The organism is Streptomyces sp. CA-243310 (genome assembly GCF_050936775.1).
Lineage (GTDB): Bacteria > Actinomycetota > Actinomycetes > Streptomycetales > Streptomycetaceae > Streptomyces.
Genome location: NZ_JBNJMF010000001.1, coordinates 737,689 through 848,432, shown reverse-complemented (window position 1 = coordinate 848,432; position 110,744 = coordinate 737,689). Strand labels below are relative to the sequence as shown.

The window sequence follows — 110,744 nt, the reverse complement described above, 5'->3', positions numbered from 1 at the left end:
CGCGGCCAGGTCCAGGGTGGTCAGCTTCTCGCCGTCCTTGCCCTTGAAGTACGGGCCCTTGGCGGTCGCCGGGTCCACCGGGACCCACGCCCCCGTGGTCTTGTCCTTCACGACCAGGCCGGCGACGGCCTTGGTGCCGGCGATCGGCTTGCCCTTGGCGGTGGCCAGCAGTTCCACGCCCTTGAAGCTGGTGCCGGTGACGACCTGGAGCGGCTTGTCGGCGCCGCTGTCCACGCGCACCAGCAGGTCCGCCGCGGGCTTCGCCAGGACGGCGCCCTTCAGCATGATCGTGAACTCGCTCTTCAGGTCGTACGCCGTGGCCCGGAAGGAGAACGTGCCCGGCTTCGGACCGGCCGTCAGCTCGGGGACGGACGCGATGCCCTGGGCGTCGGTGGTGACGACCACGGAGTTCTTCTTGGCGGCCCGGAAGACGGTGCCGCCCGTGGTGTCGTCCTGTTCCACGGCGAACACGACCTGTTGACCGACGGCCGGCTTGCCGTCGGCGAGCAGCGCCTTGACCTTCGGGGTCGAGGTGATGGGGCTCCCGACCTCGGCCTTCAGCTCCGCCTCGCCGATCAGCGACAGCTTCGCGAGGCGCACGACCGGCTGCTCCGGCTTGGTGGGCGGCTTGGTCGGCGGGGTCGTCGGCTTGGTGGGCGGGGTCGTCGGCTTCGTCGGCGGCTTCTGCGGGGTGCCGCCCGTCGGCGGCCTGGTGGCCGGGGGCACGATGACCGGAGGACGGGGGACGGGCAGAGTGCCCGTGGGCGGCGGTGTCGGGTAGGTGCCGACGGGCGGGTTCGGGACCCCGGCGACGCCGCCTTCCTGGTACTGGCGCATGTACCCGAGGACGGTGTTCACGTACTCGCGGGAGCTGTTGTAGCTCAGGAGCGCGGCGTCGAGCTTCGCCGGGTCCGAGAGGTCCTTGTCGCCCGCGCACAGGTAGAGGCCCGTGCCCAGCGCCGCGTCGTAGATGTTGTTGGGGTCGCGTTGGCCGTCGCCGTTGCCGTCGGCGCCGTAGACCTTCCAGGTCGAGGGGATGAACTGCATCGGACCGATGGCGCGGTCGTACTCGGTGTCCGCGTCCCACTGGCCCTTGTCGGTGTCCTTGATCTGGGCGTAGCCGTTGCCGTCCAGGCGGGGGCCGCGGATCGGGCGTTCGGTGGACCCGTCGGACTTGAGCCCGTATCCGGAGGCGTGCACGGACTCGACCCGGCCTATGCCCGCCACCAGCTGCCAGGGCAGCTTGCAGTTGGGGAGCGCCGCGGCGACGGCCACCTCGGCGCGCTTGTAGGCGTCGAGGGCCGTTCCCGGTATGCCACTGGCGCCCTCGGGGGCGCCCGCGGTCGCGGGCGGCTGCGGGTTCGCGAGGTCTTCGGGCAGGTCCAGGCGGGCGTCGCCGCGGTCGGCGGCCTGGGGACTGTCCGGCGTCGGTTCGGATTCGCCCGCGCCGGCGGTCGACGGGTTGGTCACGACGGCGGCGGTGGTCAGGCTGGCCGCGAGGGCGGCCGTGCACAAGACCTTGCGTGAGGTGTTGACTACATGACGGTGAAGCGGCTTCACAGTGCGGCGATCCCCCCGAGGCGGCCGTCAGTACGTGCGGCTGGTCGAGCCGTGAATCTTCTGTCTATCAGGTATTCGGACGCGACTCGCCGGGCGCAGGGCAGATATGACACACCATTCGTCTCGGTTTCGTCATTCGTTCGATCGGGACGGCCGGCGGGCTCGGCGCGGGCCGTCCGCCCCCGCCCGAAACACCCCAATGACCCCATGTGGGCGCCCTCTTCGCCCTTTGGTCCGGTTCGCACGGCGGTCGGCGACACGAGGCACCGGCGCCGACTGCTCCCCGGCGGCTCGCGGCCCCGCGACCGGGACGCCACCCCACCCTTCCCATCCTTGACCCCGCACCCTACTCTGACGCCCCGTCAGATCTGCTGAGTCGGCATCACCGGCCTGGAGGGCGCGCCATGCTGCTGCGAGGGAAGACCGTCATCGTGTCGGGGGTCGGGGCCGGGCTGGGACACCAGGTGGCCGCCACCGTGGTGCGGGACGGCGGGAACGCCGTGCTGGGGGCGCGGACCGAGGCGAACCTGGTCAAGTCCGCCACCGAGATCGACCCGGCCGGGGCGCACACCGCGTACCTGCCGACCGACATCACCGACGAGTCCCGCTGCGAGGCCCTCGTGGCCCTCGCCGAGGAGCGATTCGGCGGGGTGGACGCGGTGGTGCACGTGGCGGCCTGGGACTCCTATTTCGGCGGCCTGGAGGACGCCGACTTCGGGACCTGGCAGCAGATCCTCGACGTGAACCTGTTGGGCACCCTGCGCATGACGCGCGCCGCCCTGCCCGCGCTGAAGCGGGCCGGCGGCTCCGTCGTGATCATCGGGACCCAGTCGGCGGTGGCGAGTCCGTCGCAGGTGCAGCAGGCCGCGTACGCGGCCTCCAAGGGGGCGCTGACCTCCGCCATGTACTCGATGGCCCGGGAACTCGGGCCGTACCGGATCCGGGTCAACACCGTGCTGCCGGGCTGGATGTGGGGGCCGCCGGTGCAGGCGTTCGTGACGTTCACCGCGCACGGCGAGGGGGTGCCCGAGGAGGAGGTGCGGGCCCGGCTCACCGAGCGGATGGCGCTGCCGGATCTCGCGACGGACGGGGACGTCGCGGACGCCGCCGCGTTCCTGGCGTCGGACCGGGCACGGGCGATAACCGGCCAGTCTCTGCTGGTCAACGCCGGTGAGCTGATGCGATGACCCCCTCCACCGCCGGATCGGTGGATCGTATGCTCGGGCCATGACCACTCCGAGTGACGCTCCGACCGACAACGCGATGCGCCGCGCGCTCCGGCGGGCCCGCGACGGTGTCGCGCTCGACGCGACCGAGGCAGCCGTGCTCCTCCAGGCGCGCGGCGAGTCCCTGAAGGACCTCGCCGCCTCGGCCGCGCGGGTGCGGGACTCCGGGCTCGACGCCGCCGGCCGGCCCGGTGTCATCACGTACTCGCGCAAGGTGTTCATCCCCCTCACCCGTCTCTGTCGCGACAAGTGCCACTACTGCACGTTCGTCACGGTGCCCGGGAAGCTCCGCCGGGACGGTCACGGGATGTACCTCTCGCCCGACGAGGTCCTCGACATCGCGCGCAAGGGTGCCGCGATGGGCTGCAAGGAGGCGCTGTTCACCCTGGGGGACCGCCCCGAGGACCGTTGGCCCGAGGCCCGTGAGTGGCTGGACGCGCACGGCTACGACGACACCCTGGCCTACGTGCGGGCGATGGCGATCCGGGTCCTGGAGGAGACGGGGCTGCTCCCGCACCTCAATCCGGGTGTCCTGTCGTGGTCGGAACTCCAGCGGCTGAAGCCCGTCGCACCGTCGATGGGGATGATGCTGGAGACCACCGCGACCCGTCTGTGGTCCGAGCCCGGCGGCCCGCACCACGGTTCCCCGGACAAGGAGCCGGCGGTCCGGCTGCGGGTGTTGGAGGACGCGGGGCGTTCCAACGTCCCGTTCACCACCGGGGTGCTGATCGGCATCGGGGAGACCTACGAGGAGCGCGCCGACGCGTTCTTCGAGTTGCGGCGGATCCAGCGCAGCTACCACGGCATCCAGGAAGTGATCGTCCAGAACTTCCGGGCGAAGCCGGACACGGCCATGCGCGGGATGCCCGACGCGGAGTTGGAGGAGCTGGCGGCAGCCATCGCGGTGGCCCGGCACCTGCTCGGCCCGTCGGCCCGCATCCAGGCCCCGCCGAACCTGGTCGACGAGGAGTACGCGCTGCTGATCGGCGCGGGCATCGACGACTGGGGCGGGGTGTCGCCGCTGACGCCCGACCACGTGAATCCCGAGCGCCCCTGGCCGCACATCGAGGAGCTGGCCGCGCGGACGGCCGCCGCCGGCTTCGAACTGCGCGAGCGCCTCACGATCTATCCGGAGTTCCTGGAGCGCGGTGAGCCGTGGCTCGATCCCCGGTTGCTGCCGCACGTGCGGGCGTTGGCCGACGCGCGGACGGGGCTGGCGGACGAGACGGCCGCGGTCGAGGGCCGGCCGTGGCAGGAGCCCGACGAGGGTTTCGCCGCGTACGGGCGCACCGACCTGCACACCGCCATCGACACCGAGGGGCGTACGGGCGACCGGCGCGAGGACTTCGATCACGTCTACGGGGACTGGGACGCGCTGCGGGAGGCCGCGGCGCCCGGGATGGTCCCGGAGCGGATCGACACGGACGTCCGGGCGGCCCTCGCCCGGGCGGCGGACGATCCGACGCGACTGACCGACGAGCAGGCCCTCGCCCTGTTGCACGCGGACGGCCCGGCGTTGGACGCGCTGTGCCGGATCGCGGACGACCTGCGCAGGTCGGTGGTGGGCGACGAGGTCACGTACATCGTCACGCGGAACATCAACTTCACCAACGTCTGTTACACCGGCTGCCGCTTCTGCGCGTTCGCACAGCGCCGTACGGACGCGGACGCGTACACGCTCTCGCTGGACCAGGTCGCGGACCGGGCGGCGCAGGCCTGGGACGTGGGCGCGGTCGAGGTGTGCATGCAGGGCGGCATCCATCCGGACCTGCCCGGGACGGCGTACTTCGACATCGCGCGGGCGGTGAAGGAGCGGGTTCCCGGCATGCACGTGCACGCCTTCTCGCCGATGGAGGTCGTCAACGGCGCCACCCGTACCGGGATGTCGGTGCGGGACTGGCTGACGGCGGCCAAGGAGGCCGGGCTGGACTCCATTCCGGGGACGGCGGCCGAGATCCTGGACGACGAGGTCCGCTGGGTGCTCACCAAGGGCAAGCTGCCGACGGCGGACTGGATCGACGTCGTCTCCACGGCGCACGAGCTGGGCATCCGGTCCTCGTCGACGATGATGTACGGGCACGTGGACCAGCCGCGGCACTGGTTGGGGCACTTCCGCACGCTGGCCCGGATCCAGCAGGACGCCGTGGCCAAGGGCGTGGAGGGGTTCACGGAGTTCGTGACGCTTCCCTTCATCCACACCAACGCGCCGGTGTACCTGGCGGGGATCGCCCGGCCGGGTCCGACGGTCCGCGACAACCGGGCGGTGACGGCGATGGCCCGGTTGCTGCTGCACCCTCACATCACCAACATCCAGACGAGCTGGGTGAAGCTGGGTGCGGAGGGCGCGGCGGAGATGCTCCGGTCGGGTGCGAACGACCTGGGCGGGACGCTGATGGAGGAGACCATCTCGCGCATGGCGGGGTCGAGCTACGGCTCGTACAAGTCGGTGCGGGACCTGATCGCGGTCGCGGAGGCGGCCGGCCGGCCGGCGAAGGCCCGTACGACGCTGTACGGGGAGGTGTCCGAGGAGCGGCAGCGGGCGGCCGGGGCCTCGGACGGGCACCTGCCGGAGCTGCTGCCGATCGCGGAGTAGGGCCGGAGCAGGGACGACGACGTGGCGCGGGGCCCGACCGGGAGGATCCGGGGCGGGCCCCGTTGCTCGTCGGCGCTGCCGGCCGGGGTGCGGGTTCAGCCGACGAGGAGGTCCTTGCGGAGCTCCCTCAGTTCGCGGCCGTCGATGCCGAGGCCCTCGTCGAGGTAGCGGTCGAAGGATCCGTACGCGGCCTCGACCTCGTCGTGCCCGGCGTTGAGGTATTCGGGGCGCACGTCGAGCAGGGGCTTGTAGACGGCGGCCTGTAGAGGCGGCAGGTGGGACAGGATCGCTTCGTTGGCGGCCCTGCGGTAGTCGTTGCTGGCCAGGTAGTCGGCCATCACGGTCTCGCGCGGGACGCCGAGGGCGGTGAGCAGGGCGGCGTTCGACCAGCCGGTGCGGTCCTTGCCGGCGGTGCAGTGGAAGAGGACGGCGCGGGCGCGGTCGGTCCCGATGCCCCGGAAGACCTGGCCGTACGCCTTCCTGCCGCCCTCGCCGGACACCATGCCCTTCTCGGCGTCGATCATCGCCTTGACGGCTTCCTCGGGGGTCTTCGGCAGGGCCTGGAAGGAGCCGGAGCCGGCGAAGACGTCGGCGACGACGTACCTCGCGTCGGCGGGGACGCGGTCGACGTCCTTGGTGCGCTCGTCGGTCGTGCGCAGGTCGAAGACGGTCTTCACGCCCAGCCGGCCGAGCTTGGCGAGGTCGTTGTCGGTGAGCTTGGCCAGGGCGTCGGAGCGGTAGATCTCGCCCATCTTGACCCAGTGGCCGTCGGTGGTGCGGTAGCCGCCGGCGTCGCGGAAGTTGGCCGTTCCCTCCAGTCGCACGAGGCGGTCGGCGAGGTGCAGGCCCCGGCCGTGCTCCGGCTTGAAGTCGAACCACTGGCGGTCGGCGGCGGGCAGTCCGGTGACCACGGCCCGGCCTCGGGAGGCGCCCTTGGCCACGACCTTGCCGTTGGCCCTGATCTCGACGCGTCCGGTGCCGCGGGCGTTCCACCGGAGGGTGAACGTGCCGTCGGCGCCGGCGGTGACGGAGGCCTCCGTGAAGGGGATGGCGGAACGGCTCGGGTGCCGGTCGTCCCGGGGGGATTCCCGGCCCTCGGCGGTCGCGGCGGGGGCCGCGACCAGGGAGGCGGTGAGCGTGGTGGCGACGACGGTCGCGGCGAGGAGTGCCTTCTTCATGTCGTCGAGGCTGTGGGCCTGCGGACAACGCCGGGTGAACGCGGTATGGCCGAAAACAACCGGGTCCGAGGCCAGTGGCAAAACGTGCCACGATTGTCTCATCCGGCGAGATCCTGTCCGGAACCATTCATATTCCGGCCGTTCTCCGGCCACTTATGGGCGGCGTGACTTACTCCTTCCGGATTCGACCGAACCTGTCCACTACAGTGCGCGCCAGAGCTTGGGGGGACGACATGGACACGATGACGACCGCGACCGCGGCCGGCACGGGGACCGCCGGTACGAACGGGGCCGCGACGTCGGTGGAGGTGGAGGAACCGGCGCCGACCACGCCCGCGTCCGCCACGACGGACGCGCCCGCCACACAGGAGGCGCGGGAGGCGCGGGCGCGGGCCCCTCGGACGCAGCTCCCGGACCAGGCGCCCGCGACCGTGCGCCCCGCCCTCTGGGGGCGGGTCGAGCAGCAGGACTTCCGCAGCCGGGTGCGCGGCACCCTGCTCGGCGCCGCCATCGGGGACGCCCTCGGCGCGCCCGTCGCCGGTCTCTCCCTGGACGGCATCCGCGAGGCGTACGGCCTGGCGGGACTGACCGAACTCGCCCCCGCCCACGGCCGGCGGGGCACGGTCACCGCGTCCACCCAGCTCACGCTGTTCACCGTGGACGGCCTGATACGGGCCCACGTGCGCCGGGACACCGGCGGCTGGCACCCGCCGACCGACGTCCACCGCGCCTACCTGCGCTGGGCGGCGACCCAGCACGACTGGGGCCCCGACGAGCGGCGCAAGGACAACGGCTGGCTGGCGCAGGAGGAGTGGCTCTACGCCCGGCGCGGCCCGGACCGGGCGTGCATGACCGGCTTCGCCGACGAGACGCTCGGCACCCTGGAACAGCCGAAGAACCCCACCGCCCGGGACGCGGCGGCCACCGTCCGCTCGGCCCCCTTCGGGCTGCTGGTCGGCTGGGAGCCGGCGCTCGTGCTGCAACTCGCCGTGGAGTGCGCGACGCAGAGCCACGGGCACCCCACCGCGTTCCTGTCGGCCGGGGCCCTCGCGGTGATCGTCCACGGGCTGACCCGGGGCGAGTCCCTCGACGACGCGATCCGGCGGGCCCTGGACCTGTTGGGCGCCCGCGCCCAGCACCAGCCGGTCACGGACGCCCTCCGGCGGGCCGTCTCGGCCGCCGGCCAGGGCGAGCCCAGCCCCAAGGTGGTCGAGTCGCTGTCCCCGGGCGACGGCCGCGACGCGGAGGACGCGCTGGCCGTGGCCGTGTACTGCGCCCTGGTGGCCGAGGACGTCCCGCACGGGCTGCGGCTCGCCGTCAACCACGGCGGGGACTCCACCGCCACCGGCGCCCTGTGCGGCGCGCTGTTGGGCGCCCTGCACGGGGAGACCGCGCTGCCGGCGGCCTGGTTGGCCGACCTGGAGGGGCGGTCCACGATGCTGGAACTCTCCGACGACTTCGCCCTGGAGATGACACAGGGGCCCGCCCTGCACGGGCCCTCGGTCTCGGCTCCGGGCTGGCTGGCCCGCTACCCGCGCGGCTGACCGGACCGCCGGCGGAACCCGGACCGGCGCCCATCGGACCCGCACCCGACGGGGCCCGTCACCCGCGCCCGGTCAGGTCCGGGGGCGCGGCTCGATCCACAGGGCCTCGGCCACCGCGCACGGTTCACCGTCGGCCGTGGCCAGCGCGGTGCCCGCCGTGTACTTGCGGCCCTCGCCGCCGAGCAGCCAGGCGTACGAGATCAGGCCCGCGCCCCCGACCGGTACGGGCCGCAGCAGGCGGGCCGTCAGGGCCGCCGTGACCGCGCCGGCCGGCCGGTGGGCGAGCAGGCGGCCGGCCGCGTTGCCGGGGCAGTCGAGCGCGCCCCACACCAGTTCGGGCGGCAACATCCCGTCCGGTCCTGCGAGTTCCGCCCCCGGGGTCCAGGCGGCGGCGACCAGGTCCCGGCCGGGCACCCGCCCGCAGTGCAGGCGCAGCCCGGTGGCGGGGGTGCGGCCCAGGCCGCACCCGAAACAGTCGGCCTGCCCCTCCGGCGGGTGGGCCCGGAAGGCGTCGGCGGCCTTCTCCGCCTCCTCCCGCGAGGGTGCCCGCGGCACGTCCCCGCTCGGCGGTTCGACGGCCCGGGTCGCGCGGGCCAGCAGCACTCCGTCGGCGTCCAGCAGGGCCGTGCCGCCGTCCGGGTCCGGGGTCGGCCGGGTCGGCGTCCCGGTCGGCACGGGCCTGCGGAAGTCCACGCGTACGGCCGTCCCCCCGGGCGCCGTCCGGCCGGCCAGCAGCCCCGCCACGTAGCCGCCGAAGGCCACGCCCGGATAGCCGTGCAGCCGTTCCGGAACCGTGATCGTCCCCATGTCGTTCATGTCGCCCATGTCGTCACCCCGCCGTGTCGAACCCACCGTGTCGAACCCGTGTCGAACCCGTGTCGAACCTCTGCCGTCCGCACGCCGAACCCCGTACGTTGGCCGCCCCGACGTCTCGGAGGTGCCTCGGCCATGCGGATCGCCGCCACCATTTTCCTCACCGACCTCACCGTCTCCCCCACCGGCCTCGCCCGCGCCCTGGAGGAGCGCGGGTTCTCCGGGCTCTACCTGCCCGAACACACCCACATCCCGGTGAGTCGGGCCACGCCTGCGCCCATGGGCGGGGAACTCCCGGAGGAGTACGGGCGCACCCTCGACCCGTTCGTGGCCCTCGGCCAGGCCTCGGCCGTGACGGAGCGCCTCGACCTCGGCACGGGCATCACCCTGGTGACCCAGCACGACCCGATCGCCCTCGCGAAGCAGGTCGCGACGCTGGACCACCTCTGCGGCGGCCGGTTCACCCTCGGGATCGGCTACGGCTGGAACGTCGAGGAGGCCGCCGACCACGGCGTCGAGTGGTCCGGCCGGCGCGAACTGGTCCGGGACCGGATGGCGCTGATGCGGGCCCTCTGGGCTCCGGAACCCACCGCGTACGAGGGCGTGTACGGCTCGGTCCGGGCCAGCCGGGCGTACCCCAAGCCGGTGCGGCCCGCGCGTGACCTCGGTTCCGGGCGCACCCTCCACGGCCCCCGCACCCTGATCGGCGGCGCGGCCGGCCCCAAGCTGTTCGCGGCCATCGCCGACCACTCGGACGGCTGGCTCCCGATCGGCGGCGGCGGCCTGGGCGAGTCCGTCCCGGTGCTGCGGCAGGTGTGGGAGGACGCGGGGCGCGACCCGAAGGACCTCCGGGTGGTGCCGTACGCGGTCCGCCCGAACGCGGGCAAGCTCGCGTACTACGAAAGCCTCGGGATCGAGGAGGTGGTGCTGCAACTCCCGTCGGCGGGAGAGGCCGAAGTGCTGCGCACCCTGGACGAGTTCGCCCCGTATCTCTGACCGCTCGGCCGCCCCTCCGACCGGCCCGCCTCCCCGGCGAGGGGGCGGGGGACTGCTGGTACGTTGACGCGTTCGACCGATCGGGTCGCGTCCACCGGGGGATCACTCATGCACACGAACCAGCGCGCCCGCCTCGTCGTCGCCGGCGCGACGGCCGCCCTCGCGCTCACGCTCGCCGGCTGTGGCGGTGGCGGTACGGACAAGGGCGATGACGCGAAGCGGGAGCATGCGAAGCCCCCGGCGTCCGCATCCGGCTCGCCGGCTGCCTCCGGCTCCCCGACGGCCTCACCCTCGGGCCCGGCGGCCGGATCCGCCGCCGGGGGCACCGGCAAGGACTCGGCGGCCGGCAGCCTGGACGGGGCCTGGATCGCGTCGGCCACCCCGGGCATGGGCGTCGTCTTCACCGTCAACGGCAAGTCGGCCTTCCTGTCGGAGTCCGCGACGGGCATCGTCTGTGAGGGCTCCGCCTCGGGAGCGGCCATCGATCTGGCGTGCCCGGCGGGCAGCAAGCGGACGAAGGGGCGGGTGGAGTCCGTGGACGCGAAGAAGCTGAAGGTCGCCTGGGCCGGCGGCGCGACGGAGACCTTCGACCGGTACGCGGCGGACCGCTTCCCGACCGCGCTGCCGACCGACCTCCCGACCGACCTGCCGAAGCTTCCGCCGAAGCCGTAGGGCACGCACGGACCGCACTCCGGGGCGAGATGTGAAAGAGCCGGTTCAGACGCCGGTCTGGCCGTCCACGAGTTCGCGCACGATGTCCAGGTGTCCGTTGTGGCGGGAGGTCTCCTCGACGAGGTGGAGGAGGATCCAGCGGAGGTCCACGTGGCGGCCGTCCCGGATGGGGCGGACCGCCTTCGCGTCCAGGTCGTGCTCGGCGAACAGGGCGCGGTAGCGGGCACTCTGCTCCTCGTACTCGGCGAGGAGGCGGGGCAGCGGGACGTCGAGCGCCTGCCGCATCTCGGGGTCGGGGTCCTCCTCGGTCACCTCGGCGAGGGGTCCGGCGATCTCCTCGCCGAGGAACACGACCTGGATCCAGTGGTATTCGACCCACCGGATGTGGCCGATCAGGCCGCAGACCGTCATCAGGGGCGAGCCGGGGAGCGGCGCCTTGCGGGCGTCCTCCGCGGAGAGGCCCTCGCACTTGGCGCGGGCCGTGTCGCGGGCGTAGTCGAGGAAGGTGGTCAGCTGCGTACGCTCGTCCCAGGCGGGGGGCGTATCGGTTCGTCGTGTCATCGCGGGCAGTGTCGTACGGCGGGAAACCCGTGTCGAACGAATTAGTCGAACGGATCAGGGGAGGGCGGCGGATGCCGGGGCAGCGCGCACGGCGGGAGCGGGAGGCGGCGGCGCGCCGCCGGCGGGCGGAGCGGGCGGGTCACTGGGAGCGGCGGTTCGTCACGGACGACCGTGCGCGGTTCCGGGAGGAGGCCGGGGCACTGCGACGTCAGGGCTTCGCGGACGAGGACATCAGGATCGACGTGCTCTGCGGTCGCCTGACCCACCCGACGACGTACGTACTCAGTGTGTTCGTCCCGGAACCGGATCAGGGCGGGGCGACCGGCCGGGCGTGACGAGTTCCGCCCACACCGTCTTGCCGACCGTCCTCGACACGACCCCCCAGTCGCGCGCGACGGCCTCGACGAGCCGAAGGCCGTGACCGCCCTCCGCATGGTGCACGTACGGGCTCACGGCCGGCCGGGCGCCGGCCCTCGCGTCGGACACCTCGATGCGGAGCACCCCTTCCAGCATCACCATGCGCAGCTCGAAGTCCCGCCCGGGTACCCGACCGTGGACGACCGCGTTCGCGGCGAGTTCGGCGACGAGCAGCGCGGCGTCGTCGGACAGTTCGGAGCGGTGGGGGATGCCCCAGTCGTGCAGCGCCAGCAGGGCGAACCGGCGGCCGAGGCGGGCGCCGCGAGGGGTCGAGCTGAAACGCTGAGTGAACACACGTACGAGGTGGCCGGCGGGTCCGGCGGGTGCGGTCATGGGATCAACGTCCCTTGCAGACAAGGGGGTTCCCAGCACGTCGACCGCTACTTTTCATCTGTACGAGTCCACGCGCTGGACAGGCGTGGTCACGTCCCGTGAACCTGATGGTCAGGAGGTGACCTCCATGGCGAGTGTCGACGACAACGGTGAAAGCGGTCCCGAGCCGGACGGAGACCTGCGCCACTTCGGCGAGACGGTCAAGGCGTTCCGCAAACGCGCGGGACTGACGCAGGAACAGTTGCACCCCCTGATCCGCTACTCGGTCCAGTACATCGGCTCGGTGGAGCAGGGCCGCCGCCACCCGTCCACGAAGTTCGTGGACAAGGCGGAGGAGGTGCTGGACGCCTTCGGCGTCATCCGGCTCGCGGCGAAGCAGTTGCAGCGCAGGCGCGGGCTGGCGTCGTGGTTCAGGCGGTGGGCGGAGCACGAGGACAGCGCAATCGCCCTCAACACGTACGAATGCCGGGCCGTCCCGGGCCTGTTGCAACCCGAGCCGTACGCGCGGGCCCTCTTCGAGACGGTCCCGCCACTGCCCACCGCGAGCGACCTGGAAGCGCGGATGGTGGCGCGGTCGGAACGACAGAAGCTGCTGCTGCGCACCCCGTACATCATGTTCAGTTTCATCGTCGAGCAGAGCCTGATCGAGCGGCGGACGGGTGGCAAGGAGGTCACCCGCGAGCTGATCGACCACCTGCTGGAGTGCTCGCTGCTGCCGAACGTGGACATCCAGATCATGCCGCTCGTCCAGCCGGTACACGCGGGCGCCGACGGGCCCTTCCAGCTCCTCGAAACCTGGGAACACGAGTGGCTCGGGTACAGCGAGGGACAGCAGTCAGGTCTCGTGATCACGGACCCGAAAGACGTCAGCATCCTTCATCGACGGTATGCCAAACTTCGCATCCAGGCCCTCAATCCGGCTGACAGCGCGGACCTGTTGATGCGAATGCGAGGTTCTCTGTGAACGACTCCGAGTTGCGGTGGTTCAAGAGCAGCTACAGCGGCAGCCAGGGCGACAGTTGCGTCGAGGTCGCCCTCTCCTGGCACAAGTCCACGTACAGCGGCAGCCAGGGCGACGACTGCGTCGAGGTCGCCGCCTGCGCCGACACCGTGCACGTCCGGGACTCCAAGGTCGCCGCCGGTCCCGAACTGGCGGTCGCGCCCGCCAGTTGGACGGCGTTCCTCGGCGGCGTCACCGGTTAGCACTCCGTACGACTACGGCGGGGGTATCGGTCCCGGCGCGGTCACGCCGATCGCCGGACGCCAAAAGCGCCCGTCAGGCAGGGCCTGACGGGCGCCGAGGAAGTAGTCCGCGTCGCGCTGGAAACCGAGGCCCGGGACGACGCGCCTCAGGTGGGGCCAGATGCCGGGCACCACCCGGTACTCCCCCGCCACCATCCACGGATCGTCGCCGAGCACGAACAGGTGCCGGACCACGAGGAACTGTTCCCGCGAGAGCGAGCAGGACTCGACCATCTCCTCGTCCGGCCCGAAGCCGTTCAGGTCCCAGACGAGATTGTGCCCGTCGGCGAATGGATAGTCGCTGCTCACCGCCTCACGCTAGGGCGGGCCCCCGACCGCCCGCACCTGCTTTTCACCGTCGCTTCACATGATCGTCCGGCGGGCGGGGGCCACGGCGGCCGACAGCACGGGACAAAGCACGTGCAGTAGGCACGCATATCGGCGTATCGTCCCCCGCATGGACCCGCTCACCGAGAAACAGATCCGTGGCTCCTTCGTGAACTGCACGAAGGGCGAGGCCTCCCGCCTCCGGCTGCCGCTGGACTTCGGCGACCTGCCCTGGGAGGACCTGGACTTCCTCGGCTGGGTGGACCCGGGCGCCCCGCTGCGCGCCCACCTCGTGCGGACCGGCCCCGACGGCGTGCCCGTGGGCATCACCCTGCGCGTGCCCGCCTCGAACCGCGCCAGTGCCCTGAAGTCCAGCATCTGCATGGTCTGCCTGACCGGGCACGCCTCGTCCGACGTGGCGCTGCTGTCCGCTCCCCTCGCCGGGGCCCGCGGTCGGGAGGGGAACACCGTCGGCATCTACCTGTGCGCCGATCTGGCCTGCTCGCTGTACCTGCGGGGCAAGCGTCGGTCCAAGCGGGCGACGGGGGCCTACGTGGAGACTCTGAGCCTGGAGGAGCGGATCGAGCGGGCGCTCGGGAACCTCGACGCGTTCACGGCGAAGGTCACCGGCGCGCGCGTGGGCGCCTGAACGCCCCGGGCCTTCCCGCCGGCACCCCGGCCGGCCGTGGCATGCCCGCCCATCCGCCCATCCGCCCGTCCGCCCGTCCGCCCGTCCGCCCGTCCGTCCATCTGACGGATCGCTCCGCGCGATCCGGCTCCCCGGTGCGCGGCGGCGTACCCTGCCCCGCATGATCGATTCACGTACGCACGTTCGCGTCGCCCGCCCCTCGCTCGACCTGGAGGCCGCCGAGCGGTTCTACGTGGACGGGCTGGGCCTGGACGTCCTGTGGCGGACCAGCGGTCACGTGTCGGGTGAGCACGATCTGGTGATGGTCGGACCCACCGGGGGCGGCTGGCACTTCGAGCTGACGCACGACCCGGAGAACCCGATCGCGCCGTCCCCGACGGTCGACGACCTGTTCGTCGTCTACCTCGGCCGGGAACCCGAGCCGGCCTTCGTCCAGCGCCTGATCGAGCACGGCGGCAGCCGTGTCTCCTCCCACAACCCCTACTGGGACGACTACGGCGTCACGGTCGCCGACCCCGACGGATACCGCCTGGTGCTCTGCTCCCGCACCTGGGGCTGAGGCCGAGGGGGCGCCCGGCTGCACGATGCCGCTCCGGCGCGGTGACCGGGGAGGTCACCCCGGTTCGGCCACGTCGGCGATGCCGGCGGCTCAGCTCTGTGCGGTGCCGTCGCCCGCCTGCGGGGCGCCCTCGGTCGCGTCCGCCTTCTCGCGCATCTTGCGCACCAGCTCGGCCTTCTGGTCGGCCGCGCCCTGGCGGTCGAGGTTGCGGTGCGGGCCGTTGTTCTGCCGTTCGGCGCGGGACTGCCTCTTGCGCTGGCCGCCGCCCTGGCCCACGGGGTTGTTGATGTTCTTGCTCACGGTCATGGGTTCTCCCGGTGAAGATGTGAAGTGATCCACGGATCACAGGTGCGGACGGGCGGTGACGTCGAAGGACGTCAGCAGGGGCCCATCACGCTCTCACTCACACATCGGCGTCTGGAAGAACCCGACAAAGACGTTACCCGGTTCCGCCGGCCCCGCACACCAACCCTTTCGCCGCCCCGGACCGCCCCTCCGGGAATCGTGGGGAGTGCGGGGGAATCGGGGGAGTCCGGGAGTCCGAGGGATCTCGGCGGATCGGCGCGCGGCCGACGCGGCGGCCGGGGGCGGAGCGGGCAGTCGCCGGGTGGGGCGAAGGCCGGGCGGCGGGGGGTCAGCCGACGCCGGGGGCCTTCGGCAGGCCGGCGGTGAGGGCCGTGCCGGCGCCGGAGAGGGAGGCGTCGGTGGCCTTGGTGGCGCTGCCGGCCGCCGAGGCGGTGGCGTTGACCGCCGTCTTGGCGTCGGTGACGGTCTGCGCGGGGTGGTCGGCGATCTCCACCACGCGCTTGGTGATCGGGACGTCCCCCTGGACGACCGGTCCGTCGGCGTGCGCGACGGCGGGGGTGAGTGCGAGGGCGGCGCCGCCGGAAAGAACCAGGGCGGCGAGGTTGCGCTTCATGGTCTTCTTCATGGCCGGAACAACGACGCCGCTCGGCCGGGGTCACCGGGGCGCGCCGCTTCCGGGGGCCCGGCGGACGCCGAGGGCCCCGGATCGTGGGGAACGATCCGGGGCCCCGGGGGATGACACGGCGGCGTGGCGGGGGCGGCCGGCGGGGCCCGCCGGGGTCAGTCCTCGACCACCAGGGCCGGCGTGGACTTGGTGAGGACCTGGCCGCGGAAGAAGGCGGGGCTGCGGCGTTCGGTGACGAACATGACGACCAGGCCGAGGGCCAGCAGGCCGACGCCGATGATGAAGACGCTTCCCACGCCGAGGACCGTGGAGCCGGAGCCGTAGGACGGGTTCCACATGTCGACGAGGGTCTTGAGGAAGACGGTGGCGAGGAGCAGGCCGCCGAGGACCGGGAAGACGCCCTTGAAGAACAGGTCGCGGGCCGAGTTCCGCAGTTCCCCGCGGAAGTACCAGGCGCAGGCGAAGGCCGTCAGCGAGTAGTAGAAGCAGATCATCAGGCCGAGCGCGAAGATCGTGTCGGTCAGGACGTTCTCGCTGACGAGCGTCATCACGGTGTAGAAGGCGCCGGTGGCGACGCCCGCCATGACGGTGGCGCGGCCGGGGGTCTTGAACCGGGGGTGGACCCTGGCGTAGGAGGCCGGCAGCGCCTCGTACGTGGACATCGCGAGGACCGTGCGGGCGACCGGGATGAAGGTGGTCTGCAGGGACGCGGTGGCGGAGGCCAGGACGGCGACGAAGAGCAGGATGCCGAGCATCGGGCCCATGACGGGGCCGGCGAGGGCGGCGAAGACGTTGTCGGAGGTCTCCGGGTTGCCGAGGCCGAGGCCGGAGGTGCCGGAGCCGACGGCCATCTGGGCGGCGATGCCGGTGGCCAGGTACGAGCCGACGAGGACGATCATCGCGATGAGGGAGGCGCGGCCCGGGGTCTTGGCGGAGCCGGTGGTCTCCTCGTTGGTGGCGAGACAGGCGTCCCAGCCCCAGTACATGAAGATCGAGAGGGAGAGTCCGGCGGTGAAGGCGGCCATGGACTCGACCGCGAAGGGGTTCATCCACTGCCAGGAGAAGTCCAGGCCGGTGTCGAAGGAGCCGGCGGACGCCTTCTGGAAGGCCATGGCGACGAAGATGGCGAGGACGGCGAGCTGGAGGCCGACCAGTGCGTACTGGATGCCCTTGGTGGCCGTCATGCCGCGGTAGCTGATGGCGGTCGCGGTGGCGATGAGGGTGAGGCAGGTGGCGATGTGGACGAGTTTGTCGTCGTCCAGCGCGGAGATCGACGGATTGTTCGTGATCTCGCCGGCCAGCAGCCAGAAGTAGGAGGTGGCGACGCCGGCCAGGTTCGACAGGACGATGATCGTGGCGATCACCAGGCCCCAGCCGCACATCCAGCCGATCCGCGGGCCGAAGGCCTTCACGGTCCAGGTGAACGAGGTGCCGCAGTCCGGCATGGCCTTGTTCAGCTCGCGGTACGCGAAGGCGACCAGGAGCATCGGGAGGAAGCCGGCCAGGAACACCGCCGGCATCTGGACGCCGACTTCCCCGGCGGTGGAGCCGAGGGTCGAGGTCAGGCAGTAGACGGGGGCGACGGTGGAGATGCCGATGACGGCGCTTCCCACCAGTCCGACGGACCCCTTTCCGAGGCCCTTGCCACGAACGTCGCCCTCGGCGACGCCGCTTACCGTGTCTCCGACCCGAGGCCGAACGTCCAGCTGTGTCATGGGTAGGGACGTTAGATGCTGCGGTTTCCTCATCCGGAGGACGAAGGTCCGTTACCGCTCGGGGCTAAATCCCTTGGAATCCTGAGGTCGACACTGTTCACACTCTGGCAATACAAGGTTTACTCAGGCATCCATTCCCGCTTCGGAAGGCACGGGGGTGAAGCTTCCGGAATGCGGAAACCGCAGCCTTGCCCGTTTTGCCCGTTTCAAAACTTTCCCGTGCAAATTTTCGGGCCCCCAATGCCGGGGCGCCGTCCGCCAGACTGGCCCCATGCCCACAGCCGACGAGCTCCTCAGCGCGGATACCGTCAGTAACCTGGTCGTTCTGCTCGCCCGCGCGGCCCGCACACCCCGTTCCCGAGCCCTCACCGCCCGCGCCGGATCCCTCGACGGACTCGGCTTCAGCGCACGCGTCGCCGCCGTCCGCGACGCCGTCCTCGCCGACCTGCCCCAGGACTGGCCCGCCTTCGAGGCCGTGCTGCGCACCGCGATGGAGGACCCCGACTTCACCGGCTGGATGACCTTCCCGGTCAACGAGGCCATCGCCGTCCGGGGACTGGCGGCGTTCGAACCCGGGCTCGCGCTGCTGCGCGACCTCACACCCCGGCTGACCGCCGAATCCGCCGTACGCCCCTTCCTGCGGGCCGATCCCGACCGCGCCCTGACCGTGATCCGCGACTGGACCGCCGACCCGGATCCGCACGTCAGACGCCTCGCGAGCGAGGGCACCCGGCCCCGGCTGCCGTGGGCGGCCCGGCTGCCCGCCTTCATCGCCGACCCGCGGCCCGCCGTGCCCGTGCTCGACGCCCTCCACCGCGACCCGTCCGAGTACGTACGCCGCTCCGTGTCCAACCACCTCAACGACATCAGCCGGGACCACCCCGGGCTCGCCGTGGAGATCGCCGCGAAGTGGCGCGCCGACGCCGACACCACGACGGATCGCGTCGTCCGGCACGGCCTGCGCACCCTGATCAAGGCCGGCCACCCCGGGACGCTGACCCTGCTGGGCCACTCCCCCGACGTCCCGGTCACCGTCGACGGGCCGCTGGTGAGCACCCCGCGCGTCGCCGTCGGCGAGCACCTCGTCTTCTCGTACGCGCTCACCCACACCGGCGAACTGCCCGCCGAGCTGGTCGTCGACTACGTGATCCATCACGTCAAGGCCAACGGGACCCGCACCCCCAAGGTCTTCAAGCTCACCACCCGCCGCCTCGCCCCCGGCGAGACCCTCACCGGGACGAAGCGGCACTCCTTCAAGCCGATCACCACCCGCCGCTACCACCCCGGGGAGCACCTGGTGCAGCTCCAGGTCAACGGCCGGGTCCGCGGCGAGGCCGCATTCTCGCTGGACGTCCCCCGCACCGGGCCGGCAGGCTCGGGCCCATGACTCACGGAATCGAGCACCACCCCGCCCGTTGAGCGCCCCCGAGGAGCGCACCGCGCCCACCTCCCGGCCCTCTCCCCCCGAGACGCGTGCGCCCCAGGCGACTCCGTACGCGTCCTCCGCGAACGACACCTCCCTGTACGACTACGCGCTCTTCCGCCGCGGCATCGAGCCGGACGGCCGGGTCCCCGCGCGCGGCTACCCGCTGCCCGACGGGCCGCCGGAGCCCGGCCGGCCCCGGCTGACCCTGCGCGAGGCGCAGGGGGAAGTCGCCTCCGCCCTCGCCGACACGCTGGCCGACCCCGACCCGGCCCGGGCCGCGGCCGCCGTCCATCTGCGGGTCCGCTCGCTCGTCATGCCCCACCGCACCGTTCGCGCCTGCGTCCTCCGGCTGCCCCTGACCGACGAGGCCGCCGCCCGGCGGACCGGCCGACGATTGGTCCGCACCGGCACCACTGCGGCCGCCGTCCAGGTCGGCCTGGGGCTGCTGAGCCGCCTCGGCGAACCGGAGGACGTCCCCTGGCTCACGGTCCTCGGGACGCTCCGGGGCTTCGAGCGGCCGGTCGCCGCCGCGCTCGACCGCCTGGACCGGCAGGCCGCCGCCCTGCTGATGTTGCGCACCCGCCTCCGGGACACCGCGCTGGACCCGCTGCTCGACGCCGTGGAGGCGGGCGACGACCAGGCCACGCTCGCCGCCCTGACCGGGCTGCCGCCCGACTTCCGGACGATGGGATACGCCCGGCGGATGGCGGAGGCCACCGACCTCCACCGGCTGCTCCGGGCGCATCCGCGTCACCCGGCGCTGCTCCTGCGGGCCGCCGGGCTGCTGCGTCGGATGGCGGACCAGCACGACGTCCGGGCCGAGATCCTCGACTACGGACCGGCCATGGAAACGTACGAGACGCTGATCGGGCACGCCGACCTGCCGGAGCCCACCCCCGCGTACCGGGCGGTGCTCCTGTCGATCGCCCTCGACCTGCACAGCGGTCCCGCCGCGCTGCTCGGCTGGCGGCCCGGCCGGCGCGAGGTGCTGTTGGACGCGCTGGGGCGGCTGCCGGCCGCCCCGCCCCCCGACGGCGTGCTCGACGACCCCGCCGAACGCCGGCGCGCCGACTGGACGGCGCGGACCGGGCGGCAGCCGTTCCGCGTCCCGCCGGACGGGGAGCGGCTGAGGATCGAGGTGGTCGCCGAGGACCCCGGCGACCGGGGCGGCGTCGAGACCCGGATCCTGGTCGACGGCCGCCCGCTGGTGCCCGCCCTGTTCGGGAAGGGAGTGGGAGAGAGCCCGGAACGGCTCCTCGACACCGGACTGTTGCGGGCCGGCGCCGAGCCCCGGGAGGTGCGGCTCGCCGAGGCGTACTGCACCGAGGGCTGCTGCGGCGCGCTGTACGTGACCATCCGCCGCGAGGGCGACGAGGTGGTGTGGGGCGACTGGCGCGGGGCGGTCGGACCGACCCCACCGGAGTACCGCTTCGACGCCGCCGCCTACGACGCCGAGCTGGAGCGCGCCGACCGGGACCGCCCCTGGTCCTGGCCGGCCCGCAGCGCGGCGAAGCTGATCGCGGACGGCTTGCGGGACCGCCCCGATCTGCTGACCCGCTGGGACGCCCTGCGGGGCTGGGTCGGCACGGCCTGGGACGAGCCCGACACCGTGGTGGTGTCCTTCACGTACTGGCCCGGTCTGGCGGCCGGGAACCGTGACCCGGAGGGGCCGTGGCTCCAGTTCGGGTGGCGGATACCGCGCGATGGGACCCCGATCGAGGAGCAGGCCGCCGCCGTGCTGGACCGGTTGGCCTCGACGGACCCGAAGTCCTGGGCCGAGGTCCTGGGCGGCAGCCGGGAGCACGCCGAGCGGCTCGGCTACCCCTGGCCGGAGCGCGGGTAGGACAGGCGGCGCGGCCGGGCCCCCCGGCCGCGCCGGGCCGCGCCACCGGTCCTCGGCCCGACCCCACCGCCGGTTCGACCCTCAGCCCGGCCAGACGATCGACTGGACCTCGCTGTAGGCGTGCAGGGCGTACGAGCCGACGTCCCGGCCCACCCCCGACCGTTTGAAGCCGCCGAACGGGGCCTCCATGTTCCGGCCGATGGTGTTGATGCCGACGCCGCCGGCGCGCAGCCGCCGCGCGACCCGGAACGCACGCGCCGAGTCCCCGGACCACACGTAGGAGAGCAGCCCGAAGTCGCTGTCGTTGGCCAGGGCCACGGCCTCGTCCTCGCCGCCGTCGAAGGGGACGACGACCACGACCGGCCCGAAGATCTCCTCCCGGACCACCCGCATGTCGTTGGTGCAGTCGACCAGGAGGGTCGGCGCGACGTAGAAGCCGCGGCCCGCCCCGACGACCGGGCGTTCGCCGCCGTACGCGATCCGCGCGCCCTCCTTCCTCCCCGACTCGACGTACGACTCCACGCGGTCGCGGTGCGCCGCCGAGATCACCGGGCCGACCACGGTGCCGCGCTCGCCCGGGTCGCCGACCTTCATGAACGTCAGGTAGCCGGTCAGTTTCTCCACCAGCGGCTCGTACACCGACCGGTGGACGATCACCCGGGTCGGGGCGGTGCAGATCTGACCGGAGTAGAAGGAGAAGGTGGTGCCGATGCCCGCCACCGCCGCGTCGAGGTCGGCGTCCTCCAGCACGATCGCCGCGCCCTTGCCGCCCAGTTCCATCAACTGCCGCTTCATCGTCCGGCCGCACACCTCGGCGATGCGCTGCCCGACGGCCGTGGAGCCGGTGAAGGACACCATGTCCACGTGGCGCGAGTCGACGGCCGCCTCGCCGACCTCGACCGAGGTGCCGCAGACCACGTTCACCACGCCCGCCGGCACCCCGGCCTCGTGCAGGGCCTCGGCCATCCGGAACACCGACAGCGGGTCCTGCGGGGCCGGTTTGACCACGACCGTGTTGCCCATGGCGAGCGCCGGGGCCACCTTTCCCGCCGGGTTCGCCCACGGGTTGTTGTACGAGGTCACACAGGTGACCACGCCGACCGGTTGGCGCACCTCCAGCGCGCCCAGGATGCTCGCCCGCCCCATCGGGCCGGCGTCGGTGACCTGCGGCGGCAGGCCGCGTTCCACCGGCTCCAGGGCGCCCTTCGCGTACCGCCGGAAGCGGGCCACGCCGACGCCGACCTGCATGCCGCGGGCGATGCCGGTGGGCGCGCCCGTCTCGGCGCGGGCCAGCTCCGCCCACGGCTCGTACTCGCGCTGCATGACGTCGGCGGCCCGGTCGAGGATCGCCGCCCGTGCCTCGGGCGTCGTCCGCGACCAGCCCTCGAAGGCCTCCGCCGCCGCGCGCGCCGCCTCCTCGACCTGGTCGCGGGTGGCCTCCGGGGCCAGACCGACGACGGACTCGTCGGCCGGGTTGACCACCTCGTAGTGGCCGGCGGCCGGTTCGACCCACTCGCCTGCGATGTAGAGCCGCTGTGGCCCGGCGGAGGTCATCGGGTGCTCACCGTCCTCGTGTCCCGGCCGGAGCGCAGCACGATGCCGGGGATCGCGCCGGTCACCTCGTCGTCGCGGATGGTCTCCACTCCGTTGACGCGCACGGACACGATCCCGATCGCCCGCGCGTCCAACCGCGGGCTGTCCCCGGGCAGATCGTGCACGAGCGTCGCCGGCCCGGCCTCGATCCGCTCCGGGTCGAAGAGCACCAGGTCCGCGTGGAACCCCTCGGTGATCCGGCCGCGTTCGCGCAGCCCGAACAGCCGGGCCGGGTCGTCGGTGAGCATCCGTACGGCCTGCTCCAACGGCACGAGCCGGCGGCCCCGCAGGCAGTCCCCGAGGAAGCGGGTCGTGTACGGGGCGCCGCACATCCGGTCCAGGTGGGCGCCCGCGTCGGAGCCGCCCAGCATGACGTCCTCGTGCTGCCAGGTCTCCCGGCGCAGGGCCCAGCTCGCCGGGTCGTTGTCGGTGGGCATCGGCCACAGGACGGTGCGCAGGCCGTCGTTGGCGCAGATCTCCACCAGGCAGTGGAAGGCGTCCTGGCCCCGCTCGGCGGCGATGTCGTTCACGACCCGGCCCGAGAGGCCCTCGTTCTCCGCGGTGTACGTGTCGCCGATGACATAGCGCCCGAAGTCGGCGAGACGCCGGAAGACGCCCGCCTCCCTGCTGTCCGCGCGGCGCAGCATCTCGGCGCGCACGTCGGCGTCGCGCAGCCTCGCGATCCGCTCGGGGACGGGCAGGCCGAGGACCTCGCCCCAGCCGGGGATGAGGTTAAGCGCGCAGAACGTGCCGAGCGACATGTTCATGGGCGTCAGGATCGGCATGGTGAGCGCCACGATCCGGCCGCCGGCCTTGCGGGCGCGCTCGCCGGCGATCAGCTGACGCGGGACGCGCTCGGGGACGGACGCGTCGACGGTGAGGACGTTCCAGTTCAGGGGCCGGCCGGCGGCGGCGCTCATCTCGACGAACAGGTCGATCTCCTCGTCGGAGAACTGGTCGAGGCAGCCCGCGACGATCGCTTCGAGCTGGGTGCCCTCGTGTTCGGAGACCGCGCGGGAGAGCGCGAGCAGCTCTTCCGGCTTCGCGTGGCGGGAGGCCACCGGCGAGCCGGCGCCGTCGGAGTGCGTGGAGGACTGGGTGGTGGACAGGCCCCAGGCGCCCGCGTTCATCGCGTCGTGGAAGAGGTCGAGCATCTGCCGCATCTGCTCCGGCGTGGGCTGTCCGCCGACCGCGTCCTCGCCCATCACGTACCGGCGCAACGCGCAATGCCCCACCATGAAACCGGCGTTGACGGCGATCCGACCCTCCAGGGCGTCGAGGTACTCGCCGAACGAGGACCAGGTCCAGTCGACCCCCTCCTCAAGGGCCTTGAGGGCCATCCCCTCGACCTTGCTCATCATGCGCCGGGTGTAGTCGGCGTCCTCGGGCCGGTCGGGGTGGAGCGGGGCGAGGGTGAACCCACAGTTGCCGCCGGCGACGGTGGTGACGCCGTGGTTCATGGAGGGCGTGGCGTACGGGTCCCAGAACAGTTGGGCGTCGTAGTGCGTGTGCGGGTCGATGAACCCGGGGGTCAGGACGAGCCCGGTGGCGTCCTCGACGGTCCGGGCCTCCTCGGTGACGGTTCCCGGCGGGGCGATGACGGCGATGCGGCCGTCCCTCGTCCCGACGTCGGCGATGAACGCGGGGGCGCCGGTCCCGTCCACGACGGTGGCTCCCTTGATCAGGTGGTCGAGCATGACGTCCCTTCGTCCCTGACGGGTTCGCTGACGCGGTCTTACGGGGGGGGCGGGCCGTTCGGCTCCCCCCGACTCCCTCGGGCCGGGCCATCTCGGCCGGGCCATCCCAGCCCCCCCGACTCCCGCGGGCCGGGCCATCCCAGCCTCGCCGGCTCCCTCGGGCCATCCCAGCCAGGCCATCCCAGCCCCGCCGGCTGCCTCGGGCCGGGCCATCCCAGCCTCGCCGGCGTTTGAGGCGCGGGTCCGGGCGGAGCCCGGTGCCCGGCGGAGCCGGGGTCACCTGGGGCTCCGCCCCAGACCCCGCGCCTCAAACGCCGGCGAGGCTGAACGTGCCGGCCCCCGGCGGGGCTGAAGGCGCCAGACCCCGGGAGGCTGAACGTGCCGGACCCCCGACCCCCGACCGGGGCTGAAGGTGCCGGACCCCCGGCCCCGGTCTCCGCCAGGCTGGAGGCGCCGGGCGGCCGGAGGGCTTACGGCAGGCCGCGGCCCGTGCGCCCTCCGGCCGGTTCCGCGCGGGCCCCGGGGGCGTGGCCCCCGAAGCCCCTTTTCCTGGGCGGCGGTCCGGGAAGACGCCGCCCGGGTCGGGTGTCCGTTCAGGACCCGGAGGCCTCACGGAAGCGGGTGGTGCGGTGCACCGGATCCGTGTCGATCTTCGGGATGACGTGCTCCCCGATGAGCTTCACGGTGGTCATGGTGTCCTCGTAGGACACCCCGGTCGGCAGGCCGAAGGACAGCTGGTCGGCGCCCGCCTGTTCCCAGCGCTTGCACTGCCGGAGCACCTCGGACGGGTCTCCGCAGATCAGCAGTTCCTCGGCGATCAGCAGCTCGATGATCTCCGCGTTGTACTCGGGGAGCGTCTCGGGCCACTGCGGGATCGCCTCGGGCCGCGGGAAGGTGTCGTGGTAGCGGAAGACCAGCGACTGGAAGCGGTTCATGTTGGCGTTGACGGCGATCTCGACGGCCTTGTCGTGGGTCTCGGCGCAGATCGCGGTCGAGGTGACCATGACGTTGTCGTTGACGAAGGCGCCGATGGCCTTCGCCTCCTGGATGGCCGTCTTGTACTGCTCCAGCACCCACTCCATGTCGGAGACCTTCTGGACGCTGAAGCCGAGGACGCCGAGGCCCTTCCTGGCGGCCATGGCGTACGAGGTGGGGGATCCGGCGGCGTACCACATGGCCGGGTGGGCCTTGCCGTACGGCTTGGGGAAGATCTTCCGCGGCGGCAGCGACCAGTGCTTGCCGCTGAACCCCTCGTACTCCTCCTGGAGGAACATCTTGGGGAACTCCGCGATGGTCTCCTCCCAGATCTCCTTGGTCCCGTTCATGTCCTCGATGCCGGGGAGGAAGCCGAGGATCTCGTGGCTGCCAGCGCCGCGCCCGGTGCCGAACTCGAAGCGCCCCTTGGAGAGGTGGTCGAGCATGGCGACCTTCTCCGCGACCTTGACCGGGTGGTTCACGGGGGCCAGCGGGTTGAAGATGCCGGAGCCGAGGTGGATGCGCTCGGTGGCGTGGGCGAGGTAGCCGAGGAACACCTCGTTCGCGGAGAGGTGCGAGTACTCCTCCAGGAAGTGGTGCTCGGAGGCCCAGGCGTACTTGAAGCCGGACTTGTCGGCCTGGATGACGTACTCGGTCTCCTCGATCAGCGCCTTGTGCTCCGCCTCGGGGTCGACCTTGGACCGCGCCTCAGGCACGTATCCCTGCACGAAGAGCCCGAATTCCAAGGGGGTTCACCGTCCTTTGGTTTCTGACGTTGCGTCAGATTCGATGGTCCCGACTGTTCCACCGCCGAGGCGGGAGCGTCAATACCTGACGCTCCATCAGATGATGGTCAGAGGATGCTGACACCGGCCGTCCAGCCGCCGTCGATGACGAACGGCTGACCGGTGATGTACGAGGAGTCCTCGCCGGTCAGGAAGAGCGCCAGGCGCGCGATCTCGTCCGGCCGGCCGACCCGCCCCAGTGGCACGACCCGCTTGTACAACTCGTCCATCGCGTCCCTGGCCTCGTCGCTCACGCCCGCCGGATCCAGCAGCGCCGGGTTGGCCATCGGGGTGTCCACGGCACCCGGGCACATGGCGTTGACCCGGATGTTCCTCCCCGCCAGCTCCAGCGCCGCCACCCTGGTCAGACCCAGGATCGCGGCCTTGGTCGCCGCGTAGGCGCCGACGTACGCCATGCCCGTCAGACCGGTGTACGAGGAGGTGTTGACGATCGTTCCCCCGCCGGCCGCCGCGATCTCGGGCGCGACGGCCTTGATGCCGAGGAACGCGCCGACCTGGTTGACCTGGATCACCTGCCGGAACTCCTCCAGCGGGGTCGCGGTCAGCTCGTTGAAGCGCAGGATGCCCGCGTTGTTGACCAGTCCGTCGATCCGGCCGAAGGCCTCCTTCGCCGCCTCGACGGCGGCGGCCCAGTCCTCCTCGCGGCTCACGTCCATCCGTACGTACCGGGCCCGGTCCTCGCCGATCTCCTTGGCGACGGCGGCGCCCTGCTCGTCCAACACGTCACCCAGGAGCACCTTGGCGCCCTCCGCCGCGAACAGCCGGGCCTCCTGTTCGCCCTGACCGCGCGCCGCACCGGTGATGACGACGACGCGTCCGTCCAACTTGCCCATGGCGGGTACTCCTGCCCTAGTCGTTGAGGAGGGGGGCCACCTCGGCCCCGAAGGCGGCCATCTGGTCGGTCAGTTCGGCGACGTCCCGGTTGCGGAACCGGACCTGGATCTGGTCCACGCCCAGCGCCCGGTACTCCCGCAGGGATTCCGCGAGCGCCTCGGACTTGCCGGTGAGGGCCCGCCGGCCGGTCTCCCAGCCGGGCTCGCCCACGTACAGGGGCTCGGTGATGGCGCCGATCTCGATGGGGCGGGTGACGCCCGCCGCCTCGCGCAGCTCCCTGATCCGGGCGATCCGCTCCGGAAGCCGGTCGCGCGGATCCCCCTGCGGGAGCCAGCCGTCGCCGCGCACCGCCGCGCGGCGCACGGCGGCGGGCGAGGAGCCGCCGACCCAGAAGGGGATGCGGGGCTGCGTGGGCCGGGGCAACTGGCCCAGGTCCCGGAACGAGAACGACCCGCCCTCGAACTCCGGGTACTCCTGCGGCCCGAGCGCCACCCGCAACGCGTCCAGGGTCTCGTCGAGCACGGCCCCGCGCCGCTCGAAGTCGACGCCGAGGGCCTCGAACTCCTCCCGCACGTGCCCCGCGCCGACCCCGAGGATCAGCCGGCCGCCGGAGAGGTGGTCGAGCGTGGCGTACTGCTTGGCGGTGATCAGCGGATGCCGCAGGCCGACGATCGCGACGTGGCTCAGCAGCCGGACGTGTTCGGTGATCCCCGCGAGGAAGGACAGGGTGGCCACCGGGTCGTACCAGACGGTGCTCATGGGCCCGGCCATCGTGCGCGGGATGGCCACGTGGTCGCAGGTGGCCACGTAGCCGAAACCGGCCCGGTCGGCGGCCCGGGCCACCGCGGCGAGTTCGGCGGCGCCGGCCGTCGCCTCCCAGGGCTCGGCGTAGATGGTGCTCTGCGACTGGATCGGGAGTTGCATCCCGTACACCAGCCGGTCTTCGGGAAACACGCGCGCCATGACCGTCCCCACCTCGCCCTCGACTTCGACCTGTTCGGGAGGCCGACACCGGGGCCATCGTCATAGCTGACGGTCCGTCAGGCAAGGGGTTCGACCGGACCTGGTGCGGGCCCTGGCGGGACGGGCCTTGGCGGGACGGTCCCTGGCGGGAGGGGCCTTGGCGGGATCGGGCCTGGCGGGATCGGGTGATCGGCGCCTAGGGTGCGGCGACCGAGGAGACGCGAGCGCGGGAGACGCGGGTGGAACTGTTCCTGACCCTGTTCAGCGCGGTGGCGTGGACGCTCGTGTACGCGGAGGCGATCCGGGTCGGGCTGCGGGACCGGACCTACGCCATGCCGGTCGCCGCCCTCGCGTTGAACTTCGCGTGGGAAGCGACGTACGCCACGACCGACTTCGTGGCCGGGGTGTCCGCCCAGGGCGTGGTCAACGTGGTGTGGGCCGCCGCCGACGTCGTCATCATCGGCACCTACCTGCGGTTCGGGCGGGCGGAGCTGCCGGAGTTCGTGACCCGGCCGCTGTTCGCCGGGTGGAGCGCCCTCGTCTTCGCCGGCGCCTTCGCCGTGCAATGGCTGTTCCTGGCGCAGTTCGGGACGCACGACGCGTCGCGCTACTCCGCTTTCCTGCAGAACCTGCTGATGTCCGGCCTCTTCATCGCCCTGTACGCGGGCCGGCGCGGGCCGCGCGGGCAGTCCCTCGTCATCGCCGTCGCGAAGTGGCTCGGGACACTGGCCCCGACCGTGCTCTTCGGGGTGATCGAGGACGCCCCGTTCATCCTCGGGCTCGGGGTGCTGTGCTCGGTGTTCGACCTCGCGTACATCGCGCTGCTCGCGCGGGAAGGCCGCGGCGGGCGCCGGGAGGCGACGGTCGCACGCACGGTCAGAAGCCCGGCGGCCCCATGACGACGACGGGCTTCGCCGCCGGGTCCAGGGTCTGCAGGAGCTTCTTCATCGCCTCCTTGGGGATGCCGACGCAGCCCTGCGAGGGGCCGTCGTGGTCCACGTGCAGCCAGATGTTGCCGCCCCGCTCCTCGCCCTGCGGCATGCGCGGGTCGAGCGGCGACACCCCGCGTTCCCGGTTGAAGTCGATCGCCACGACGTAGTCGAAGGCGCCCGTCAGGGGTTCGCCGTTCACGCCGGTGCCCGTCGCGACGAAGCCGTCGTCCTCGTCGTACGGGAACTTCGTGCCCGGCGGCTTCGGCAGCAGACCGCCGGCGTCGGTCAGGGAGTAGACGCCCTGCGGAGAGGTCAGGTCCCCGTAGGTGCGCTCCTCGGGCGCGGACCAGCCCTTCGCGCCGTTGCGGGCCGGCCAGGTGTCCGCCCGGTTCCAGTCGCCGCCGGGCGCCGAGCGCGACCAGAGGGTCACGACGGACTCGGAAGAGCCCGCGGACCTGCCCGTGACCACGATCAACTGCCGGGAGTCCTTCGGGATCCTGGCACGGGTCGCCTTGCCGAGCCCCGGGAGGGCGTCGTTGCCCCGCGGGCGGGCCCGGTCCTCGGCGAGTGCCGCGCGGTCCGCCGCGGTCCTCGGGCGGGAGTCGGGGCGGGCCGACGCGGAGTCGGCCCCCGGGGTCTCACGGGCGACGTGGACCCAGCCGGCAGTGAAGACGAGCAGGCCGAGGCCCGCCGCGACGGCGAGGGCCCGGAGGTTGCGCTGCCGGGGGGCTCGCGTGCGGGCGGGGCGGCCGGGGCGGGCTCGGACGTACTTGCTCATTCGATCGACCGTACACAGCAGATCTTCGAATTCACCGAAGGGGGGACCTCCTCGGCGCGGCAGGGCGGGTGGGGGCGGGGGGTCAGGGGCGAGGGTCCGGGGTGGGCGCGGGAGTGGGGACGGGCGCGGGGGTGGGGACGGGCGCGGGAGTGGGGACGGGCGCGGGGGTCCGGAACTCCACGCGGACCGTGAGACCGCCCTCCGGCGCCGGGTTGGCCCAGGCCCTCAGCTCCGCCCCGTGGGCCCGCGCGATCGAGGCGACGATCGACAACCCCAGCCCGGCACCCTCGCCGGCCGTGTGCAGCCGTTCGGCGCGGCGCCGGAACGGTTCCAGCAGGCGCGGCACGTCGTCCGGCTCTATCACCGGCCCCGTGTTCGACACCGTCAAGGAGCCGTCGGCGGAGGTCGTGACGCTCACCCGGCCGCCCGCCCGGTTGTGCCGGACCGCGTTGGCCAGCAGGTTCCGCACCAGGTGACCGAGCAACGCCCGGTCACCCGCGACGGTCAACGGCGCGAGATCCCGCACGACGGTCGGCGTCGACCCGGACGGTACCGCCGCCCCGTGCGCCGAGGTCCCGGCGGCCAGGGCCCCGTCCCCCGCCGTCGCACCGGCCGCCCCCGCCGCCCCGGCGCCTGTCCCGGTCGTCGCCCCGGTCGCCGCGTCCGTCTCCGTCGCCGTGAGGGCCGCCAGGTCCACCGGCGCCGTCGCCTCCAACCCCTCCTCCGAGACGGCGAGGAGCAGCAGCGACTCGATGAGGTGCTCGCTCGACTCCGCGACGCCGATCAGCTTGCGGCGGACCCTGGCCACCTTCTGCGGTGTCGGCTCCCCCGCCAGCCCGATCTCGGCCGCCGCCCGCTGCACGGCCAGCGGGGTCCGCAGCTCGTGGGCGGCGTTCGCGGCGAACCGGCGCTGCGCCCCGACCAGGCCCTCCATGCGGTCCAGCATTCCGTCGAAGGTGTCGGCGAGGCGCTTCAGCTCGCCGGGCGGCGCCTGGAGGTCGATCCGTTCGTGCAGGTTGGCGCCGGACAGCCGGCGGGCCGTCTCCGTGATCACGCCGACGGGTCGCAGCACGCGGCCGGCCATCCACCAGGCCAGCCACATGGACACGGCGGCGAAGACGGCGAGGGCGACGAGGGACACGACGAGCAGCTCGTGGAGGGTGGCCTGTTCGACGGCGGCGGAGACGCTGCGGGTGACCCGGTACGACTCCAGTTGCGCGGTGGTCGGCACGGCCTCGGTCGGGAGCCGCTCTGCCGGCACCCAGGCCTTCTCGCCGGGCACCGGGCCGACGCCCTGCCGGTAGGCGGGGATGGTGGTGGTCACGGCCCCGTTGATGCGGGAGGGCAGCCCGTTGCGGACCAGTACGTTCACCAGGGCGACCAAGGCGCCGCCCGCGAGCAGGAGGAGCGTGCCGTAGAGCGTGGTGAGGCGGGCGCGCTCGGAGCGGAGCACCGCTCTCATCGTGGACCACCGATCCGGTAGCCGGCGCCCGGCACCGTCTCGATCAGCGGCGGCTCGCCCAGCTTCGCGCGCAGCTTGCTCAAGGTCACCCGTACGGCGTTGGTGCGGTAGGAGGTGTCCTCCTCCCACACCCGCTCGATCAGGTCGTCGCTGCTGAGGACCGCCCCCTCGGCGCGCAACAGCGCCTCCAGCACCGCGAACTCCTTGCGGGACAGTGCCAGCTTGTGCCCGTCTCGGGTGGCGGACCGCCGGGCGGTGTCCACGGCGATGCCCGAGCGCTCCAACACGGGGGGCAGCGCCGGATGGGCGCGCCGGCCCAGCGCCAGGACCCGGGCGAGCAACTCGTCGTAGGCGAAGGGCTTGGTGAGGTAGTCGTCAGCGCCGAGGCCGAGGCCCTCCACCCGGTCCCGGACGCTCCCGGACGCGGTCAGCATCAGCACCCGGGTCAGCAGCCGTTCGCGCACCACCTGGCGGCAGACCTCGTCGCCGTGCAGGCCGGGCAGGTCCCGGTCGAGCACGAGGACGTCGTACTCGCCGAGGCGCAGCCGGTGCAGCGCCTCCAGGCCGTCGCCCGCCTCGTCGACGGCCAGCGCGTCGCCGCGCAACCCCTCGGCGATCATCTCCCGGAGGAACTCCTCGTCCTCCACCACCAGAACTCGCATTCGTCCTCTTTACCCGAGAAGGACATTTCCTCGTCGTAAGGCCGGTGGGAGAGGGAAGCGAAACCCCGCCCTGCCCCAGGGTCGGGCCCATGAAGCGACTCATACGGCGACCCTCGCAGCGGTCCATGACCCTCGGCACGGCCGCGGTGCTCACCGGCCTGACCCTGTTCGTGACCGCGTGCACGGGCGGAACCGGTGCCTCCGACGGCTCCGACGGTTCGGACGGCAAGAAGGACGGCGCGACCGGCGGCAACGCGTCGAGCGGAGGTGGCGCCGACAGCGGGAAGATCGCCGACGACGCGCTCAGGATGCGCACGTGCCTGCGCGAACACGGCATCGACGCGCCCGATCCGGAACCCGGCCAGGACCCGCGCGGCATGACGCTCGGCGGCGGCGCCGACCCGGAGAAGATGCAGAAGGCGATGGAGGCGTGCGGGATGAAGAGCTCCGGTTCCGGCGCCGCTCCCACCCAGGAGGAGAAGGACAAGGAGCTCAAGTGGGTCCGGTGCATGCGCGAGCACGGCGTCAACCTCAAGGACCCCGAGTACACGGGCGGCATGAAGAGCGCGACGGAGATCCCCAAGGGACAGGAGAAGGCCTTCGAGGAGGCCCAGAAGAAGTGTGAAGCGGCGTGAGGAGGCGGCGCGGGTGGCTGCTCGCTTCCCTGGCCGTGCTGCTCGCCGCGTCCGGCGGCGGCTACGTGGTGCTGGCCGGACCGCAGGAGGAGTCCGGCCGATCCGGTGACCGGCGCGCCGACGGCCTCCCGCCGGCCACCGCACCCGTCAAGCGCGGCGACCTCAGCTCCGGACTCCAGGTCGAGGGCACCCTCGGCTACGCGAAGGAGCGCCGGCAGAACGCCGTCGGTCCCGGGGTGCTGACCTGGACGGCCGCGGAGGGCTCGGTGGTCGAGCGGGACGGCAGGCTGTACGAGGTCGACGGCAGGGCGGTGCGCCTGATGTACGGAGCCACGCCGATGTACCGCCCGCTGAAGGGCGGGGACAAGGGCGAGGACGTCAAGCAGCTCAAGCAGAACCTGCTGGCCCTCGGGTACGGGACGGGCCTGGACGCGTCGGACGGCGCCTTCACGGCGGGCACGACGGCAGGGGTCAAGCGGTGGCAGAAGGCGCACGGGCAGAAGGAGACGGGCGAGGTCGCCAAGGAGGCCGTCGCCTTCGCCTCCGGCCCGCAGCGGATACGGAAGAACGACGCGGCGGTCGGTGACGAGGCGGCTCCGGGCAAGCCGGTGCTGACGCTGACCGGGACGCGGCGTTCGGTCCGCTTCGCGTTGGACGTGGCGAAGGCGGGCTCGGTGAAGACCGGGGAAAAGGTGAGCATCGACCTGCCGGGCGGCGGCACGGCCGGCGGGACCGTCGAGTCGGTGGGCAGCACCGCCCATCCCGACGACCCCCCGGGCGACGGGGGCGGGGGTGCGGGCGGCGGCTCCGGCGGCGACAAACCGAAGGTGGAGGTGACGGTGGCCCTCGACGCCGCCGCCGCCGGGGCCGAGGGCCCGGACCGGTCGCCGGTGACCGTGCGGCTGACCGGCGAGACCCGCAAGGGAGTGCTGTCCGTACCGGTCAACTCGCTGCTGGCACTGACCGGCGGCGGCTTCGGCGTGCAGGTGGTCGAGGGCGGTGCGGCGCGCGACGTACGGGTCGACCTGGGCATGTTCGGGCAGGGCAGGGTGGAGGTCACGGGCGGCTCCCTCAAGGAGGGCATGCGCGTGGGGGTGCCCACCACATGACCGCACACGACACGCCCCCGTCCGACACGACCGTCGTGGAGCTGACCGGCGTCACCAAGGAGTACCCGGGCGGTGTCGCGGCCCTGCGCGGGGTCGATCTGACCGTCACGAGCGGCGAACTCCTCGCCATCGTCGGCCCGTCGGGCTCCGGCAAGTCCACCCTGCTGCACATCGTCGGCACCCTGGACCGGCCGACCGCCGGCTCGGTCTCCCTCGCCGGGTACGACGTCGCGGCCCTGTCCGACCGGTCCCTGTCCGCGCTGCGCTCGCGCCATGTCGGCTTCGTCTTCCAGTCGTTCCACCTGGTACCGGGCATCAGCGCCCGGGCGAACGTCGCCGAGGGGCTGCTGTACTGCGGCTTCTCGCGCGCCGAACGCGACCGGCGGGCGGCTTGTGCCCTGGAGCGGGTCGGCCTCGGGGACCGGATGGACCACCGCCCCCACGAACTGTCCGGCGGGCAGAAGCAACGCGTCGCCATCGCCCGCGCGGTGGCGGGCGAACCCGATCTGCTGCTGGCCGACGAGCCGACCGGGGCGCTGGACACGGCGTCCGGGGAGTCGGTGATGGAGCTGTTGCGCGAACTGAACGGGGACGGCGCCACCATCGCCGTGATCACCCACGATCAGGAGATCGCCGCGAGCCTGCCCCGCCAGGTGCGGATCCGCGACGGCGAGATCGTCGCGGACGTGTGGAACCCCGCGCCGGTACGGGGCGCGGGCCGGAACCGGTCGGGGGCGGTCACATGAGCGACACCCCCACGAGGGCCCGTGCGAAGGACCGCAGGAGGGCCCGTACGAAGACCGGTACGAGAACCGGTACGAAGACCGGTACGAGGGGCCGCGTGCGCCGGCTCGTCCCGCCGCGGCTGAGCCCGCGCGACGTGTTCCACGTCGGTTCGGCGGGGCTGCGGTCGCGGCCCGTGCGCGTGTTCCTCTCGGCGCTCGGGATCGCCATCGGGATCGCGACGATGATCGCGGTCGTCGGGATCTCCTCGTCCAGCCAGGCCAAGTTGCTGCGGGAACTCGACAAGCTGGGCACGAACATGCTGGTCGTGACGCCGGGGCAGTCCATGTTCAGCGGGCAGGACACGAAACTGCCGAAGGACGCCCCGGGCATGATCGGCCGCATCGAGGGGGTCGAGTCGGTCGGTACGACGGGTGACGTGAAGGAGTCCGTACGCCGGTCGGAGAACATCCCGAAGGAGGAGACGGGAGCCATCGCCGTGAAGGCGGCCCGCGATCGACTGCTCGACGCGCTGCGCGCCCGGATGGCGAAGGGGACCTGGCTCAACGAGGCCACCGGCCGCTATCCCTCCGTGGTGCTCGGCGACGTCTCGGCGCGCCGGCTCGGCATCACGGAGCCGGGCCGGCAGGTCTTCGTCGGCGGGCGGTACTTCACGGTGATCGGCATCCTGGAGCCGGTCCCACTGGCCCCCGAGATCGAGCGCTCCGCGCTGGTCGGCTGGGAGGCGGCGCAACGGCTGCTCGGCTTCGACGGCCACCCGACGGCCGTGTACGAACGCTCGGCGGACGACCGAGTCACCGCCGTCCGCGACCTCGTCGCCCGAACGGCCAACCCGTCGAGCCCCAGCACCGTTTCCGTCACCGATCCCTCCACGGCGCTCCAGGCCAAGGCCGCCACGGAAGGGGCCTTCAGCACCCTCCTGCTCGGCCTGGGCGGCATCGCCCTGCTCGTGGGCGGGGTCGGGGTGGCCAACACGATGATCATCTCGGTGTTGGAGCGCCGCCACGAGATCGGCCTGCGCCGGTCGCTGGGCGCGACCAAGGGGCAGGTGCGGATCCAGTTCGTCACGGAGTCCCTGCTGCTGTCCGGACTCGGCGGCGTGGCGGGCATCGTCCTCGGCGGCGCGGCCACGGCCGTCTACGCCCGGGCCGGCGACCTGCCCTGGGTCGTCCCCCTCTGGGCCGTCACCGGCGGCTTCGCCTCCACCCTGGTCATCGGGACGTTCGCCGGCCTCTACCCGGCGGTCCGCGCCGCCCGGCTCTCCCCGACGCTGGCGTTGCAGGCGGGGTAGGAGGGGCGCGGCGGAACGGTGGGACTGGACCCGGGGGGACGGGCGCGGCCATGATCGCTTCGAACTTCCCGGTGTCTTCCCACGATTGCGAGAACGATGACCGACGCCTTGGTCGAGGACGGCTTCCTGATACTCCACGGTTGGCAGAACCATCGGCCCGCCGGCCACTGGGAACACTGGCTGGCCGACCGGCTGACGGCCTCGGGGCACGTCGTGGACTACCCGGCCCTCCCCGACCCGGACCAGCCGGACCTCGAGGTGTGGCTGGCCGAGCTGCGCGAGCGGCTCGGCGCGCTGCGCGGTCGGCGGCGCACGGTCGTCTGCCACAGCCTGGCCTGCGTGCTGTGGCTCCACGCGGCGGCCCGGGGCGACGTGGCGGTCCCGGTCGACCGGGTGCTCCTCGTCGCCCCGCCGTCGGCGGGCTACCTGGGCCGGTACCCGGAGGTCGCCGCGTTCGCGCCGCCGCGGGTCTCGGCCGCGCAGTTGTACGCCACGGCCGGATACGTCCGGATGGTCGGCGGCGACGACGACCCCTGCTGCCCGGAGGGCGCCGCCGCCGTCTTCGCCGAGCCGCTCGGCCTGCCGGTGGACGTCCTGGCCGGCCAGGGGCACCTGGGCGAGGACGCGGGGTACGGGCCCTGGCCCTCGCTCCTCGACTGGTGCGTCGGGCGCGACGACGACGCTCCGATCCGGTCCCGCGCGCAGTGAACCGACCCCGCACGGATCGACCGGGCCCGCGCCGGGTCGCCCCGGCCCGCGCCGTGTGAACCGGGCCCGCGCCCTTCGGGGGCGCGGGTACCGCCCACCGCCGATCCCGATTCGGCCGACGACTCCGGGCAAACAGCCGACTCCCCCGATTTCGGGGAGTTCAATCGTCTGCGCTCCGGGGAATTCGGGAAATGCGTCCGGCTGCAGGACAGTTACCGTCCGGCCTTTTCGGTCGTACCCTGATCTGATGAGAACTCCACGTCAGGCAGCGCGCATTGTGGTCCTGTCGCCCACGGGATCGGTATTTCTCTTTCGGGAGAACAATGTGGAAGTGGGCATCCACTGGCTTCCCCCCGGCGGGGGAATCGACCCCGGGGAAAGCCCCGAGGAATGCGTGCGGCGCGAGTTGCGCGAGGAGACCGGGTGGACCGATCTCGAACCTCGGCGACTGCTCTGCACCTGGGAGCACGACTTCACCCACCAGGGCATCCCCGTCCGGCAGCACGAGCACATCTACGTCACCACGGGCCCGATGCGCGATCCCGTCCCGGAGTCGCCCGACGCCCAGTGGAGTTGGCTCTCGCGGGACGCGCTGGCGGCGCTCGGGGAGCCGCTGTGGCCGCCGCGGTTGGCGGACCTGCTGGCGGACGTGTCCGCCGAGCCGGTGCACCTCGGCCTGATGGTGTGAGCCGGGGCCGACCCGGTTCCGGCCCGTCGGGGCGCGGCGCGGCGCGGGACGCCCGCGCCGACGCACCGACGCGCCGCGGGACGCCACGACGCGGCGCGACCCACCGCGGCGCGGCTCACCGCGGCGTGGCACTCCCGGGCGTGCTCGCGGTCCCGGGCGCCGTCCCCGGCGCGGTCCCGGTCGCGCGGCGGTACAGGGTGGCCGCGTACTCCCCGAGGACGGTGCTCGTCGAGACGTCGTCCGTGTCGCCGCCCGTCAGCACGCCGACGATCTTGCCGTCGCGGGCGATCCACGCGCTGCCGCTGGTGCCCCCGGGGAAGTCGGCGCAGTCGAACCGCTGCTCCGCCGCCTTCTCGCGTACCGCCACCGCCGTGCAGGTGCGCGGCACGCCCCGGTCGGCGGGGTAGCCGGTCACCGTGACCTGCTCGCCCGTGCGACCCGTGGTGTCCAGCACGGCCGCGCCGGTGACGTCCTCGATGTTGCGGCCGGAGGAGTCGGGGGCGAGACGGGCGAAGGCGAGGTCGTAGTCGTCGTTCGCGTCATCCGTCCAGCGCTCGTCCTCGTAGACCTCTTCGAGCCGCCAGGCGCCGAACGGGGCCGTGGTGCCGGCGTACGCGGGTGCGAATATCGGGCCGTTCGCGCCCTGCTTGCCGGGGGCCAGGCAGTGCCCGGCGGTGACGATCAGGTTCCGTCCGGGGCTGTGCACGACGGTCGCCGTGCAGAAGTGGTCGCCGTCCACCCGACCTTCCGGATTGCCTTCGAACAATGCCCCGGCGAACTTGACGGGGCCGCCCGGGCCGGGGGTACCGGCGGTCGGTCGGGGCGCCGGAGACGTGGAAAGGAGTGGTTGCTTCGGCGATTGCAATCGCGATGACGGGCTGGGTGAGGCCGACCCCGACGGGGAACCCCCCGCCCGGGTGGCCGGCGCCTGGTCGGCAGCCGGCACCACCTTTGTCATCGCAGCGGATGCCCCCAGTGCGGCCACCGCGCACAACACCACGGTCACCACGGTCCGCTTGTCCACCACAGTCGTCCTCCCCCAGTTTGCTCTGGCGAATCATGCCCTGGCGTCGCTTCCGCCCGCAAGGCGGGGGTGCGCCAAGGTCGCGCCGGATCACGCCGCTCGTGTCGCGCGCGCCGCGGCGCTCGACCCCGGAGGGAGCGCGTCCGGGGTCGAGCGCCGCGGCGGGGGGCGCGGCCCGCCGGCCGCCGCGGGCCGGGTGGGGCTTCGCCGGCCGGGTCTACGCGCCCGGCCAGAGACCCTCCGGGGTGAGGCCCAGCAGGTCGATGGCGTTGCCTCGGACGATGCGGTCGACCACGTCCGGGGCGAGGTGCCCCATCTGGGCCTCGCCGACCTCCCGGGATTTGGGCCAAGTGGAGTCGGAGTGCGGGTAGTCCGTCTCGTAGAGGACGTTGGCCACGCCGATGGAGTCCAGGTTCCTCAACCCGAAGGCGTCGTCGAAGAAGCAGCCGAAGACGTGCTCGGCGAAGAGTTCCGACGGCGGGCGCAGTACCTTGTCGGCGACCCCGCCCCAGCCGCGGTTCTCCTCCCACACCACGTTGGCGCGTTCCAGGATGTAGGGGATCCAGCCGATCTGCCCCTCGGCGTACATGATCCTGAGGTTGGGGAAGCGTTCGAACTTGCCGCTCATCAGCCAGTCCACCATCGAGAAGCAGCAGTTGGCGAAGGTGATGGTCGAGCCGACCGCCGGCGGGGCGTCCGCGGAGGTCGAGGGCATGCGCGAGGAGGAACCGATATGCATGGCGATGACCGTGCCGGTCTCGTCGCACGCCTGGAGGAACGGGTCCCAGTCGTCGGTGTGGATGGACGGCAGTCCGAGGTGGGGCGGTATCTCCGAGAAGGCGACGGCCCGCACGCCCCGGGCCGCGTTGCGGCGGACCTCGGCCGCGGCGAGTCGGGCGTCCCAGAGGGGGACGAGGGTGAGGGGGATGAGCCGGCCCGCCGCGTCGGGGCCGCACCACTCCTCCACCATCCAGTCGTTGTAGGCGCGGACGCCGAGCAGTCCGAGCTCCCGGTCCTTGGCCTCGGTGAAGGTCTGCCCGCAAAAGCGCGGGAAAGTGGGGAAACACAGCGCCGACTGGACGTGGTTGACGTCCATGTCCGCGAGCCGGTCGGGAACCGCGAAGGACCCCGGGCGCATCTGCTCGTAGGTGATGACTTCCAGTTTGATCTCGTCGCGGTCGTACCCGACCGCGGTGTCGAGGCGGGTGAGCGGGCGATGCAGGTCTTCGTAGACCCACCAGTCGCCTATCGGGCCGTCGTCGCCCTTCGCCCCCATGACGGGGGCGAACTTGCCGCCGAGGAAGGTCATTTCCTTCAAGGGGGCCCGGACGACGCGCGGGCCGACGTCGTGGTACTTGGACGGGAGCCGGTCCCGCCAGACATGAGGGGGCTCCACCGTGTGGTCGTCCACCGAGATGATCTTCGGGAAGGTCTCCATGTGAACTACGGTAGCGCCGATCTGACGAACCGTCAGCTAGTTGGACGGCGCCGGGGAAGCGATCAGTCCGCTGCGGGCTGACGTGTACGTGCAAGACAGGGCAGACTGACCCTTACAACGACGGAAGGCAGGGGGGACGACAGATGGACGGCGTACCGGCCATCCCGCACCAGCGGAACCACCCCGAGGCAGCCCGGACCACCACGGACGCGGTCGGCGCCCCGCCCGAACCCTCCTCCCGAACCGTCGCCGGGAGCACCGCCGCCCCGAGGGCCGCCACCGAGGACACCGACCGGCCCCGACCCACCCCCTGCGGGAACCGCTTCGCCGTCCTCGGCCCCATCCGCGCCTGGCGCGGCCCCGAGTTGCTGCCCTCCGGCAGCCCCCAACAGCGGGCCCTGCTCGCCGTCCTCCTGCTCCGTGACGGCCGCACCGCCACCGCGCCCGAGCTCATCGACGCCATCTGGGGCGAGGACCCCCCTCAGCAGGCCCTCGCCACCATCCGCACGTACGCCTCCCGCCTGCGCAAGGTCCTCGACCCCGGGCTGCTCGTCACCGACGCCGGCGGCTACGCCATCCGCACACCCGCCGGAGCCCTGGACCTCGGGATCGCCCGCGCCCTGGCCGGCGACGCCGAGAAGGCCCGCGCCGCCGGGGACCGCGCCCTCGCCCGTACGCTCCTGGCCCGCGCCCTGGACCTGTGGGACGGGGAACCCCTCGCCGGGGTGCCCGGACCGCACGCCGACACCGAGCGCACCCGGCTCGCCGAGTGGCGCCTCCAACTGCTGGAGACGCGACTGGACCTCGACCTGGAGGTCGGCCAGCACGCCGAGGCCGTCTCCGAGCTCACCGCCCTGACCGCCGCCCACCCCCTGCGGGAGCGGCTGCGCGAACTGCTGATGCTCGCCCTGTACCGCAGCGGCCGGCAGGCCGAGGCGCTCGCCGTGTACGCCGACACCCGCCGGCTCCTGGCTGACGAACTCGGCGTCGACCCCCGGCCCGAACTCTCGGCCCTCCAAGGCCGGATCCTGTCCGCGGACGCCGAACTCGCCCTGGCGGAGGACCCCACGCCGGCCGCCGCGCCCGTTCTCGTGAGGCCGGCCCAATTGCCCGCGACCGTGCCGGACTTCACCGGCCGCACCCCGTTCGTCACCGAACTCGGCGAGATCCTGTCCGGCGCGGAGGGCCAGGTCATGGCGGTGTCCGCGCTCGCCGGCATCGGCGGCGTCGGCAAGACCACCCTGGCCGTGCACGTCGCGCACGCCGCCCGCCCGCACTTCCCCGACGGCCAGCTGTACGTGGACCTCCAGGGCACCGAACCGCGCCCGGCCGAGCCCGTCGCCGTGCTCGGCTCCTTCCTGCGGGCCCTGGGCACCCCCGACACCGCCATCCCCGACTCCCCCGCCGAACGGGCCGCGCTGTACCGGTCCATCCTCGACGGCCGGCGCGTCCTGGTCCTGCTCGACAACGCCCGCGACGCCGCCCAGGTCCGCCCGCTGCTGCCGGGCACCGCGGGCTGCGCCGCGCTCGTCACCAGCCGGGTCCGGATGTCGGGCCTCGCCGGCGCCCACCTCGTCGACCTCGACGTGATGAGCCCGGAGGAGGCGCTCCAGCTCTTCACCCGGATCGTCGGCGCCGAACGGGTCGGCGCCGAGCGGCAGGCCGCCCTCGACGTGGTGGGGGCCTGCGGCTTCCTGCCGCTGGCCATCCGCATCGCCGCGTCCCGGCTCGCCGCCCGCCGCACCTGGACGGTGTCCGTCCTCGCGGCCAAGCTCGCCGACGAGCGTCGCCGCCTCGACGAACTCCAGGCCGGGGACCTCGCCGTGAAGGCCACCTTCGAGCTGGGGTACGGACAGTTGGAGCCGGCCCAGCAGCGGGCGTTCCGGCTCCTCGGGCTCGCCGACGGGCCCGACATCTCCCTCGCCGCGGCGGCGGCCGTGCTCGACCTGCCCGAGCACGACACCGAGGACCTCCTGGAGGCTTTAGTCGACTGCTCCCTCCTCGAATCCGCCGCCCCCGGCCGCTACCGCTTCCACGACCTGGTCCGCCTCTACGCACGCGCCTGCGCGGAGCGCGACGAACAGCCGCCGAGCGGTCGCGACGCCGCCCTCGACCGGCTCCTGGACTTCTACCTGGCCACCGCCGCCGGCGTGTACGCGCTGGAGCGGCCCGGCGACCGGCTGCCCGCCCACATGGCCGCGACCCACCACCCCGGCCTGGTCTTCACCGAGCCGCGCGCCGCGCTGGACTGGCTGTTCGCCGAGGCGGACCCGCTGCTGGCGTGCGTCCGGCAGGCCTCCGTGCGCACCACCGGGCGCGGCGGCCTGGTCGACGTGCTGCGCCGTTCCGTGGACCTGCTGTGGGCGGCCAAGGACCTCACCGAGTCGGGGGCCAACTCCAAGCAGTACGAGTCGGCCGCCGTCGCCCTGTGCGAGGCCGCGCGCGCCGCCGGGGACCCGCACGCCGAGGGGCGGGCGCGGATCACGCTCACCATCGTGCACCTGGTCGCGGGCCGGTTCGCCGAGGCCGACGGCGAGGCCAGCCGCGCCACGGCGCTGGCCCGCGAGGCCGAGGACCCGCTGCCGAACTGCTGGGCTCCCAACGACCGCGGCATCATCGCCCTGTACGAGGGCCGGCACGCGGACGGCGAACGGTTCCTGTTGGAGGCCATCGAGAACTTCCGGGCCGACGGGAACCTCGTCGGCGAGGCCAGCGCCCTGTGCAACCTCTCCCGGATCCACGTGATGCTGGGCCGGCTCACCAGCGCCATAGAGCTCGCGCAACAGGGCATCGACATCTACGACCGGATGGGCCTGACCCTGCGGCTGGCCAACGGCCGGTACGCACTGGGCATCGCACTCACCCAGGCGGGCCGGCTGGGCGAGGCCCTGGCGCAGCTGGCGGAGGCGTTGACGCTCTTCCACGACAACCGGCAGCCGCTGTGGGAGGGCGTGACGCACTTCCGGCTCGCCGAGGCCCATCTCGCCGCCCGTCGGCCCACGTTGGCGGCCTCGCACGCCGAACAGGCCATCGCCCTGCGCGGGATCGGCGGCGAGTGGCGGCGGGCCACGGTGCTGACGGTGCTGGGCAAGGCGCTGGTGCGGTTGGGGCAGACGGACCGGGCGCGGGTGTGCTGGCGGGACGCCGAAACGGTCTTCGAGCGGCTCGGCTCCTCGGAACTGGCCGAAGTGCGCTCCCTGCTGGCCTCGCAGGTAGCGGCCTGACCAGCATTTTCGCCGGATGAACGGGACGTTCATCGTTCGTTTATCGCCGCACGCCATGATGGGTACATCGACTCGACGCGTCGGGGGGACTCGCGGGTCGACTGGAGGACTACCCGTTCGGCGGTCCACGGGGGAATCGCCGAACGGGCCCGACTCATCCATCAGGAGATCCGATGACGACGAACGAGAACGCACTTCCCAAGGAAGGCGACATCAAGCCGCTCGACAACCACGCGTCGGGCATCGAGATCAAGCCGCTGGACAACCATGCCTCGGGCGGTACGCCGCTGCTCAGGCAGGAAGACAAGGCCGCGGACGAGGAGATCGTGACGCTGGACAACCACGCGTCCGGTCCGCGTCCGTAGCAGAGGCGAGCACGGCACGTACGGGGGAAACGTACGGGGACGACACGGGGGAACGTACGGGGGACCCACGGGGAACGACTCGGGGGAACGTACGGGGTGCGGAGGCCGCGGTGGCCCGGGGGGACCACCGCGGCCTCCGCACGTGCGCGTCCGGACTCCTCCGGGCCGCCCCGGGGGTGATTAGGCTGAGGGCGTGTTCACCTCACAGGGACCAAGCCTTCGCGAACTGGCCGTACAGGCCCTCTCCTCCGTCGAGCGCGGCTACGACCTGCTCGCGCCCAAGTTCGACGGGACGCCCTTTCGGACCCCCGACCGGATCCTCGACTCCGTCGAGGAGACGCTGGCCCTGCACGAGGGATCCTTCGACGCCGGGCTGGACGTCTGCTGCGGCACCGGGGCGGGGCTGCCGATGCTGCGCCGGCTGTGCCGGGGCCGGGTGACGGGGGTCGACCTGAGCACGGGCATGCTCGCGCAGGCGGGGCGGGCCCTCCCCGAGGGGGTCGATCTCCTCCGGGCGGACGCGCGGGCCCTGCCCGGCACGCTCCGGGGCACGTACGACCTGGCGGTCAGTTTCGGGGCGTTCGGGCACTTCCTGCCGGCCGAGCGGCCCGCCCTCTTCGCCGCCGTCCACGACGCGCTGCGTCCCGGCGGGGTGTTCGCCTTCCCCATCGGGGCCCCGCTGCCGCCGAGTTCCCCGCTGTGGTGGGCGACGGCCGGCTTCGACGGGGCGATGCGGGTGCGCAACGCCGTCTGGCGGCCGCCGTTCGTCATGTACTACCGCACCTTCCCCTGGGGCCCGGTCCGTGCGGACCTGCGCGCGGCGGGCTTCACCGTGGAGACGACCCCGCTGGAACACTTCGGGTACCGCCCCGACGGCGCCCCCCGCTGGCGCCTCGCGCTGGCCCGACGGCCGGCCGCCGACCCGGCGCCCGCGGGCTGACCCGCGCGGGGCGCCGGGACCCGCACCGGCGGACCGGCCCCGGCGCCGGGACGGCCTCAGACGGGACGCGCGCGGAGTTCCGTCTTGAGGACCTTGCCGCTCGCGTTGCGCGGCAGGTCCGTGACGAACTCCACCTCCCTCGGCACCTTGTAGTTGGCCATCTCCCGCCGGGACCAGGCGATCAGGTCGTCGGAGGTGAGGGTGGAGCCGGGGCGGCGGACCGCGTACGCCTTGCCCACCTCGCCGAGGCGCGGGTTCGGGACGCCGACCACCGCGACGTCGGCGATGTCCGGGTGCAGGCAGAGGAGCTGCTCGATCTCGGCGGGGTAGGCGTTGAAGCCGCCGACGATGAACATGTCCTTGATCCGGTCGGTGATGCGCAGGTTCCCCGCCCGGTCGAGCACTCCCACGTCACCGGTGCGCAGCCAGCCCTCGGGGGTGATGGCGCGGCCCGTCTCCACCGGGTCCTCGAAGTATCCCCTCATGACGTGGTGGCCGCGGACCCACACCTCGCCGGCCGTCCCGACCGGTCGGGGCAGCCCGTCGGGGCCGGTGACGCGCACCTCGGTGTCGGGGATGGCCCGGCCGGAGCAGGCGGCGATGACCTCGGCCGGGTCGCCCCGCCGGCACATGGTGACGATGCCGCCGGCCTCGGAGAGCCCGTACGCGGTGAGGACGACCCCGATGCGCAGCTCTCCCCGCAGCCGTTCGACGAGCCGCAGCGGGACCACGGCGGCGCCCGTGACGACCAGGCGCAGCGCGGACAGGTCGTGGTGGTCGCGCTGGGGGTGGTCGAGGAGGGATTGGTGGAGGGTGGGCGGGCCGGGGAGCACGGAGATCCGTTCGGCGGCGATGTTGGCCAGGACGGTGTCGACGTTGAAGACGGACTGGGGCACCATCGTGGCCCCGCGCATCAGGCAGGCGATGATCCCGGCCTTGTAGCCGAAGGTGTGGAAGAACGGGTTCACGATCAGGTAGCGGTCGCCCTCGCGCAGCCCCGCCAGCTCGCTCCACACCTCGTAGCAGCGCAGGGTCTGGGCGTGGGTGATGACGGCGCCCTTGGGGCTGCCGGTGGTGCCCGAGGTGAAGATGATGTCGGAGGGGGCGTCGGGCGCGATGGCGTCGGCGCGTTCGCGGACGACGGAGGCGGGCACGCGGTCTCCGCCCGCCAGGAAGTCCTTCCAGGTGCGGAACGACTCGGGGGCGTCGTCGGCGAGGACGACGACCTGTTCCAGGTGCGGCAGCCCGGGCAGCGGGCCCGTGCCGGTGCCTTCGGCGGTGGCGCGGCGCAGGGAGGCCACGTAGGAGGTGCCGAGGAAGGTGCCGGTGATGAAGAGGAGTCGGGCGCGGCTGCGTTGGAGGACGTACGCGGCCTCGGCCCCCTTGAAGCGGGTGTTGAGGGGGACCAGCACGGCGCCGGCCGAGACGGCTCCGAGTGCGCAGACGATCCAGTCGAGGGTGTTGGGCGCCCAGACGGCGACCCGGTCGCCCGGTTCGACGCCGGCGGCGACGCAGGCCGCGGCGGCGCGTTCGACCCGTTCTCCGAGCTGCGCGTAGCTGACGCGGACGCGGCCGTCGACGACGGCCTCGTGGTCGGCGTGGCGGGCGGCGGCGGCGCGCACCAGACCGGGGATGCTGCGCCAGCGCAGGTCGCCGCGGGGGTCGTCGTTCCCTCCGGTGCCGTACGGGCCGTCGTTCGCGTCGCCTCGTGTGGTGTCCCGCTCGGTGCCCCGCGTGGTGTCGTCGTCGCGCCGGTGCTCGCCCATCGTGCGCCCTCCCCGATGCCCAGTAGCTGACTATCCGTCAGATTAGCTGTAGCCTTCGCGGCTGTCAGTACTGGTGCGGCCCCGGAGGTGGCGATGGCGGCAACGCTCAAGGACGCTACGGCAATAGTCGGCATCGGCCAGACGCCCTTTGCCAAACGACTGCCGGGCTCCGAGAAGGAACTGGCCTGCCGGGCCATCCTCGCGGCGCTCGCGGACGCGGGCATCGACCCCGGCGAAGTGGACGCGTTCGCCTCTTACACGATGGAGGAGACCGACGAGGTGGAGGTGGCCAAGGCCATCGGCGCCGGCGACGTCACCTTCTTCTCCAAGGTCGGCTACGGCGGCGGCGGTTCCTGCGCCACGGTCGGCCACCTCGCCGCGGCCGTGGCCACCGGCCAGGCCTCCGTCGGCGTCGCCTGGCGCTCGCGCAAACGCGGATCCGGCCCGCGCCCGTGGAAGAACACCGCCGTGCAACTGCCCACGCCCGGCCAGTGGACCCGCCCCTTCGGGCTGCTGCGCCCGGTCGACGAGATAGCCATGCTGGCCCGGCGCTACATGCACGAGTACGGGGCCACCCGCGACCACCTCTTCAACGTCGCCATGGCCTGCCGCAACCGGGCCAACGAGAACCCCGCCGCCATGATGTACGAGCGCCCGCTGACCCGCGAGATGTACATGACCTCCCGCACGATCAGCGATCCGCTCTGCCTCTTCGACAACTGCCTGGAGACCGACGGGGCGCTCGCCTGCGTGATCGTCTCCGCCGAACGGGCCCGCGATTGCCGCCAGAGACCCGTCTACGTGCACTCCGTCGCCCAGGGCCTGCCCGCCCAGCACCACGGGATGGTCAACTACTGGAACGACGACCCGCTGTCCGGACCCGCGTGGACGGCCGCCCGACACCTTTGGAAGCAGGCCGACTTCGGCCCCGAGGACGTGCACGTCGCCCAGATCTACGACGCCTTCACCCCGCTGATCCCGCTCTCCCTGGAGGGCTACGGCTTCTGCGGGCGCGGCGAGGGCGCCGCGTTCACCGAGGGCGGGGCGCTGGAGATGGGCGGCCGGCTCCCGATCAACACCGGGGGCGGCGGACTGAGCGAGGCCTACGTCCACGGCTTCAACCTGATCAACGAAGGCGTCAAGCAACTGCGCGGCGTCTCCACCGCCCAGGTGCCGGACGCCGCGACCTGCCTGGTGACGGCGGGCGAGGGTGTCCCGACGTCCGCGATCCTGCTGAGGAGCTGATCCCCGTGACCGCCGCAGTGACCCCCTCCGCGACACCCCCGCCCGCGACGCCCACCTCCGCCTCGGCCACGGACGCGGCCGTTCCCGGTACCGACGCGCTCCTCCTCCCCGTCCCGGACGAGGACGGCGCCCCCTTCTGGGAGTACGCCGCCCGGGGCGAACTGCGCGTCCAGGCCTGCTCCGACTGCGGCAGGCTCCGCTTCCCGCCGCGCCCGTGCTGCCCGCACTGCCGGTCCTTCGCCTCCGAGTGGAAGCTGACGAACGGCCGGGGCCGCATCTGGTCCTGGGTCCGGCCGCACCCGCCCCTGCTGCCCGCCTACGCCGCGCAGGCCCCGTACAACGTGATCCTCGTCGAGCTCGCCGACGCCCCGCGGATCCGACTGGCCGGCAACCTCGTGACCTCGGCCGACGCCCCCTTGGACTCGGTGGACCCGGCGCGGCTGCGGATCGGGGCGCGCGTCCAGGTCGTGTTCACCGAGACCGGCGGGATCGCCGTGCCGCGCTGGGTGCTGGAGAAGTCGTGACCGTGCGGGTGGAGCGGGACAAGACGACCGGGGTCGCGGTCGTCACCCTGGACCGGGAGCACCGGCACAATGCCGTCGACCTGGCCACGGCCGCCGAACTGGCCTCCACATGGCGGGAGTTCCGCTTCGACGAGGACGTGCGGGCGGTGGTGCTCACGGGCGCGGGCGGCGCGGCCTTCTGTACCGGTGTCGACCGGTCCGTGGAGGTGCCGCAGCCCGCGTCCCCGTACGCGATGGACGATCCGCTGATCGCCATCGGCCCGAAGGCGGCCGACCTGTGGAAGCCGGTGGTCGCCGCCGTCAACGGCATGGCGTGCGGCGGGGCGTTCTACCTGCTGGGCGAGTCGGAGTTCATCGTCTCCTCCTCGACGGCGACGTACTTCGACCCGCACACCAGTTACGGGATGGTCAGCGCCTACGAGGCCGTGTACATGGCCCAGCGCATGCCCTTCGGCGAGGTCGCCCGGATGTCGCTGATGGGCACGGCCGAACGGCTCTCCGCGCGGCGGGCGTACGAGATCGGCCTCGTGTCGGAAGTGACCGCCCCCGAGGAGCTGCTGCCGGCGGCACTGCGGTCGGCCGAGATCCTGGCCGGCCATCCGACCGAGGCCGTACAGGGCACCGTGCGCGCGCTCTGGTCGGCGAAACGGGCCGCGCTGCACCAGGCCCTCGACCAGGCGCCGGCGCTGATCACCCTGGGCAACCTGCCACCGGAGCGCCAGGCGGCCCTGTTCACCGACCGGCGATCGGCACCGCAACCGCGGGTGCGCTGACCGCGGGGCGGCGGGGCGCCGGCCGGGCGTGGTGGCCGAGGCTCAGCGAGTGGTCCTGGACTTCGGTTTGGTCGTGGACTTGGGCTTGCTCGTGGACTTGGGCCTCGACACGCCACCGGAGCCGCCGGTCGGGGTCGACGACGGGCGGGCCGTCGAGGACGAAACGGTTTCGACCCGCCCGACCACGCACCGCAGGACGTCGGCGACACGGTCCGGGAACGTCATCGGCACGTCCACGGCGCGGCTTTCGCCGGCCTTCAACCGCACCTCGGCGGAGCCGGAGTCGACCCGCCCGTTCGCACCCTCGAAGACCACGGACACCGAGAAGGTGCCCTCGACGCCCGACTCGGAAGTGACCCTGAGCGTGGCCTCGGGCCGGCCCGGAGCGGCGCAGGTGACGAGTTCGGCGCGGGCGCCGGCGGCGCCGGCGGTCGGGGTGGGCGACGCCGTCGGGTTCCCGCTGCCGTTGCTGCCGTTGCCGTTGCTGCCGCTGCCGTTCCCGCTGCCGTTGCCGCCGCTGTAGGACTTCTTCTTGGAGCTGCTCTTGGAGCTGGAACAGCCTCCTCCGCCGCTCTTGCTCTTGCCGCTCGACCCGCCGTGCGAGGAGAAGCCGGTGAGCGCGAACACCACCCCGACGAGAACGGCGATGAACCTGACGCGACGTCCAGCCACCATGACCTGACCCCTCCCCCTGGGCAACGGCGCGCCACGCTACCAGCCGCGCGGGGCGGCGAACGGGGCCGGGACGCCGCGGCGGCCGGACGTATCGGCATACGTCCGGCCATGGCCGGAAGATTTCATTCCGCTCTCTTCGCCGGCGGCGAAGATCCCGGGACCGCCGGCCACGGCGGCCGGAATCCGTGGTTCCATCCCGACCACCGAACCCGGTGGCGGAACCGCACACCCCCGCGTCCCTTCGGTGCACACCGACCACCACGAGGAGTACGGCACCAGTGCGCACCATCTCCACCACCATCACCATCGACGCGACACCCGAAGCGGTCTGGGCGACGCTGTCCGACCTGCCCCGCCACTGCACGTGGAACCCGTACATCCGCGAGGCGTACGGCGAGCCGGTCCCGGGCGAGCGACTCACCCTGCGGACGTACCCGGAGGCCGGCGACCCGATCACCCTGCGGCCGAGGGTCGTGGCGGCCCGGCCCGGCGCCGAACTGCGCTGGGTCCGCAGGAGGCTCGTCCCCGGCCTCCTCGACACCGAGCACTTCTTCCACCTGGCCGAGGGTCCGGGGCACACCACCCGGCTGGAGCACGGCGAACGCGTCCGCGGGCTGCTGGCCCCCTTCCTCGGCAGGCTCCTGACGAGGAACGCCCGGGACTTCACGGCGATGAACGAGGCCCTGCGCGCCCGCGTCGAATCCGCGCCCACCACCCCCTGAGCCGCCGGCGCCCGTCGGACGCCCCGCCGGCGCCCGACTCTCCCGCCCCGCCCCCGCCCGCCCCGTCCGGCGTGCGGGGTCGGCGGACGGGGGCGTAGCGTCGGGTTCAGGACCGCTCGATCACGACCGCTCGATCAGGACCGCTATCTCGGAGGGCCGGGCATTGATCCGCAACGTACTCGGCTCCCTGCTGGGCCTGATCGGGGCGGCGGTCGCCGTCCGGAGCCCCTTCCGCGTCTGGTACGAGGGTCGGCACGGGCGCGACTACCGCCTCGCGGACCTCTTCTCGTCGGCCGGGGTGACCGACGCCAAGGGCGCGTTGCTCGCCTCGTTCGTGATGCCCTTCGTCCTCGCCGCGCTCCTCACCCTCACCGCGATCCTGCTGCGCTCACGGCTCCTGATGGCCCTCGCGGGGGTGGTCGTCATCGGCTTCGCCGTGCTGTGGATGGTCCGCCAGGGGCAGGCCGCGGGAAGCCTCTCGGTCGGCGGTGACGGCGGGGGCCTCGGTGACGGGGTCGCCAACGCCTTCGGGGGCGGCGCGCTGCTCATCCTCGCGGCGTTCGTGATGCGCGGCCGCCCCGCGCGCCGCCGGCCGCGGGACCTCCCCGCCACGGACGCCCCGAACCCGCCGTACCCGCCGAACCCCGCGTATCCGCAGGGCGACCCGTACCCCCCGCCCGCCTCCCACCCGCAGGGCGACCCGTACCCGCAGGGCGGGTCGCACCCCCCGAACGCCTCGTACCCGCCGGCCCCCGACCGGCCCCAGGGGTCGTATCCCCCGGGCCCGGACACCGCGTACCCGCCGCCCTCGGGCCCGACCGACCCGGCGACCGAGCCGTGGCACCGGCCGCCCCCGACGCGGGACCGGCCGTAGCCCGTCGGCTCGGCGCGGCGGGTCGGTTCAGTGCGGTGCGTCGGCGGCCGGGCCGCGTTGGCGCAGGTCGTCCAGTGAGTCGACGTACTTGAGCATGAGGCGGGCGAAGTCCAGGCGTTCGCCTCCGGTCCAGTCGGCGGTGATGTACTCGAAGGCCGAGCGCTGATGGCGGCGGAAACGTGCCATGAGCTCGTGCCCGGCCGGGCTGAGGTGGAGCACGCTGCGGCGGCCGTCCTGTTGGGAGGCGCCGCGGACCAGGTAGCCCGCCTTGATGTTGTCGGTGACCATCCGGCTCGCGACCGAGGGGTCCACCGAGAGGAGTTCGGCGACCCCTCCGACGGTGATCTCCTGCTCGGGGTCCCGGGTGGCCTCCATGACGTGGTTGAGCACCAGCGTGCGGCTGAGGTCCTTCGCCGAGATGGGGTTCTCGACCTCCAGCAGTGAGGTTCGGCGCAGTTTGGAGAAGGCCGGGCCCACGGCGTCCAGCAGCTCGTCGGCCGTCTTCGGCTCGTTCGGCTCGTTCGTCGTCATGTGTGGCATCGTACATTCATGCAATCGAGCATATATATGTTGACGTGAAATTACGTGCATGCAAGCATGCATATGTACGCAATCACGAATGGAGACCTCTCATGACCGTCCTCGTCACCGGAGCCCGCGGCAGGATCGGACGGGCGGTCGTCGGCCGCCTTCACGCGGCCGGGACTGCCGTCCGCGCCGCCAGTGCCAAACCCGCCGACCTGGTCGCCCCGGCCGGCGTCGACACCGTCGAGCTGGCCCTGAACCGCCCCGAGACGTTCGCCGCCGCACTCGCCGGCATCCGCCGCGTGTTCCTCTACCCCGAGCCCGACGGCATCCACCACCTGGTCGAGGCGGCCGGGTCCGCCGGGGTGGAGCACGTCGTCCTGCTGTCCTCCGCCTCGGTCCTCGCACCCGGCGCCGACACCGATCCGCTCGCCTCGCACAGCCTTCGGGTCGAACGCGCCCTGGCGGACGCCCCGTTCACCGTGACGCTGCTGCGCCCGGACGCCTTCGCCGGCAACGCGCTGGGCTGGGCGTACCCCATCGGCCGTCGGCAGCCCGTCCGGCTGGCCCACCCCGACGCCGCCCTCGCCCCCATCCACCCCGACGACATCGCCGACATCGCGGTCCGCGCCCTCACCGGCGACGACCTCGCCGGCCGCGCGATCACCCTGACCGGACCCCGGTCGCTGACGTTCCGCGAGCAGCTCGCCGTCCTCTCCGACGTCCTCGGCCGGGACATCGCCGTGGAGGAGATCACCCGCGCGGAGGCCGAGCGGGAGATGGGCCGATACATGCCGGCCCCCGTGGTCGGCTCCCTGCTCGACCTGTGGGCCGCCGCCACCGTCACCCCGGTCGCCCTCGCCGACACCACCGAGACCCTGCTCGGCACCCCCGCCCGCTCCTTCGCCCGGTGGGCCCGCGAGAACGCCGCCGCCTTCGCCGGCCACTGACCGCCCGCGCCCGACCGGCGGGAGCGACAGGGACCCGAACATGGCGGCGGCCCCGGTCCCCCGAGGGGGGCGGGGCCGTCCGGCGCGAACGCGGGTGGGTCAGATCACTTCTCGACGACGCCCGAGGCGGCGATCTCGATCTTGGAGCGGGTGGCGCCCGACTGGGAACCGAGGGACTCGATCTTCTGGACCAGGTCCGAACCCTCGACGACCTCGCCGAAGACGACGTGCTTGCCGTCGAGCCACGGGGTGACGACGGTGGTGATGAAGAACTGCGAGCCGTTGGTGTTGCGGCCGGCGTTCGCCATCGACAGCAGGAACGGGCGGTCGTGCTTCAGGTCGAAGTTCTCGTCGGCGAACTTCTCGCCGTAGATGCTCTTGCCGCCCGTGCCGTTCTGGTTGGTGAAGTCACCACCCTGCAGCATGAACTGGGGGATGACGCGGTGGAACGGCGAACCCGCGTAGCCGAAGCCGTGCTGGCCCGTGGCCAGCTCGCGGAAGTTCTGCGCCGTCTTCGGAACGACCTCGTCGAAGAGGTTGAAGACGATGCGGCCGGCGGCCTCGCCGTTGATGTTGATGTCGAAGTAAACGTTGCTCATGGGGTCCATCCTGTCACTCCCGGTGCGGTACGCGAATCGGCGGGGCCGCGGCGCCGTCACGTGCCGGTACGGGTACCCGTGCCCTTCGCCGCGTCCAGGGCGTACACGCAGCGGTCCTTGCTGCACGCGTAGACCACCCCCGCTTCCGCCACCGGGGCCCCGGTGATCTCCCCGCCCGTCGCCAGCTTCCAGCGGAGCTGACCGCCCGCCGCGTCGAGGGTGTAGAGGCAGTGGTCCGCCGAGCCGAAGTGCACCCGACCGTCCGCGACCGCCGGCAGGCCGGTGATCTCGCCGCCCGCCGCGAACCGCCACTTCGGGGTGCCGGTGACCGCGTCGAGCGTGTACAGGGCGCTGCCCGCGCCCAGGTGGACGTTGCCGTTGGCCACGACCACCGGGTCCGCCGACTGCCGGGGCTCGGTGGCGATGCGCCAGCGGTCCTTGCCGGTGACCGCGTCGAGGGCGTACACGGTGCCCAGGTAGTCGACGAGGTAGACCCCACCGCCGGTCACGGCCGCGCCCGGCGCGAAGGCCGGGGCCGCCAGGAACACCGCCGGGGCCTCGAAGTGCCAGCGGACCCGGCCCGAGGCCCGGTCCACGGACAGCACGCGGGTGCCGGCGGCGACGTACACGTTCCCGTCGGGGGCCGGCGTGACGCGTACGGGGACGTTGCCGCACGCGGCGGCGTCTCCGACGGGATACGACCAGGCCTCCAGGCCGCTGCGGGCGTCCAGGGCGCGCAGCCGGGCGTCCTGCCACACGTAGACGGTGCCCTCGTGCAGGACGGGAGCCGCCTCGGGCGTCTCGAAGTCGCTCTGCGCGCCGGCCAGCTCCCACAGCTTCTGACCGTTGGAGGCCTCCCAGCCCTGGACGCCGCCACCGCGGGTGGCGGTGATGACGGTGCTCCGGTCGGCGCGCAGCGCGTACACCCAGGCGTCGGTGGCCAGCCGCCACCGCTCGGAGCCGTCGGAGGAGTCCAGCGCGTACAGGGAGGGCCCGTCGGAGGCATGGATACGGCCGTCGGCGACGGCCATCGACCAGGCGACGTCGCGGGTCTTGAACTGCCGGCGACCACTGCCGACGTCCAGGGCGTGCACCTCGAAGGAGGTGACGTACAGCAGATCGCCCGCGACGGTCGGGGTGCCCCAGACCTCGTTGGACATGCGAAAGCGCCACGGGCGCCAGCGTCCGCTGTCCGGGGACGGGCCGGGGCTCGGGACGGCGGGCGCGCCGGTCACGGCCGGCACGGCCTCCACCGCCGAGGCCGTGCCCCCGCCGGGCGGCCGGATCCAGCCGGTCGCCGTGTCGGCCACCATCGCGGAGGACGCGGCGGCCGTGGCACGGGGCCCGGGCCCGATCGGCACCGGCGAGGCGCCGAGCCGCACGGGATCGCCGGAGGGCACCAGGCCCGGCTGCGGCGGGTGGTGCGGGCGAGGCGGGGCGGCCTGGCCGGTCCGCGGGTCCGCCCAGGGGTCCGCGCCGCGCCGACGGCGGTGCGTGGAGGGCCCGGAGGCCGGTCCCTGTCCGTCCCCGGAGGCGGGGCGGGGCGCGGGCCGACCGGACGGGACGGCCGCCGTGCGCAGGCCCGCGCGACGGGCCTCGATCATCGCGACGGCGCGCCCCGGCAGCCACGCCGAGGCGGTACCGCTGTCGTCGTCGCCGTCGAAGAGGTGCGGGGCCAGTTGCGCCTGGAGGTCGGCGGGGCTGGGGCGCCGACCGGCCTCCATCTGCATGCAGGACTCGATGAGGGGCCGCAGCTCGTCGGGGAGTCCTTCGAGGTTGGGGCCCTCGCGCAGCAGCATGAACACCGTCTCGACGGGGTTCGCGCCGTGGTAGGGCGGGTGACCGGTCGCGGCGAAGACCAGCGTGGAGCCGAGCGAGAACACGTCGCTGGCGCCCTTGACGCTGCGGGAGTCCTTGGCCTGCTCGGGCGACATGTAGGCGGGGGTGCCCACGGCGACGTTCGTCATGGTCAGGCGGGTGTTGGAGACCCCGCTGGCGATGCCGAAGTCGATGACGCGCGGGCCGTCCTCGACGACGAGCACGTTGGACGGCTTCAGGTCGCGGTGGACCAGTCCGGCGCCGTGGATGGACTGCAGGGCCTCGGCGATGCCGGCCGCGAGCCACCGCACGGCCTGGGCGGGCATGGGCCCGCACTCGTTGACGATCTCCTCCAGCGAGGGCGCCGGAACGTACGCGGTGGCCAGCCAGGGCACCGCCGCCCGCGGGTCGGCGTCGACGACGGCGGCGGTGTAGAAACCGGAGACGGCGCGCGCCGCCTCCACCTCGCGGGTGAAGCGCACCCGGAACAACTGGTCCTCGGCGAGTTCGGTCCGCACCGTCTTGATCGCGACCCGACGTCCGGACGCCGACCGCGCGAGATAGACCAGCCCCATGCCGCCGGCGCCGAGCCGTCCCAGCACCTCGAAGGGGCCGATCCGTCTCGGGTCGTGCTGCGTCAGCTGCTCCACCACTCGCCTCCACACCTCCCCGTACGGGCCCACGCCGGACCCGCTTCCACCAGCACGCACAACGGCACGGCGGTCGATTCCGCGCAGGGCCTGCCGTGCGGGTCCCACATGCGGGTCCCGCGTGCGGGGGTTCGCCCCACCGCACCCGTGCAGCGTCTCACCCCGGCAGTGCCGGACGTCGCGCAAGCCCGATTCTGTCAGGCCCGCGCCTGGTCCGGCCCCGGGTCAGGGGTGGCTTTCGGGAGCGGCTTTGGTCCGGGGCTCCGAGAGCAGGCCGAAGACGGCCCCCTGATTGTCCGCGACGACGGCGATCCGACCGTACGGCGTGTCGAACGGGTCGGCGGTGACGCGGCCACCGAGACGCTGCACGGTGGCGACGGTCTGGTCGCAGTCCGGGACGGCGAAGTAGACGAGGAAGTGCGCGGGCATGATCTCCGGGAAGGCGTCGGTGATCAGGCTGCGACCCAGCACGGCGGTGTCGGATCCGGCCCGGTTGCCGGGCGGGGACCAGACGCGGTACTCGATGCCGGTCTCGGGGTCGTCCTGGTCCTCGGCGACGTAGCCGAAGACCTTGCCGTAGAAGACGTCGACGGCGTCGCGGGCCCGGGTGTAGACCTCCGACCAGCAGTAGCTGTAGGGCTGTTGCTGCGCCTCGAAGCCGTGGTGGGTGCCGGGCTGCCACAGCCCGAAGACGGCTCCGCCGGGGTCGGCCGCCATGGCGGCGGTGCCGTACGGGCCGACGGGCTGGGGGTCCATCACCATCTGGCCGCCGGCGGCCCGGATGCGGGCGGCGCAGGCGTAGGCGTCGGAGGTGTACAGGTAGACGCCCCAGACGGTGGGCATGCGGCCGTCGGGCTTGGGGGCGAGGGCGGCCACGTTGTGGCCCCGGGCGTAGGCCTGCGTGTAGTGGCCGTACCGGGCGCCCGCACTGTCGCCGAAGGACCATCCGAAGAGCTCACCGTAGAAGCGCTTGCCCGCCTCGACGTCCGGAAGCGAGGCGTCCACCCAGCAGGGGGAGCCTTCCGCGAATGCGGCCATCAGCCCGGTTCCTTCCGTTGTGCGGGGGTGTGTACCCTCCGTACCTCCCAGCCATGATGTGTCCGAAAACTTGTCCACAGCCTGTTGACAAGACTATTCGGGGGATACGTCACGATACGCACCGGGTCCCGAACACGGACCGGGGCGGGCCCCGAACGGGGGCGTGGGCGGGGCGCGAGCGGCGACGTGGCACGGCAGTGGCGGCGGTGCCGCGCGCCGGCCGGAAACCGCCGGCGCGAACCTTCGCCCGCGGGACGCCGGACCCGCCCCGCGGGCCCGGTCGGCGAGCCGACCCGCAGCCGCTCCCGTGCAGGCCGGCGGCCCCGTAACCCCATTTGCAGGCGGCCGAATAGCGCCCCGATCACCCCTCGGTAAGCTGACGGCATGACAGGACAAGTACGCACCGTCGACGGGCGTGTCGCCGGCCGGCGCGGCCAGGCGACGCGGCAGAAGCTGCTCGACTGCCTCGGCGAGATGCTCAGCTCCTCGCCGTACCGCGACGTCAAGGTGATCGACGTCGCCCGCAAGGCCGGGACCTCCCCCGCGACCTTCTACCAGTACTTCCCGGACGTCGAGGGCGCCGTCCTGGAGATCGCCGAACAAATGGCCACGGAGGGCGCGCAGTTGACGGCGCTCGTCGAAGGTCGCAACTGGGTCGGCAAGGCCGGCTGGGCGGCGGCCGAGGAACTCGTCGAGGGGTTCCTGGAGTTCTGGCGACGCAACGACGCGATCCTCCGGGTCGTCGACCTCGGCGCGGCCGAGGGCGACAAGCGGTTCTACAAGATCCGCATGAAGATCCTGAACTCCGTCACCAACTCCCTCACGGAGTCGATGAAGGAACTCCAGGCCAAGGGCAAGGTCGACAAGGACCTCAGCCCGGCGGCGATGGCCGGTTCGCTGGTCGCGATGCTGGCCGCGGTCGCCTCGCACCAGAAGGGCTTCCAGACCTGGGGCGTCAAGCAGGCCGAGCTGAAGCCGAACCTGGCGCTGCTCGTCCACCTCGGCATCACCGGCAAGAAGCCGACCAAGTAGCGGCGGACCCCGGGCCCCCGCCAGGGGTCCTGGTCCGCCGCCCGGGCCCGCTCCCGCAGCCCCCACCACCCCGCCGGCCCCGCCGGCACCCCACCCCCGACCCCGTCGGTGCACCACCGGCTCCCGCCGGACCCCCGGCTTCGCGCCGGCGCTCCACCGGCTTCCCGCCGGGCTTCACCCGGATCTCCGCCGCGATCAGCGACGCTCCAGGCGGAACAGCCGGATCTCGCGCTCGATGCGCGCCTGGTACGCCGCGTACGGCGGCCAGAACCTCAGCGCCGCCTGCCACGCCGCCGCACGTTCCTCGCCCTGCAACAGCCGGGCCCGTACGGCGATGTCCCGACCGCGCCAGCTCACGTCCGCGTCCGGGTGTTTGAGCAGGTTCCCGGTCCAGGCAGGGTGTCCGGGGCGGCCGAAGTTGGAGCCGATCAGCAGCCAGCTCGCGCCGTCGTCCTCCGGCATGCAGGCGAGCGGCGTGGTGCGCGGCAGGCCGGACTTGGCTCCCTTGGCGGTGAGGATCACGCCGGGCAGCATCTGCGCGCTCAGGATGACCTTGCCACGGGTCAGCCTGTGCACGGCCTTGTCCACTGCCGGGATGACGTGTGGTGCGATCTTGGCGAACAGCATGGTCGAGGAGACCTTCTGCATCAGCCTGACGCCGACGGGAGCCATCAGACGGCCATCCTCTCCGTGGTCGTGGTCGTGGTTGCGGACGTGGACGTGCTCGCGGTCGGGGACGTGTTCGCAGGCACGGGCGTGTTCGCAGGCACGGACGGGCCGAACAGGCCCGCCCGCCGGGCGGCGTGCGCCCGCAGCCGGTGCACCGGGCCGAAGAGCAGCTCGTCGGCCGCGGCCCGCTTGAAGTAGAGGTGCGCGTCGTGTTCCCAGGTGAATCCGATGCCGCCGTGCAGTTGGATCGCCTCGCCCGAGGTGATCCGCAGCGCCTCCAGCGCCTGCGCGAGGGCGAGGCCGCCCTGCTCGGGGTCCCAGGCGGCGTAGTAGGCGGCGGAGCGGGCCGCCTGCACCTGTACGTAGAGGTCCGCGAGGCGGTGTTTGACCGCCTGGAAGGACCCGATGGCGCGACCGAACTGTTCGCGCTGCCGTACGTGGTCCACGGTGCGGGCCAGCGCCTGATCCGCCGCGCCCACCGCCTCGGCGGCCAGCACACCGGCCGCGGTGCGGCCGGTGGCGGCGAGGGCCGCCGGTACGTCCCCCTGCCCGTCCCCGAGCAATTCGGCGGGTACGTGTCGCAGTTGGATCCGGCCCTGGGCCCTGGTCTCGTCGAGGGTGGACTGCCGGGCGCGTACGAGTCCGGGCGCGTCCTCCCGTACGAGGAACAGCAGGGTCCGGCTGCGGGCGAAGCCGCCGGTGTGCGCGGCGACCAGGAGCAGCCCGGCGCTGTGGCCGTCCAACACCTGGGGGACCTCCCCGTAGAGCCGCCAGCCGTCCTCCCCCGCCGTGGCCTGCACCCCGCCGGCGCGTCCGCCGCCGGCCCACTCCCCGGGCACGTTGTCGCCGGTCAGCGCGAGGGCCGTGGCCAGCGCGGGTCCGGGTACGGCGAGCGCGGCGGTCAGCCCGCCGGCGGCGAGCGGGGGCAGCAGTGCGGCGCGCTGGGCCTCCGTGCCGAGGGCGGTGATCAGCGGCGCGGCGAGTACGGCGGTGGCGAGCAGCGGCGAGGGCAGCAGGACCCGGCCGGTCTCCTCGCAGGCGAGGGCGAGGTCGGCCGGGGCGCACCCGACGCCGCCGTACTCCTCGGTGATGGCGATGCCCGGCAGGCCGAGTTGCCGGGCGAGCTGTCGCCACAGTTCACGGTCGTGTCCGGCGGTGGTGCGGACGGCGGCCCTGACCTCGTCCGGGCCGCAGCGTTTGCCCAGGATTTCGCGCAGGGTGCGGCGCATCTCGTGCTGCTCCGCGGTGAAGGCGGCATCCATCGTCGGGCTCCTCCCCGTATCTGACGGGCCGTCATGTTAGGGCGGCGGGAGCCAGATGCACAGGGGGCGGGCGAGGGGGGTTCGACGACCCGCGACGGAGCGGTCAGCGGCGGCCCCGCCGGCCAACGAGTTCGGCGACCGCGAGGAGTGCGCAGCCCAGGCAGGCCATGACGGCGCCGCCGAGGATCTCGTGGCCGTCGGGTACGAGGAACCTCAGGAACCCCAGGAAGCGGACGAAGCCGAACCACTCGTGCAGCAGGGAGCTGACGCCGCCGACGAGCAGGACGCCGCCGAGCAGGGCCACCACCCCCTTGAGCGGGCGGTCGGCGGAAGGCGAGGAGGTCATGGGGTGACCGTACGAGCCGGGCCACGGCGCGCGCGTCGGACTTCCGGTGCGAACGGTCGCGACGAAAGAGAACAACCGAGCCAACCCCATTGCGCGCACTAGCGTCTGACGCATCGTCAGATATACCGTCGCCCCATGCCTGGACTGTCTGGACCGCCCCGAACCCCCACCGCCCCCACGCCGCGCCACCGGGTCGCGGTCGCCGGCGTCGCCCTCTCGGACTGCGGTCGGGTGGACGGCCCCACCCCCTACGCCCTGCACGCGCAGGCCGCCCGCCGGGCCCTCGCCGACTCCGGACTCGACCGGTCCCTCATCGACGGCTTCGCCTCCGCCGGCCTCGGCACCCTGGCCCCGATCGAGGTGGCCGAGTACCTGGGACTACGCCCCACCTGGGTCGACTCCACCTCGGTCGGCGGCTCGACCTGGGAGGTGATGGCCGCCCACGCGGCCGACGCCATCGCCGCCGGCCACGCCCGGGCCGTCCTGCTGGTCTACGGATCCACCGCCCGCGCCGACATCAAGGCCCGCAGGCGCACCGCGAACCTCTCCTTCGGCGCACGCGGCCCCCTCCAGTTCGAGGTCCCGTACGGACACACGCTGGTCGCCAAGTACGCGATGGCCGCCCGCCGCCACATGCACGAGTACGGCACGACCCTGGAACAGCTCGCGTCGGTGGCCGTACAGGCCCGGGCGAACGCCGCCACCAACCCGGACGCGATGTTCCGCACCCCGCTCACCGTGGACGAGGTCCTCTCCTCCGACATGATCGCGGACCCGTTCACCAAACTGCACTGCTGCATCCGCTCCGACGGCGGCTGCGCGGTCCTGCTGGTCGCGGAGGACCTCGTACCGGACACCGCGAAGGCCCCGGTCTGGATCCTGGGCACCGGCACCTCCGTCTCCCACACCACCATGTCGGAATGGGAGGACTTCACCGTCTCCCCCGCCGCCGTCTCCGGCCGCCAGGCCTTCGAGCGCGCCGGACTGACCCCGGCGGACGTCGACCTCGCCGAGATCTACGACGCCTTCACGTACATGACCCTCGTGACCCTGGAGGACCTCGGCTTCTGCGCGAAGGGCGAGGGCGGCGCGTTCGTCGAGAAGGGACGACTGCTGCGCGACGGGGAACTCCCCGTCAACACCGACGGCGGCGGACTGTCGGCCTGCCACCCCGGCATGCGCGGCCTCTTCCTGCTGGTCGAGGCCGTACGTCAACTCCGCGGCGAGGCCGGCGCCGGCCAGGTCACCAAGGCGGGCGGCCGACTCCCCGAGGTGGCCCTCGCCTCGGGCACGGGCGGCTGGTTCTGTTCCTCGGGGACGGTCGTCCTCGGCCGGGGCTGAGACCTCAGTACTGCCAGCGCGGCTGTTTGCCGTCCTGCCGGCAGTGGATGAGCCGGCCGTTGCCCGCGTGGGTGGACCGCCCCACGTCGACCTTGCGGCAGAACTGACCGGCGTTGTAGCAGTTCCCCGCGTTGGAGACGATCTCGCAGTCCGCCGGCGCGGGCTCCGGCGGCGCCTTCGTCGGGGCTTTGGTCGGGGCTTTCGTCGGAGCCTTGCTCGGAACCCTCGTCGGCGCCTTGGCCGGGGCCTTCGTCGCCACCTCGGCCGCGGACCCGGTCGGCGCCTTCGCGTCGGGCGTCCCGGCGGCGGCCGGGGTCGCCTTCGGCGGGACCACCCGGGTGGGCGTCGGGGTCACCACCACCGACAGCGACGAGGCCGCGGTCGGCGAGGCCTTCGGCGGCGCGGAGGTCGGCGCCGCCGGCGCCGCGGACGGCATCACCGACCGCGAACCGGCCGGCCCACCCGCCTCGGCCGGCCCACACGCCACGGCCACCCCGGCCACCAGCACCGCCACCAGCGCCCGTCTGACGCCCCTGCCCTTGATTCCGCGCATGTCCAAAACCCCCACCGGTTGCCGTCCGAAACAGACGCATCATATGAACGGCAGTTCGCCCGCGTGAGGACAATCCCCCCATTGGTGCGATGGTGTTCGATGGCGCCATGACCAGTGAGACGAGCGACGCCGACTTCCACGCCACCCTCCACTCCCTGCGCGTGTGGGACACCCGGCTGCCCACCTTCGACCCGGACACGGCGCCGACCGACCCGCTCCCCCTCTTCCGGGAGTGGCTCGTCGACGCCGCCAAGGCCGGACAGCTCGAACCGCACACGATGACCCTGGCCACGGTGGACGCCGAGGGCCGCCCCGACGTGCGCACGTTGATGCTGCACGACGCCGACGGGCGCGGCTGGCACTTCGCCTCGCACGCCACCAGCGAGAAGGGGCGACAACTCGCGGCCCGACCCGAAGCCGCCCTCGGCTTCTACTGGCCCGCGGTCGGCCGGCAGATCCGCCTCCGCGGCCGGGTCACGGCGTGCGGACCCGAGGAAAGCCGGGCGGACCTCGCGGTCAGGTCGCGCGGCGCACTCGCCGCCGCGCTGACCGGACACCAGAGCGAGGTCCTGCCGTCCCTCGCGGACCTGGCCGAGGCCTCGGCGGCGGCGTGGGAGCGCGCGGGAGCCGAGCCGGACGCGGTGGCGCCGACGTGGACGCGGTACGTGCTCGACGCGACGGAAGCCGAGTTCTTCCAGGGCGACGCGGCCCGCCGCCACACCCGCCTCCGCTACCACCGCACTCCCACCGGCCCCTGGACCCGAACCCTCCTCTGGCCCTGACGGGCCCGTCCGGGCCCACGGGACTCCGCCCCGAACACCGGCGGGGCCGGTGCGTCAGCCGACCACCGTCGCGCGAAGCGCCCCGGCTCCGCCGGGCCCTCGGGCCACGCCCCGCACCCCGCGCCTCGAACGCCGGCGAGGCCGGGACGGCCCGACCGTCCAGCGGGGGCCGGATTGGCCGGGGCACACCGCGACCGCCCCCCGCCCGGCCAGGGCAACGGCCAGGGCTACGCCTCGGCAACCACCCCGAACACCGGCACCCACACCCCCTCCGCCGCCTCCCGGAACGCCACCTCCAACGGCATCCCGACCCGCAACCCGACCCCGCCGAGCACGGCCTCGGAGGACCCGCCCCCGGGCGGCACCAGCTCCGTCATCAGCCGCGGCCCCTCCTCCAGGTCCACCACCGCCGCCACGTACGGCACCCGCTCCCCGAACGGCGGCAGGTCGTTGCGGTGGATGACCGACCAGGTGTAGAGCACGGCCCGTCCCCCGGCCCGTTCCCACGTCACGCGCTCCTCGCCCGCCCAGCAGTACGGGCAGAACTCGCGCGGGTAGTGGTGGGCGCGCCCGCAGTCCGCGCAGCGGCGGAGGAGGAGTCGGCCTTCCGCCGCCGCGTCCCAGTACGGGCGGGTGAAGTCGTCGACCTCGGGCAGGTCGTACCGGACGGTGTTCACGGGAAGAGTCCCATCGCCGCGTCGAGCGACCAGACCTGCCAGCCCATCGCGAACAGTGCGACGACCGAGATCAACGCCATCATGGCGTTCTGTCCCTGTTCGGCCCAGTCGTGGATCATCAGCACGAGGTAGAGCAGGTTCAGCAGCAGCCCGCCGACCAGCGCCACGGGCGTCAGGAGGCCGAGCACCAGGCCGAGTCCGAGAGCGAGTTCGGCGTACACGACGACGTACGCCATGAGTTTCGGCCTCGGCCGGACGACGGTGTCGAAGCCGCCCTTCACGAAGCCCCACCGGTGCTTGCCGGCGACGTCGGCGGCCCAGGCGATGCCGGTGCCGCGTTCGAACCAGCCCTTCTTGTCCTTGTGCCGCCAGCTCTCCAGCCACCACAGGCCGAGGCCTATCCGGAGCACGGCTGTCCATTCGGCCCCGCTGAGCCAGATGGTCTGCATCGGCGTCCTCCACCCCTCTCGCGATCTGACGGTACGTCAGTTGAGCGGATCCGCACCGATCCCGCAAGGCCCCGCGCACCGAACCCGCCCGACCCTCGCGCCCGCCCCTCCACACCCACGCCCCCACCGCCCCCGTGATCGATCCGCAATCGATTCCCTCCTCGTCCGAGACCCACCAACTCTGTGTGTCGATACGATCACTCCTCATGCCCGAAGCTCCCGACATGACCACCCAGCCCCGCCCGACGTACGTGATCGGCGCCGGTCCCGGCGGCCTCGCCGTCGCCGCCGCCCTGCGCACGCGCGGGATCCGCGCCGTGGTGGTCGAGAAGTCCGACGCCGTCGGCTCCTCCTGGCGCCGCCACTACGACCGGCTCCACCTGCACACGACGCGACGGCTCTCCGCGCTGCCCGGCCTCGCCGTACCGCGTCGTTTCGGTCGCTGGGTCGCGCGCGACAACGTGGTGCGCTACCTGGAGAAGTACGCCGAGTTCCACGAGCTGGAGCTGGTCACCGGGGTCGAGGTGACACGGATCGAGCGGGCCGCGGACGATTCCGGCTGGACCCTGCACGCCAGCGGCGGCCGGGAGTTGGCGGCCGGTGCCGTGATCGTGGCGACCGGGTTCAACCACACCCCCCGGCTGCCCGAGTGGCCGGGCCGGGAGGCGTACGGCAGGGAGCTGCTGCACGCCGCCGACTACCGGGCCGCCGCCCCGTACGCGGACCGGGACGTACTGGTCGTCGGCGTCGGCAACACCGGCGCCGAGATAGCCGTGGACCTCGCCGAGGGCGGCGCCGCCCGGGTGCGGCTGGCCGTGCGCACCGCCCCGCACATCGTGCGCCGTTCCACCTGCGGCTGGCCGGCCCAACGCACGGGGATCCTGGTGCGCCGGCTGCCCGCGTGGCTGGTGGACCGGCTGTCCGCGCTGGTGGCGAGGGCTTCCGTCCCGGACCTGTCGGCGTACGGGCTGCCCCGCCCCGCCACCGGCCTGTACAGCAGGGTCAGGCAGGGGGCGATCCCGATCCAGGACGTCGGGCTGATCGACGCCGTCCGGTCCGGCCGGGTCGAGCCGGTCGCAGCCGTGGACGCCCTCGACGGCGACGAGGTGGTACTGGCGGACGGTACGCGGATCAGCCCGGACGCCGTGATCGCGGCGACCGGTTACCGGCGGGCCCTGGAAGGGCTGGTCGGTCACCTCGACGTGCTGGACGGCCGGGGACGGCCGCGCGTGCACGGCGGCCGTACCCCCGCGCACGCGCCCGATCTGTACTTCACCGGTTTCACCAACCCCATCAGCGGCATGTTCCGCGAGCTGGCACTGGACGCCCGGAAGATCGCCAGGGCGGTGGCCCGGAAGGACCGCGCCCACCCCTGAGACCGACCCCGCACCGCCCCCGCACCACCCCCGACCGAAGCTCCACCGAAGCCCCGGTCACAGCCCCCGGTCGGCCTCGGCCGAATCCCGCCTGGACCGGCGGTGGGGGGATCTGCCACCGTTCACCACATCACCTCCACCACCTTTCCTGCGCAGGCCTGTTCCTGACGGCGCGTCAGTTCAGTAATCTGACTACGCGTCAGTTAGCGCATTCACGTCGTGCATTCGCGTTGTGCGTTCATGAGTTCGGTTCATGGAGTTCATCGAGCAGGAGCGGGCGGAACGATGCTTGGATCTACTCACGGCACCCTCACCACCGACTTCCGCGCACGCGTCGAGGCCTGCGGGGAGACCCCCAGGACGGCCGTCCACTCCACGGCGGCGCCGTCCGCCGAGGACACGGTCGCACTGGACGTCAGCGGTCGCCCCCTGCACGCCGAGGTCCCCGACCTGGACCGGTTCTTCCGGCCCGAGTCGGTGGCCGTCATCGGCGCCTCCGACGCCGAGGGCCGGCCGAACACCGGCATCACGCGGCAGCTCCTCGCCTGGGCGCAGCGGGTCGGCGCCCGGATCCACCCCGTGCACCCGACCCGCGCCAGCGTCTTCGGGCTGCCGTGCCACGCCTCGGTGGCCGACCTGCCCGAGCAGGTGGACCTGGCGGTCCTGCTCGTCGGCGACCCACTGCCCGTCATCGAGGAACTGGCCGAGGCCAAGGTCAAGTTCGCCGTGGCCTTCGCCTCCGGTTTCGCGGAGACGGGAGACGCCGGGGCCGCCGCCCAGGCCCGGCTCTCGGCCGCCGTCGAACGCTCGGGCCTGCGCCTGCTCGGCCCGAACACCAACCTCAACGCCTTCGAGGCCTTCCGCGACGACCTCGACGGCCCGGCCATCGCCCTGATCACCCAGTCCGGCCACCAGGGCCGTCCCGTGTACACGCTCCAGGAGCTGGGCATCCGGCTGTCCCACTGGGCGCCGACGGGCAACGAGGCCGACCTGGAGACCTCCGACTTCATCTCCTACTTCGCGGAGCGGCCCGAGGTCGGCGCCATCGCCTGTTACGTCGAGGGGCTGAAGGACGGCCGGTCCTTCCTGCTGGCCGCCGACCGGGCCGCCCGCAACGGGGTGCCGGTCGTCGCCGTCAAGGTCGGCCGCACCGAGACCGGCGCCCGGATGGCCGCCTCCCACACCGGGAAGCTGACCGGCGCGGACACCGTCGTGGACGCGGCCATGCGCCAGTTCGGGGTGATCCGGGTGGACGGCCTGGACGAGCTCCAGGACACCGCCGCCCTGCTGGCGCGGGCCCGCAAGCCGCTGGCGGACGGCGTGGTCGTGTACTCGATCTCCGGCGGCACCGGCGCCCACTTCTCCGACCTGGCCACCGAGGCGGGCCTGAGCCTGCCGACCCTGCCGCAGGCCAGGCAGGACGAACTGCACCAGTGGATCCCGGAGTACCTGAACGTCGCGAACCCCGTGGACAACGGCGGTCACCCCGTCGGCGACTGGCGCGGTCGCAAGATCATCGATTCGATTCTGGCGGACCCGTCCGTGGGCGTGCTGATCTGCCCGATCACCGGCCCCTTCCCGCCCATGAGCGACAGGCTGGCGCAGGACCTGGTGGACGCGGCCGAGCAGAGCGACAAGTTGATCTGCGTGATCTGGGGTTCCCCCGTCGGCACCGAGGAGGCGTACCGCACGACCCTGCTCGGCTCCTCCCGCGTCGCCACGTTCCGCACCTTCGGCAACTGCATCACCGCGGTGCGGGCGTACCTCGGCCACCACCGGTTCACCGCCTCCTACCGCTCCCCCTTCGACGAGGCGCCGCGCACGCTCTCGCCCTCGTACCGCAAGGCGCAGGCCCTGATGCGGCCGGGGCAGCAGCTCAGCGAGCACGCGGCGAAGCAACTGCTGCGGGCGTACGGGATACGGGTTCCCCGCGAGCAGTTGGTGACCAGCGCGGCGGCGGCCGTCCGCGCGGCCGGACTGGTGGGCTACCCGGTGGTGATGAAGGCCTCGGGCCCCCAGCTCGGCCACAAGACGGAGCTGGGGCTGGTGAAGATCGGCCTGACGTCCGCGAGCCAGATCCGCGACGCGTACCGGGAGCTGACGGACATCGCGCGCTACGAGAACGTCCCGCTGGACGGGATCCTCGTCTGCCAGATGGTGGAGCGCGGCGTGGAGATGGTCGTCGGCGTCACCCGGGACGACCTCTTCGGGCCGACCGTGACGGTGGGCCTCGGCGGGGTCCTGGTGGAGGTGCTGCGCGACACGGCGGTACGGGTGCCGCCGTTCGGCGAGGACCAGGCGCGGGCGATGCTGACGGAACTGCGCGGCCATCCGCTGCTGGAAGGCGTACGGGGCGCTCCGCCGGCGGACGTGGACGCGCTGGTGGAGGTCGTCCTGCGGGTCCAGCGGATGGCGCTGGAGCTGGGCGACGTGCTCTCGGAGCTGGACGTCAACCCGCTGATGGTCCTCCCGCGCGGCCAGGGCGCGGTGGCGCTCGACGCGCTGGCCATCTGCCGCTGACCGGCCTGGTACCCCGCCCTCCCGAGCCCGGACCGACTGGAGCCCGTACCCCATGACCGCACCGGACACGACCGCACCGGACATCGACTCCCTCGTGCTGCACCGCACCGAGAACGGCGTTTCCTGGATCACCCTGAACCGTCCCGAGGCCCTGAACGCCGTCACCATGGAGCAGCGCGAACGCGTCATCGCGCTGCTCGACCGCGCCTCGTGCGATCCCGCCGTCCGGGCCGTGGTCGTCACCGCGACCGGCAGGGGGTTCTGCGCCGGCGCCGATCTGCGCGGGGGGCCCGCCGCCGGCGAGCGGGTCGCGGGGGACGTGGCCCGCATGATCCGGTCGGGGGCGCAGCGCCTGATCACGGCGGTCCTCGACTGCGAGAAGCCGGTGATCGCCGCGGTGAACGGCACGGCCGCCGGAATCGGCGCCCATCTGGCGCTCGCCTGCGATCTGGTGATCGCGGCGGAACCGGCCCGGTTCATCGAGGTGTTCGTCCGCCGCGGGCTGGTCCCGGACGGCGGGGGCGCGTACCTGCTGCCGAGGCTGCTCGGCCCGCAGAAGGCCAAGGAGTTGATGTTCTTCGGCGACGCCGTGCCCGCCGCCGAGGCCGAACGTCTGGGCCTGGTCAACAAGGTGGTCCCGGCCGAGGCCCTGGAGGCGACGGCCCGGGAGTGGGCGGAACGTCTCGCACAGGGCCCGACCCGGGCCATCGCCATGACGAAGCAGCTGGTCAACGCCTCGCTGGACGGTGACCGGGCGACCGCCTTGGCCGCCGAGGCCACCGCTCAGGAGATCAACATGACCACCGCCGACGCGAACGAGGGCGTGGCGAGCTTCGTGGAGCGCCGCACCCCGAAGTACCTCGGTCGCTGAGGACCGGCCCACGACCGCGGCCGGGACTCACGGCCGGCGGCCCCGGTCGGGGACTACATCTGCGGGTCGGGCTTCAGCAGGGCGAACATGGCGCCCGCCGGGTCGGTGAGGAAGGCGATCCGGCCGACGCTCGGCACGTCGGCCGGCGGCATCAGCACGGTGCCGCCGTTCTCGGTGGCCTTGGCGACGGTGCCGTCGACGTCCGGCGCGTGGAAGTACGGCACCCAGCCCGTCGGCCCGCCGCCCTGCGAGGGGGCGACACCGCCGAAGGAACCGTCCTGCTGGTCCCCGTCGGCGATGCTGAGCACGCGGTACGTCATCTCGGGCGTCGCCTGCATCTCCGCGTGCCGCCAGCCGAACACGCCGTTGTAGAAGGCGATGTCCCGGGCCGGGTCCGGTACGTGCAGTTCCACCCAGATGAGGCTGTGCGGGGCGGAGCCCAGCTCGAAGCCCGCGGTCCGGCCTGGCTGCCACAGGGCGAACTCCGCGCCCTGCGGGTCGGTGGCCTGCGCCAGCCACCCCTGCCCCATGACGTCGGTGGGCTCCATGCGGATCGTGCCGCCGCCGTCCTTGATCGCCTGGACGGTGGCCTGGATGTCACGGGTGTCGAAGTGCACCATCCAGGCCGCCTTCGCCCCCTCCTCGGTGAGCGCGCCGATGGCGGCGACGGTCTTGCCGTCCAGCCGGAAGAACCCGTAGCCGCCGGTGTCGGGGCCGGCCGAGACGAACTCCCAGCCGAAGAGTGCGCCGTAGAAGGCCGCGTCGCGGGCGATGTCGGGGCTGCCGAGGTCGAGCCAGTTGGGCGAGCCGGTACGGAAATCGGTGCCGAGCATGAGGTTCCTCCTGGGTGGACGGGGCCGGCGGGACGGGTGCCACGATGCCGAGCCCGCGCGGGGCAGTCGGGCGTCGAGTCCGGGCGAGGCGCCGGTTTCACCCGTACGGGGGCATCTCGCCCCACCGCGGCCCCATCGCCGCCCCACACAGCCCCGCCGCGGCCCCGCCGCCGCCCTGCCATCGCCCCCCGCCCCCGCCCTCGCCCTCGCCCCCGCCATCGCCATCGCCTCATCCAGGGGCCGGATCCGCCCGATCCCGCCCGACCCTTCCTATCTGACGCTCCGTCAGCTTCAATCGTTCCTGTGATGGGACACGCAGGGATGGCGGCCACCGTCGTCCGATACCTCAGGTCAGTGGGCTCCCCCACCTCCGCCGCGGCGGAGCCGGAACCCGTCAACACGCTGCCGCGCCCCGACCTGCGGGCCGTCGGCGAGGACGAGCGCGCGCCCGTCAGCCCCGTCGAGTTCCGGGCCGTGCTGTCGAACTTCGCCAGCGGGGTCACGGTCATCACCGCCCCGCCCGGCGCGGACGAGGGCGGGCCGGCGGGCTTCGCCTGCCAGTCCTTCGCATCGCTCTCCCTCGACCCGCCCCTGGTCACGTTCATGGTGGCCCGTACGTCGACCACCTGGCCGCGCATCGCCCGCGCCGGGGTGTTCTGCGTCAACATCCTGGGGGCCGAACAGGGCGGCCTGTGCCGCTCGTTCGCCGTGAGCGGCGCCGACAAGTTCGCCGGCGTACCGCACCGCCCGAGCCCGGTCACCGGATCGCCGCGGCTCGACGACGTGCCCGCCTGGATCGACTGCCGGATCCACGCCGTCCACACCGGTGGGGACCACCTCATCGTCGTCGGTCGCGTCGAGGCCATGGGCGCGGACGGCGAGGGCGATCCCCTGCTCTTCCACAAGGGCCGCTTCGGCCGCTTCACGCACTGACGCACCACCCCGAAGGGCCCGGCCGGCGGATTCCCCGCCGGCCGGGCCCTTCGCCGTCCGCCGCGGAAGGCGGCTCGGAAGACGACCCGGAGCAGGCGGCTCAGAAGGTGAGGACCCCGCGTGCCACCCGGCCGTGGTGGGCGTCGTCGGCGGCCTTGGCGAAGTCCTCGATCGGGTAGACCTCGGTGACGAGTTCGTCCAGCAGCAGCCTCCCCTGCCGGTACAGCTCGGCGTAGAGGGCGATGTCGCGCTGGGGACGCGAGGATCCGTACCGGCAGCCCATGATCGTCTTGTCCAGGTACATGGACGACACGAGGAACGACGCCTCCTCCTTGAAGCCCGGCACGCCCAACAGGATCGCCTGCCCGTGCCGGTCCAGGAGGTCGACGGCCTGGCGGATCAGCTTCACGTTGCCCACGCACTCGAAGGCGTGGTCCGCCCCCGTGGGCAGGATCTCCCGCACCGCCGCCGAGGAGTCCCCGACCGCCGAGGCATCGATGAAGTGGGTGGCGCCGAACTGCCGGGCCACCGCCTCCTTCGCCGGGTTGGCGTCCACCGCGACGATGGTGGTCGCGCCCGCGATCCGCGCGCCCTGGAGCACGTTGAGCCCGATGCCACCGGTGCCGATGACGACGACCGACTCGCCCCGGTCGACCCTCGCCCGGTTCAACACCGCCCCGACGCCCGTCAGGACCCCGCACCCGATGAGCGCCGCCGAGGTCAGCGGGATGTCCGCGGGGATCTTCACCGCCTGGACGGCCTTGACGATCGTGCGTTCCGCGAAGGCCGAGTTGGAGGCGAACTGGAACAGCGGTTTCCCGCCCCGCGAGAACGGTTGCGCCGGCATCCCGATCGCCTTGCGGCACATCGTCGGCCGGCCCCGGTCGCAGTCCGCGCACGCCCCGCAGTTCGCGAGGGTGGACAGGGAGACGTGATCGCCGGGCACCACGTGCGTGACCCCGACGCCGACGGCCTCCACCACGCCCGCCCCCTCGTGCCCCAGCACCACCGGCGACGGGAAGGGGATCGTCCCGTCGATCACCGACAGGTCGCTGTGGCACAGCCCGGCCGCCGCTGTCGCGACGAGCACCTCTCCCGGCCCCGGGTCGCGGATCTCCAGATCCTCGACCACCTGGGCCTGCTTGCCGTCGAACACGACGCCTCTCACCTGGGCTCCTTCGGCAGGCCGAGCACGCGCTCGGCGATGATGTTCCGCTGGATCTCGTCCGAGCCGCCGTAGATCGTGTCGGCACGGGTGAACAGGAACAGGCGCTGTTCCTCGTCGAGTCCGAGTTCGTACGGCAGGCCGGGCGACCAGTCCGCGGGCCCGGCGGAGGCCGCCGCGCCCCGGACCGCGACCGCGAGTTCCCCGAGCCGCTTGTGCCAGCCGCCCCACAGCAGCTTGGCCACGCTCGGCGCGCCCGCGTCACCGGCCGCGCCCAGGGTCCGCAGCGCGTTCCACCGCATCGTGCGCAGCTCGGCCCACTGCCGTACGAGACGGTCCCGCAGCACGGGGTCCCCCGCGCCCGCGACCCCGCCTCCGGCGCCGCGATCGGCGCCGGCCGAGGCCGTGTACGCCGCCAGCACCCGTTCCAGCTCCGCCGCGAAGCCGATCTGCTGGACCAGGGTGGACACCCCGCGTTCCAGGGCGAGCAGTCCCATGGCCACCGACCAGCCGTTGCCCTCGCCGCCGACGACCTCGGCGGCGAGGGCTCCGTCGAAGAACACCTCGTTGAACTCCGCCGTCCCCGACATCTGCCGGATCGGCCGGACCTCGACGCGGCCCGGCTGGTCCATGCGCGCGAGGAGGAACGACAGCCCCGCGTGCCGCCGCGATCCGGCCTCCGTCCGGGCGAGGACGAAGCACCAGTCCGCGTCCTGCGCCAGGGAGGTCCAGATCTTCTGCCCGGTGACCCGGTACGGGCCTCCCGGGACGCCCGGGTCCCGGACCGCCTTCGTGCGGATGCCGGCGAGGTCGGACCCGGCGCCCGGTTCGCTGTACCCCTGGCACCACAGCTCCTCGCCCCGCGCGATCCCGGGCAGGAAGCGTTCGCGCTGTTCCGGGCTCCCGTGGGCGATCAGGGTGGGGGCGAGGAGGTTCTCCCCGATGTGGCCGACCCGACCGGGCGCGCGCAGCGCCGCGTACTCCTCCGCCCACACCACCTGCCCGGTCAGGGAGAGCCGCCGCTGCCCGTAGGCCCCGTCGGGGACCTCCCAGCCCTGCCCGATCCAGCCGCCGGCGCCCAACTCCCGTTCCCAGGCGCGCCGCGCCGCGACCTCCTCGTGCTCGCTGCCGGGTCCGCCGAGGCCGACGGCCCGTTCGTACGGTCCGACGAGGTGCCCCGCCAGCCACGACCTGGCGCGGGCGCGCAGCGCCTCGTCCTCGGCCCCGAAGCTGAAGTCCACCGGCCCCCCTCTACGCGTTGGGGCGGTCCTTGGCGGCCGCCGCCTTCGCCATGGCTTCGAGCTGCGCGAGCATCGGCATCGGGTCGGTACCGACCGTCCCGGGGAGGAAGTCGGCGATCTTCTCCGGGGTCCAGGAGCCCTCGGCGTACCCGGCGCGCAGTTCGCGCGGCTGGGCCCACACGGCGATCTTCGGGCCGGCGATCGTGTAGACCTGCCCGGTGATCCGCTCGCCGCCGACGGCGACGGCCCGGTCGGAGAGCAGGTAGGTGACCAGCGCGGCGACGTCCTCGGGCTCGCCGATCTCCTTGAGTTCCATGGGCACGTTGGCCGACATCCGGGTACGGGCGACGGGCGCGACGGCGTTGGCCGTGACCCCGTACTTGGCGAGTCCGAGTGCGGCGGAGCGGACGAGGGAGATGACACCGCCCTTGGCGGCGCTGTAGTTGGCCTGGGCGACGGAGCCCTGGTGGTTGCCGCTGGTGAAGCCGATCAGGGTGCCGCCGCCCTGCTTGCGCATGACGGCGGAGGCGGCGCGGAAGACGGTGAAGGTGCCCTTGAGGTGGGTGGCGACGACCGGGTCCCACTCCTCCTCGGACATGTTGAAGAGCATCCGCTCGCGCAGGATGCCCGCCACGCAGACGACCCCGTCGATCCGCCCGTAGTGGGCGAGCGCGGTGTCGACGATGCGCTGTCCGCCCGCCATGGTGGAGATGTCGTCGGCGACGGCCACGGCCTCGCCGCCCGCGGCGACGATCTCCTTGACCACCGCCTCGGCTATCTCGCTCGTCGGTTCGCCGCCCCCGATGCCGACGCCGTGGTCGTTGACGACGACCCGGGCGCCCTCGGCGGCCGCGGCGAGTGCCACGGCCCGCCCGATGCCCCGGCCCGCGCCGGTGACGGCGACGACCTTGCCTGCCAAGAAGTTCCCCACGGCCGACCCCTTCCCGCGATTTCTGACGGACCGTTAGATTCTAGGGGCAGGCGGACGCGCCCGCACAAGCCCCTGTTGGGTTCCACATGGCAAGGAGCTGATGAGTCAGATGGGCATGCCCGCCGAGTTCCACGACATCGCCAAGCGCGTCAACAACTGGGGCCGCTGGGGCGCGGACGACGAGATCGGCACCCTCAACCTGATCACCGACGAGGTCGTCCGGGCAGCCGCCGCCGGGATCCGCACCGGGCGCCGGATCCCGCTCGCGCTCCCGCTCAAGGAGGACGGGGTACAGGTCGGCATGATCCCCGGCCGGATCAACCCGCTGCACACGATGGTGCAGGTCAACCAGGAGATCTTCGGTCCGGGCACGGTCGCGTGCAGCGACGACGCCGTGACGATGGGGCTCCAGTGCGCCACCCACTGGGACGCCCTCACCCACGTCTCCCACTCGGGGAGGATCTACAACGGCCGCCCCGCCGGCACCGTCACGGCGCACGGTCGGGCGGAGTTCAGCGGCATCGACAAGGCGGGCCCCATCGTCTCGCGCGGGGTCCTGCTGGACGTGGCCCGCGCCAAGGGCCTGGACCGGCTCCCGGGCGACCACGCCGTGACGCCCGAGGACCTCGCGGAGGCGGAGGAGTTCGGCGGGGTGACCGTCCGCGCCGGGGACATCGTCCTGGTCCGCACGGGCCAGATCCAGGTCTACCTGGCCGGCGACAAGCACGGCTACGGCTTCCCGTCACCCGGCCTGTCGGTCCGTACGCCCGAGTGGTTCCACGCCCGGAACGTGGCGGCCGTCGCCAACGACACCCTGACCTTCGAGATCTTCCCCCCGGAGATCGACGACCTCTGGTTGCCGGTGCACGCGCTGGACCTGGTGGAGATGGGCATGCACCAGGGCCAGAACTGGAATCTCGAAAAGTTGTCCACAGCCTGTGCAGAAGAATCCCGCCACGCGTTCCTCCTCTCCGCGATGCCCGAACCCTTCGTCGGCGCGGTGGGCACCCCGGTGGCCCCGGTCGCCATCCTCTGACCGCCCCCGGCCTGCCGCCGACCAGCCGGACGACCCGGACGACCCGGACGACCCGGACGATCCGGCCGGACATCCGGCGGCCCCCGACGGGAGTCACCCGCACCTCGAAGACGGCAACGGGTTGGAGGACGGGCCCCTCGGCCTGCCCCTGGAACGGCGTGACGGTGCGTGAGGGCGGCGGGGCGCCCCGGGTGTCCGGAGGTTCAGCGGGCCACCGCCCCGGCTTCGCGCGACGACCGACCACCCCGGAACGGTCACCACGCGCCACGCGTCAGGCGCTCGCCCCGACCCACCCGCCAGGCACCCGCTCCGGGGCCCGGATCCGGGCCCCGGAGGCGGTTCGACCTGCGGGTGGCGGCGACGCGCATGCACGCCCCGAGCGCGGCACGGCAGCCGCCACCCCACGACCCGCACTCGTCAAGGCAGGACCCTTGGCGTCCCCTCGCGACGAATCGCTCCCCACCAGAGTGATCAAGATGTGACGAACCGTCAACACCTCGTTAGAGGTACACGCGGGGTTCCCGGTTCCGGTCAAAATGTTCGGAAGGTTTCCGGGGGCCGTCCGCGGCGCAGTCCGCAGCCGCCTTCTCCGCGCGGTCGACCTCGCACCAGATCCGCTTGCCGGCACCCTCCGGCTGCCAGCCCCAGCGGTCCGCCAGACCGTCCACCAGCTCCAGGCCGCGCCCGCCCGTGTCGTCCCCGGCCGCCTGTCGGCGGGCCGGCGCCCGGTCGCTCGCGTCGGCCACCTCGACCCGCACTCCCGGACCGCCGAACAGCATCCGCAGCACCGCCGGACAGCCCGTGTGGACCACGGCGTTGGTGACCAGCTCGGAGATCAGCAGGATCAGGGTCTCGGCGAGCGGTTCGTCGTCCCCTATGCCGGAGCCCGCCAGCCTGGACCGCGCCCACCGGCGCGCCCTGCCGACCTCGGCGGGATCCGCGCCTACCTCAAGCTGAACCTGAAGCACCTGCACCGCTCACACCATCCGAACCGGCGGACACTTCGCCTCACGACGGAACGGGATCACGATCCGTGACCCCCTTGCGGAGCAGCATGGTTGACGTACAGTCACCACAACAAGCGCTTCGGGCATATTCCCGCGCGAAGGAGTAGGCGTGGTGCATACTGTGCGGCGCTCACGCCGCTCAACCGCTCGCATTCGTCGGAGCGTACCGGAGCGAGCACCCGACTCCGGTCCGTAATGTGCCGGGCGAAGGACACAAACCGATATCAACTCTCTGTAATCAGACATGCGTCCCGCCGCGTCCCTCCCGTGCCTCTGCGTGATACCGAGCCGGCACCCGGGGCGAGCCCTTCCGAACGCCGCCCTCCGGATGCCATCCCCCGGCTACCCCGCCCGGCTCCCGCTACACCGAGGCACACCCCCCGCCGCTCCGGCCGCCGTTGAACCGCTACACCGCGCCCTCCAGCAGGTCCGTCGCGAGCAGTTCCTCCGCCTCGGCCGCCGTGCGCCACTGCTCCGCCCGCACCCACGCCCGTTTCAGGTGCAGGTGGACGTCGGCCTCCCAGGTGAACCCCATGCCGCCGTGCACCTGGAGGCAGTCCCGGGCGTTGCGCACGGCCGCCTCGTCCGCCAGCAGCTTCGCCGCCGCCGTCTCCCCGGGGTCACCGGTCACCGCCGCCGCGTAGACCGCCGTACGGGCCACCTCGGCCCGTACCAGCATGTCCGCGCACAGGTGCTTCACCGCCTGGAAGGCACCGATCGGACGGCCGAACTGCTCGCGCTCCCCCGCGTACCGGACCGCGAGTTCCAGCGTCCGCAGTGCGCTTCCCACCTGGAGCGCCGCCGTCAGCAGGGCGCCCTCGTCCCGGTGGGCGGCGGGCACGGGCGCCGACGCGACCCGGTGCAGCGGGGTCAGCGGGTCCGCGGAGCGCACCGGTTCGGCCGGGGTCGAGGCGTACTCCGGCAGCCCGAGCACGGCGTCCGCCTCCCCCCAGTGCGCCACCAGGGACCCGTCCAGGTCCGAGGCCGTCACCACGGCCGTCCCGGTCGCGGCCCCGGGGACCGCCCCGGCCGCGAGGTGCGTGGCCACCAGCGGCCCCGGCACCAGCGCCCGGCCGGCCTCCTCGAAGACGAGGACGGCTTCCGGGAGGCCGAGCCCGACTCCGCCCTCCGCCTCGGGGAGGCGCAGCGCGAAGAAGCCGGCCTCGCCGAGCCGCCGCCACAGGTCCCGGTCCACGCAGACCCCCGACTCGACGGACGCCCGCAGGGCCTCGCGTCCGTACCGTCCGGCCAGCAGGTTCCGTACGCCCGCCCGCAGGTCCCGTTGTTCCTCGGTCGGCTGGAAGTCCACCGGCTCACCGGCCCTTCGGGAGGCCGAGGATCCGCTCGGCGACGATGTTCCGCTGGATCTGCGAGGTGCCCGCGGCGATGGTGTACGAGAGGGACGAGAGCCGGTCCAGGACCCATTCCTCGTCCAGCGCGAGGGAGCCCGCGCCCAGTACCAGGGCGGCCACGTCGTACAGCTCCTGCCGGGCGTGCGAGTAGGCCAGTTTGAAGACGCTGCCCCCGGTGCCCGGGACGCCTCCGGAGCGCTCCGATTCGCCGACGTTCCACTGCGTGAGCCGCCACAGGGCGCCGAACTCGCCGTGGAGGCGGCCCAGGGCACGCCGTACGACGGGGTCGTCCCAGCGCCCGTTCGCCTTGGCGGTGCGGGCCAGGTCCCCGAGGGTCCGCCGGCAGGCGACCACCTCGCCGACGAACGCGGTCCCCCGCTCGAAGGACAGGGTCACCATGGTGACCCGCCAGCCGTCGTCCTCGGCTCCGACCCGGTTGCCGACCGGGACCCGCACCTCGTCCAGGAACATCTCCGCGAACTCGGTCGACCCCGCGAGGGTCCGCAGCGGCCTGACCGTGACCCCCGGCGCGTCCATCGGCACGGCCAGCCAGGTGATCCCCCGGTGCTTGGGGGTGTCCGGCCCCACGGGTGTGGTCCTGACCAGCAGTTCGCACCAGTCCGCCACCTCCGCGTGCGAGGTCCAGATCTTCGACCCCGTCACGACGTACTCGTCGCCGTCGCGCACGGCGCGGGTCCGCAGCGCGGCCAGGTCCGAGCCCGCGCCCGGCTCGCTGAACCCCTGGCACCAGATCTCGTCGCCGCGCAGGACGGGCGGCAGCCAGCGCGCCCGCTGCGCGGCGGTGCCCTCGGCGGCGATGGTCGGGCCGGCGTGCAGCAGCCCGACGAAGTTGGCGCCGACGTAGGGGGCGCCGGCGCGTTCCGTCTCCTCCAGGAAGATCAGGTGGCGGGTCGGGCCGGCGTCCTGCCCGCCGGCGTCCGCGGGCCAGTGCAGTCCGGCGTACCCGGCGTCGTACAGCCGGCGCTGCCAGCCCGCGTCGTACGCGCGCCGGCCGGGCCAGTCGTCGGGGGACGGCTTGGCGGGCAGTTCGGGCAGCACCTTGTCGAGCCACTCGCGCAGCCGGGCCCGGAACTCCCGCTCCTCCTCGGTGGGGGTCAGGTCCACTGGCGTTCCGCCCGCAGGCCCTTGTCGAGGTCGAGCCCCAGCATGCGGATGGCGTTGCCGCGCATCAGCTTGTAGACCGTCTCCTCGTCGAGGCCCTGGACGTGGTCGAGGGCGACGTCCTTGGTGTGCGGGAAGGTCGAGTCGACGTGCGGGTAGTCGGTCTCGAAGGTCGCGTTGTCGCGTCCGACGACGTCGAGCGAGGCGATGCCGTGCTTGTCGCGGAAGAAGCAGCAGAACATCTGCCGGTAGTAGTAGGTGGACGGGGCCTCGGGGATCAGGTCGCGGACCCCGCCCCAGGCCCGGTGCTCGCGCCACACGTCGTCGGCGCGCTCCAACGCGTACGGGATCCATCCCATCTGGCCCTCGCTGTAGGCGAGCTTCAGCGTCGGGAACTTCACCAGGACCCCGGAGAAGAGGAAGTCCATCATCGAGGCCATCGCGTTGTTGAAGCTGAGGGAGGCCTGCACGGCGGGCGGCGCGTCGGGGGACGCGGCGGGCATCTGCGAGGAGGACCCGATGTGCATGTTGACGACGGTGCCGGTCTCCTGGCAGACGGCGAAGAAGGGGTCCCAGTACCCGGAGTGGATCGACGGCAGCCCGAGGTGGGTGGGGATCTCGGAGAAGGTCACCGCCCGGACCCCGCGCGCGGCGTTGCGCCGGATCTCGGCGACGGCGAGGTCGATGTCCCAGAGCGGGATGATGCACAGCGGGATCAGTCGGCCGCCGCTGTCGCCGCACCATTCCTCGACCATCCAGTCGTTGTAGGCGCGCACGCAGGCCAACGCGACCTCCTTGTCGTGCGCCTCCGCGAAGGTCTGGCCGCAAAAGCGCGGGAAGGTCGGGAAGCAGAGCGAGGCCTCGACGTGGTTGAGGTCCATGTCGGCGAGTCGCGCCTTGGGGTCCCAGCAGCCCCGGCGCATCTCCTCGCGGGTGATGCCCTCCAGGGTCATGTCGTCGCGGTCGAAGCCGACGGCGGCGATGTTGCGCTTGTACGGGAACTTCAGGTCCTCGTAGATCCACCAGTCGGTCGGCGGCCCGTCCGGGTCCATGGTGATCACGTACTTGCCACCCGTGTAGGCGAGTTCGCCGATGCCGGCGGTCAGCGGCTTGGGGCCGCGTTCGCGGTACTTGGCGGGCAGCCACACGTCGAAGAGGTGCGCGGGCTCGATCACGTGGTCGTCGACGCTGATGATCCGAGGCAGTTCCATGGTGTCCCCTCGCCCTATCTGATGGATCGTCAGAAACAAGCTAGCCCCGCCACCCCTGGACCGACAAGCGCCCGAGCCCTACGCTCTGCGCTGGATCTGACTGACCGTCAGCTATAGGGGGTCCGGAATGACGGGTACGGAAACGGGTACGGAAACGGGCGGCGGCACGTGCCCGGGAACACCCTCCGGTGCGGACCCGGGCACGGGCCCGGACGACGGCAGGACGGGCGCGACGGGCGCGACCGCGACCACCGCTGCCACGGCCACCGGCACCGGCACAGCCGCAGCCGCCGCGGCCACCGATAAGGCCACGGCCACCGCCATCGAGCTCGCCCGCTCCCGGACCCTGTGGGAACTCATCGATCGCCGGGCGGCCCTCACCCCCGACGCCCCGGTCCTCATCGAGGCCGCCGAGGACCCCGCCGACGACCGCTCCCTCACCTTCGGCGCCCTCCGCGACCGCTCCGAGGAGGTGGCCGCCGGCCTGTACGCGAAGGGCGTGCGCGCGGGCACGGTCGTCGCCTGGCAGTTGCCCACCCGCATCGAGACGGTCCTGCTCTCGGTCGCCCTCGCCCGCCTCGGCGCCGTCCAGTCGCCGGTCATCCCCTTCTACCGCGACCGGGAGGTCGGCTTCGCGCTCAGGGAGTCGAAGGCAGAGTTCTTCGCGGTCCCCGGCGTCTGGCGGGGCTTCGACCACACCGCGATGGCCGAACGGCTCGGCGCCCGAGGCGTCTTCGAGGCCTACGACTCCCTCCCCGCGGGCGACCCGTCGATCCTCCCGCCGCCGCCCGCGTCCGGGACCGACGTGCGCTGGATCTACTGGACCTCCGGCACCACCTCGGACCCCAAGGGCGTACTGCACACCGACCGCTCGCTGATGGCGGGCGGCTCCTGCCTGGCCCACGCCCTGCGCCTGACCCCGAACGACGTGGGTTCGATGGCGTTCCCGTTCGCCCACATCGCCGGCCCGGACTACACCGTCATGCTGCTGCTGTACGGGTTCCCGGCGGTCCTCTTCGAGAAGTTCGCGATGCCCGGCGCACTGGACGGGTACCGGCGCCACGGCGTCACCGTCGCGGGCGGCTCGACCGCCTTCTACTCCATGTTCCTCACCGAGCAGCGCAAGCGGCCCGACCGCAGGCTCATCCCCAGCCTGCGCCTCCTGGCAGGCGGCGGCGCCCCCAAACCCCCGGAGATCTACCACGCGGTGGTCCGCGAACTCGGCTGCCAACTCACCCACGGCTACGGCATGACCGAGGTCCCCATGATCACCATGGGGTCGCCCGACGACACCCCCGACAACCTCGCGACCACCGAGGGCCGCCCCCCGTCCACGATGTCGATCCGCATCACCTCACCCGACGGGACACCGCTCCCCGCGCACGAGGACGGCGAGGTCCGGTTGCGCGGCGAGGCCGTCTGCCGGGGCTACCTGGACCGCGAGCAGTCGGCCGACGCCTTCGACGCCGACGGCTACCTCGTCACCGGCGACCTGGGCCACCTCACCCCGGACGGCCACCTCGTGCTCACCGGGCGCAGCAAGGACGTCATCATCCGCAAGGGCGAGAACATCTCCGCGAAGGAGATCGAGGACCTCCTGCATCAACTCCCCGCCGTCGCGGACGTCGCCGTCATCGGGCTGCCGGACCCCGAACGCGGCGAACGCGTCTGCGCGGTGATCGAACAACCCCCGGGCACGACCCCCCTGACCCTGGCGGACGTGACGGACCATCTCCGCGCCCGGGGCCTCTCCCCCCACAAGCTCCCGGAGCAGTTGGAGGTGGTGGACGCGCTCCCCCGCAACGACGCCCTGCGCAAGGTCCTCAAGTACCGGCTCCGCGAGCGCTACTCCTGAGCGGACGCCGAGCACGGCGGCCCGCAGCCGGGACGAGGGCGCGCGCGAGGCGGGCGCACCGGGCCCCGGGGCCGCCCCCGCCGGACGGGCCCGACGGCCCGGGGCCCGGCGACGCGGAAGCGAAGGGCGGCCCGGTGACGCGGACGCGAGAGCCGAGGGCCGGGGTCCGGGTCCCCGAGTCCGGTCAGGCGTCCGGGGTCCGGTCAGGCGTCAGGCGTCCGGTCAGGCGTCAGGCGTCCGAGGTCCGAGGTGAGGCGTCCGGGGTCCGGTCCGGGTCCCCGGGTCCGGTCAGGCGTCCGGGGCCTCCACGCCGCAGTAGCCCGCGAAGGCCACCAGGATCTCGTCCTCGGAGATCCGGCCGTCACCGTCCGCGTCCAGTGCCTCGGCGACCGTGTCGGCCACCTCGACGGGGGTGCCGAGCACGCTCAGCACACGGGCCGCGGCGGCCGGGGTGGCGCCGCCGCCGTCCTCGTCGGCCACCGCGATCACCGCCCGCAGGAACGGACGGGCGATCTCCGCGAACCGGTGTGGGTTGTCCCGCAGCCGCTTCGCCGCGCCCGTCACGAACTCCTCGCGGGAGACCCGCTGGTCCCCGTCGACGTCCGCGATGCCGGCCATGCCCTGCCAGAACGCCTCGGCTCCGCCGAAGACCGCCTGACCCTTGTCCGAGCGTGCCGTCGTACCGAATTCGGCCAGCACGGCCTTCGCGGCCGCGCTGAAGTCCTCGCGGTCGATATAGCCGGACCCGTCCTGGTCGAAGGTGGCGAATCGGGCGGCGATCTTGCGCTCGTATTCTGCGCTGTCCATATTCGGCGTTCCGCCTTCACATGTGCGATGGGGTGCAGTTGAGGTGCAGTTCAAGACAAGGCAGGAGCGTAAGGCCTCCGTGGCCTGCGCGTTAAGCGAAGCGGTCAAGGAGGTGGCCGCATCGAACCCGCGCACGGGGAGCGCGGCGGGGCGCGCATGTGTGTGCCATTCGGCGTGCCCTTACGGGTGTCACGTACCGGTGTCACTTTCCGCCGGCGACCACGAGCGACGGGCCTATCACGCAGAGCGTGCTCACGGGACCCGCTTCCCCCAAAAGAGGCGCACACCCCCATGTGCCCACTACATTCGATGAGTCGACACACGGCTGGGGGCAGTATGCCGAAGGACGTACCACCGCGCTGGGACCGCCGCATGCAGCAACGCCTCGCCCGGGGCGAGGCCGCGGCGCTCGGCGAGCTGTACGACCGGTTCGCCTCGCTGGTCCACGGCCTGGCCCACCGCGTCCTGGGCGACGAGACGGGCGCGGACCGGATCACCCGCGAGGTGTTCGGTTACATCTGGGAGAACCCGGACGCCTACGACCCCAAGCAGGGCTCCATGCGTTCCTGGGTCGCCCGCGTCACCCAGCGCCAGGCCGTGGACCGGCTGCGCCAGGCGGAACTGGGCCGCGGATCCCGTGAGGAACTGGAGCAGAAGGTGCGCAACGCCAACGCCGCCGCCCGCGCGGACTACATCGTCACCTCCATGCCCGCTTCCCTGCGAGCCGCCCTGGAACTCGCGTACTTCAAACGCCGCGACTACCGGCAGGCCGCCGCCGATCTACAGATCAGCGAGGACGAGGCACGCCGCCGGCTGCGGCTCGGGCTGCAACTGCTCTCGACCGCCAACGTCCTCCGCCGGGAAGGCGCCTCACCGCCCGGATACGGCCCGCCCGGATATGGAACGCCCCGATGACCGGTCCCGCCGAAGAGTTCCCCGACGACTTTCCCGAGGACTTTCCCGACGGCTACCAGCGGCCCGTGAGCGGTTCCGCGCGGATACCCGGCCCCCGCGGGCCCGCCGACGACCTCGATCCGCGGCACGCGCCGGACCCGTTGCCGCGGGAGTCGCCCGAACCCGCACCGGACCGGACGTCGCCGCCGGCGCGCGAGCCGTCCCGGCTCCCGCTGCCCGAGCAGTCGCCACCGTCGGATCCGTCGTCGGATCCGTCGTCGGACCGGTCATCGGAACCAACGCCCGAGGCGTCACCCGATCCGTCGCCCGATCCGTCGCCCGAACCTTCGGCGGAGAACCTCGCGGTGCCCGGCCCGCCGCCCTCGCACGCCGTGCTGAAGTCCCTGCTCGGCGCCTGGGCGCTGGCCGCCTGCTCCGCCGACGAGACCCGGGCCGTGGAGGACCACCTCACCGAGTGCGCGCCCTGCGCCGAGGAGGCTCTGCGGCTGCGGGACGCCGTGGGCCTGTTGCAGCCCGAGGAGACCCTGGACCTCAAGCCGCTGCTGCGCTCGCGGGTGTTGGAGGACTGCCTGGGCAGGCGCCCGGCCCGCATTCCGGTACCGACGTGGGCGACGCCGTACGACACCGAGACGGCGCGGCTCGACGCGCTGCTGCGGGACTTCGGCGACGCGGAGTGGCACACCCCGGTACGGCTCAAGTGGTTCGAGGAGGAGCGGCGGCAGACGCGCCGGACCACGGTCGCCGGGGTGATCGGGCACCTCCTGACGGTCGACGGCCTGGTCGCGGCGGCCCTCGGGCTGGACGACCCGCTGGGCCCGCAGGCGCCGCCGGGCGACCCGACGGACCGCACCGAGCACTTCTGGAACTCCCACCCCCACCCGACGACCCGCCAGGTCCGCGAGCCGTGGCGGGAGCAGGGACACACCCTGATCCGTACGGTCTCCTTCGCGGGCCGCGGCGTCGCCGAGCTGGCCGTGGACTACGGGCATTTCGCGCTGCCCCTCGCGGACGCCTTCCTGGAGCGGGCCTTCGAGTGCTGGGTGCACGCCTGGGACATCGCGGAGGCCGTCGACTACCCGTACGAGGCCCCGTCCGCACCGCACCTGCACCAGATGATCGACCTCGCGGCGCGCCTGCTGCCCGGCGCACTGGCCGAGCGGCGCCGGGCCGGGCTGGCGGCCCCGGCGCGCGGACTGGTCGCGGCGGGGGCGCCCGGCCGGACCCTGCACCTGGAGATCGAGGGAGCGGGCGGCGGCGGCTGGGACATCGCGCTGGACTCGCCGGCGGCGAAGCCGTCGGCGGAGCACACCGTCGCGCACGTCGCACTGGAGGGCACCGAGTTCTGCCAACTGGCCGCGGGGCACATCTCCCCGGAGGAGGCGGCCGCCGGTCAGCACGGCGACCGCGAGGCCATCCGCGACGTCCTCTTCGCGGCAGCCTCCCTCAGCCGCCTGTAGCCCCGCCGGCGCGCGAGGCGGGGGTCCCATGACCCCTGGGTGGACTTCCTGTCACGAAAGTAGAAGATCGCGGACAGGTGAGCCGTGATGTGAAACGGCATCCCGGTACTCGATGCCGGGCAGAGCCTGGACGGGCGCGGGGCCCTCCTGCGTGTTGCCGGGGATGCGAATAATCGAGAATCGCACCGGACAAGGACCCCTTCGAATCATCATGCTTGCCCTGTTGCGTCCGACGACGAAGGGAACGGCCATGGCCAGGCGTCTGCGGGTCCTCGGGAGCACGTCCGCAGTGGGCGACTGCCCGACCCTGTATGAAGACCTGGACACCGGGGAGGTGCTCGTACAAGGGGACGCGGTAACCGACCCCACGGATGTAGCGCAGCTCAAGTACGTCGCGGAGGGGGAAGCATTCGTGGTCGTGCCGCGTGCGCTACTGGCGAACTTCTCCCCGAGAGAGGTCACGCACATGCCTGAGTTCGTTCCGCAACAGAAGATCAGCGAGTTCATCAACGACGGCTTCGAGCACACCGCATGGCGGTTGGAGACTCGAAGCGGATATGCGTCCGATCAGGCAATGCCGTCCTACCGAGAGTTCCTGCGGACCGGTGACACGGCCGGGGAAGTCGGGCACCCGTGGTTCGCCAACGTGCGGCGCATGGTGGACAGCGGCAAGCGGTTCGATCGGGTACGGATCGTGGACAACCCGCCGACCACCGGTCAGCGGTACCTGCTCGCCTGTGCTCGGACGAACGTGGCAGCCGGCGAGGACATCCGCCACCTGTGGCGCGACGATGCCGAACGCCACGGCGTGAACCTCTCGGACTTCTGGCTGTTCGACTCCCGCAGCGTGGCGCGCTTCCATTTCGAGGGCGAGCGCACCATCGGCATGGAGCTGATCACCGATCCGTCGGAAGTGTTGCGGGCCTGTCAGATCCGGGATGCCGCATGGCACCACGCTGTCCCATATCGGGAGTTCACGGCCCAGGTAGCGTCCGAAAGGTGAGTACGGACTTTCAGCAAGCCCGGGTGTCCCTCGGTGCGCGCCTGCGGGAGCTGCGCACCGAGGGCGGGCTCACGGGCCGCGAACTGGCCGAGCGGCTTGAGTGGGGACAGTCCAAGGTCAGCAAGCTGGAGAACGGAAAGCAGACGCCGACTGTCGCCGATCTCAAGGCATGGGCCGGGGGACCGGGAGCCTGGAGGCAAGCGGAGAACTGGTCGGCCGACTACGCGGGCTGGAGACGCAGTACCGATCCTGGCGCAGACAGTTGGCGGGCGGCTACCGCGCCGTGCAGGAAGCGCACTGGGCACAGGCTCAGAAGACGCACTCTCGGCGCAGTTTCGATCCCTCGCTGATACCCGGGCTCTTGCAGACTGCCGACTATGCGCGCGCCGTACTCACTCGATACTCGGCGATCCATATTGCCCCAAGAGACATCGAGGCCGCCGTACAGGCGCGCATGGGGCGTCAAGGCATTCTCGCGGACCAGAGCCGGACGTTTCACTTCCTCATCTGGGAAGGGGCTCTAAGGGCCCGCCCGTGTTCGCCCCCAGTGCTTTCGTCACAGCTTGATCGAATCGTGGGACGGCTCGGCCCGGGAAACGTGAGGGTGGGAATCGTGCCCTTCGAAGCGGACATGAACGTCCCCGCCGGGGTCGGATTCTCGGTCCATGACGACAGCCTCGTGATCACCGAGACGTGGCACGCCGAAATGTGGCTGCACGATCCGGAAGACGTCGCCCTGCATCTCCGTGCGTGGGGGGCGCTGGAGAAGAACGCCCTCTACAGCACAGAGGCACACCGGGCGCTCATAAGGGCAGGGCAGTCATTGAGCCCGCGAGAGTAACCGCGAGCATCTTCCATCACCAGGCGTAGTGCCATGACACTGCGCGCGTTTCGGGACAGCGGGAAGACCCCTGGCCCCGAGATCGTCGACTGGAATTCCGCACCGACCGGGAACGCGGACGAGTGCAGCGAAATGCGGGTCCCACACACGGGGCGCACGGGGCGCACGGGGCATTCGACGCTCGTGCGGGAGTTCTCGGAATTCACCATCGTGAAGCGCGCCCACAAGAAAGAGTGCCCATGGAAACAGCCGATCGGGCGCGGCTCGACACGTACTTCGGCAAGGTCGCCGAAGCGTTCACGCCGCCCGAGCCACCGTCCTCATTGTTGATCACTCACCTGTTGCCCGAGCGACCCGCGTTCGTCGGGGCCGTGGGCAAGGTGTCGCGATTGCGTGCCGTTCTCCCCAAGCCCAAGTCCATCCACGCGAGCGCTCGCCGGGAAATCGAACGGACGGTGGCATGTGACGAACTGTCCCGGGACATGTTCAACGCTCCTGACACCGCTGTGACGTACCTGGAGACCAGGGCGGCCGGCGAGAGCGTCGTTCTGCTCGACGTGGGCGGGTACTTCGCTCCCTCGCTGGACGCGCTGTGTGAACGGTTCTCGGGAACCATCCTCGGCGTGGTCGAGGACACCGAGAACGGTCACAAGCGCTACGCGGAGCGGGACAAGCTGCCGTGTCCGGTCGTCTCGGTGGCTCGGAGCCCACTCAAGACCCCGGAGGACTTCCTGGTCGGACAGTCCGTCGTGTTCTCCACCGAAGCGCTGTTGCGGCAGCGCGGGGACATCCTGCACGGGCGCCCCGCCCTGGTCCTCGGGTTCGGCAAGCTCGGGTCGAGCATCGCCCGTCTCCTGCACGTCAAGGGCGTGCGGGTCATCGTCTACGACATCGACCCCGTACGGCGCGCACAGGCCATGTCGCAGGGCTTCGAGGTGGCCCGCGACCGCGACCAGGCCCTGGCCACGGCCGGAATCGTCCTCTGTGCAACGGGGTCTCTGTCCCTGTGCGGAGAGGACTTCCCACAGCTCAAGAACGGGGCCTACGTGGCGACTGTCACCAGCTCCGAAGACGAGTTGGAGTTGAGCGGACTGCCCTCGGGCTACATCCGTGACAGTGCCGGCGAGCACGTGAGCCGTTACAGCACGACCGGGCACTACTTCTATCTGCTGAACGGGGGCGAGGCAGTCAACTTCATCCATGGCGCGAGCGTTGGACCGTTCATCTTCCTCGTTCAGGCAGAGATCCTCGCGGGCGCGGCCATGCTGGCTCGCGGAGGGCTGGACGCCGGCATGTACGAGGTGCCCACCACGGACCGGGAAGCCATCGCGGCTACCTGGCTCCACTACTACAACAGGTGATCGAATGCCCATCACGGCAGACCACGTCCGCACAACCCTCACCGAGTACACCGATGCACACCCCGAAGAGAAGCCCGAACTGGATCTGCTTCACGCACTGTTGGATGCCGGGACCGACGTAACCAGCCGCGAGGAGTTCCAGGGACACGCCACGGCGGGGGCCATCCTGGTCAACGGCGAGGGTCAGGCGCTGTTCATCCATCACGTCGCACTCGACAAGTGGCTGACGCCCGGCGGCCACCTGGAGCCCGAGGACGTGAACCTGATGGGTGCGGCGCTCCGCGAACTGGCCGAGGAGACCGGGATCGGTGTCGGCATCGCACCCGTGCTGCCCGAGCCCGTACACATCGACGTGCACACGATCCCGGCGAACGATGCCAAGGGCGAGCCCGCGCACCGGCATTTCGACTTCCGGTACCTGTTCCGCACCAGCGGCAAGGGGGACGTGACCCTACAAGCAGCGGAGGTCAGCGGCTTCGCATGGCGGGACATGGACACTGTCGCTGACGAGCGACTTCGCGAGCGTGTCTGTGCTGCCTTGCGTTGACCCGAGCCCCGGCCGACCCCGTTCGCCTACCCCCGTGGCGGCCCCACTGTCAGACCACGAACGGCCCCGTCCGACCACGAGTCGGGGCTCTTTCACGTGCTGACCTGAGGTACTTCCGGGCCCCGGGGGGTGCAGGCCCCCGGGGCCCGTCCCCGGGTAACCCCGGCCCGGCGCGGGGGAGGGCCCCCGTCGGGGTCAGGCGAAGACGACCGTGCGGGTGCCGTTCAGGAGGACGCGGTGCTCGCTGTGCCACTTCACGGCCCGCGCCAGCGCCTGGCACTCCACGTCCCGACCGATGGCCACCAGCTGGTCCGGCGTGACCTCGTGGCCGACCCGCTCGACCTCCTGCTCGATGATCGGCCCCTCGTCGAGGTCGGCCGTCACGTAGTGCGCGGTCGCGCCGATCAGCTTCACGCCCCGGGCGTGTGCCTGGTGGTAGGGCTTGGCGCCCTTGAAGCTCGGCAGGAACGAGTGGTGGATGTTGATGATCCGCCCGCTCAGCTCCTTGCACAGGGTGTCCGACAGCACCTGCATGTACCGCGCGAGGACGACGAGGTCCACGCGCTCGGCGCGGACCAGTTCCAGCAGTTCCGCCTCGGCGGCGGCCTTCGTGTCCTTCGTCACCGGGATGTGCACGAACGGCACGTTGTACGAGCCGACCAGCTCGGCGAAGTCGGTGTGGTTCGACACGACGGCCGCGATCTCGACCGGCAGTGCCCCGATGCTGGACCGGAAGAGGAGGTCGTTGAGGCAGTGGCCGAACTTCGACACCATCAGGACGATCCGCATGCGCTCGTCGGAGCGGTGGATCTGCCAGTCCATCCGGAAGGAGTCCCCGATGGCGGCGAAGCTGGCCCGCAGCTTGTCCACCGTGACCGGCGAGTCCGCCGTGAAGTGCACCCGCATGAAAAAGAGACCGGTGTCACGGTCGCCGAACTGCCGGCTGTCCTCGATGTTGCATCCGGTCATGAACAGATAGCTCGACACGGCGTGCACAATGCCCTGCTTGTCCGGGCAGGACAGGGTCAGGACGTACTGCTGGGGCTGCTGCTGCGGGTCTGCGCTCATGACCCCACAGCCTTTCACACCGCGCGGGTGACGATCCTCAGCACGTCGAGCGACCTCGGCGCCGCGTCGGGGTCGTCCCCGTCCGCAGCGGCGAGCCGTACGTGGGCCTCGCGCGCGGCGCGTACCGCCTCGGGCCAGGCGTGGTGTTCCAGGTACGCCGACACGGGCGCGTCCGGTCCGACCTGGTGCAGGATCCGCAGTACGCGCAGCACGGCGAGGTCCACGACGGCCGCCTCGGCGGAGTCGCGGAAGATCGTGCCGACGTACTTCTCGGCGGACCAGCTGTCGAGCCAGGTGTCCTCGACGAGCCGGTACACGGCGTCGGTGACGTCGCCGTAGCCTTCGACGCCGGTCGACCAGACCTCCTCCTGGAAGGCCGGGTCGGAGAGCATGTGCAGCGCCGAGCGCACATTGGCGCGCCAGCGCCACCACGGCATGTCGTTGAGGGGCATGCCGCCCATGGTGGAGGAGCGGCCGCCGCGGCGGGAAGAGTTCTTCGAACCTTGGGCGAATGTCACGCTTTCGATCGTACGTTCCCCCCACCTGCGATCTTGAGGCGCCCGGGCGTGCGAGGATGCCCCGGCAATTCACCCGGGCGTCACCGAATGTTGTGTACACCTCACTCTCCAGTTCCCCGTGGGGCGGAATGGTGCGTGGACATGACCAATCGGCGACGCACGGCGACCCTCACCCGCACCTTCCTGGCCACGGCGATGGGCGCGTGTCTCGTCGCCGGCTGCGGAACGCTCCCCGGGGACGCGGGGCAATCCGGGGGCACCCTCACGGTCATGACGTTCGCCCCGATGGGCACCAAAGCGACCAACATGCCGGGAATGCCCGGGATGGCCAAGGCGTACGAACGCTGGGTGAACGCCAAGGGCGGCATCAACGGCCACAAGCTGCGCGTCCTGACCTGCAACGAGAAGAACACCCCCACCGGCGCCGCCGACTGCGCGCGCGAGGCCATCGCCGAGAAGGCCGTCGCGGTCGTCGGCTCGTACAGCCAGCACGGCCGCGCCTACATGGCCCCCCTGGAGGCCGAGGGGATTCCCTTCATCGGCGGGTACGGGGTCTCCTCCGAGGAGTTCCAGAGCCCTCTGTCCTACCCCGTCAACGGCGGGCAGCCCGTCCTCCTCGCCGGCGCCGGCCACCAACTGGGCCGCGCCTGCTCCAAGGTGTCCCTGGTCCGCCCCGACACCCTCGCCGGCGACGCCCTGCCGGTACTGCTCAACGCCGGCCTCAAGGCCAACAACGTGCCCGAGGCCGCCGACATCCGGGCCGCCGAGGACTCCGCCGACTTCGCCCCGCAGGCCCGCGAGGCGCTCGCCAACGTTTCCACCGGCAAGGACCGCAGTTGCGTCGCGGCCGTGCTCGGCGAGCGCACCGAGACCTTCTTCGACGCCTTCCGCCGCTCCGACGGCCGGCACGCGAAGGCGCAGATCTCCTCCGTGCTCGGCAGCGTCAGCCAGTCCCTGGTGGACCGCACCGGCGGCAAGGAGAGCCCCTTCGAGGGCGCCTACCTGACCAGTTGGTACCCGGTGTCCACCGACCCGCTGTGGGAACCCATGCGCAAGGTCATCTCCGAACAGGCCTTCGGCGACGACACCCTCGACCCCGACGACAGCGGCGCGCAGACCACCTGGATCGCGTACACCGTGCTGAACGAGGTGGTGCGGCGCCTGGACCGGGGCGAGGAGATCACCGCGCGCCGGCTCACCCGCGCCCTCAACCAGGCCGAGAACGTCGAGACCGGCGGTCTCACCCCCGACCTGAGCTGGCGCTACCAGGACCTGCGCGCCGTCGCCGGTTTCCCCCGGATCTCGAACGGCCGGGTCACCTTCCAGATCGTCCGGTCGGGCCGGCTCGTCGCCCAGCCCGGCGAACAGACCCTGGACATGACCTCGACGCTGGAGCAGGCCCCCCGAGCGTCCTGATCCAGGCGGGCGTCCGGACGCGTACGCGCTCTCCGGCGGGTCGTCCGGACGCGTACGCGCTCTCCGGCGTGCGCGTCCGGGCGGCCCGGATCAGAGCTGCGATTTGTCCCGCTTGGTCAGCTCGTACTTGCCCGCGATCGAGTTCCACATGGCCGAGGCCGACTGCTTGGCCCTCGTCGCCTCTCCGCTCGACGCGTTGCCCTTGCCGGCGTTGGCAGTGGTCTTGGCCTTGCCGTCCTTGCAGTTGCGCTTGTCGTGGTCCACGTCGTCCGCCCAGGCCGCGTAACTGTTGTCGGCCTCCGCCGACGCGTTCCAGGCCTTGGTGAGCGAGGCGGCGAGCTTCGCGTGGTTCGGCAATTTGTCCATCTTGAGGTCCTGGAGCTTGGTCACCAACTGCTCGCGCTGGAGAGCCGCGGCGCGCAGATCGCCGGCGGCCTGGCCGAGGTTGGCGCAGCCCTTGATGTCCTCGACCGCCTTGATCACGGCTGCCCTGCTGTCGTTGCTCTCGGCGAGCAGTTTGTCGAGTTGTACGGCCTGGGGGCGGGCCGGGTCGACCGGAGCCTCCCCGACCGCCGCGGCCGACCCTCCGGTACCGGTCGGGGCCGCGGGCTCCGCGCCCGGGTCCGTGTTCTGCGCCTTGCCGTCCGACAACAGCGCGCCGACGCCGAGTCCGACCACCACGAGACCCGTGATCACGGCGGCGATCACCGCCGGCGACACCTTGCGACCGGCCGGCGGCGGGGGCGGCGGGGCGTGCTGGGCCTGAGGCTGCTGCTGGTACTGCGGCGGCATCGGGCGGCCGGGACCCTGCGGGCCCTGCCCGCGCGGCGGACGGGGCCGGGGCGGCTGCTGTCGCAGCACCGGCTCCTGGATCGGCGGCATGTGCCGGGTGTGCCCGACGGCCCCGTCCCCGTCGTCGCCGCGGAACAGCCCGTCGAATCCCTCGGCGGCGTTGGGCACCGGCCCGGGCGGTACGGGCGGGATGAACTGGGTGGCGGCCTCGGCGTGCGCGGGCGCGGCCGGGCCCGAGGGGACCGGCGGTATGTACTGCGTCGCGTCGTCACCCGAGGCGGGAACGGCCGGTATGTACTGCGTCGCGGCCTCGGCGTGCGCCGGCGTGCCCGGGCCCGAGGGGACCGGCGGTATGTACTGCGTCGCGTCGTCACCCGAGGCGGGAACGGGCGGTATGTACTGCGTCGCGTCCTCGCCCGGTCCGGGACCCTGCCCCGGACCGGAAACCGGACCGGACCCCGGACCGGACCCCGGACCGGCGGGAACCGGCGCCATGTACTGCGTCGCCGCCTCGTGCAGCGGCGGCGGGTAGCCGTAGCCGGGCTCGCCGGCGCGCTGCGCCGGGTCCTCCTGGGGCGGGTACCCGTAGGCGGGCCCGGGCTGCTGCTGCTCGTGCTGCTGCGGGTACGGCTCCTGCCCGTACGGTTCCTGCCCGTACTGCTGCCCCTGCTGCGGGTACCCCTGGTACTGCTGGGGCTGCTGGTATCCCTGGTAGTCCTGATACTGCTGCTGCGGGGCCTGGGGCGGTTGGGCCTGGGGCGGCCCGGGCTGCCGCGGGGACTCCTGTCCCCGCCCCGGCTCCGGGTCCTGGAGCGCGTAGTCGTCCTGTTCCCGGTACTCCGGCTGCTCCGGATATGCCGGATCCGGACCCCACGGCGCCCCTGACCGGGGGGCGCCCCCTCGTCCGTTCTGCGTCACCGGGAGACTCCTTCTCCGACTTGTCCGAACCTACGGAACCGTCGGGTCACGCTACCCGGTCATCCGCCGTCATCGGCAGGCCCACCCGAACCTTCCACGTCACCCACCCCGCCCGGGGCCGGTCCCTCAGGCGGGTTGCACCGCCGGTCGGGCGCCGAATTCCCGCACCGAGGCCTCGTCGCGGTACGGCTCCAGCCTCGTCCGGAAGTCCTCCAGGTACTCCGTTCCGCGCCGCGACCGCAGCGAGCCCAGGAGGTCGGCGGCCTTCGCCGCCGTCTGGCAGGCCCGCTCCACCTCCCTCTGCTGTACCTGGGCCGCCGCCAGCAGCAGCATGCCGATCGCCCGGCGGCGGGCCTTGGTCTCCGGAAGCCCCCGCAACGCCTCCTCCGCCCGCCGGGCCGCCGCGTCGGCCTGCCCCAGGTCCCGGTGGCAGTGCGCCAGTTCGTCCGCGAGGTAGGACTGGTCGAAGTGCCGGATCCAGGAAGGGTCGTCACCGGTCTCCGGCTCCGCCCGTTCCAGCGCCGTCACCGCCCTCCCGGACAGCACCGCCGTGGCCCGGGTGTCGCCCATCAGCGCGTGCCCGCGCGCCTCGGCCGCGTAGAACATGGCCTCCACCCGCGGCGTGACCTGCCCCCGCGTGCCTTCCTGGGCGGCCCGCGCCAACTGCGAGATCTCCCGGGGGTTGCCCAGCTCGGCGGCGAGGTGGCTCATCGAGGCGGCCAGCACGTACCCGCCGTACGCGCGGTCGCCCGCGGCCTGGGCGAGGCGCAGCGCCTGGATGTAGTAGCGCTGGGCCAGACCGGGCTGGCCGGTGTCCACCGCCATGTAGCCCGCGAGTTCCGTCAGCCGCGCCACCTCCGCGAACAGCGCCCGCCCGACCGGTTCCCGGTAGGAGCCGCCGATCAGCCCGGACACCACGGAGTTGAGGTAGTGCACGACGACGGGCCGCACGTGCCCGCTGCCGAAGCGGTGGTCGAGTTCCTTGAGCGCCTCGGTGGTCGCCCGTACCGCGTCCACGTCGGACATCCCGACCCGCGAGCCGCCGCTGCGGGCCACCTGCGGATCGGCGCCGGTGATCAGCCAGTCGCGGCTGGGTTCGACGAGCGCGGACGCCGCCACGCTCGATCCGGAGAGGAAGTCGCGCCGGCCGACGTCACTGCGCCACAGCTCGCAGACCTGCTCGATGGCACCGATCACGGTCGGGGAGAACTGCAGGCCGACGCCGGAGGCGAGGTTCTTGCCGTTGGCCATGCCGATCTCGTCGATGGTGACGGTCCGGCCGAGTTTGCGCCCGAGCGCCTCGGCGATGATGCCGGGCGCCCGGCCGCGCGGTTGTTGGCCGCGCAGCCACCGGGCCACGGAGGTCTTGTCGTAGCGCAGATCGAGGCCGTGCTCGGCCCCGCACATGTTCACGCGCCGGGCGAGCCCGGCGTTGGAGCACCCGGCTTCCTGGATGAGCGCCTGCAACCGTTCGTTCGGTTGACGGGCGACGAGAGGCCTGGCTGCCATGAAAACCCCCTGAAGCCGCGGGAGAGCGATAGGAATGATCACTTCCCGCCTGATGTGCGGAGAATCTTCCCCTCTGCGTTGCGTGGCTACCCGCGGACCGCGCCCCGACCTCCCACGCGCCCCCGCCCGTGCATCGGTGCGCCCCGTTTGCAGGATCGATGCTCCGTCCACGGGCCGGTTTACGCCCGTAACCCCCGGTGATCGCGGGAGTTGTGATGGGCGTGGAAGAGACCATCACAGTCACGGAGACCGCACCCATCCCCAAGCAGCGCGGCGAGCAGCTGTTGGACCATGCCGTGCGGTACACGGAAGAACGGCACTGGGATGTCTTCGCCGGCACCTGGTTGGAGGCGGCCGACGGCCGGGAGATCTGCTCCTGCGGAACCCCGGACTGCGCGGCGCCCGGCGCCCACCCGACGGTGAAGGACTGGGCCGCACAGGCCACCGGGAGCGCGGTGCAGGTCCGACGGATCTGGGCGAAGCAGCCCGGGGCCTCGATCCTGATGCCGACGGGGCGCACGTTCGACGCGCTCGACGTCCCGGACTCCGCCGGCTTCCTGGCCCTGGCCCGACTGGAACGCATGCAGCGCACCCTCGGGCCGGTCGCCCTCACCCCCGACCACCGGATGCTCTTCTTCGTCCTGCCGGGCGCCGGCGTGAAGGTGCCGGACCTCGTAAGGAAGTCGGGCTGGTCGCCCACCGCGATCGACCTGGCCGCCCGGGGCGAGGGCGAGTACGTGGCCGCGCCGCCCACCCGCTTCGGCGGCCGGGGCTCGGTGCAGTGGGCCCGCAAGCCCACGCCCGCCAACCGGTGGCTGCCGGACACCGAGGAACTGATCGACGCCCTCGCGTACGCGTGCGGCAGCCACGCCCGGGACCTGCGCACCGCCTGAGCGTCCGGTAGGACCAATCCTCCGAGAAGTTCATGACATAAGTAACCGCCTGTGCCTCTCCCCCTCCTCCTATGGTGAGGAACGTACGACCACGGGGAACTGAACGAGAGGCACGCGCATGCCCGACCAGGCTGACGCCACGACGAGCAGGACGGACGGCGGGACGGGTGGCGTGCGATCCGCGCCGTCCGCCGCCGTACGCATCGAGGGACTGTGGAAGCGGTTCGGCGAGCAGGTGGCCGTCTCCGGCATCGACCTGGAGATCCCGGCGGGCCGGTTCATCGGACTCGTCGGCCCCAACGGCGCGGGCAAGACCACCACCCTGTCGATGATCACGGGTCTGCTGCGACCCGACGCGGGCCGTGTCCTCGTCGCGGGGCACGACGTCTGGGCCGATCCCGTCGAGGTGAAGTCGCGGATCGGCGTCCTGCCCGAGGGGCTGCGACTGTTCGAGCGCCTCTCCGGGCGTGAACTCCTCGGCTACATGGGCCGGTTGCGCGGCCTGCCGGGCGAGGAGACCGACAAGCGGGCGACACAGCTGCTGGACGTGCTGGACCTCGCCGGCTCCCAGCACAAGCTGGTCGTGGACTACTCGACGGGCATGCGCAAGAAGATCGGCCTCGCGGCCGCGCTGCTCCACAACCCCGAAGTGCTCTTCCTGGACGAGCCGTTCGAGGGTGTGGACCCGGTGTCGGCGCAGACCATCCGCGGCGTGCTGGAGCGCTACACCGCGTCCGGCGCCACCGTGGTCTTCTCCTCCCACGTGATGGAGCTGGTCGAGTCTCTGTGCGACTGGGTGGCCGTCATGGTCGCGGGCCGGATCCGCGCCGCGGGCCCGCTGGCCGACGTACGAGGCGACGCGCCGTCCCTCCAGAGCGCCTTCCTCGGGCTCGTCGGGGCCCAGGACCGCGCCTCCGGCGACTCCCTGGACTGGCTGGGCGGCGCCCGATGACCGCCACCGCCTCCGTCGCCGCCCCCACCACCGCGGCGACCCCCGCCGTCTCCCTGACCCCGCTGTTCGTGCGGCTCAAGCTGTCCCTGCTGAAGAACGGCCTCAAGGGCTCCTCGAAGCGCAAGGCCGTCTGGATCTCCAGCCTCGTCTTCTCGCTGGTCGTCGCCTTCTTCATGACGCTGGGCCTGTCCCTGCTGCACGGGCACCCGCACGCCGGCACCGTCGTGGTGCTGCTCGCGGCGATCCTGGCGCTCGGCTGGGCCTTCATGCCGCTGTTCTTCCCCACCGGCGACGAGACCCTCGACCCGAGCCGGCTGGTCATGCTGCCGCTGCGCCCGCGTCCGCTCGTACGGGCCCTGCTGGCCTCCTCGCTGGTGGGCATCGGCCCCCTGTTCACGCTCTGCCTGGCCGTCGGCTCGGTGGTCGCGGTCGCGCGGGGCGCCGCGGGAGTGGTGGCCGCCGTCGTGGCCGTCCCGCTGCTGCTCGTCGGCTGTGTCGCGCTGGCCCGCGCGGTGGCGACGGCCAACGTGCGGCTCCTGTCCAGCCGCAAGGGACGCGACCTGGCCGTGCTCAGCGGCCTGCTGATCGCGATCGGCGCGCAGGTGGTGAACTTCGCGAGCCAGCGGCTGTTCCAGGCCGGCGGCCTGACGCAGTTGGAGCCGGCCGAGGCCGTGGTGCGCTGGCTGCCGCCGGCGACGGCCGTCGGGATGGTCGACTCGGTGAGCGACGGCGACTACGCGGTCGCCGCCGCCCAACTGGTCCTCACGCTGGTGGCCCTGGCCGCCCTGATCTGGTTCTGGGAACGCAGCCTGACCAGGTTGATGGTGACCCCGGACGGCTCCACGATCGCGGCGGCCGAGCCGCGCAAGGACCGCGGTGACCGAGGTGACGGCGGAATCTGGGCCTTCCTGCCGAAGGGCCGCACGGGCGCGGTCATGCAGCGCAGCCTGCGCTACGCGATCCGCGACCCGAAGACCAAGGCGTCCTGGGCGTCGGCGCTGGCCATCGGCCTGATCGTGCCGGTCTTCAACGCCCTCCAGGGCACCGGCTCCGTGTACCTCTCCTGCTTCGGCGCGGGCATGCTCGGCGTTCAGATGTACAACCAGTTCGGTCAGGACACCTCGGCGTTCTGGATGGTCGCCCAGACCATCTCGTCGCCGCGTGACGCGTTCGTCGAACTCCGTGCCCGTGCCTACGCGCTGGCGCTGATCACCGTCCCGTACACGGTGCTGGTCACGGCCGTCACCGCCGGGCTGCTCGGCGACTGGGCCGCCTTCCCGGCCGGTCTGGGCATGTGCCTGGCCCTGGTGGGTTCGATGATGTGCACGGGCTCGCTGGCCTCGGCGCACTTCGCGTACTCCATCCCGACGGACGGCGCGTTCAAGAACGTCGTCCCGGGCCAGGCCGGCCTGGCCTGGATGGGGATCTTCGGCGGTGTGCTGGTCTCGGCCGTGATCTGTGCGCCGATGATCGCCCTCACGATCTACCTCGGGGCGACGGACCGGGAGTCCCTGACCTGGATCCTGCTGCCGCTCGGCATCGCCTGGGGCACCCTGACCACGTGGGCGGGCGTACGCATCGCCGCCCCCGCGGTGTCCCGCAAGCTCCCGGAGATCCTGGTGGCGGTCAGCAAGGGCTGACGCCCCGCTCGACGCTCGAAGGCCCCGCCGGTCCGCCGGACGGGGCCTTCGGCCGTGCGGGATGCGTGGGCCTTGTCGGCGCCACTTCGACGGGGCCCGCTTCCACGACGGGGCCCGCTTCCACGACGGGGCCTGCTTCCACGACGGGGCCTATGGCCCGCACTCGACCCAGAGCAGCTTGCCGCGGTGCGCGCCGTCGAGGCGGTACGCGCCGTAGCGCTCCGCGCAGAGCCGTACGAGGATCAGCCCGCGCCCGTCCTCGGTGTCCTGCGCGGCCTCCGCGTCGGGGCCGGGCGGGACGGGCGCGTCCGTGAAGGGCGCCGGGATGGCCGGGTTGGTGTCCCAGACGCCGACCCGGACCCGTTCGGGAGCCATCGCGCGGAGCCGGAGCGCGCAGGGGCCGCGCGAGTGCCGGTAGGCGTTGGAGACCAGCTCACTGGTCAGCAGCTCGGCGGTGTCGGCCACCCGGGACATCCCGTGGCCCCGCAGCACGGCGCGCAGGGTACTGCGGGCGATGCCGGCGGCCCGCGGATCGTGGGGAAGACGGAGGGTGTAGGCCCAGGACGGAGCTACGGTGGTGTCCATGGAAGTCTCCGATCAAGGAGGAGAGTTGGACCGTGTACGTGCGGTGCCCGGTGACCAGGTCGCTCCGTCGAGCGGGGTACTTCCGGGTGGTGGCCTGAGGCCTAAAGTAGCGGCCCGACGTCATGTGTTTCACGGATTCCAGGTAATGCATTTCATTGCCACTCATGTGGGTGACGCGACCCGCGAGGAGACGCGTTGAGCGCCGTGACGGCCCGCCAGATCCGGTTCGGCAGCGAGCTGCGCAAACTGCGCGAGAGAGCCGGGCTCAACGCGACCGAAGCCGCCGGGCGACTGGGCATCCGCCAGACCCAGATCAGCAACCTGGAGGCCGGCCGCATCGGCGCAAGCCCCGAGCGGGTGCACGCGCTCGCCGGGCTCTACGGGTGCAAGGACCTGCCGTACATCGAGGCGTTGATCGGCATGACCGGTGAACGCAGGGGCGGCGGTTGGTGGGAGGGCTACCGCGACCTGTTGCCCGCGTCCTGGCTGGACCTGGCCGAGTTGGAGCACCACGCGCACGGGCTGCGCGACGCGTTCATCGTGCACATCCCGGGGCTGCTGCAGACCGCCGAGCACGCCCGCGAGATCTTCCGACAAGCCGTCCCGAGCCTGTCGCCGCCCGACATCGAACATCGCGTCTCGTTCCGGGTGAAGCGCCAGGCGATCCTCTTCCAGGACCACCCCACCCCGTACCGGGCGGTCATTCACGAGGCGGCGCTGCGCATCGCCGTCGGAGGACCGACCGTCGCCGGAGCCCAGTTGAAGCACCTGCTGGCCATGAGCGAGCGGGACGGCGTGAGCATCCGGGCCATCCCGTCCGCGGCGGGGGCCTTCCCCGGTTCCGGGCAGTCGATCTTCTACGCTCGCGGGCCGGTGCCGGCGCTCGACTCGGTCCAGCTCGATCAGTCGCACGGCGTCGTCTTCCTGGACGCGGAGGCGCAGTTGGCCAAGTACCGCACCTTGCTCGATCGGCTCGAAGCAGTCTCGATGTCCCCGGAACGCACACGCGACCTGATCGTGGCAGTCGCCCGGGACCTGTGAAGGGAACAGCCATGCCCGAGCACACCTGGTACCGGTCCTCCCACTGCGCGGAGGGCAACGCCTGCGTGTACGTCGCCGTCGCCCCCGACGGCCGGATCCTCGTCGCGGAACGCGGCGACCCCGGCGAACCGGGCACACCCGGCCACCGCGTCCTGCGGACCAGCGCCGCCGCGTGGACGGCGCTGGTCGCGGAGGTCAGGACGAGGTCTTGACCCCTGCCGGGCCGGATCAGTCGCACGGCGTGGTGTTCCTGGACGCCGAGTCCCAACTCGCCAAGTACCGACTCCTCTTCGAACGCATCGAAGCGGTGTCCCTGCCCCCGGACCGCACACGAGACCTGATCGCCGACATCGCCCGACACCTGCGAAAGGAAGCCCCATGACCGACTACGACTGGCACCGGTCCTCTTACTGCGCGGAGGGCAACTCCTGCGTGTACGTCGCCGTCGCCCCCGACGGCCGGATCCTCGTCGCGGAACGCGGCGACCCCGGCGAACCGGGCACACCCGGCCACCGCGTCCTGCGGACCAGCGCCGCCGCGTGGACGGCGCTGGTCGCGGAGGTCAGGACGAGGTCTTGACCCCTGCCAGGAACGGTTCCAGGACTCCCCGCCAGGCGTCCGGCTGGTCGTAGTGGAGGTAGTGGCCGGCGTCAGGGATCTCCGCGTACTGGCCCGCCGGGAGGACCCGGACCATCTCCTGGGCCTCGGCGCGGCCCAGTTCGCCGTCCAGACCCCGGACGACCAGGGTCGGGCAGCGGACCTGGGCCAGCTCCTCCCAGTGCGCGTCGTGGACCCACGTCTCGCGGGCCGTCAGCATCTGGCGGCGGGAGAACACCGGGCGCCAACCGTCGGGGGCCTGGTGCATGACCTCGGCGAAGAACGCGCCGCGCCCCGGATCGGGGCGTTCCACCCGGGGGTCGTCCTCGCCGAACCAGCGGCGGGCGGCGTCCTGCGTGGGAAAGGGGAGGGGCCAACGGCGGAACCAGTCCTCCCACTCCTGTTGCGAGGCCTCCCCCAGGGCCGAGGCCCGCATGTCGCAGATGACCAGTGCCTCCACCAGGTCGGGGCGGCGGGCGGCGAGCTGCCAGGCGGTCAGGGCACCCATGGAGTGGCCGATCAGGGTCACGGGGGCGAGGCCGAGACGCTCGACGACGGCCTCGGCGTCGGCCACGAAGGCCTCGCGTCCGAAGGGGGTCGGGTTGCCGGGATCTGCCGCGGGGCCGGCGCTCTGGCCGTGGCCGCGCTGGTCGAGGGCGATCACGCGGTGGTGTTCCGCGAGCCAGCGGGCGGTGCCGGCCCAGTGCAGGGCACGACCCATCAGACCGTGGAGTAACAGGACCCCGGGCCGCTCCCGCTCGGCGGGCTCCCGGGGGGTGGCACCCGGCTCGCGGTCCGGCTCGCGGTCCGGCTCGCGGAACTCCCAGGCGGCCAGGCGTACGCCGTCGGCCCCAGTCACATCGATGCGCTGTACCACCGCAGATGCACCCCCTTCGCTCCCGGCCAGAGTATCGAACCCGTATTCGAGAACGGGTCTCTCGCCGACAACACCGCTCTTTCGAGTGACCTTGCTCAAGGATTGGCCGCCACTGCCGATGGAGATCCTTTCAACAGGGAGGCGGGCCGCTCGGGGAAGACGGTCCGAAGGGGATGACCTTGAGAGCTCGGGGCTCCAGGTCAGCAAGGGGAGGATCGGTCCCGGCGCCGCAAGGCGCCGGGACCGCCCACGTCCAAGGTCGTCACAGTCTCGTCGCGTCCGAGGCGGCCAGAGCGCGGCCACGGTCACGCCCTTGGCTCTGTCCTACCTCGTACCGACCAGTACTACGCCCGTTCGGAGGACCCGCCAAGGGTCCGCGCCGAAGGTCGGCGGCCAAAGGTCAGCGCTTCGCCACGAAGACGTGCGAGGCGACCTCCGAGTCGAGCTCCGCCGCCTCTCCACCGCTGCCGACCAGCACCCCGCCCGGGGACTCCGTCACGCTGACCACGGAGCCGGGCTGCACGCCCGCGCGCCGCAACGTGTACATGAGCTGGGCGTCCGTCTGGATCGGCTCGCCGATCCGGCGCACGACCACGGTCTTGCCCTCGGCACCCGGGTCCAGCTCGGCGAGGCTGACCATGCCGTCCTCCAGGAACGGATCGGCCTCGGCCTTCTCGCCCAGCTCCTCCAACCCCGGGATCGGGTTGCCGTACGGCGACTCGGTCGGGTGACGCAGCAGCTCCAGCACCCGCCGCTCCACCGCCTCGCTCATCACGTGCTCCCAGCGACAGGCCTCGGCGTGCACCTGCTCCCACTCCAGGCCGATGACGTCGACGAGGAGGCACTCCGCGAGCCGGTGCTTGCGCATCACGCGCGTCGCCAGCCTGCGCCCCTCCTCGGTCAGCTCCAGGTGCCGGTCGCTGGCGACCGCCACCAGGCCGTCGCGCTCCATCCTCGCGACCGTCTGGCTCACCGTCGGGCCGCTCTGATCGAGCCGCTCGGCGATACGGGCGCGCATGGGGACAACACCTTCCTCTTCCAGTTCGAGGATGGTGCGGAGATACATCTCCGTGGTATCGATCAGTCCGGACATTCGTGCCCCTCGGATTGCGTGCGCTGGCCCTGCCCCCAATTCTGACGCATCGCGCCGACAACCGTCCCGTCCCGAGCGTCAAGGCCCGTACGGGACATCTCGGGGCGCGGTCCCGTACCCCACTCGGGAGCCCTTTCGTCCCTCCCTTGACGTTCGTATTGACACGCCCTTGGTCCAGACCGCACGGTGAGCGGCGAACACGGACGCACCTCACCCCTGGAAGGGCCTTCGGCGTATGAGCGAGAGCAAGTTGGCCGGGCAGTTCTTCGACGCGGCCATCGGCCTGCTGGAGCGGGTGCGTGACGAGGAGGCGGCACGGATCGCCGAGGCGGGCGTGATCATCGCCGACGCCGTCGCCTCCGGGAAGCGGCTCTTCGCCTTCGGGGCCGGGCACTCCTCGCTGCCCGCCCAGGACGTGGTCTACCGGGCCGGCGGGCTCGCCCTGATGAACTTCCTCGCCGTCCCCGGCACCGCCGGCATCGACGTCATGCCCGCCACGCTCGGCAGCGCCCTGGAACGCGTGGACGGCCTCGCCGGCGCGGTCCTCGACAGCAGCCCGGCCTCCGACGGCGACGTACTCGTGATCATCTCCCTCTCCGGGCGCAACGCCCTGCCGGTGGAGATGGCCATGAACGCCCGCGCCATCGGGCTGAAGGTCATCGGGGTGACCTCGGTGGCGTACGCGACGGAGACCAAGTCGCGGCACGTCTCGGGTACCTTCCTCAAGGACCACTGCGACGTCGTCCTGGACAGCAAGATCGCGGTCGGCGACGCCGAACTGAGCATCGACGGCATCGACGCGCCCTTCGCCCCCGCCTCCACCGTCGTGACCAGCGCGATCATGCAGGCCGTGATGGCCGCCGCCGCCGGCGAGCTGGCCGCGCGCGGGGTCGAGCCCCCGCTGCTGCGCTCGGGCAACGTGGACGGCGGGCACGAGTGGAACGGCCGCGTCATGAAGGAGTACGGCGACCGGATCTTCTTCCGGCACTGAGGGCGCGGCGCACCCCGGTCACGACGTCACCTGTTCGAGGAGGCGGTGCCGGGCGAATGCGTCACCGCGGTTGCGCGGGGTCACGGCGGGTGGAGCCTGGGAAGGACCGCACCGGCCCACCCACGGCGAGGGACGATGATCGTATCGATGGTCTCCATGCCGGAGGGCGTCATGACCCCCGCGCCCGTGTCGGAGGCGCGCGAGCGGCTCGCGGGCTCCCGTTTCCTGCTCGTGGACGTGGAGCTGCCCGAGGAGACCCCGCCCGACGAACAGCCGCTGGCCCGCCTGCTCGGTCTGGAGGAGGAGGACCTGGCCTGGCTCGGCAGGGAGGGCGAATTCGCCCGGGCCGAGTTCCTCGGGGACAGCGCCGCGTTCGTCGTGCCCTCGGTCGAGGCGGGCCGCATCGTCCACCTCCACGCCGTGGTGACCGAGCGGTACCTCCTCACGGCGCACCGGGGGCCGACCGCCCTGGTGCGCGACCTCGCGGCCCGCTTCCCGCACGAGAAGCCGACCGACTCCGTGGCCTTGCTGTTCCTGCTGTTGGACGCCGCCCTGGAGAGCTACCGCCGGTCCGCGGTCCAGGCCCTGCTGGAGGTGGAGGACCTGGAGAACGAGATGTTCCGCCGGCGGGAACCGGAGCAGCTCTACCGGCTGGCCCGGCTGCGCCGCACCGCGGCCCTCCTGCACCACACGCTCCTCCCCTACCACCGGGTGGCGGAGGAGACCGTCACGCGCCGGATGCTGAACGACGCCTTCCCGGAGACGCGCCAGCGGCTCGTCCGCGAGTACCAGCGCACCGCGCGGCTGGTGCTCACCGACATCGAGTCCCTCCAGGAGGCCGCCCGACGGGCCTTCGGCAGTTACTCCTCGCTGGTGTCGGGCGACCAGAACGGCGTGATCAACCGGCTGGCGATCGTGTCGACGATCTTCCTGCCGTTGACCTTCCTGACGGGGTTCTTCGGTATGAACTTCGCCTACCTGACGGACGAGATCGAGGGCGGGGCCGTCTTCTGGCTGCTCGCCGTGGGGCTCCAGGTGGCCTTCCTGCTCATCGCGCTGTACGCACTGCACCGCACCCGCATCTGGCGCAGGCTCCGCGACGACGACCCCGTCGACGACGAGTAGCCCGACGGAACGGGACGCGCGGGGCGGGCGGGTCTCCTGCGGACCGGTCCGGTCACGGCGTCGCGAAGAGCCGTCGATTGGCCCGCGCCTCGCGAAGGGCGTTCCATCGAAGGGTGAACTCTCTGCGTATCGACGTGCACGCGCACCTGTGGACCGCGGACTACCTCGATCGCCTCGAATCGCTGGGGAAGACCGACACGGGCACCCAGCGCGGGATCGGCGCCGACGCGACCGAGGCCGATCTGGACCACCGGTTCGCGTTGATGGACCGGGCCGGCATCGACCTCCAGGTGCTCTCCGTGGCGCCGCAGTCCCCGCACCTGAGCGCCGAACACGAGGCCGTGGCACTGGCCCGTGCGGCGAACGACTCGTACGCCGAGCTGGTGGCCCGCTTCCCGGGACGCTTCCGGGCCTTCGCCGCGCTGCCCCTCCCCCACGTCGACGCCACACTGCGCGAGATCGCCCGTGCCTTCGACGATCTCGGTGCGGTCGGCGTCGGCGTGACCACGACCGTACTCGGCCGCACCCTGGCCGATCCGCTCTTCCGCCCCGTCTACGAGGAGCTCGACCGGCGCGGCGCCGTCCTGTGCATCCACCCGGCCGGTGAGGGAGCCGCCAGCCCGCTGATCACCGAACACGCCATGACCTGGATGGTCGGAGCGCCCGTCGAGGACACGGTGGCGATCATGCACCTGATCCTCGCGGGCATTCCCGCGCGCCATCCGCGGATGCGGATCCTGGCCTCGCACCTGGGCGGCGCCCTGCCCCTGCTGCCCCGTCGGCTCGACGACCACCTGGGCTTCGAGTCCCCCCACACCCCCGAACTGCCCTCGGTGGCCGTCGGCCGCCTCTGGTACGACACGGTCAGCCACGTGCACGGACCGGCGCTGGCCGCCGCGGCCGCCACCTTCGGCGCCGACCGGCTCGTGCTCGGCACGGATTTCCCCTACGAGGACGGGGAGGTCTTCGTACGGGCCGTGGACTACGTCTCGGAGTCGGGGCTCACCCGGGAGGAGGCCACGGCGATCCTCGACACGAACGCGGCGGACCTGCTGGGCCTCTCCGGGGCGCCACTTTGACGACAGGACCCGGACCCGGGCCCTGGCCCTGTCGGCCTGGCCGCCGGTCTCGGAGACGTGCCGGTGGTCCGGGTTGCTCCAGCGGCCGCCCCAGTACCAGCCGACCTCCCGGAACGCGCGGGTGACCACGTCGCCCGCGCGGATCATGCCCGGGGTGGGGTGATCGCGGTCCACGGTGCGCGCGGGCCGCGGGCGGGTGGACGTCGCCGTCGCGGTCGACGTACGGATTCTCGACGGGGTTGATGTCGACCGCGTCGCCGTGGGAGGAAGCGCGGCGCCGGGAGCCCTCAGTGTCGGTCGCGGGCCCGGTCCGCGAGGTCGAGGTCGGCGGCCACCCGGGCGGCGACCTCCTCCGCGTACAGGGCGTCGGCCCGCTCGAAGGCGGCCCGCGAGGCCCCGCGCAGGAAGGTCAGCGCGCCCAGGGTGCGGCCCCGGCTGCGCAGTACGGTGCACAGCGCGTGCGCCGCGTCCTCGGGCCAGTGGCGCGTCCTGGCCCAGCCGTCGATCGGTTCGCCGCCGGGGGCGCTGGTGCGTACCGGGCCGATCCGGTCCAGGGCCTGGAGCGCCGGGTGCATGGGTTCGTACCGCAGGGGAATCGCGCCGGGCCCCGGCAGCAGCAGGGTCTGGCCGGACGCCGACGCCGCCGCCCGGACGAGTCTGCGGCGGCGCCCGGGGTCCGCGCCCGTCTCTTCGAGCACGTCGACCAGGGCGTGTTCCGCGAAGCCGGCGAGGGCGAAGTCCAGGCGTATGGCCGCCGCCTCGGCGGGGTCCTCGCATTCGGCGGCGGCCCGGCCGGCCCGGTACAGCTGGTTGGCCCGGAACCGCGACTGTCCGGTGTCCAGTGCCGCCCGGCGGGCCTCGGTGACGTCCTGGAACAGCCAGCCCACCCCGAGGGGCACGGGCTCCTCCGCGAGGGGCGAGGCCAGCCGCAGGAACCCGCAGCGCCAGCAGCGCCGGCGCACCCCCTCGGGGGTGCGGACGGACACCCACAGCTCGACGGGCGACGGCGGCGCGCCCTCCGCCAGCACGTGCTGGAGGGCGCCCTCCAGTTCCTCGACGCCCTGGGTCAGCAGTTCGCCGAGCGGCCGGCCGAGGAGCGCGGTGCGACCGGATCCGAACGCGCGGGCGGCGTGGGTGTTCACGACGGCCGGGCGCAGGTCCACGTCCACCAGGACGACGCCCCAGGAGGCGTCCTCCATCAGGGCCTCGCTGAGGGCGATGGAACGCTCCAGGTCGATCTGCGCGTGGACCTCGCTGAACGCGCAGTAGACGCCGGCGGGTTTGCCGTCCGCGCCCGGGACGCCGGCGGACTGGGTGCGGACGAGGACCCGACCGCCGTCCTTGGTCAGCAGCGCGAACTCGTTCACCTGCCGCCCCGGTACATCCTGGGCGGACATGATCCGGTCCTCCACGTCGTGCGCGTCGGCGGCGCGCACCGCCCAGCCCGCGAACCCGCGCCGGCCCACCGCCTCGGCGGCGGACCAGCCGAGGATCCGCTCGGCCTCCCGGTTCCAGTGGGTGATCACGCCGTCGGAGTCGAACGCGCAGAGCGCGGCGTCCATCCCGTCCAGCAGCGCTGCGAGCAGATCGTCGGTGGTCTCGTTACGTCCGGAAGCACTCACCTGGCACCCCCTGCAGGTGTTCGCGTGTGCGGCACGTCGGATCATTCAACTGGAACGTGACACAGCCCACACCCGCTTCCCGGAATCATCCCGGTATGTCCCCGAGGGGGCGGGTCGCTCAGCCGGCGAACAACGACACCATCGCGACCACGAAGACCAACACGATGATCATGACGATCCAGAGGTAGGTCATCCGCAGGCGCCGGTCACGGACGTCGTGCCGCGCGATGCGGCGCACCGCCTCCGGATCCTGCGCCCAGTCCGGACCGCGCAGCTCCTCCCAGGCGGCGCGCAGGGCGCCGACCTCGCGGGCGACGTCGACGTGGTTGTCGTCGACGTACATCAGCCGGACGCGGCGACCCACGTCGTCGTAGGCGTAGGAGACGACGGTCGGCTGGTTCTTCGCGGTGTGGGCGCTCGGGTTCGGGGCGGCTCGGATGTCCTGGACCTCCTCCCAGGCCAGCCTGCGGGTCCCGGTGAAGCGGCGGACCCGGATCCCCTTGAGGTCGGCGGAGGTGGAACAGCGTTTCGCGGCCATGACCAGCCAGCCGAAGAAGGCCGGCACCAGGGCCGCGACCAGGGATTTCACCCACCCCGGGGTGTTGTCCATGTTCAGCACGGTCAGCAGCACGCCCGGCGTGCCGATGCCGACGGCCACGTACACGCCGGCCATCTGCTCCGAGCGGACCCGGTACTCCCGCGGCAGCCGTGTGCTCATGACGCCCTCCCCGTTTCCCCGCGCGGGACGCCAGTGTAGGGAGCAACTCCGTGCCCGGTAAGGGGAGTTGTGGGGCCCGAATTAATAAGTTGAGGGACCCGGGGAGGGGTCGTAGGCTCTGCGGTACACGAGAAGGGAGGTGGTTCCCGAAATGTACGGAAACCGGACGCGTGAGGTGGCTGCGGGCTAAAGCGCCCGTCGTCGCACGCACCCAGTGCGGTGCCCGGCGGGAACGCCAGGCGCCAATCCCAAGCAGTCACCCGACCCGCGGGCTCGCCGGTACGTCCGGCCGGCTCCTCTCACTGCAGGAGAGGAACCAGAGCCCGCGGGTCGTCTGCGTTCTCGCCCCGCGGCCCTCCGGTCGCCCGGCGGCTCACGGGCAGAGTCGCTCGACCCGCCACTTCCCGCCCTCGCGGACGTAGCGCAGCCGGTCGTGCAGCCGGTTCTCGTGGCCCTGCCAGAACTCCACCGCGTCCGGGACCACCCGCAGGCCGCCCCACTCCGGCGGCACCGGCACCTGCTCCCCCTCCGGATACCGCTCCGCCAGCTCCGCGTACCGCCGGTCCAGCTCGGCGCGGGAGCCGATGACGCGGGACTGCTCGCTCGCCCAGGCGCCCAGCTGGGAGCCGTGCGGGCGGGAACGGAAGTACGCGGCCGTCTCGTCCCGACCGATGCGCGCGACCGTGCCGGTCACGATCACCTGGCGGGCGATCGGGTGCCACGGGAACAGCAGCGAGGCGTACGGGTTCGCGTCGAGTTCGCGGCCCTTGCGGGAGCCGTAATTGGTGAAGAAGACGAAGCCCCGCTCGTCGAACTGCTTCAGCAGCACCGTGCGGGAGCTGGGCCGTCCGTCGGGGGTCGCCGTGGAGACGACCATCGCGTTGGGTTCGAAGAGGTTCGCGTCGGCGGCCTCCTGGAACCACAGGGAGAACTGCGCCATCGGGTCGTCGGCGAGGCTGTCCACGTCGACGAGCTGCGAGCGGTACTGCTTGCGCATGGCGGCGGGGTCAAGGTCCTGATCGGTCACGCCGGCCATCCTGCCGCAGTCCTCCCCCGCCGGCTCCCCCGCCGGCCGGCGGGAGGCGTTCTCCCGGCGGAGGTGTGCCGTATGTCACGCTTCCGAACGACAAGCGGAACGGACAAAATCTTGGGGCCGGTCCGAGGGTTCCCGCGAGGGTGACCCACGACCGTTCCGGGCATCAACGGGGATGACCGCGCCGGACCGCGAATCACGCCGGGAGCCGCGCGTGTTCGCACTATCTGAGGAGCCGCCTGATGTCCGACTTCGTACCCGGGCTCGAAGGGGTCGTCGCGTTCGAGACGGAGATCGCCGAGCCCGACAAGGAGGGCGGATCGCTCCGCTACCGGGGGGTGGACATCGAAGACCTGGTCGGCCACGTCTCCTTCGGGAACGTGTGGGGCCTGCTGGTCGACGGTGCCTTCAACCCCGGCCTGCCGGCCGCCGAACCGTTCCCGATCCCGGTCCACTCCGGTGACATCCGTGTCGACGTGCAGTCCGCGCTCGCCATGCTCGCCCCCGTGTGGGGTCTGAAACCGCTCCTCGACATCGACGAGCGCACCGCCCGCGACGACCTGGCGCGCGCGGCCGTGATGGCACTGTCGTACGTCGCCCAGTCCGCCCGCGGACAGGGCCTGCCGATGGTCCCGCAGAAGGAGATCGACAAGGCCGGCTCCGTCGTCGAGCGGTTCATGATCCGCTGGCGGGGCGAGCCGGACCCGCGGCACGTCAAGGCCGTCGACGCGTACTGGACCTCGGCCGCCGAGCACGGCATGAACGCCTCCACCTTCACCGCGCGCGTCATCGCCTCCACCGGCGCCGACGTCGCGGCGGCCCTGTCGGGCGCGGTCGGGGCCATGTCGGGGCCGCTGCACGGCGGCGCGCCCTCGCGCGTCCTCGGCATGATCGAGGAGATCGAGCGCACCGGCGACGCCGTGGCGTACGTGAAGAAGGCCCTGGACAAGGGCGAGCGCCTGATGGGCTTCGGGCACCGCGTCTACCGTGCCGAGGACCCTCGTGCCCGCGTGCTGCGGCGCACCGCCAAGGAGCTGGACGCCCCGCGCTACGAGGTGGCCGCCGCGCTGGAGAAGGCCGCCCTGGAGGAGCTGCACGCGCGCCGTCCCGACCGGGTGCTCGCGACGAACGTGGAGTTCTGGGCCGCGATCATGCTGGACTTCGCGGAGGTTCCGGCGCACATGTTCACCTCGATGTTCACCTGTGCCCGCACGGCCGGCTGGTCGGCGCACATCCTGGAGCAGAAGCGCACCGGCCGCCTCGTGCGCCCGTCGGCCCGCTACACCGGTCCCGGCGTGCGCAACCCGCGCGAGATCGCCGGCTACGCGGACATGGCCGAGACGGCCTGATCCGGGGAGGACCGACACTCCGACGGCGCCGCCGCACCCGGGACGGGGTGCGGCGGCGCCGCCGTGTTCGGGCGCCGCCGTGTTCGGGCGGCGAGGCGGGGCGGCGGGGCGTGTCAGGTCAGCGCGGAGTCCAGGATCCGGGCCCACTGGGCGACGACGCGGGCCCGGCGGGCCGTGTCGTCGGTCAGCACGTTCGCCAGCCCGAGGCCGCGCGCCATGTCCAGGAGCCCCTGCACCGTCTCCCGGACGCCCGGTACCGACTCGTCCGCGCCCAGCAGCTCGACGGCGATGCGGTGGGTCTCGCGGCCGACCCGGGCCTCCAGCTCGGTCACCCGGGGACGCAACTGCTCCTCGTTGGAGGCGGCGACCCACAGTTGGAGCGCGGCCCGGAAGAGCGTGCCGGTGTACATGTCGACCAGCGCCTCGACCACCACGGGCCGGGCCGCCGGTCCGGCCTGGAAGAGGGTCCGTACGGCGGTGGAGCGTTCCTCGGCCACGTACTCGACGGCGGCGGTGAACAGGTCCTCGCGGGTCGGGAAGTGATGCTGCGCCGCGCCCCGCGAGACGCCGGCGCGCTCGGCGACGACCGCCACGGTGGAACCCGCCCAGCCGTGCTCGGCCAGGCAGGAGACGGCTGCCTCCAGGAGGTGGCGGCGGGTCACCCGGCTGCGGGCCTGCTTGGGACCGGTCACAGTGCCCACGAGGGGTCCCGGCGCTCGAAGCGGGCTCCGATGCCCTCGCGTGCCTCGGCGGAGCCGAAGTGGCGGGCGGACAGTGCGGTGAGCGCCGCCCCGTCGCGGGCCAGGGCGGCCCGGACCGGGGCGGTGACCAGTTCCTTCGTCGCGGCGAGGGCCTCCGGGCCGGCCTTGCGCAGTCCCGCGAGCACGGGGGCGAGCAGCTCGTCGACGTCCTCGCCGTCCGCGCCGTGCAGGCTCAGCAGGCCGATCCGGGCGGCTTCGGCCGCGTCGAACGCCTCGGCGGTCAGGAAGTACCGGGACGCGGCCCGGGGATCCAGGCGCGGCAGCAGCGGCGCCGAGATGACGGCCGGGACCACGCCAAGGTGCGTCTCGGTGAAGGCGTACGTGGAGCCGGGTCCGGCCGCTGCGATGTCACAGGCGCCGAGCAGGCCCAGGCCGCCCGCCCGGACGTGCCCGGTGACGCGGGCGACGACCGGCTTGGGCAGCTCGGTCAGCTCGGTGAGCAGGGCCACGAAGTCCGCCGGGTCGCAAGGGGACTTCAGGTCGGCGCCGGCGCAGAAGGTGGTGCCGGTGTGGGTGAGGACGACGGCCCGGGTCGCGGGGTCGGCGCCCGCCTCGGCGAGGGCCGCGCGCAGGGCGGCGACGAGGTCCGCGGAGAGCGCGTTGCGGTTGGCCGGGGAGTCGAGCGTGAGCGTGGTGATGCCACGGTCGTGGGCTGCGCCGACGAGGGGGGTCATGCCGTTCCTCCGGTGGGGCTCGTGCCGGTCGTGGCGCCGCCCTCCCGTGGGGGGGGCGGCGCCCGGTGTGGTTCTAGTACGACTTGGGCAGGCCGAGGGTCTGGTGGGAGACGAAGTTGAGGATCATCTCCCGGCTGACGGGGGCTATGCGGGCGACGCGGGAGGCGGTGATCAGGGAGGCCAGGCCGTACTCCCGGGTGAGGCCGTTGCCGCCCAGGGTGTGCACGGACTGGTCCACCGCCCGTACGCAGGCCTCGGCGGCAGCGTACTTGGCCATGTTGGCGGCCTCGCCCGCGCCCATGTCGTCGCCGGCGTCGTAGAGCCGGGCGGCCTTCTGCGTCATCAGGCGGGCCAGTTCCAGTTCGATGTGGGACTGGGCCAGCGGG

General features: G+C 72.5%; 107 protein-coding genes and 1 pseudogene (2 of these 108 only partly in view). 55 read left to right on the top strand and 53 right to left on the bottom strand.

The window, feature by feature from the left end:
* Positions 1-1,560, bottom strand: the 5' portion of a protein-coding gene (locus ACQEVM_RS04010; protein ID WP_433074980.1) for a lytic murein transglycosylase. It extends 204 nt beyond the left edge of the window; only the first 1,560 of its 1,764 coding nucleotides appear in the window; its start codon is at positions 1,558-1,560; its stop codon lies beyond the left edge, outside the window.
* Between the two features lie 404 nt (positions 1,561-1,964).
* Between ACQEVM_RS04010 and ACQEVM_RS04005 the strand changes: the two genes are divergently transcribed.
* Positions 1,965-2,747: an SDR family oxidoreductase gene (locus ACQEVM_RS04005; RefSeq protein ID WP_433074977.1), complete on the top strand. Its 783-nt coding sequence runs from the start codon at positions 1,965-1,967 to the stop codon at positions 2,745-2,747.
* Positions 2,748-2,787: 40 nt separating this feature from the next.
* A complete protein-coding gene (locus tag ACQEVM_RS04000) occupies positions 2,788-5,379 on the top strand; it encodes a bifunctional FO biosynthesis protein CofGH (protein WP_433074974.1) in 2,592 nt (863 codons plus the stop codon).
* Between the two features lie 95 nt (positions 5,380-5,474).
* On the opposite strand, the gene ACQEVM_RS03995 is transcribed toward ACQEVM_RS04000, so the two are convergent.
* On the bottom strand, positions 5,475-6,557 hold the full coding sequence (locus ACQEVM_RS03995; protein ID WP_433074971.1) for a tyrosine-protein phosphatase: 1,083 nt from the start codon (positions 6,555-6,557) through the stop codon (positions 5,475-5,477).
* Between the two features lie 233 nt (positions 6,558-6,790).
* Between ACQEVM_RS03995 and ACQEVM_RS03990 the strand changes: the two genes are divergently transcribed.
* Entirely contained in the window at positions 6,791-8,101 is a 1,311-nt protein-coding gene (locus tag ACQEVM_RS03990; protein WP_433074968.1) for an ADP-ribosylglycohydrolase family protein, read from the top strand.
* Positions 8,102-8,173: 72 nt separating this feature from the next.
* Here the strand turns inward: ACQEVM_RS03990 and ACQEVM_RS03985 are convergent, their stop codons facing one another.
* Positions 8,174-8,926, bottom strand: coding sequence for a hypothetical protein (locus ACQEVM_RS03985; RefSeq protein WP_433074965.1), 753 nt, complete (start codon positions 8,924-8,926; stop codon positions 8,174-8,176).
* A 123-nt stretch (positions 8,927-9,049) separates the two neighbouring features.
* Between ACQEVM_RS03985 and ACQEVM_RS03980 the strand changes: the two genes are divergently transcribed.
* Positions 9,050-9,910 (top strand): TIGR03619 family F420-dependent LLM class oxidoreductase, encoded by an 861-nt coding sequence (locus ACQEVM_RS03980; RefSeq protein WP_433074962.1) that lies wholly within the window; start codon positions 9,050-9,052, stop codon positions 9,908-9,910.
* A gap of 108 nt (positions 9,911-10,018) precedes the next feature.
* Positions 10,019-10,582: a hypothetical protein gene (locus tag ACQEVM_RS03975; protein WP_433074960.1), complete on the top strand. Its 564-nt coding sequence runs from the start codon at positions 10,019-10,021 to the stop codon at positions 10,580-10,582.
* A gap of 45 nt (positions 10,583-10,627) precedes the next feature.
* Here the strand turns inward: ACQEVM_RS03975 and ACQEVM_RS03970 are convergent, their stop codons facing one another.
* Complete coding sequence (locus ACQEVM_RS03970; RefSeq protein WP_433074957.1) at positions 10,628-11,143, bottom strand: DinB family protein; 516 nt, start codon at positions 11,141-11,143, stop codon at positions 10,628-10,630.
* Between the two features lie 71 nt (positions 11,144-11,214).
* Here ACQEVM_RS03970 and ACQEVM_RS03965 point away from each other — a divergent pair, with 71 nt between their 5' ends.
* The gene (locus tag ACQEVM_RS03965) at positions 11,215-11,478 is read left to right on the top strand and encodes a hypothetical protein (protein WP_433074954.1); all 264 of its coding nucleotides are present in this window, start codon (positions 11,215-11,217) and stop codon (positions 11,476-11,478) included.
* Here ACQEVM_RS03965 and ACQEVM_RS03960 read toward each other — a convergent pair.
* Complete coding sequence (locus ACQEVM_RS03960; RefSeq protein WP_433074951.1) at positions 11,426-11,893, bottom strand: ATP-binding protein; 468 nt, start codon at positions 11,891-11,893, stop codon at positions 11,426-11,428. The genes ACQEVM_RS03965 and ACQEVM_RS03960 overlap by 53 nt on opposite strands.
* Positions 11,894-12,020: 127 nt before the next feature.
* Here ACQEVM_RS03960 and ACQEVM_RS03955 point away from each other — a divergent pair, with 127 nt between their 5' ends.
* Complete coding sequence (locus ACQEVM_RS03955) at positions 12,021-12,857, top strand: helix-turn-helix domain-containing protein (protein ID WP_433074948.1); 837 nt, start codon at positions 12,021-12,023, stop codon at positions 12,855-12,857.
* Entirely contained in the window at positions 12,854-13,096 is a 243-nt protein-coding gene (locus ACQEVM_RS03950; RefSeq protein ID WP_433074945.1) for a DUF397 domain-containing protein, read from the top strand. Before ACQEVM_RS03955 ends, ACQEVM_RS03950 begins: the two co-directional genes overlap by 4 nt.
* Before the next feature lie 12 nt (positions 13,097-13,108).
* Here ACQEVM_RS03950 and ACQEVM_RS03945 read toward each other — a convergent pair whose 3' ends face one another.
* The gene (locus ACQEVM_RS03945; RefSeq protein ID WP_433074942.1) at positions 13,109-13,444 is read right to left on the bottom strand and encodes a hypothetical protein; all 336 of its coding nucleotides are present in this window, start codon (positions 13,442-13,444) and stop codon (positions 13,109-13,111) included.
* 148 nt (positions 13,445-13,592) lie between these two features.
* Here ACQEVM_RS03945 and ACQEVM_RS03940 point away from each other — a divergent pair, with 148 nt between their 5' ends.
* Together ACQEVM_RS03940 and ACQEVM_RS03935 are read left to right on the top strand one after the other, a co-directional pair.
* The gene (locus ACQEVM_RS03940) at positions 13,593-14,111 is read left to right on the top strand and encodes an FBP domain-containing protein (protein ID WP_433074939.1); all 519 of its coding nucleotides are present in this window, start codon (positions 13,593-13,595) and stop codon (positions 14,109-14,111) included.
* Between the two features lie 160 nt (positions 14,112-14,271).
* Positions 14,272-14,670, top strand: a complete 399-nt coding sequence (locus tag ACQEVM_RS03935) for a VOC family protein (RefSeq protein ID WP_433074936.1) — start codon at positions 14,272-14,274, stop codon at positions 14,668-14,670.
* Between the two features lie 90 nt (positions 14,671-14,760).
* Here ACQEVM_RS03935 and ACQEVM_RS03930 read toward each other — a convergent pair whose 3' ends face one another.
* The 3 genes from ACQEVM_RS03930 to ACQEVM_RS03920 form a co-directional block, all read right to left on the bottom strand.
* Positions 14,761-14,976, bottom strand: coding sequence for a DUF6243 family protein (locus ACQEVM_RS03930; protein WP_433074933.1), 216 nt, complete (start codon positions 14,974-14,976; stop codon positions 14,761-14,763).
* 328 nt (positions 14,977-15,304) lie between these two features.
* Positions 15,305-15,601: a hypothetical protein gene (locus tag ACQEVM_RS03925; protein ID WP_433074930.1), complete on the bottom strand. Its 297-nt coding sequence runs from the start codon at positions 15,599-15,601 to the stop codon at positions 15,305-15,307.
* A 155-nt stretch (positions 15,602-15,756) separates the two neighbouring features.
* Entirely contained in the window at positions 15,757-17,316 is a 1,560-nt protein-coding gene (locus tag ACQEVM_RS03920; RefSeq protein WP_433074927.1) for an APC family permease, read from the bottom strand.
* A 271-nt stretch (positions 17,317-17,587) separates the two neighbouring features.
* Here ACQEVM_RS03920 and ACQEVM_RS03915 point away from each other — a divergent pair, with 271 nt between their 5' ends.
* Both ACQEVM_RS03915 and ACQEVM_RS03910 read left to right on the top strand, forming a co-directional pair.
* Complete coding sequence (locus tag ACQEVM_RS03915) at positions 17,588-18,703, top strand: DNA alkylation repair protein (protein ID WP_433074924.1); 1,116 nt, start codon at positions 17,588-17,590, stop codon at positions 18,701-18,703.
* 28 nt (positions 18,704-18,731) lie between these two features.
* On the top strand, positions 18,732-20,585 hold the full coding sequence (locus ACQEVM_RS03910) for a hypothetical protein (RefSeq protein WP_433074921.1): 1,854 nt from the start codon (positions 18,732-18,734) through the stop codon (positions 20,583-20,585).
* 81 nt (positions 20,586-20,666) lie between these two features.
* Here the strand turns inward: ACQEVM_RS03910 and ACQEVM_RS03905 are convergent, their stop codons facing one another.
* The 5 genes from ACQEVM_RS03905 to ACQEVM_RS03885 all read right to left on the bottom strand — a co-directional run bounded on the left by ACQEVM_RS03905 (position 20,667) and on the right by ACQEVM_RS03885 (position 27,453).
* A complete protein-coding gene (locus ACQEVM_RS03905) occupies positions 20,667-22,139 on the bottom strand; it encodes an aldehyde dehydrogenase family protein (RefSeq protein ID WP_433074918.1) in 1,473 nt (490 codons plus the stop codon).
* Positions 22,136-23,875 (bottom strand): N-acyl-D-amino-acid deacylase family protein, encoded by a 1,740-nt coding sequence (locus tag ACQEVM_RS03900; protein ID WP_433074915.1) that lies wholly within the window; start codon positions 23,873-23,875, stop codon positions 22,136-22,138. Before ACQEVM_RS03900 ends, ACQEVM_RS03905 begins: the two co-directional genes overlap by 4 nt.
* Positions 23,876-24,468: 593 nt before the next feature.
* Positions 24,469-25,596, bottom strand: coding sequence for an LLM class flavin-dependent oxidoreductase (locus tag ACQEVM_RS03895; RefSeq protein ID WP_433074912.1), 1,128 nt, complete (start codon positions 25,594-25,596; stop codon positions 24,469-24,471).
* Positions 25,597-25,703: 107 nt separating this feature from the next.
* Entirely contained in the window at positions 25,704-26,489 is a 786-nt protein-coding gene (locus tag ACQEVM_RS03890) for an SDR family NAD(P)-dependent oxidoreductase (RefSeq protein ID WP_433074909.1), read from the bottom strand.
* Between the two features lie 16 nt (positions 26,490-26,505).
* Complete coding sequence (locus ACQEVM_RS03885) at positions 26,506-27,453, bottom strand: LLM class F420-dependent oxidoreductase (protein ID WP_433074906.1); 948 nt, start codon at positions 27,451-27,453, stop codon at positions 26,506-26,508.
* Positions 27,454-27,692: 239 nt separating this feature from the next.
* Between ACQEVM_RS03885 and ACQEVM_RS03880 the strand changes: the two genes are divergently transcribed.
* The gene (locus ACQEVM_RS03880) at positions 27,693-28,352 is read left to right on the top strand and encodes a hypothetical protein (protein WP_433074903.1); all 660 of its coding nucleotides are present in this window, start codon (positions 27,693-27,695) and stop codon (positions 28,350-28,352) included.
* Here the strand turns inward: ACQEVM_RS03880 and ACQEVM_RS03875 are convergent.
* From ACQEVM_RS03875 to ACQEVM_RS03865, 3 genes are all read right to left on the bottom strand, one after another.
* A complete protein-coding gene (locus ACQEVM_RS03875; protein WP_433074900.1) occupies positions 28,330-29,163 on the bottom strand; it encodes a L,D-transpeptidase family protein in 834 nt (277 codons plus the stop codon). The genes ACQEVM_RS03880 and ACQEVM_RS03875 overlap by 23 nt on opposite strands.
* A gap of 82 nt (positions 29,164-29,245) precedes the next feature.
* Complete coding sequence (locus tag ACQEVM_RS03870; protein ID WP_433074897.1) at positions 29,246-30,625, bottom strand: sensor histidine kinase; 1,380 nt, start codon at positions 30,623-30,625, stop codon at positions 29,246-29,248.
* Positions 30,622-31,287: a response regulator transcription factor gene (locus ACQEVM_RS03865; RefSeq protein WP_433074894.1), complete on the bottom strand. Its 666-nt coding sequence runs from the start codon at positions 31,285-31,287 to the stop codon at positions 30,622-30,624. Before ACQEVM_RS03865 ends, ACQEVM_RS03870 begins: the two co-directional genes overlap by 4 nt.
* Positions 31,288-31,376: 89 nt before the next feature.
* Here ACQEVM_RS03865 and ACQEVM_RS03860 point away from each other — a divergent pair, with 89 nt between their 5' ends.
* The 6 genes from ACQEVM_RS03860 (at position 31,377) to ACQEVM_RS03835 (ending at position 36,462) form a co-directional block, all read left to right on the top strand.
* On the top strand, positions 31,377-31,922 hold the full coding sequence (locus ACQEVM_RS03860) for a hypothetical protein (RefSeq protein WP_433074891.1): 546 nt from the start codon (positions 31,377-31,379) through the stop codon (positions 31,920-31,922).
* The gene (locus ACQEVM_RS03855; RefSeq protein WP_433074888.1) at positions 31,919-33,031 is read left to right on the top strand and encodes a peptidoglycan-binding protein; all 1,113 of its coding nucleotides are present in this window, start codon (positions 31,919-31,921) and stop codon (positions 33,029-33,031) included. Before ACQEVM_RS03860 ends, ACQEVM_RS03855 begins: the two co-directional genes overlap by 4 nt.
* Complete coding sequence (locus tag ACQEVM_RS03850) at positions 33,028-33,777, top strand: ABC transporter ATP-binding protein (RefSeq protein ID WP_433074885.1); 750 nt, start codon at positions 33,028-33,030, stop codon at positions 33,775-33,777. Before ACQEVM_RS03855 ends, ACQEVM_RS03850 begins: the two co-directional genes overlap by 4 nt.
* Entirely contained in the window at positions 33,774-35,066 is a 1,293-nt protein-coding gene (locus ACQEVM_RS03845; RefSeq protein WP_433074882.1) for an ABC transporter permease, read from the top strand. The genes ACQEVM_RS03850 and ACQEVM_RS03845 overlap by 4 nt, the downstream gene beginning before the upstream one ends.
* Positions 35,067-35,162: 96 nt before the next feature.
* Positions 35,163-35,774: an RBBP9/YdeN family alpha/beta hydrolase gene (locus ACQEVM_RS03840; protein WP_433074879.1), complete on the top strand. Its 612-nt coding sequence runs from the start codon at positions 35,163-35,165 to the stop codon at positions 35,772-35,774.
* 247 nt (positions 35,775-36,021) lie between these two features.
* Entirely contained in the window at positions 36,022-36,462 is a 441-nt protein-coding gene (locus tag ACQEVM_RS03835) for an NUDIX hydrolase (RefSeq protein ID WP_433074876.1), read from the top strand.
* A 115-nt stretch (positions 36,463-36,577) separates the two neighbouring features.
* Here ACQEVM_RS03835 and ACQEVM_RS03830 read toward each other — a convergent pair whose 3' ends face one another.
* The gene (locus tag ACQEVM_RS03830; protein WP_433074873.1) at positions 36,578-37,201 is read right to left on the bottom strand and encodes a trypsin-like serine peptidase; all 624 of its coding nucleotides are present in this window, start codon (positions 37,199-37,201) and stop codon (positions 36,578-36,580) included.
* 502 nt (positions 37,202-37,703) lie between these two features.
* Positions 37,704-38,924 carry an amidohydrolase family protein gene (locus ACQEVM_RS03825; RefSeq protein WP_433074870.1) on the bottom strand — a complete coding sequence of 407 codons (1,221 nt, stop codon included), beginning with the start codon at positions 38,922-38,924 and terminating at the stop codon, positions 37,704-37,706.
* 143 nt (positions 38,925-39,067) lie between these two features.
* Between ACQEVM_RS03825 and ACQEVM_RS03820 the strand changes: the two genes are divergently transcribed.
* The 3 genes from ACQEVM_RS03820 (at position 39,068) to ACQEVM_RS03810 (ending at position 43,453) form a co-directional block, all read left to right on the top strand.
* Positions 39,068-42,148, top strand: coding sequence for a BTAD domain-containing putative transcriptional regulator (locus ACQEVM_RS03820; RefSeq protein ID WP_433074867.1), 3,081 nt, complete (start codon positions 39,068-39,070; stop codon positions 42,146-42,148).
* A gap of 173 nt (positions 42,149-42,321) precedes the next feature.
* A complete protein-coding gene (locus ACQEVM_RS03815; protein ID WP_433074864.1) occupies positions 42,322-42,513 on the top strand; it encodes a hypothetical protein in 192 nt (63 codons plus the stop codon).
* 193 nt (positions 42,514-42,706) lie between these two features.
* Entirely contained in the window at positions 42,707-43,453 is a 747-nt protein-coding gene (locus tag ACQEVM_RS03810) for a class I SAM-dependent methyltransferase (RefSeq protein ID WP_433074861.1), read from the top strand.
* A 56-nt stretch (positions 43,454-43,509) separates the two neighbouring features.
* Here the strand turns inward: ACQEVM_RS03810 and ACQEVM_RS03805 are convergent, their stop codons facing one another.
* Positions 43,510-45,219, bottom strand: coding sequence for a FadD3 family acyl-CoA ligase (locus ACQEVM_RS03805; RefSeq protein ID WP_433074858.1), 1,710 nt, complete (start codon positions 45,217-45,219; stop codon positions 43,510-43,512).
* A gap of 93 nt (positions 45,220-45,312) precedes the next feature.
* Between ACQEVM_RS03805 and ACQEVM_RS03800 the strand changes: the two genes are divergently transcribed.
* From ACQEVM_RS03800 to ACQEVM_RS03790, 3 genes are read left to right on the top strand one after another with little or no spacing between them, the layout of a single operon-like run.
* Complete coding sequence (locus ACQEVM_RS03800; protein WP_433074855.1) at positions 45,313-46,464, top strand: lipid-transfer protein; 1,152 nt, start codon at positions 45,313-45,315, stop codon at positions 46,462-46,464.
* Positions 46,465-46,469: 5 nt separating this feature from the next.
* Positions 46,470-46,988, top strand: coding sequence for a Zn-ribbon domain-containing OB-fold protein (locus tag ACQEVM_RS03795; RefSeq protein WP_433074852.1), 519 nt, complete (start codon positions 46,470-46,472; stop codon positions 46,986-46,988).
* Positions 46,985-47,761 carry an enoyl-CoA hydratase/isomerase family protein gene (locus tag ACQEVM_RS03790; protein ID WP_433074849.1) on the top strand — a complete coding sequence of 259 codons (777 nt, stop codon included), beginning with the start codon at positions 46,985-46,987 and terminating at the stop codon, positions 47,759-47,761. The genes ACQEVM_RS03795 and ACQEVM_RS03790 overlap by 4 nt, the downstream gene beginning before the upstream one ends.
* A 42-nt stretch (positions 47,762-47,803) precedes the next feature.
* Here ACQEVM_RS03790 and ACQEVM_RS03785 read toward each other — a convergent pair whose 3' ends face one another.
* On the bottom strand, positions 47,804-48,436 hold the full coding sequence (locus ACQEVM_RS03785) for a hypothetical protein (protein WP_433074846.1): 633 nt from the start codon (positions 48,434-48,436) through the stop codon (positions 47,804-47,806).
* A gap of 278 nt (positions 48,437-48,714) precedes the next feature.
* Between ACQEVM_RS03785 and ACQEVM_RS03780 the strand changes: the two genes are divergently transcribed.
* Both ACQEVM_RS03780 and ACQEVM_RS03775 read left to right on the top strand, forming a co-directional pair.
* The gene (locus ACQEVM_RS03780; RefSeq protein ID WP_433074843.1) at positions 48,715-49,158 is read left to right on the top strand and encodes an SRPBCC family protein; all 444 of its coding nucleotides are present in this window, start codon (positions 48,715-48,717) and stop codon (positions 49,156-49,158) included.
* Between the two features lie 163 nt (positions 49,159-49,321).
* Positions 49,322-50,032: a hypothetical protein gene (locus tag ACQEVM_RS03775; RefSeq protein WP_433074840.1), complete on the top strand. Its 711-nt coding sequence runs from the start codon at positions 49,322-49,324 to the stop codon at positions 50,030-50,032.
* A 27-nt stretch (positions 50,033-50,059) separates the two neighbouring features.
* Here the strand turns inward: ACQEVM_RS03775 and ACQEVM_RS03770 are convergent, their stop codons facing one another.
* On the bottom strand, positions 50,060-50,563 hold the full coding sequence (locus ACQEVM_RS03770) for a MarR family winged helix-turn-helix transcriptional regulator (protein WP_433074837.1): 504 nt from the start codon (positions 50,561-50,563) through the stop codon (positions 50,060-50,062).
* Between the two features lie 101 nt (positions 50,564-50,664).
* Between ACQEVM_RS03770 and ACQEVM_RS03765 the strand changes: the two genes are divergently transcribed.
* Positions 50,665-51,507 (top strand): NAD(P)H-binding protein, encoded by an 843-nt coding sequence (locus ACQEVM_RS03765; RefSeq protein ID WP_433074834.1) that lies wholly within the window; start codon positions 50,665-50,667, stop codon positions 51,505-51,507.
* 104 nt (positions 51,508-51,611) lie between these two features.
* Here the strand turns inward: ACQEVM_RS03765 and ACQEVM_RS03760 are convergent, their stop codons facing one another.
* The 3 genes from ACQEVM_RS03760 to ACQEVM_RS03750 all read right to left on the bottom strand — a co-directional run bounded on the left by ACQEVM_RS03760 (position 51,612) and on the right by ACQEVM_RS03750 (position 55,612).
* Entirely contained in the window at positions 51,612-52,106 is a 495-nt protein-coding gene (locus ACQEVM_RS03760) for a peptidylprolyl isomerase (RefSeq protein ID WP_433074831.1), read from the bottom strand.
* A gap of 56 nt (positions 52,107-52,162) precedes the next feature.
* Positions 52,163-54,577, bottom strand: coding sequence for a PQQ-binding-like beta-propeller repeat protein (locus tag ACQEVM_RS03755; RefSeq protein ID WP_433074828.1), 2,415 nt, complete (start codon positions 54,575-54,577; stop codon positions 52,163-52,165).
* 222 nt (positions 54,578-54,799) lie between these two features.
* A complete protein-coding gene (locus ACQEVM_RS03750) occupies positions 54,800-55,612 on the bottom strand; it encodes a VOC family protein (RefSeq protein WP_433074825.1) in 813 nt (270 codons plus the stop codon).
* Positions 55,613-55,996: 384 nt separating this feature from the next.
* Between ACQEVM_RS03750 and ACQEVM_RS03745 the strand changes: the two genes are divergently transcribed.
* Entirely contained in the window at positions 55,997-56,644 is a 648-nt protein-coding gene (locus ACQEVM_RS03745) for a TetR family transcriptional regulator (RefSeq protein WP_361777155.1), read from the top strand.
* A gap of 195 nt (positions 56,645-56,839) precedes the next feature.
* Here ACQEVM_RS03745 and ACQEVM_RS03740 read toward each other — a convergent pair whose 3' ends face one another.
* From ACQEVM_RS03740 to ACQEVM_RS03730, 3 genes are all read right to left on the bottom strand, one after another.
* Positions 56,840-57,316 carry a nitroreductase family deazaflavin-dependent oxidoreductase gene (locus ACQEVM_RS03740; RefSeq protein ID WP_433074821.1) on the bottom strand — a complete coding sequence of 159 codons (477 nt, stop codon included), beginning with the start codon at positions 57,314-57,316 and terminating at the stop codon, positions 56,840-56,842.
* Positions 57,316-58,575, bottom strand: a complete 1,260-nt coding sequence (locus tag ACQEVM_RS03735) for an acyl-CoA dehydrogenase family protein (protein ID WP_433074818.1) — start codon at positions 58,573-58,575, stop codon at positions 57,316-57,318. Before ACQEVM_RS03735 ends, ACQEVM_RS03740 begins: the two co-directional genes overlap by 1 nt.
* A 103-nt stretch (positions 58,576-58,678) precedes the next feature.
* Positions 58,679-58,921 carry a hypothetical protein gene (locus ACQEVM_RS03730; RefSeq protein WP_433074815.1) on the bottom strand — a complete coding sequence of 81 codons (243 nt, stop codon included), beginning with the start codon at positions 58,919-58,921 and terminating at the stop codon, positions 58,679-58,681.
* Between the two features lie 135 nt (positions 58,922-59,056).
* On the opposite strand from ACQEVM_RS03730, the gene ACQEVM_RS03725 reads away from it, so the two are divergent.
* Positions 59,057-60,262, top strand: coding sequence for a thiolase C-terminal domain-containing protein (locus ACQEVM_RS03725; RefSeq protein WP_433074812.1), 1,206 nt, complete (start codon positions 59,057-59,059; stop codon positions 60,260-60,262).
* A gap of 4 nt (positions 60,263-60,266) precedes the next feature.
* Here the strand turns inward: ACQEVM_RS03725 and ACQEVM_RS03720 are convergent, their stop codons facing one another.
* Entirely contained in the window at positions 60,267-60,815 is a 549-nt protein-coding gene (locus ACQEVM_RS03720) for a hypothetical protein (protein ID WP_433074809.1), read from the bottom strand.
* A gap of 107 nt (positions 60,816-60,922) precedes the next feature.
* Between ACQEVM_RS03720 and ACQEVM_RS03715 the strand changes: the two genes are divergently transcribed.
* The gene (locus ACQEVM_RS03715) at positions 60,923-61,597 is read left to right on the top strand and encodes a pyridoxine/pyridoxamine 5'-phosphate oxidase (RefSeq protein ID WP_433074806.1); all 675 of its coding nucleotides are present in this window, start codon (positions 60,923-60,925) and stop codon (positions 61,595-61,597) included.
* Between the two features lie 227 nt (positions 61,598-61,824).
* On the opposite strand, the gene ACQEVM_RS03710 is transcribed toward ACQEVM_RS03715, so the two are convergent.
* Positions 61,825-62,274, bottom strand: a complete 450-nt coding sequence (locus tag ACQEVM_RS03710) for a Zn-ribbon domain-containing OB-fold protein (protein ID WP_433074803.1) — start codon at positions 62,272-62,274, stop codon at positions 61,825-61,827.
* Positions 62,271-62,723, bottom strand: coding sequence for a DoxX family membrane protein (locus ACQEVM_RS03705; RefSeq protein ID WP_433074800.1), 453 nt, complete (start codon positions 62,721-62,723; stop codon positions 62,271-62,273). Before ACQEVM_RS03705 ends, ACQEVM_RS03710 begins: the two co-directional genes overlap by 4 nt.
* A gap of 206 nt (positions 62,724-62,929) precedes the next feature.
* Between ACQEVM_RS03705 and ACQEVM_RS03700 the strand changes: the two genes are divergently transcribed.
* From ACQEVM_RS03700 to ACQEVM_RS03690, 3 genes are all read left to right on the top strand, one after another.
* Positions 62,930-64,099, top strand: a complete 1,170-nt coding sequence (locus ACQEVM_RS03700; protein ID WP_433074797.1) for a flavin-containing monooxygenase — start codon at positions 62,930-62,932, stop codon at positions 64,097-64,099.
* 285 nt (positions 64,100-64,384) lie between these two features.
* On the top strand, positions 64,385-66,619 hold the full coding sequence (locus ACQEVM_RS03695; protein WP_433074794.1) for an acetate--CoA ligase family protein: 2,235 nt from the start codon (positions 64,385-64,387) through the stop codon (positions 66,617-66,619).
* Between the two features lie 52 nt (positions 66,620-66,671).
* Positions 66,672-67,490, top strand: coding sequence for an enoyl-CoA hydratase/isomerase family protein (locus tag ACQEVM_RS03690; protein WP_433074791.1), 819 nt, complete (start codon positions 66,672-66,674; stop codon positions 67,488-67,490).
* Between the two features lie 53 nt (positions 67,491-67,543).
* On the opposite strand, the gene ACQEVM_RS03685 is transcribed toward ACQEVM_RS03690, so the two are convergent.
* A complete protein-coding gene (locus ACQEVM_RS03685) occupies positions 67,544-68,323 on the bottom strand; it encodes a VOC family protein (RefSeq protein WP_433074788.1) in 780 nt (259 codons plus the stop codon).
* Between the two features lie 321 nt (positions 68,324-68,644).
* On the opposite strand from ACQEVM_RS03685, the gene ACQEVM_RS03680 reads away from it, so the two are divergent.
* The gene (locus tag ACQEVM_RS03680; protein ID WP_433079792.1) at positions 68,645-69,256 is read left to right on the top strand and encodes a flavin reductase family protein; all 612 of its coding nucleotides are present in this window, start codon (positions 68,645-68,647) and stop codon (positions 69,254-69,256) included.
* 100 nt (positions 69,257-69,356) lie between these two features.
* On the opposite strand, the gene ACQEVM_RS03675 is transcribed toward ACQEVM_RS03680, so the two are convergent.
* Genes ACQEVM_RS03675 through ACQEVM_RS03665 form a run of 3 tightly spaced genes read right to left on the bottom strand, consistent with a single transcriptional unit; the run spans position 69,357 to position 72,593 of the window.
* Positions 69,357-70,424: a Zn-dependent alcohol dehydrogenase gene (locus ACQEVM_RS03675; protein WP_433074785.1), complete on the bottom strand. Its 1,068-nt coding sequence runs from the start codon at positions 70,422-70,424 to the stop codon at positions 69,357-69,359.
* A complete protein-coding gene (locus tag ACQEVM_RS03670; protein ID WP_433074782.1) occupies positions 70,421-71,662 on the bottom strand; it encodes an acyl-CoA dehydrogenase family protein in 1,242 nt (413 codons plus the stop codon). The genes ACQEVM_RS03675 and ACQEVM_RS03670 overlap by 4 nt, the downstream gene beginning before the upstream one ends.
* Positions 71,663-71,672: 10 nt before the next feature.
* The gene (locus tag ACQEVM_RS03665) at positions 71,673-72,593 is read right to left on the bottom strand and encodes an SDR family NAD(P)-dependent oxidoreductase (protein WP_433074779.1); all 921 of its coding nucleotides are present in this window, start codon (positions 72,591-72,593) and stop codon (positions 71,673-71,675) included.
* A gap of 109 nt (positions 72,594-72,702) precedes the next feature.
* Here ACQEVM_RS03665 and ACQEVM_RS03660 point away from each other — a divergent pair, with 109 nt between their 5' ends.
* Positions 72,703-73,629 carry a cyclase family protein gene (locus ACQEVM_RS03660; RefSeq protein WP_433079790.1) on the top strand — a complete coding sequence of 309 codons (927 nt, stop codon included), beginning with the start codon at positions 72,703-72,705 and terminating at the stop codon, positions 73,627-73,629.
* A 500-nt stretch (positions 73,630-74,129) separates the two neighbouring features.
* On the opposite strand, the gene ACQEVM_RS03655 is transcribed toward ACQEVM_RS03660, so the two are convergent.
* The 4 genes from ACQEVM_RS03655 to ACQEVM_RS03640 form a co-directional block, all read right to left on the bottom strand.
* Complete coding sequence (locus ACQEVM_RS03655; RefSeq protein ID WP_433074776.1) at positions 74,130-74,603, bottom strand: ATP-binding protein; 474 nt, start codon at positions 74,601-74,603, stop codon at positions 74,130-74,132.
* Between the two features lie 439 nt (positions 74,604-75,042).
* Positions 75,043-75,945 (bottom strand): acyl-CoA dehydrogenase family protein, encoded by a 903-nt coding sequence (locus ACQEVM_RS03650; protein ID WP_433074773.1) that lies wholly within the window; start codon positions 75,943-75,945, stop codon positions 75,043-75,045.
* Positions 75,946-75,949: 4 nt separating this feature from the next.
* A complete protein-coding gene (locus tag ACQEVM_RS03645; protein ID WP_433074770.1) occupies positions 75,950-77,113 on the bottom strand; it encodes an acyl-CoA dehydrogenase family protein in 1,164 nt (387 codons plus the stop codon).
* Positions 77,104-78,321 carry an amidohydrolase family protein gene (locus ACQEVM_RS03640; RefSeq protein ID WP_433074767.1) on the bottom strand — a complete coding sequence of 406 codons (1,218 nt, stop codon included), beginning with the start codon at positions 78,319-78,321 and terminating at the stop codon, positions 77,104-77,106. Before ACQEVM_RS03640 ends, ACQEVM_RS03645 begins: the two co-directional genes overlap by 10 nt.
* A 127-nt stretch (positions 78,322-78,448) precedes the next feature.
* Between ACQEVM_RS03640 and ACQEVM_RS03635 the strand changes: the two genes are divergently transcribed.
* Complete coding sequence (locus tag ACQEVM_RS03635; RefSeq protein WP_433074764.1) at positions 78,449-80,176, top strand: class I adenylate-forming enzyme family protein; 1,728 nt, start codon at positions 78,449-78,451, stop codon at positions 80,174-80,176.
* A gap of 288 nt (positions 80,177-80,464) precedes the next feature.
* Here the strand turns inward: ACQEVM_RS03635 and ACQEVM_RS03630 are convergent, their stop codons facing one another.
* On the bottom strand, positions 80,465-80,983 hold the full coding sequence (locus ACQEVM_RS03630) for an EF-hand domain-containing protein (protein WP_433074761.1): 519 nt from the start codon (positions 80,981-80,983) through the stop codon (positions 80,465-80,467).
* Between the two features lie 336 nt (positions 80,984-81,319).
* Here ACQEVM_RS03630 and ACQEVM_RS03625 point away from each other — a divergent pair, with 336 nt between their 5' ends.
* The 6 genes and pseudogenes from ACQEVM_RS03625 (at position 81,320) to ACQEVM_RS03600 (ending at position 87,107) form a co-directional block, all read left to right on the top strand.
* Positions 81,320-81,898, top strand: coding sequence for a sigma-70 family RNA polymerase sigma factor (locus tag ACQEVM_RS03625; protein WP_433074758.1), 579 nt, complete (start codon positions 81,320-81,322; stop codon positions 81,896-81,898).
* On the top strand, positions 81,895-83,355 hold the full coding sequence (locus ACQEVM_RS03620) for a maleylpyruvate isomerase N-terminal domain-containing protein (protein WP_433074755.1): 1,461 nt from the start codon (positions 81,895-81,897) through the stop codon (positions 83,353-83,355). The genes ACQEVM_RS03625 and ACQEVM_RS03620 overlap by 4 nt, the downstream gene beginning before the upstream one ends.
* Positions 83,356-83,605: 250 nt before the next feature.
* Complete coding sequence (locus ACQEVM_RS03615) at positions 83,606-84,358, top strand: DUF6879 family protein (protein ID WP_433079788.1); 753 nt, start codon at positions 83,606-83,608, stop codon at positions 84,356-84,358.
* Positions 84,355-85,199 (top strand): annotated as a pseudogene (locus tag ACQEVM_RS03610) (helix-turn-helix domain-containing protein). The gene ACQEVM_RS03615 and the pseudogene ACQEVM_RS03610 overlap by 4 nt, the downstream one beginning before the upstream one ends.
* A 239-nt stretch (positions 85,200-85,438) precedes the next feature.
* Complete coding sequence (locus ACQEVM_RS03605; RefSeq protein ID WP_433074752.1) at positions 85,439-86,560, top strand: adenosylhomocysteinase; 1,122 nt, start codon at positions 85,439-85,441, stop codon at positions 86,558-86,560.
* Between the two features lie 4 nt (positions 86,561-86,564).
* Complete coding sequence (locus ACQEVM_RS03600) at positions 86,565-87,107, top strand: NUDIX hydrolase (protein ID WP_433074749.1); 543 nt, start codon at positions 86,565-86,567, stop codon at positions 87,105-87,107.
* Positions 87,108-87,302: 195 nt separating this feature from the next.
* Here the strand turns inward: ACQEVM_RS03600 and purU are convergent, their stop codons facing one another.
* Both purU and ACQEVM_RS03590 read right to left on the bottom strand, forming a co-directional pair.
* Entirely contained in the window at positions 87,303-88,175 is an 873-nt protein-coding gene (gene purU / locus ACQEVM_RS03595) for a formyltetrahydrofolate deformylase (RefSeq protein ID WP_433074746.1), read from the bottom strand.
* 14 nt (positions 88,176-88,189) lie between these two features.
* Positions 88,190-88,636, bottom strand: coding sequence for an SCO4402 family protein (locus ACQEVM_RS03590; protein WP_433079786.1), 447 nt, complete (start codon positions 88,634-88,636; stop codon positions 88,190-88,192).
* Between the two features lie 198 nt (positions 88,637-88,834).
* Here ACQEVM_RS03590 and ACQEVM_RS03585 point away from each other — a divergent pair, with 198 nt between their 5' ends.
* Complete coding sequence (locus ACQEVM_RS03585; protein WP_433074743.1) at positions 88,835-90,109, top strand: ABC transporter substrate-binding protein; 1,275 nt, start codon at positions 88,835-88,837, stop codon at positions 90,107-90,109.
* A gap of 90 nt (positions 90,110-90,199) precedes the next feature.
* Here ACQEVM_RS03585 and ACQEVM_RS03580 read toward each other — a convergent pair whose 3' ends face one another.
* Together ACQEVM_RS03580 and ACQEVM_RS03575 are read right to left on the bottom strand one after the other, a co-directional pair.
* A complete protein-coding gene (locus tag ACQEVM_RS03580; RefSeq protein ID WP_433074740.1) occupies positions 90,200-91,819 on the bottom strand; it encodes a hypothetical protein in 1,620 nt (539 codons plus the stop codon).
* 126 nt (positions 91,820-91,945) lie between these two features.
* Positions 91,946-93,328, bottom strand: a complete 1,383-nt coding sequence (locus ACQEVM_RS03575) for a transcriptional regulator (protein ID WP_433074737.1) — start codon at positions 93,326-93,328, stop codon at positions 91,946-91,948.
* 215 nt (positions 93,329-93,543) lie between these two features.
* Here ACQEVM_RS03575 and ACQEVM_RS03570 point away from each other — a divergent pair, with 215 nt between their 5' ends.
* From ACQEVM_RS03570 to ACQEVM_RS03560, 3 genes are all read left to right on the top strand, one after another.
* Complete coding sequence (locus ACQEVM_RS03570) at positions 93,544-94,221, top strand: bifunctional DNA primase/polymerase (RefSeq protein ID WP_433074734.1); 678 nt, start codon at positions 93,544-93,546, stop codon at positions 94,219-94,221.
* 118 nt (positions 94,222-94,339) lie between these two features.
* Positions 94,340-95,173, top strand: coding sequence for an ABC transporter ATP-binding protein (locus ACQEVM_RS03565; protein ID WP_433074731.1), 834 nt, complete (start codon positions 94,340-94,342; stop codon positions 95,171-95,173).
* A complete protein-coding gene (locus ACQEVM_RS03560) occupies positions 95,170-96,813 on the top strand; it encodes a transporter (protein WP_433074728.1) in 1,644 nt (547 codons plus the stop codon). The genes ACQEVM_RS03565 and ACQEVM_RS03560 overlap by 4 nt, the downstream gene beginning before the upstream one ends.
* A gap of 150 nt (positions 96,814-96,963) precedes the next feature.
* On the opposite strand, the gene ACQEVM_RS03555 is transcribed toward ACQEVM_RS03560, so the two are convergent.
* Positions 96,964-97,398 carry an ATP-binding protein gene (locus tag ACQEVM_RS03555; protein ID WP_433074725.1) on the bottom strand — a complete coding sequence of 145 codons (435 nt, stop codon included), beginning with the start codon at positions 97,396-97,398 and terminating at the stop codon, positions 96,964-96,966.
* 195 nt (positions 97,399-97,593) lie between these two features.
* Between ACQEVM_RS03555 and ACQEVM_RS03550 the strand changes: the two genes are divergently transcribed.
* The 4 genes from ACQEVM_RS03550 to ACQEVM_RS03535 are packed head-to-tail and all read left to right on the top strand — an operon-like array spanning position 97,594 to position 99,018.
* Entirely contained in the window at positions 97,594-98,439 is an 846-nt protein-coding gene (locus ACQEVM_RS03550) for a helix-turn-helix domain-containing protein (RefSeq protein ID WP_433074722.1), read from the top strand.
* Positions 98,440-98,450: 11 nt separating this feature from the next.
* Positions 98,451-98,651, top strand: a complete 201-nt coding sequence (locus ACQEVM_RS03545; protein WP_433074719.1) for a DUF397 domain-containing protein — start codon at positions 98,451-98,453, stop codon at positions 98,649-98,651.
* Positions 98,648-98,821, top strand: a complete 174-nt coding sequence (locus tag ACQEVM_RS03540) for a Scr1 family TA system antitoxin-like transcriptional regulator (RefSeq protein WP_433074716.1) — start codon at positions 98,648-98,650, stop codon at positions 98,819-98,821. Before ACQEVM_RS03545 ends, ACQEVM_RS03540 begins: the two co-directional genes overlap by 4 nt.
* Positions 98,818-99,018 (top strand): DUF397 domain-containing protein, encoded by a 201-nt coding sequence (locus ACQEVM_RS03535; protein WP_433074713.1) that lies wholly within the window; start codon positions 98,818-98,820, stop codon positions 99,016-99,018. Before ACQEVM_RS03540 ends, ACQEVM_RS03535 begins: the two co-directional genes overlap by 4 nt.
* Here ACQEVM_RS03535 and ACQEVM_RS03530 read toward each other — a convergent pair.
* Entirely contained in the window at positions 99,002-99,913 is a 912-nt protein-coding gene (locus tag ACQEVM_RS03530; RefSeq protein WP_433074710.1) for an alpha/beta fold hydrolase, read from the bottom strand. The genes ACQEVM_RS03535 and ACQEVM_RS03530 overlap by 17 nt on opposite strands.
* 400 nt (positions 99,914-100,313) lie before the next feature.
* Positions 100,314-101,006, bottom strand: a complete 693-nt coding sequence (locus ACQEVM_RS03525; RefSeq protein WP_053681012.1) for a metal-dependent transcriptional regulator — start codon at positions 101,004-101,006, stop codon at positions 100,314-100,316.
* Positions 101,007-101,241: 235 nt separating this feature from the next.
* Between ACQEVM_RS03525 and ACQEVM_RS03520 the strand changes: the two genes are divergently transcribed.
* The 3 genes from ACQEVM_RS03520 to ACQEVM_RS03510 all read left to right on the top strand — a co-directional run bounded on the left by ACQEVM_RS03520 (position 101,242) and on the right by ACQEVM_RS03510 (position 104,201).
* Complete coding sequence (locus ACQEVM_RS03520; protein WP_433074706.1) at positions 101,242-101,997, top strand: SIS domain-containing protein; 756 nt, start codon at positions 101,242-101,244, stop codon at positions 101,995-101,997.
* Positions 101,998-102,144: 147 nt separating this feature from the next.
* Positions 102,145-103,122, top strand: coding sequence for a magnesium transporter CorA family protein (locus ACQEVM_RS03515; protein WP_433074703.1), 978 nt, complete (start codon positions 102,145-102,147; stop codon positions 103,120-103,122).
* A gap of 113 nt (positions 103,123-103,235) precedes the next feature.
* Positions 103,236-104,201 (top strand): amidohydrolase family protein, encoded by a 966-nt coding sequence (locus ACQEVM_RS03510; protein ID WP_433074700.1) that lies wholly within the window; start codon positions 103,236-103,238, stop codon positions 104,199-104,201.
* Positions 104,202-104,488: 287 nt separating this feature from the next.
* Here the strand turns inward: ACQEVM_RS03510 and ACQEVM_RS03505 are convergent, their stop codons facing one another.
* From ACQEVM_RS03505 to pdxH, 3 genes are all read right to left on the bottom strand, one after another.
* Entirely contained in the window at positions 104,489-105,823 is a 1,335-nt protein-coding gene (locus ACQEVM_RS03505) for a PAS domain-containing protein (RefSeq protein WP_433074697.1), read from the bottom strand.
* A 118-nt stretch (positions 105,824-105,941) separates the two neighbouring features.
* Positions 105,942-106,541 (bottom strand): PH domain-containing protein, encoded by a 600-nt coding sequence (locus tag ACQEVM_RS03500; protein WP_433074694.1) that lies wholly within the window; start codon positions 106,539-106,541, stop codon positions 105,942-105,944.
* 373 nt (positions 106,542-106,914) lie between these two features.
* Positions 106,915-107,577 carry a pyridoxamine 5'-phosphate oxidase gene (gene pdxH, locus ACQEVM_RS03495; RefSeq protein WP_433074691.1) on the bottom strand — a complete coding sequence of 221 codons (663 nt, stop codon included), beginning with the start codon at positions 107,575-107,577 and terminating at the stop codon, positions 106,915-106,917.
* A gap of 239 nt (positions 107,578-107,816) precedes the next feature.
* Here pdxH and ACQEVM_RS03490 point away from each other — a divergent pair, with 239 nt between their 5' ends.
* The gene (locus ACQEVM_RS03490; RefSeq protein WP_053681020.1) at positions 107,817-108,923 is read left to right on the top strand and encodes a citrate synthase 2; all 1,107 of its coding nucleotides are present in this window, start codon (positions 107,817-107,819) and stop codon (positions 108,921-108,923) included.
* Positions 108,924-109,036: 113 nt separating this feature from the next.
* Here ACQEVM_RS03490 and ACQEVM_RS03485 read toward each other — a convergent pair whose 3' ends face one another.
* From ACQEVM_RS03485 to ACQEVM_RS03475, 3 genes are all read right to left on the bottom strand, one after another.
* Positions 109,037-109,624, bottom strand: coding sequence for a TetR/AcrR family transcriptional regulator (locus ACQEVM_RS03485; RefSeq protein WP_053681023.1), 588 nt, complete (start codon positions 109,622-109,624; stop codon positions 109,037-109,039).
* On the bottom strand, positions 109,612-110,358 hold the full coding sequence (locus tag ACQEVM_RS03480; RefSeq protein WP_433074687.1) for an enoyl-CoA hydratase family protein: 747 nt from the start codon (positions 110,356-110,358) through the stop codon (positions 109,612-109,614). The genes ACQEVM_RS03485 and ACQEVM_RS03480 overlap by 13 nt, the downstream gene beginning before the upstream one ends.
* A gap of 73 nt (positions 110,359-110,431) precedes the next feature.
* Positions 110,432-110,744: the final stretch of an acyl-CoA dehydrogenase family protein gene (locus tag ACQEVM_RS03475; protein WP_433074684.1), read on the bottom strand. It continues 848 nt past the right edge of the window; only the last 313 of its 1,161 coding nucleotides appear in the window; the start codon falls outside the window, past its right edge; the stop codon is at positions 110,432-110,434.

What these genes read in the sequence shown, in the direction of transcription:
- ACQEVM_RS04005 (WP_433074977.1), top strand. Translation starts at nt 1,965, where the DNA reads ATGCTGCTGCGAGGGAAGACCGTCATCGTGTCGGGGGTCGGGGCCGGG.
- ACQEVM_RS04000 (WP_433074974.1), top strand. Translation starts at nt 2,788, where the DNA reads ATGACCACTCCGAGTGACGCTCCGACCGACAACGCGATGCGCCGCGCG.
- ACQEVM_RS03995 (WP_433074971.1), bottom strand. Translation starts at nt 6,557, where the DNA reads ATGAAGAAGGCACTCCTCGCCGCGACCGTCGTCGCCACCACGCTCACC.
- ACQEVM_RS03990 (WP_433074968.1), top strand. Translation starts at nt 6,791, where the DNA reads ATGGACACGATGACGACCGCGACCGCGGCCGGCACGGGGACCGCCGGT.
- ACQEVM_RS03985 (WP_433074965.1), bottom strand. Translation starts at nt 8,926, where the DNA reads ATGGGCGACATGAACGACATGGGGACGATCACGGTTCCGGAACGGCTG.
- ACQEVM_RS03980 (WP_433074962.1), top strand. Translation starts at nt 9,050, where the DNA reads ATGCGGATCGCCGCCACCATTTTCCTCACCGACCTCACCGTCTCCCCC.
- ACQEVM_RS03975 (WP_433074960.1), top strand. Translation starts at nt 10,019, where the DNA reads ATGCACACGAACCAGCGCGCCCGCCTCGTCGTCGCCGGCGCGACGGCC.
- ACQEVM_RS03970 (WP_433074957.1), bottom strand. Translation starts at nt 11,143, where the DNA reads ATGACACGACGAACCGATACGCCCCCCGCCTGGGACGAGCGTACGCAG.
- ACQEVM_RS03965 (WP_433074954.1), top strand. Translation starts at nt 11,215, where the DNA reads ATGCCGGGGCAGCGCGCACGGCGGGAGCGGGAGGCGGCGGCGCGCCGC.
- ACQEVM_RS03960 (WP_433074951.1), bottom strand. Translation starts at nt 11,893, where the DNA reads ATGACCGCACCCGCCGGACCCGCCGGCCACCTCGTACGTGTGTTCACT.
- ACQEVM_RS03955 (WP_433074948.1), top strand. Translation starts at nt 12,021, where the DNA reads ATGGCGAGTGTCGACGACAACGGTGAAAGCGGTCCCGAGCCGGACGGA.
- ACQEVM_RS03940 (WP_433074939.1), top strand. Translation starts at nt 13,593, where the DNA reads ATGGACCCGCTCACCGAGAAACAGATCCGTGGCTCCTTCGTGAACTGC.
- ACQEVM_RS03935 (WP_433074936.1), top strand. Translation starts at nt 14,272, where the DNA reads ATGATCGATTCACGTACGCACGTTCGCGTCGCCCGCCCCTCGCTCGAC.
- ACQEVM_RS03930 (WP_433074933.1), bottom strand. Translation starts at nt 14,976, where the DNA reads ATGACCGTGAGCAAGAACATCAACAACCCCGTGGGCCAGGGCGGCGGC.
- ACQEVM_RS03925 (WP_433074930.1), bottom strand. Translation starts at nt 15,601, where the DNA reads ATGAAGAAGACCATGAAGCGCAACCTCGCCGCCCTGGTTCTTTCCGGC.
- ACQEVM_RS03920 (WP_433074927.1), bottom strand. Translation starts at nt 17,316, where the DNA reads ATGACACAGCTGGACGTTCGGCCTCGGGTCGGAGACACGGTAAGCGGC.
- ACQEVM_RS03915 (WP_433074924.1), top strand. Translation starts at nt 17,588, where the DNA reads ATGCCCACAGCCGACGAGCTCCTCAGCGCGGATACCGTCAGTAACCTG.
- ACQEVM_RS03905 (WP_433074918.1), bottom strand. Translation starts at nt 22,139, where the DNA reads ATGACCTCCGCCGGGCCACAGCGGCTCTACATCGCAGGCGAGTGGGTC.
- ACQEVM_RS03900 (WP_433074915.1), bottom strand. Translation starts at nt 23,875, where the DNA reads ATGCTCGACCACCTGATCAAGGGAGCCACCGTCGTGGACGGGACCGGC.
- ACQEVM_RS03890 (WP_433074909.1), bottom strand. Translation starts at nt 26,489, where the DNA reads ATGGGCAAGTTGGACGGACGCGTCGTCGTCATCACCGGTGCGGCGCGC.
- ACQEVM_RS03885 (WP_433074906.1), bottom strand. Translation starts at nt 27,453, where the DNA reads ATGGCGCGCGTGTTTCCCGAAGACCGGCTGGTGTACGGGATGCAACTC.
- ACQEVM_RS03875 (WP_433074900.1), bottom strand. Translation starts at nt 29,163, where the DNA reads ATGAGCAAGTACGTCCGAGCCCGCCCCGGCCGCCCCGCCCGCACGCGA.
- ACQEVM_RS03870 (WP_433074897.1), bottom strand. Translation starts at nt 30,625, where the DNA reads ATGAGAGCGGTGCTCCGCTCCGAGCGCGCCCGCCTCACCACGCTCTAC.
- ACQEVM_RS03865 (WP_433074894.1), bottom strand. Translation starts at nt 31,287, where the DNA reads ATGCGAGTTCTGGTGGTGGAGGACGAGGAGTTCCTCCGGGAGATGATC.
- ACQEVM_RS03860 (WP_433074891.1), top strand. Translation starts at nt 31,377, where the DNA reads ATGAAGCGACTCATACGGCGACCCTCGCAGCGGTCCATGACCCTCGGC.
- ACQEVM_RS03850 (WP_433074885.1), top strand. Translation starts at nt 33,028, where the DNA reads ATGACCGCACACGACACGCCCCCGTCCGACACGACCGTCGTGGAGCTG.
- ACQEVM_RS03845 (WP_433074882.1), top strand. Translation starts at nt 33,774, where the DNA reads ATGAGCGACACCCCCACGAGGGCCCGTGCGAAGGACCGCAGGAGGGCC.
- ACQEVM_RS03840 (WP_433074879.1), top strand. Translation starts at nt 35,163, where the DNA reads ATGACCGACGCCTTGGTCGAGGACGGCTTCCTGATACTCCACGGTTGG.
- ACQEVM_RS03835 (WP_433074876.1), top strand. Translation starts at nt 36,022, where the DNA reads ATGAGAACTCCACGTCAGGCAGCGCGCATTGTGGTCCTGTCGCCCACG.
- ACQEVM_RS03825 (WP_433074870.1), bottom strand. Translation starts at nt 38,924, where the DNA reads ATGGAGACCTTCCCGAAGATCATCTCGGTGGACGACCACACGGTGGAG.
- ACQEVM_RS03820 (WP_433074867.1), top strand. Translation starts at nt 39,068, where the DNA reads ATGGACGGCGTACCGGCCATCCCGCACCAGCGGAACCACCCCGAGGCA.
- ACQEVM_RS03815 (WP_433074864.1), top strand. Translation starts at nt 42,322, where the DNA reads ATGACGACGAACGAGAACGCACTTCCCAAGGAAGGCGACATCAAGCCG.
- ACQEVM_RS03805 (WP_433074858.1), bottom strand. Translation starts at nt 45,219, where the DNA reads ATGGGCGAGCACCGGCGCGACGACGACACCACGCGGGGCACCGAGCGG.
- ACQEVM_RS03800 (WP_433074855.1), top strand. Translation starts at nt 45,313, where the DNA reads ATGGCGGCAACGCTCAAGGACGCTACGGCAATAGTCGGCATCGGCCAG.
- ACQEVM_RS03785 (WP_433074846.1), bottom strand. Translation starts at nt 48,436, where the DNA reads ATGGTGGCTGGACGTCGCGTCAGGTTCATCGCCGTTCTCGTCGGGGTG.
- ACQEVM_RS03770 (WP_433074837.1), bottom strand. Translation starts at nt 50,563, where the DNA reads ATGACGACGAACGAGCCGAACGAGCCGAAGACGGCCGACGAGCTGCTG.
- ACQEVM_RS03765 (WP_433074834.1), top strand. Translation starts at nt 50,665, where the DNA reads ATGACCGTCCTCGTCACCGGAGCCCGCGGCAGGATCGGACGGGCGGTC.
- ACQEVM_RS03760 (WP_433074831.1), bottom strand. Translation starts at nt 52,106, where the DNA reads ATGAGCAACGTTTACTTCGACATCAACATCAACGGCGAGGCCGCCGGC.
- ACQEVM_RS03750 (WP_433074825.1), bottom strand. Translation starts at nt 55,612, where the DNA reads ATGGCCGCATTCGCGGAAGGCTCCCCCTGCTGGGTGGACGCCTCGCTT.
- ACQEVM_RS03745 (WP_361777155.1), top strand. Translation starts at nt 55,997, where the DNA reads ATGACAGGACAAGTACGCACCGTCGACGGGCGTGTCGCCGGCCGGCGC.
- ACQEVM_RS03740 (WP_433074821.1), bottom strand. Translation starts at nt 57,316, where the DNA reads ATGGCTCCCGTCGGCGTCAGGCTGATGCAGAAGGTCTCCTCGACCATG.
- ACQEVM_RS03735 (WP_433074818.1), bottom strand. Translation starts at nt 58,575, where the DNA reads ATGGATGCCGCCTTCACCGCGGAGCAGCACGAGATGCGCCGCACCCTG.
- ACQEVM_RS03730 (WP_433074815.1), bottom strand. Translation starts at nt 58,921, where the DNA reads ATGACCTCCTCGCCTTCCGCCGACCGCCCGCTCAAGGGGGTGGTGGCC.
- ACQEVM_RS03725 (WP_433074812.1), top strand. Translation starts at nt 59,057, where the DNA reads ATGCCTGGACTGTCTGGACCGCCCCGAACCCCCACCGCCCCCACGCCG.
- ACQEVM_RS03720 (WP_433074809.1), bottom strand. Translation starts at nt 60,815, where the DNA reads ATGCGCGGAATCAAGGGCAGGGGCGTCAGACGGGCGCTGGTGGCGGTG.
- ACQEVM_RS03715 (WP_433074806.1), top strand. Translation starts at nt 60,923, where the DNA reads ATGACCAGTGAGACGAGCGACGCCGACTTCCACGCCACCCTCCACTCC.
- ACQEVM_RS03705 (WP_433074800.1), bottom strand. Translation starts at nt 62,723, where the DNA reads ATGCAGACCATCTGGCTCAGCGGGGCCGAATGGACAGCCGTGCTCCGG.
- ACQEVM_RS03700 (WP_433074797.1), top strand. Translation starts at nt 62,930, where the DNA reads ATGCCCGAAGCTCCCGACATGACCACCCAGCCCCGCCCGACGTACGTG.
- ACQEVM_RS03695 (WP_433074794.1), top strand. Translation starts at nt 64,385, where the DNA reads ATGCTTGGATCTACTCACGGCACCCTCACCACCGACTTCCGCGCACGC.
- ACQEVM_RS03690 (WP_433074791.1), top strand. Translation starts at nt 66,672, where the DNA reads ATGACCGCACCGGACACGACCGCACCGGACATCGACTCCCTCGTGCTG.
- ACQEVM_RS03685 (WP_433074788.1), bottom strand. Translation starts at nt 68,323, where the DNA reads ATGCTCGGCACCGATTTCCGTACCGGCTCGCCCAACTGGCTCGACCTC.
- ACQEVM_RS03680 (WP_433079792.1), top strand. Translation starts at nt 68,645, where the DNA reads ATGGCGGCCACCGTCGTCCGATACCTCAGGTCAGTGGGCTCCCCCACC.
- ACQEVM_RS03660 (WP_433079790.1), top strand. Translation starts at nt 72,703, where the DNA reads ATGGGCATGCCCGCCGAGTTCCACGACATCGCCAAGCGCGTCAACAAC.
- ACQEVM_RS03640 (WP_433074767.1), bottom strand. Translation starts at nt 78,321, where the DNA reads ATGGAACTGCCTCGGATCATCAGCGTCGACGACCACGTGATCGAGCCC.
- ACQEVM_RS03635 (WP_433074764.1), top strand. Translation starts at nt 78,449, where the DNA reads ATGACGGGTACGGAAACGGGTACGGAAACGGGCGGCGGCACGTGCCCG.
- ACQEVM_RS03630 (WP_433074761.1), bottom strand. Translation starts at nt 80,983, where the DNA reads ATGGACAGCGCAGAATACGAGCGCAAGATCGCCGCCCGATTCGCCACC.
- ACQEVM_RS03625 (WP_433074758.1), top strand. Translation starts at nt 81,320, where the DNA reads ATGCCGAAGGACGTACCACCGCGCTGGGACCGCCGCATGCAGCAACGC.
- ACQEVM_RS03620 (WP_433074755.1), top strand. Translation starts at nt 81,895, where the DNA reads ATGACCGGTCCCGCCGAAGAGTTCCCCGACGACTTTCCCGAGGACTTT.
- ACQEVM_RS03615 (WP_433079788.1), top strand. Translation starts at nt 83,606, where the DNA reads ATGGCCAGGCGTCTGCGGGTCCTCGGGAGCACGTCCGCAGTGGGCGAC.
- ACQEVM_RS03605 (WP_433074752.1), top strand. Translation starts at nt 85,439, where the DNA reads ATGGAAACAGCCGATCGGGCGCGGCTCGACACGTACTTCGGCAAGGTC.
- ACQEVM_RS03600 (WP_433074749.1), top strand. Translation starts at nt 86,565, where the DNA reads ATGCCCATCACGGCAGACCACGTCCGCACAACCCTCACCGAGTACACC.
- purU (WP_433074746.1), bottom strand. Translation starts at nt 88,175, where the DNA reads ATGAGCGCAGACCCGCAGCAGCAGCCCCAGCAGTACGTCCTGACCCTG.
- ACQEVM_RS03590 (WP_433079786.1), bottom strand. Translation starts at nt 88,636, where the DNA reads ATGGGCGGCATGCCCCTCAACGACATGCCGTGGTGGCGCTGGCGCGCC.
- ACQEVM_RS03585 (WP_433074743.1), top strand. Translation starts at nt 88,835, where the DNA reads ATGACCAATCGGCGACGCACGGCGACCCTCACCCGCACCTTCCTGGCC.
- ACQEVM_RS03575 (WP_433074737.1), bottom strand. Translation starts at nt 93,328, where the DNA reads ATGGCAGCCAGGCCTCTCGTCGCCCGTCAACCGAACGAACGGTTGCAG.
- ACQEVM_RS03570 (WP_433074734.1), top strand. Translation starts at nt 93,544, where the DNA reads ATGGGCGTGGAAGAGACCATCACAGTCACGGAGACCGCACCCATCCCC.
- ACQEVM_RS03565 (WP_433074731.1), top strand. Translation starts at nt 94,340, where the DNA reads ATGCCCGACCAGGCTGACGCCACGACGAGCAGGACGGACGGCGGGACG.
- ACQEVM_RS03560 (WP_433074728.1), top strand. Translation starts at nt 95,170, where the DNA reads ATGACCGCCACCGCCTCCGTCGCCGCCCCCACCACCGCGGCGACCCCC.
- ACQEVM_RS03555 (WP_433074725.1), bottom strand. Translation starts at nt 97,398, where the DNA reads ATGGACACCACCGTAGCTCCGTCCTGGGCCTACACCCTCCGTCTTCCC.
- ACQEVM_RS03545 (WP_433074719.1), top strand. Translation starts at nt 98,451, where the DNA reads ATGCCCGAGCACACCTGGTACCGGTCCTCCCACTGCGCGGAGGGCAAC.
- ACQEVM_RS03535 (WP_433074713.1), top strand. Translation starts at nt 98,818, where the DNA reads ATGACCGACTACGACTGGCACCGGTCCTCTTACTGCGCGGAGGGCAAC.
- ACQEVM_RS03525 (WP_053681012.1), bottom strand. Translation starts at nt 101,006, where the DNA reads ATGTCCGGACTGATCGATACCACGGAGATGTATCTCCGCACCATCCTC.
- ACQEVM_RS03520 (WP_433074706.1), top strand. Translation starts at nt 101,242, where the DNA reads ATGAGCGAGAGCAAGTTGGCCGGGCAGTTCTTCGACGCGGCCATCGGC.
- ACQEVM_RS03515 (WP_433074703.1), top strand. Translation starts at nt 102,145, where the DNA reads ATGGTCTCCATGCCGGAGGGCGTCATGACCCCCGCGCCCGTGTCGGAG.
- ACQEVM_RS03500 (WP_433074694.1), bottom strand. Translation starts at nt 106,541, where the DNA reads ATGAGCACACGGCTGCCGCGGGAGTACCGGGTCCGCTCGGAGCAGATG.
- pdxH (WP_433074691.1), bottom strand. Translation starts at nt 107,577, where the DNA reads ATGGCCGGCGTGACCGATCAGGACCTTGACCCCGCCGCCATGCGCAAG.
- ACQEVM_RS03490 (WP_053681020.1), top strand. Translation starts at nt 107,817, where the DNA reads ATGTCCGACTTCGTACCCGGGCTCGAAGGGGTCGTCGCGTTCGAGACG.
- ACQEVM_RS03480 (WP_433074687.1), bottom strand. Translation starts at nt 110,358, where the DNA reads ATGACCCCCCTCGTCGGCGCAGCCCACGACCGTGGCATCACCACGCTC.